The organism is Nonomuraea sp. NPDC050153 (assembly GCF_044460125.1).
In the GTDB taxonomy this organism is placed as follows: domain Bacteria; phylum Actinomycetota; class Actinomycetes; order Streptosporangiales; family Streptosporangiaceae; genus Nonomuraea.
Genome location: NZ_JBITJQ010000039.1, coordinates 1 through 110755, shown reverse-complemented (window position 1 = coordinate 110755; position 110755 = coordinate 1). Strand labels below are relative to the sequence as shown.

112 protein-coding genes, 3 pseudogenes and 2 riboswitches are annotated in these 110755 nt (G+C 69.9%); of the genes and pseudogenes, 50 read left to right on the top strand and 65 right to left on the bottom strand.

The genetic code is table 11. The annotated features are described in order from the left end of the window. Positions 1-12: 12 nt before the first annotated feature. Positions 13-633, bottom strand: coding sequence for a hypothetical protein (locus ACIBQ1_RS52720; protein WP_397290005.1), 621 nt, complete (start codon positions 631-633; stop codon positions 13-15). Between the two features lie 560 nt (positions 634-1193). Here ACIBQ1_RS52720 and ACIBQ1_RS52715 point away from each other — a divergent pair. Next, the gene (locus tag ACIBQ1_RS52715) at positions 1194-1520 is read left to right on the top strand and encodes a hypothetical protein (protein WP_397290003.1); all 327 of its coding nucleotides are present in this window, start codon (positions 1194-1196) and stop codon (positions 1518-1520) included. A 796-nt stretch (positions 1521-2316) separates the two neighbouring features. On the opposite strand, the gene ACIBQ1_RS52710 is transcribed toward ACIBQ1_RS52715, so the two are convergent. The 3 genes and pseudogenes from ACIBQ1_RS52710 to ACIBQ1_RS52700 all read right to left on the bottom strand — a co-directional run. Further along, positions 2317-3249 (bottom strand): hypothetical protein, encoded by a 933-nt coding sequence (locus ACIBQ1_RS52710; RefSeq protein WP_397290001.1) that lies wholly within the window; start codon positions 3247-3249, stop codon positions 2317-2319. Positions 3250-3483: 234 nt separating this feature from the next. Next, positions 3484-3945 (bottom strand): hypothetical protein, encoded by a 462-nt coding sequence (locus ACIBQ1_RS52705; protein WP_397286295.1) that lies wholly within the window; start codon positions 3943-3945, stop codon positions 3484-3486. 241 nt (positions 3946-4186) lie between these two features. Further along, positions 4187-4324 (bottom strand): annotated as a pseudogene (locus tag ACIBQ1_RS52700) (cytochrome P450); the annotation flags it as partial. Between the two features lie 79 nt (positions 4325-4403). Between ACIBQ1_RS52700 and ACIBQ1_RS52695 the strand changes: the two are divergent. Beyond that, positions 4404-4589, top strand: a complete 186-nt coding sequence (locus ACIBQ1_RS52695) for a hypothetical protein (RefSeq protein ID WP_397289998.1) — start codon at positions 4404-4406, stop codon at positions 4587-4589. Between the two features lie 236 nt (positions 4590-4825). Here ACIBQ1_RS52695 and ACIBQ1_RS52690 read toward each other — a convergent pair whose 3' ends face one another. Both ACIBQ1_RS52690 and ACIBQ1_RS52685 read right to left on the bottom strand, forming a co-directional pair. Continuing rightward, positions 4826-4984, bottom strand: coding sequence for a hypothetical protein (locus ACIBQ1_RS52690; RefSeq protein ID WP_397289997.1), 159 nt, complete (start codon positions 4982-4984; stop codon positions 4826-4828). 235 nt (positions 4985-5219) lie between these two features. Beyond that, positions 5220-5714 carry a WD40 repeat domain-containing protein gene (locus ACIBQ1_RS52685; RefSeq protein ID WP_397289995.1) on the bottom strand — a complete coding sequence of 165 codons (495 nt, stop codon included), beginning with the start codon at positions 5712-5714 and terminating at the stop codon, positions 5220-5222. A gap of 98 nt (positions 5715-5812) precedes the next feature. Between ACIBQ1_RS52685 and ACIBQ1_RS52680 the strand changes: the two genes are divergently transcribed. Together ACIBQ1_RS52680 and ACIBQ1_RS52675 are read left to right on the top strand one after the other, a co-directional pair. Further along, on the top strand, positions 5813-6007 hold the full coding sequence (locus ACIBQ1_RS52680) for a hypothetical protein (protein ID WP_397289993.1): 195 nt from the start codon (positions 5813-5815) through the stop codon (positions 6005-6007). Continuing rightward, positions 6004-6570, top strand: a complete 567-nt coding sequence (locus ACIBQ1_RS52675) for a hypothetical protein (RefSeq protein ID WP_397289991.1) — start codon at positions 6004-6006, stop codon at positions 6568-6570. The genes ACIBQ1_RS52680 and ACIBQ1_RS52675 overlap by 4 nt, the downstream gene beginning before the upstream one ends. 141 nt (positions 6571-6711) lie before the next feature. Here the strand turns inward: ACIBQ1_RS52675 and ACIBQ1_RS52670 are convergent. Next, positions 6712-7146: pseudogene (locus ACIBQ1_RS52670) on the bottom strand (ArsI/CadI family heavy metal resistance metalloenzyme); the annotation flags it as partial. A gap of 85 nt (positions 7147-7231) precedes the next feature. Here ACIBQ1_RS52670 and ACIBQ1_RS52665 point away from each other — a divergent pair. The 7 genes from ACIBQ1_RS52665 (at position 7232) to ACIBQ1_RS52635 (ending at position 11663) form a co-directional block, all read left to right on the top strand. After that, positions 7232-7615 carry an ArsR/SmtB family transcription factor gene (locus ACIBQ1_RS52665; protein ID WP_397289989.1) on the top strand — a complete coding sequence of 128 codons (384 nt, stop codon included), beginning with the start codon at positions 7232-7234 and terminating at the stop codon, positions 7613-7615. Further along, positions 7612-8388, top strand: coding sequence for an aquaporin (locus ACIBQ1_RS52660; protein WP_397289987.1), 777 nt, complete (start codon positions 7612-7614; stop codon positions 8386-8388). The genes ACIBQ1_RS52665 and ACIBQ1_RS52660 overlap by 4 nt, the downstream gene beginning before the upstream one ends. A 13-nt stretch (positions 8389-8401) precedes the next feature. Further along, positions 8402-8821 (top strand): arsenate reductase ArsC, encoded by a 420-nt coding sequence (locus ACIBQ1_RS52655; protein WP_397289985.1) that lies wholly within the window; start codon positions 8402-8404, stop codon positions 8819-8821. Between the two features lie 29 nt (positions 8822-8850). Continuing rightward, entirely contained in the window at positions 8851-9324 is a 474-nt protein-coding gene (locus tag ACIBQ1_RS52650) for a GNAT family N-acetyltransferase (protein WP_397289983.1), read from the top strand. 257 nt (positions 9325-9581) lie between these two features. Continuing rightward, positions 9582-9767 (top strand): hypothetical protein, encoded by a 186-nt coding sequence (locus ACIBQ1_RS52645; RefSeq protein ID WP_397289981.1) that lies wholly within the window; start codon positions 9582-9584, stop codon positions 9765-9767. A 169-nt stretch (positions 9768-9936) separates the two neighbouring features. Beyond that, positions 9937-10524 (top strand): DinB family protein, encoded by a 588-nt coding sequence (locus tag ACIBQ1_RS52640; protein ID WP_397289979.1) that lies wholly within the window; start codon positions 9937-9939, stop codon positions 10522-10524. A 128-nt stretch (positions 10525-10652) separates the two neighbouring features. Then, the gene (locus ACIBQ1_RS52635; RefSeq protein WP_397289977.1) at positions 10653-11663 is read left to right on the top strand and encodes an IS630 family transposase; all 1011 of its coding nucleotides are present in this window, start codon (positions 10653-10655) and stop codon (positions 11661-11663) included. Here the strand turns inward: ACIBQ1_RS52635 and ACIBQ1_RS52630 are convergent. Continuing rightward, complete coding sequence (locus ACIBQ1_RS52630) at positions 11634-12341, bottom strand: hypothetical protein (protein WP_397289975.1); 708 nt, start codon at positions 12339-12341, stop codon at positions 11634-11636. The genes ACIBQ1_RS52635 and ACIBQ1_RS52630 overlap by 30 nt on opposite strands. Before the next feature lie 10 nt (positions 12342-12351). Beyond that, positions 12352-12657, bottom strand: a complete 306-nt coding sequence (locus tag ACIBQ1_RS52625) for a transposase (protein WP_397289973.1) — start codon at positions 12655-12657, stop codon at positions 12352-12354. A 332-nt stretch (positions 12658-12989) separates the two neighbouring features. Between ACIBQ1_RS52625 and ACIBQ1_RS52620 the strand changes: the two genes are divergently transcribed. Beyond that, entirely contained in the window at positions 12990-14492 is a 1503-nt protein-coding gene (locus ACIBQ1_RS52620) for an ISL3 family transposase (RefSeq protein ID WP_397289971.1), read from the top strand. A 58-nt stretch (positions 14493-14550) separates the two neighbouring features. After that, on the top strand, positions 14551-14841 hold the full coding sequence (locus tag ACIBQ1_RS52615; RefSeq protein ID WP_397289969.1) for a DUF4279 domain-containing protein: 291 nt from the start codon (positions 14551-14553) through the stop codon (positions 14839-14841). Between the two features lie 87 nt (positions 14842-14928). Here ACIBQ1_RS52615 and ACIBQ1_RS52610 read toward each other — a convergent pair whose 3' ends face one another. Both ACIBQ1_RS52610 and ACIBQ1_RS52605 read right to left on the bottom strand, forming a co-directional pair. Further along, positions 14929-15903: a tyrosine-type recombinase/integrase gene (locus ACIBQ1_RS52610; RefSeq protein ID WP_397289967.1), complete on the bottom strand. Its 975-nt coding sequence runs from the start codon at positions 15901-15903 to the stop codon at positions 14929-14931. Next, positions 15900-16130, bottom strand: a complete 231-nt coding sequence (locus ACIBQ1_RS52605; protein WP_397289966.1) for a hypothetical protein — start codon at positions 16128-16130, stop codon at positions 15900-15902. The genes ACIBQ1_RS52610 and ACIBQ1_RS52605 overlap by 4 nt, the downstream gene beginning before the upstream one ends. Positions 16131-16275: 145 nt before the next feature. Here ACIBQ1_RS52605 and ACIBQ1_RS52600 point away from each other — a divergent pair, with 145 nt between their 5' ends. After that, positions 16276-16824 carry a hypothetical protein gene (locus tag ACIBQ1_RS52600; protein ID WP_397289964.1) on the top strand — a complete coding sequence of 183 codons (549 nt, stop codon included), beginning with the start codon at positions 16276-16278 and terminating at the stop codon, positions 16822-16824. A gap of 810 nt (positions 16825-17634) precedes the next feature. Here ACIBQ1_RS52600 and ACIBQ1_RS52595 read toward each other — a convergent pair. The 4 genes from ACIBQ1_RS52595 to ACIBQ1_RS52580 all read right to left on the bottom strand — a co-directional run bounded on the left by ACIBQ1_RS52595 (position 17635) and on the right by ACIBQ1_RS52580 (position 18992). Continuing rightward, the gene (locus ACIBQ1_RS52595; RefSeq protein ID WP_397289962.1) at positions 17635-17817 is read right to left on the bottom strand and encodes a hypothetical protein; all 183 of its coding nucleotides are present in this window, start codon (positions 17815-17817) and stop codon (positions 17635-17637) included. Next, positions 17814-18053: a helix-turn-helix domain-containing protein gene (locus ACIBQ1_RS52590; RefSeq protein ID WP_397289960.1), complete on the bottom strand. Its 240-nt coding sequence runs from the start codon at positions 18051-18053 to the stop codon at positions 17814-17816. Before ACIBQ1_RS52590 ends, ACIBQ1_RS52595 begins: the two co-directional genes overlap by 4 nt. 26 nt (positions 18054-18079) lie before the next feature. Continuing rightward, positions 18080-18316: a hypothetical protein gene (locus tag ACIBQ1_RS52585; protein ID WP_397289957.1), complete on the bottom strand. Its 237-nt coding sequence runs from the start codon at positions 18314-18316 to the stop codon at positions 18080-18082. 286 nt (positions 18317-18602) lie between these two features. Next, positions 18603-18992: a hypothetical protein gene (locus tag ACIBQ1_RS52580; RefSeq protein ID WP_397289955.1), complete on the bottom strand. Its 390-nt coding sequence runs from the start codon at positions 18990-18992 to the stop codon at positions 18603-18605. A 473-nt stretch (positions 18993-19465) separates the two neighbouring features. Between ACIBQ1_RS52580 and ACIBQ1_RS52575 the strand changes: the two genes are divergently transcribed. Further along, positions 19466-19786, top strand: a complete 321-nt coding sequence (locus ACIBQ1_RS52575; RefSeq protein WP_397289953.1) for a hypothetical protein — start codon at positions 19466-19468, stop codon at positions 19784-19786. A 300-nt stretch (positions 19787-20086) separates the two neighbouring features. Here the strand turns inward: ACIBQ1_RS52575 and ACIBQ1_RS52570 are convergent, their stop codons facing one another. After that, on the bottom strand, positions 20087-20272 hold the full coding sequence (locus tag ACIBQ1_RS52570; protein WP_397289951.1) for a hypothetical protein: 186 nt from the start codon (positions 20270-20272) through the stop codon (positions 20087-20089). 963 nt (positions 20273-21235) lie between these two features. Here ACIBQ1_RS52570 and ACIBQ1_RS52565 point away from each other — a divergent pair. Beyond that, positions 21236-21733: a hypothetical protein gene (locus tag ACIBQ1_RS52565; RefSeq protein WP_397289949.1), complete on the top strand. Its 498-nt coding sequence runs from the start codon at positions 21236-21238 to the stop codon at positions 21731-21733. 802 nt (positions 21734-22535) lie between these two features. Here ACIBQ1_RS52565 and ACIBQ1_RS52560 read toward each other — a convergent pair. The 4 genes from ACIBQ1_RS52560 to ACIBQ1_RS52545 form a co-directional block, all read right to left on the bottom strand. Beyond that, positions 22536-22967 (bottom strand): hypothetical protein, encoded by a 432-nt coding sequence (locus ACIBQ1_RS52560; RefSeq protein WP_397289947.1) that lies wholly within the window; start codon positions 22965-22967, stop codon positions 22536-22538. Positions 22968-23455: 488 nt separating this feature from the next. After that, positions 23456-23698, bottom strand: coding sequence for a hypothetical protein (locus ACIBQ1_RS52555; protein WP_397289945.1), 243 nt, complete (start codon positions 23696-23698; stop codon positions 23456-23458). A gap of 100 nt (positions 23699-23798) precedes the next feature. Beyond that, positions 23799-23972 (bottom strand): hypothetical protein, encoded by a 174-nt coding sequence (locus ACIBQ1_RS52550; protein ID WP_397289943.1) that lies wholly within the window; start codon positions 23970-23972, stop codon positions 23799-23801. A gap of 392 nt (positions 23973-24364) precedes the next feature. Next, the gene (locus ACIBQ1_RS52545) at positions 24365-24742 is read right to left on the bottom strand and encodes a hypothetical protein (protein ID WP_397289941.1); all 378 of its coding nucleotides are present in this window, start codon (positions 24740-24742) and stop codon (positions 24365-24367) included. Between the two features lie 285 nt (positions 24743-25027). Here ACIBQ1_RS52545 and ACIBQ1_RS52540 point away from each other — a divergent pair, with 285 nt between their 5' ends. Then, the gene (locus tag ACIBQ1_RS52540) at positions 25028-26041 is read left to right on the top strand and encodes an ArsR/SmtB family transcription factor (protein ID WP_397289939.1); all 1014 of its coding nucleotides are present in this window, start codon (positions 25028-25030) and stop codon (positions 26039-26041) included. A gap of 776 nt (positions 26042-26817) precedes the next feature. Then, the gene (locus ACIBQ1_RS52535; RefSeq protein WP_397289937.1) at positions 26818-27189 is read left to right on the top strand and encodes a hypothetical protein; all 372 of its coding nucleotides are present in this window, start codon (positions 26818-26820) and stop codon (positions 27187-27189) included. Positions 27190-27437: 248 nt separating this feature from the next. On the opposite strand, the gene ACIBQ1_RS52530 is transcribed toward ACIBQ1_RS52535, so the two are convergent. The 3 genes from ACIBQ1_RS52530 to ACIBQ1_RS52520 form a co-directional block, all read right to left on the bottom strand. Continuing rightward, the gene (locus ACIBQ1_RS52530) at positions 27438-27872 is read right to left on the bottom strand and encodes a hypothetical protein (protein ID WP_397289936.1); all 435 of its coding nucleotides are present in this window, start codon (positions 27870-27872) and stop codon (positions 27438-27440) included. A gap of 249 nt (positions 27873-28121) precedes the next feature. Further along, a complete protein-coding gene (locus ACIBQ1_RS52525) occupies positions 28122-28271 on the bottom strand; it encodes a hypothetical protein (protein WP_397289934.1) in 150 nt (49 codons plus the stop codon). 627 nt (positions 28272-28898) lie between these two features. Next, a complete protein-coding gene (locus tag ACIBQ1_RS52520) occupies positions 28899-29948 on the bottom strand; it encodes a YeiH family protein (RefSeq protein WP_397289932.1) in 1050 nt (349 codons plus the stop codon). A gap of 70 nt (positions 29949-30018) precedes the next feature. On the opposite strand from ACIBQ1_RS52520, the gene ACIBQ1_RS52515 reads away from it, so the two are divergent. From ACIBQ1_RS52515 to ACIBQ1_RS52500, 4 genes are all read left to right on the top strand, one after another. Then, positions 30019-30915 (top strand): LysR family transcriptional regulator, encoded by an 897-nt coding sequence (locus ACIBQ1_RS52515; RefSeq protein ID WP_397289930.1) that lies wholly within the window; start codon positions 30019-30021, stop codon positions 30913-30915. A gap of 90 nt (positions 30916-31005) precedes the next feature. Next, complete coding sequence (locus ACIBQ1_RS52510) at positions 31006-31473, top strand: hypothetical protein (RefSeq protein ID WP_397289928.1); 468 nt, start codon at positions 31006-31008, stop codon at positions 31471-31473. A 142-nt stretch (positions 31474-31615) separates the two neighbouring features. Beyond that, positions 31616-32758: a hypothetical protein gene (locus ACIBQ1_RS52505; protein ID WP_397289926.1), complete on the top strand. Its 1143-nt coding sequence runs from the start codon at positions 31616-31618 to the stop codon at positions 32756-32758. Positions 32759-32858: 100 nt separating this feature from the next. Beyond that, positions 32859-33920, top strand: coding sequence for a helix-turn-helix transcriptional regulator (locus ACIBQ1_RS52500; protein WP_397289924.1), 1062 nt, complete (start codon positions 32859-32861; stop codon positions 33918-33920). A gap of 197 nt (positions 33921-34117) precedes the next feature. Here the strand turns inward: ACIBQ1_RS52500 and cobF are convergent, their stop codons facing one another. Continuing rightward, positions 34118-34876, bottom strand: coding sequence for a precorrin-6A synthase (deacetylating) (gene cobF, locus ACIBQ1_RS52495; RefSeq protein ID WP_397289922.1), 759 nt, complete (start codon positions 34874-34876; stop codon positions 34118-34120). Between the two features lie 62 nt (positions 34877-34938). Here cobF and ACIBQ1_RS52490 point away from each other — a divergent pair, with 62 nt between their 5' ends. The 4 genes from ACIBQ1_RS52490 to ACIBQ1_RS52475 are packed head-to-tail and all read left to right on the top strand — an operon-like array spanning position 34939 to position 38067. Then, positions 34939-35325 carry a pyridoxamine 5'-phosphate oxidase family protein gene (locus ACIBQ1_RS52490; RefSeq protein WP_397289920.1) on the top strand — a complete coding sequence of 129 codons (387 nt, stop codon included), beginning with the start codon at positions 34939-34941 and terminating at the stop codon, positions 35323-35325. After that, on the top strand, positions 35322-36554 hold the full coding sequence (gene cbiE / locus ACIBQ1_RS52485; protein ID WP_397289918.1) for a precorrin-6y C5,15-methyltransferase (decarboxylating) subunit CbiE: 1233 nt from the start codon (positions 35322-35324) through the stop codon (positions 36552-36554). Before ACIBQ1_RS52490 ends, cbiE begins: the two co-directional genes overlap by 4 nt. Further along, the gene (cobM, locus tag ACIBQ1_RS52480) at positions 36551-37306 is read left to right on the top strand and encodes a precorrin-4 C(11)-methyltransferase (protein WP_397289916.1); all 756 of its coding nucleotides are present in this window, start codon (positions 36551-36553) and stop codon (positions 37304-37306) included. The genes cbiE and cobM overlap by 4 nt, the downstream gene beginning before the upstream one ends. Continuing rightward, on the top strand, positions 37291-38067 hold the full coding sequence (locus tag ACIBQ1_RS52475) for a cobalt-precorrin-6A reductase (RefSeq protein WP_397289914.1): 777 nt from the start codon (positions 37291-37293) through the stop codon (positions 38065-38067). The genes cobM and ACIBQ1_RS52475 overlap by 16 nt, the downstream gene beginning before the upstream one ends. A gap of 24 nt (positions 38068-38091) precedes the next feature. On the opposite strand, the gene cobJ is transcribed toward ACIBQ1_RS52475, so the two are convergent. Genes cobJ through cobG form a run of 3 tightly spaced genes read right to left on the bottom strand, consistent with a single transcriptional unit; the run spans position 38092 to position 41395 of the window. After that, a complete protein-coding gene (cobJ, locus tag ACIBQ1_RS52470) occupies positions 38092-39567 on the bottom strand; it encodes a precorrin-3B C(17)-methyltransferase (RefSeq protein ID WP_397289911.1) in 1476 nt (491 codons plus the stop codon). Positions 39568-39572: 5 nt separating this feature from the next. Continuing rightward, positions 39573-40193 (bottom strand): precorrin-8X methylmutase, encoded by a 621-nt coding sequence (locus ACIBQ1_RS52465; protein WP_397289909.1) that lies wholly within the window; start codon positions 40191-40193, stop codon positions 39573-39575. Then, the gene (gene cobG, locus ACIBQ1_RS52460) at positions 40190-41395 is read right to left on the bottom strand and encodes a precorrin-3B synthase (protein WP_397289907.1); all 1206 of its coding nucleotides are present in this window, start codon (positions 41393-41395) and stop codon (positions 40190-40192) included. The genes ACIBQ1_RS52465 and cobG overlap by 4 nt, the downstream gene beginning before the upstream one ends. A gap of 49 nt (positions 41396-41444) precedes the next feature. Then, positions 41445-41591, top strand: a riboswitch (cobalamin riboswitch). A gap of 53 nt (positions 41592-41644) precedes the next feature. Here cobG and cobN point away from each other — a divergent pair. Beyond that, entirely contained in the window at positions 41645-45280 is a 3636-nt protein-coding gene (gene cobN, locus ACIBQ1_RS52455) for a cobaltochelatase subunit CobN (protein ID WP_397289905.1), read from the top strand. On the opposite strand, the gene ACIBQ1_RS52450 is transcribed toward cobN, so the two are convergent. Genes ACIBQ1_RS52450 through ACIBQ1_RS52425 form a run of 6 tightly spaced genes read right to left on the bottom strand, consistent with a single transcriptional unit; the run spans position 45235 to position 50964 of the window. Next, positions 45235-46575: a cobyrinate a,c-diamide synthase gene (locus ACIBQ1_RS52450; protein WP_397289903.1), complete on the bottom strand. Its 1341-nt coding sequence runs from the start codon at positions 46573-46575 to the stop codon at positions 45235-45237. The two genes, cobN and ACIBQ1_RS52450, sit on opposite strands and share 46 nt — an antisense overlap. Further along, on the bottom strand, positions 46569-47171 hold the full coding sequence (gene cobO, locus ACIBQ1_RS52445; protein ID WP_397289901.1) for a cob(I)yrinic acid a,c-diamide adenosyltransferase: 603 nt from the start codon (positions 47169-47171) through the stop codon (positions 46569-46571). Before cobO ends, ACIBQ1_RS52450 begins: the two co-directional genes overlap by 7 nt. A 3-nt stretch (positions 47172-47174) precedes the next feature. Further along, a complete protein-coding gene (locus tag ACIBQ1_RS52440; RefSeq protein WP_397289899.1) occupies positions 47175-49337 on the bottom strand; it encodes a VWA domain-containing protein in 2163 nt (720 codons plus the stop codon). Continuing rightward, a complete protein-coding gene (locus ACIBQ1_RS52435) occupies positions 49334-49990 on the bottom strand; it encodes a histidine phosphatase family protein (RefSeq protein WP_397290017.1) in 657 nt (218 codons plus the stop codon). Before ACIBQ1_RS52435 ends, ACIBQ1_RS52440 begins: the two co-directional genes overlap by 4 nt. Positions 49991-50019: 29 nt before the next feature. Further along, positions 50020-50766 carry a CbtA family protein gene (locus tag ACIBQ1_RS52430; protein ID WP_397289897.1) on the bottom strand — a complete coding sequence of 249 codons (747 nt, stop codon included), beginning with the start codon at positions 50764-50766 and terminating at the stop codon, positions 50020-50022. 9 nt (positions 50767-50775) lie between these two features. Further along, on the bottom strand, positions 50776-50964 hold the full coding sequence (locus tag ACIBQ1_RS52425) for a CbtB-domain containing protein (RefSeq protein ID WP_192784851.1): 189 nt from the start codon (positions 50962-50964) through the stop codon (positions 50776-50778). 1 nt (position 50965) lies between these two features. Continuing rightward, positions 50966-51114, bottom strand: a riboswitch (adenosylcobalamin (AdoCbl) riboswitch). 103 nt (positions 51115-51217) lie between these two features. On the opposite strand from ACIBQ1_RS52425, the gene ACIBQ1_RS52420 reads away from it, so the two are divergent. Then, positions 51218-51952, top strand: coding sequence for a dienelactone hydrolase family protein (locus ACIBQ1_RS52420; RefSeq protein ID WP_397289895.1), 735 nt, complete (start codon positions 51218-51220; stop codon positions 51950-51952). Between the two features lie 73 nt (positions 51953-52025). On the opposite strand, the gene ACIBQ1_RS52415 is transcribed toward ACIBQ1_RS52420, so the two are convergent. Next, positions 52026-53219, bottom strand: a complete 1194-nt coding sequence (locus ACIBQ1_RS52415; RefSeq protein WP_397289893.1) for a cytochrome P450 — start codon at positions 53217-53219, stop codon at positions 52026-52028. A gap of 126 nt (positions 53220-53345) precedes the next feature. Further along, positions 53346-53828, bottom strand: coding sequence for a GbsR/MarR family transcriptional regulator (locus ACIBQ1_RS52410; RefSeq protein WP_397289891.1), 483 nt, complete (start codon positions 53826-53828; stop codon positions 53346-53348). Positions 53829-53967: 139 nt separating this feature from the next. Here ACIBQ1_RS52410 and ACIBQ1_RS52405 point away from each other — a divergent pair, with 139 nt between their 5' ends. Continuing rightward, on the top strand, positions 53968-55131 hold the full coding sequence (locus ACIBQ1_RS52405) for a cytochrome P450 (RefSeq protein ID WP_397289888.1): 1164 nt from the start codon (positions 53968-53970) through the stop codon (positions 55129-55131). A 40-nt stretch (positions 55132-55171) separates the two neighbouring features. On the opposite strand, the gene ACIBQ1_RS52400 is transcribed toward ACIBQ1_RS52405, so the two are convergent. The 4 genes from ACIBQ1_RS52400 to ACIBQ1_RS52385 form a co-directional block, all read right to left on the bottom strand. Continuing rightward, a complete protein-coding gene (locus tag ACIBQ1_RS52400) occupies positions 55172-55963 on the bottom strand; it encodes an MBL fold metallo-hydrolase (RefSeq protein ID WP_397289887.1) in 792 nt (263 codons plus the stop codon). Between the two features lie 70 nt (positions 55964-56033). After that, positions 56034-56828, bottom strand: a complete 795-nt coding sequence (locus tag ACIBQ1_RS52395) for an alpha/beta hydrolase (protein WP_397289885.1) — start codon at positions 56826-56828, stop codon at positions 56034-56036. A 9-nt stretch (positions 56829-56837) separates the two neighbouring features. After that, the gene (locus ACIBQ1_RS52390) at positions 56838-57704 is read right to left on the bottom strand and encodes an alpha/beta fold hydrolase (RefSeq protein ID WP_397289883.1); all 867 of its coding nucleotides are present in this window, start codon (positions 57702-57704) and stop codon (positions 56838-56840) included. A gap of 75 nt (positions 57705-57779) precedes the next feature. Then, positions 57780-60416 (bottom strand): AAA family ATPase, encoded by a 2637-nt coding sequence (locus tag ACIBQ1_RS52385; RefSeq protein WP_397289881.1) that lies wholly within the window; start codon positions 60414-60416, stop codon positions 57780-57782. Positions 60417-60511: 95 nt separating this feature from the next. Between ACIBQ1_RS52385 and ACIBQ1_RS52380 the strand changes: the two genes are divergently transcribed. Together ACIBQ1_RS52380 and ACIBQ1_RS52375 are read left to right on the top strand one after the other, a co-directional pair. Then, on the top strand, positions 60512-61261 hold the full coding sequence (locus tag ACIBQ1_RS52380; protein ID WP_397289879.1) for an alpha/beta fold hydrolase: 750 nt from the start codon (positions 60512-60514) through the stop codon (positions 61259-61261). Between the two features lie 254 nt (positions 61262-61515). After that, a complete protein-coding gene (locus tag ACIBQ1_RS52375; protein ID WP_397289878.1) occupies positions 61516-62460 on the top strand; it encodes a helix-turn-helix domain-containing protein in 945 nt (314 codons plus the stop codon). A 17-nt stretch (positions 62461-62477) separates the two neighbouring features. Here ACIBQ1_RS52375 and ACIBQ1_RS52370 read toward each other — a convergent pair whose 3' ends face one another. The 3 genes from ACIBQ1_RS52370 to ACIBQ1_RS52360 form a co-directional block, all read right to left on the bottom strand. Beyond that, positions 62478-63323, bottom strand: a complete 846-nt coding sequence (locus ACIBQ1_RS52370; protein ID WP_397289876.1) for an amidohydrolase family protein — start codon at positions 63321-63323, stop codon at positions 62478-62480. A gap of 196 nt (positions 63324-63519) precedes the next feature. Next, on the bottom strand, positions 63520-64158 hold the full coding sequence (locus ACIBQ1_RS52365) for an NAD(P)-dependent oxidoreductase (RefSeq protein WP_397289874.1): 639 nt from the start codon (positions 64156-64158) through the stop codon (positions 63520-63522). Between the two features lies 1 nt (position 64159). Then, a complete protein-coding gene (locus tag ACIBQ1_RS52360; protein ID WP_397289872.1) occupies positions 64160-65062 on the bottom strand; it encodes an EamA family transporter in 903 nt (300 codons plus the stop codon). A 77-nt stretch (positions 65063-65139) separates the two neighbouring features. On the opposite strand from ACIBQ1_RS52360, the gene ACIBQ1_RS52355 reads away from it, so the two are divergent. After that, the gene (locus ACIBQ1_RS52355) at positions 65140-65643 is read left to right on the top strand and encodes a MarR family winged helix-turn-helix transcriptional regulator (protein WP_397289870.1); all 504 of its coding nucleotides are present in this window, start codon (positions 65140-65142) and stop codon (positions 65641-65643) included. A 323-nt stretch (positions 65644-65966) separates the two neighbouring features. Here ACIBQ1_RS52355 and ACIBQ1_RS52350 read toward each other — a convergent pair. The 14 genes and pseudogenes from ACIBQ1_RS52350 to ACIBQ1_RS52285 all read right to left on the bottom strand — a co-directional run. Then, positions 65967-66743, bottom strand: a pseudogene (locus tag ACIBQ1_RS52350) (pentapeptide repeat-containing protein); the annotation flags it as partial. A gap of 71 nt (positions 66744-66814) precedes the next feature. Then, positions 66815-67567 carry a GNAT family N-acetyltransferase gene (locus tag ACIBQ1_RS52345; protein WP_397289868.1) on the bottom strand — a complete coding sequence of 251 codons (753 nt, stop codon included), beginning with the start codon at positions 67565-67567 and terminating at the stop codon, positions 66815-66817. Between the two features lies 1 nt (position 67568). Then, positions 67569-68345 carry a polyprenyl diphosphate synthase gene (gene uppS / locus ACIBQ1_RS52340; protein ID WP_355375234.1) on the bottom strand — a complete coding sequence of 259 codons (777 nt, stop codon included), beginning with the start codon at positions 68343-68345 and terminating at the stop codon, positions 67569-67571. 58 nt (positions 68346-68403) lie between these two features. Continuing rightward, entirely contained in the window at positions 68404-69393 is a 990-nt protein-coding gene (locus ACIBQ1_RS52335) for a small ribosomal subunit Rsm22 family protein (RefSeq protein WP_397289866.1), read from the bottom strand. 158 nt (positions 69394-69551) lie between these two features. Beyond that, positions 69552-70172 carry an MBL fold metallo-hydrolase gene (locus ACIBQ1_RS52330; protein WP_397289864.1) on the bottom strand — a complete coding sequence of 207 codons (621 nt, stop codon included), beginning with the start codon at positions 70170-70172 and terminating at the stop codon, positions 69552-69554. Beyond that, a complete protein-coding gene (locus ACIBQ1_RS52325; RefSeq protein WP_397289862.1) occupies positions 70173-71258 on the bottom strand; it encodes an S-(hydroxymethyl)mycothiol dehydrogenase in 1086 nt (361 codons plus the stop codon). 70 nt (positions 71259-71328) lie between these two features. Then, positions 71329-72426, bottom strand: coding sequence for an alcohol dehydrogenase catalytic domain-containing protein (locus ACIBQ1_RS52320; RefSeq protein WP_397289860.1), 1098 nt, complete (start codon positions 72424-72426; stop codon positions 71329-71331). Between the two features lie 50 nt (positions 72427-72476). Further along, the gene (locus ACIBQ1_RS52315) at positions 72477-72794 is read right to left on the bottom strand and encodes a 2Fe-2S iron-sulfur cluster-binding protein (RefSeq protein ID WP_397289858.1); all 318 of its coding nucleotides are present in this window, start codon (positions 72792-72794) and stop codon (positions 72477-72479) included. Between the two features lie 46 nt (positions 72795-72840). After that, complete coding sequence (locus tag ACIBQ1_RS52310; protein ID WP_397289856.1) at positions 72841-74154, bottom strand: NAD(P)/FAD-dependent oxidoreductase; 1314 nt, start codon at positions 74152-74154, stop codon at positions 72841-72843. After that, entirely contained in the window at positions 74088-74645 is a 558-nt protein-coding gene (locus ACIBQ1_RS52305; RefSeq protein WP_397289854.1) for a cupin domain-containing protein, read from the bottom strand. The genes ACIBQ1_RS52310 and ACIBQ1_RS52305 overlap by 67 nt, the downstream gene beginning before the upstream one ends. Then, positions 74638-75309, bottom strand: coding sequence for a 4-carboxy-4-hydroxy-2-oxoadipate aldolase/oxaloacetate decarboxylase (locus ACIBQ1_RS52300; RefSeq protein WP_397289852.1), 672 nt, complete (start codon positions 75307-75309; stop codon positions 74638-74640). The genes ACIBQ1_RS52305 and ACIBQ1_RS52300 overlap by 8 nt, the downstream gene beginning before the upstream one ends. A 2-nt stretch (positions 75310-75311) precedes the next feature. After that, positions 75312-76223 (bottom strand): ABC transporter substrate-binding protein, encoded by a 912-nt coding sequence (locus ACIBQ1_RS52295; protein WP_397289850.1) that lies wholly within the window; start codon positions 76221-76223, stop codon positions 75312-75314. Positions 76224-76261: 38 nt separating this feature from the next. Further along, complete coding sequence (locus ACIBQ1_RS52290; RefSeq protein ID WP_397289848.1) at positions 76262-77299, bottom strand: amidohydrolase family protein; 1038 nt, start codon at positions 77297-77299, stop codon at positions 76262-76264. Further along, a complete protein-coding gene (locus ACIBQ1_RS52285) occupies positions 77287-78420 on the bottom strand; it encodes a cytochrome P450 (protein WP_397289846.1) in 1134 nt (377 codons plus the stop codon). The genes ACIBQ1_RS52290 and ACIBQ1_RS52285 overlap by 13 nt, the downstream gene beginning before the upstream one ends. Before the next feature lie 661 nt (positions 78421-79081). On the opposite strand from ACIBQ1_RS52285, the gene ACIBQ1_RS52280 reads away from it, so the two are divergent. From ACIBQ1_RS52280 to ACIBQ1_RS52250, 7 genes are all read left to right on the top strand, one after another. Continuing rightward, entirely contained in the window at positions 79082-79876 is a 795-nt protein-coding gene (locus tag ACIBQ1_RS52280; protein WP_397289844.1) for an ABC transporter ATP-binding protein, read from the top strand. 58 nt (positions 79877-79934) lie between these two features. Continuing rightward, positions 79935-80687 carry an ABC transporter ATP-binding protein gene (locus ACIBQ1_RS52275; RefSeq protein ID WP_397289842.1) on the top strand — a complete coding sequence of 251 codons (753 nt, stop codon included), beginning with the start codon at positions 79935-79937 and terminating at the stop codon, positions 80685-80687. Next, positions 80684-81565 carry a branched-chain amino acid ABC transporter permease gene (locus tag ACIBQ1_RS52270; RefSeq protein ID WP_397289840.1) on the top strand — a complete coding sequence of 294 codons (882 nt, stop codon included), beginning with the start codon at positions 80684-80686 and terminating at the stop codon, positions 81563-81565. Before ACIBQ1_RS52275 ends, ACIBQ1_RS52270 begins: the two co-directional genes overlap by 4 nt. Further along, positions 81562-82623: a branched-chain amino acid ABC transporter permease gene (locus tag ACIBQ1_RS52265; RefSeq protein ID WP_397289838.1), complete on the top strand. Its 1062-nt coding sequence runs from the start codon at positions 81562-81564 to the stop codon at positions 82621-82623. Before ACIBQ1_RS52270 ends, ACIBQ1_RS52265 begins: the two co-directional genes overlap by 4 nt. Before the next feature lie 23 nt (positions 82624-82646). Next, positions 82647-83858 (top strand): ABC transporter substrate-binding protein, encoded by a 1212-nt coding sequence (locus ACIBQ1_RS52260; protein WP_397289836.1) that lies wholly within the window; start codon positions 82647-82649, stop codon positions 83856-83858. A 135-nt stretch (positions 83859-83993) separates the two neighbouring features. Beyond that, the gene (locus ACIBQ1_RS52255) at positions 83994-84596 is read left to right on the top strand and encodes a TetR/AcrR family transcriptional regulator (protein WP_397289834.1); all 603 of its coding nucleotides are present in this window, start codon (positions 83994-83996) and stop codon (positions 84594-84596) included. Between the two features lie 148 nt (positions 84597-84744). Further along, positions 84745-85119: a DoxX family protein gene (locus ACIBQ1_RS52250; protein ID WP_397289833.1), complete on the top strand. Its 375-nt coding sequence runs from the start codon at positions 84745-84747 to the stop codon at positions 85117-85119. 200 nt (positions 85120-85319) lie between these two features. Here ACIBQ1_RS52250 and ACIBQ1_RS52245 read toward each other — a convergent pair whose 3' ends face one another. After that, entirely contained in the window at positions 85320-85793 is a 474-nt protein-coding gene (locus ACIBQ1_RS52245) for a MarR family winged helix-turn-helix transcriptional regulator (protein WP_397289831.1), read from the bottom strand. A gap of 115 nt (positions 85794-85908) precedes the next feature. Here ACIBQ1_RS52245 and ACIBQ1_RS52240 point away from each other — a divergent pair, with 115 nt between their 5' ends. Beyond that, the gene (locus ACIBQ1_RS52240) at positions 85909-87504 is read left to right on the top strand and encodes an LLM class flavin-dependent oxidoreductase (RefSeq protein ID WP_397289829.1); all 1596 of its coding nucleotides are present in this window, start codon (positions 85909-85911) and stop codon (positions 87502-87504) included. Here ACIBQ1_RS52240 and ACIBQ1_RS52235 read toward each other — a convergent pair. Beyond that, positions 87501-88691, bottom strand: a complete 1191-nt coding sequence (locus ACIBQ1_RS52235; protein WP_397289827.1) for an MFS transporter — start codon at positions 88689-88691, stop codon at positions 87501-87503. The genes ACIBQ1_RS52240 and ACIBQ1_RS52235 overlap by 4 nt on opposite strands. A gap of 55 nt (positions 88692-88746) precedes the next feature. On the opposite strand from ACIBQ1_RS52235, the gene ACIBQ1_RS52230 reads away from it, so the two are divergent. The 5 genes from ACIBQ1_RS52230 to ACIBQ1_RS52210 all read left to right on the top strand — a co-directional run bounded on the left by ACIBQ1_RS52230 (position 88747) and on the right by ACIBQ1_RS52210 (position 92125). After that, on the top strand, positions 88747-89112 hold the full coding sequence (locus tag ACIBQ1_RS52230) for a MerR family transcriptional regulator (protein WP_397289825.1): 366 nt from the start codon (positions 88747-88749) through the stop codon (positions 89110-89112). Between the two features lie 194 nt (positions 89113-89306). Next, a complete protein-coding gene (locus ACIBQ1_RS52225) occupies positions 89307-89642 on the top strand; it encodes a hypothetical protein (protein ID WP_397289823.1) in 336 nt (111 codons plus the stop codon). Between the two features lie 133 nt (positions 89643-89775). Then, the gene (locus tag ACIBQ1_RS52220) at positions 89776-90609 is read left to right on the top strand and encodes an aminoglycoside phosphotransferase family protein (RefSeq protein WP_397289821.1); all 834 of its coding nucleotides are present in this window, start codon (positions 89776-89778) and stop codon (positions 90607-90609) included. Positions 90610-90959: 350 nt separating this feature from the next. Then, on the top strand, positions 90960-91973 hold the full coding sequence (locus ACIBQ1_RS52215; protein ID WP_397289819.1) for an MASE1 domain-containing protein: 1014 nt from the start codon (positions 90960-90962) through the stop codon (positions 91971-91973). Continuing rightward, entirely contained in the window at positions 91973-92125 is a 153-nt protein-coding gene (locus ACIBQ1_RS52210) for a hypothetical protein (protein ID WP_397289817.1), read from the top strand. Before ACIBQ1_RS52215 ends, ACIBQ1_RS52210 begins: the two co-directional genes overlap by 1 nt. Here ACIBQ1_RS52210 and ACIBQ1_RS52205 read toward each other — a convergent pair. From ACIBQ1_RS52205 to ACIBQ1_RS52190, 4 genes are all read right to left on the bottom strand, one after another. Beyond that, complete coding sequence (locus ACIBQ1_RS52205) at positions 92115-92801, bottom strand: hypothetical protein (protein ID WP_397289815.1); 687 nt, start codon at positions 92799-92801, stop codon at positions 92115-92117. The two genes, ACIBQ1_RS52210 and ACIBQ1_RS52205, sit on opposite strands and share 11 nt — an antisense overlap. Positions 92802-93624: 823 nt before the next feature. Then, on the bottom strand, positions 93625-97170 hold the full coding sequence (locus ACIBQ1_RS52200) for a tetratricopeptide repeat protein (protein ID WP_397289813.1): 3546 nt from the start codon (positions 97168-97170) through the stop codon (positions 93625-93627). A gap of 15 nt (positions 97171-97185) precedes the next feature. After that, positions 97186-97533, bottom strand: coding sequence for a hypothetical protein (locus tag ACIBQ1_RS52195; protein WP_397289811.1), 348 nt, complete (start codon positions 97531-97533; stop codon positions 97186-97188). A gap of 235 nt (positions 97534-97768) precedes the next feature. Beyond that, entirely contained in the window at positions 97769-100552 is a 2784-nt protein-coding gene (locus tag ACIBQ1_RS52190) for a sigma-70 family RNA polymerase sigma factor (RefSeq protein ID WP_397289810.1), read from the bottom strand. A 176-nt stretch (positions 100553-100728) separates the two neighbouring features. Here ACIBQ1_RS52190 and ACIBQ1_RS52185 point away from each other — a divergent pair, with 176 nt between their 5' ends. From ACIBQ1_RS52185 to ACIBQ1_RS52170, 4 genes are all read left to right on the top strand, one after another. Next, a complete protein-coding gene (locus tag ACIBQ1_RS52185; protein ID WP_397289808.1) occupies positions 100729-101079 on the top strand; it encodes a hypothetical protein in 351 nt (116 codons plus the stop codon). A gap of 918 nt (positions 101080-101997) precedes the next feature. Continuing rightward, positions 101998-104967, top strand: coding sequence for a hypothetical protein (locus tag ACIBQ1_RS52180; protein ID WP_397289806.1), 2970 nt, complete (start codon positions 101998-102000; stop codon positions 104965-104967). A gap of 137 nt (positions 104968-105104) precedes the next feature. Beyond that, positions 105105-106325 (top strand): transposase, encoded by a 1221-nt coding sequence (locus ACIBQ1_RS52175; RefSeq protein ID WP_397289804.1) that lies wholly within the window; start codon positions 105105-105107, stop codon positions 106323-106325. 78 nt (positions 106326-106403) lie between these two features. Then, positions 106404-107342: a phosphatidylglycerol lysyltransferase domain-containing protein gene (locus ACIBQ1_RS52170; protein WP_397289802.1), complete on the top strand. Its 939-nt coding sequence runs from the start codon at positions 106404-106406 to the stop codon at positions 107340-107342. Here ACIBQ1_RS52170 and ACIBQ1_RS52165 read toward each other — a convergent pair. Next, positions 107314-108357, bottom strand: coding sequence for a hypothetical protein (locus ACIBQ1_RS52165; RefSeq protein ID WP_397289800.1), 1044 nt, complete (start codon positions 108355-108357; stop codon positions 107314-107316). The genes ACIBQ1_RS52170 and ACIBQ1_RS52165 overlap by 29 nt on opposite strands. A 314-nt stretch (positions 108358-108671) precedes the next feature. Between ACIBQ1_RS52165 and ACIBQ1_RS52160 the strand changes: the two genes are divergently transcribed. Then, positions 108672-109415, top strand: a complete 744-nt coding sequence (locus ACIBQ1_RS52160; protein WP_397289798.1) for a DUF6461 domain-containing protein — start codon at positions 108672-108674, stop codon at positions 109413-109415. A 269-nt stretch (positions 109416-109684) separates the two neighbouring features. Here ACIBQ1_RS52160 and ACIBQ1_RS52155 read toward each other — a convergent pair whose 3' ends face one another. Further along, positions 109685-110167: a hypothetical protein gene (locus ACIBQ1_RS52155; protein WP_397289796.1), complete on the bottom strand. Its 483-nt coding sequence runs from the start codon at positions 110165-110167 to the stop codon at positions 109685-109687. A gap of 37 nt (positions 110168-110204) precedes the next feature. Next, a complete protein-coding gene (locus ACIBQ1_RS52150) occupies positions 110205-110660 on the bottom strand; it encodes a tyrosine-type recombinase/integrase (RefSeq protein ID WP_397289794.1) in 456 nt (151 codons plus the stop codon). Positions 110661-110755 lie beyond the last annotated feature (95 nt).

Genomic DNA, 110755 nt, shown 5'->3' with positions numbered 1-110755 from the left:
GTGGTGTGGTCATCACGAACGGGTCGCAGACTTACTCAGGAGCCGCCACTCCTTGCGCCACGAGTCGAAGTCGATCTTCCGGGACCCGAACTCCTCCAGCCAGTCCACGAACCGGGCGCCGTACTTCTTGCGTCCCGACTCGAGAATCTCATCCCTTTCCGGTTCGGTGGGCGGGGTCAGACCGAACGTCTCCTGCAGCCAAGCCACGTACGCCTCGTGCCCAGTGGAGTGCTCCTCGTCGGGGTCCGCCTCGCGCTCCTCGTTCCAAGAGGCGAACCACTCGTCGTCGATCGCGAGCAGCCGGAACAGGTTGCGCAGGCCCTCGATGATGTCGAGATCACCTTCGTCGCCGAAGCGAATGACAGGAAGTGTGGCGAAGTCTGTGCGGTCGTCGCAGTGCCACAGGGCGTAGAACGAACCCGAGCCGCTGGCCCGAGCGAAGGGGGCGAGTTGGTCGAGGTGGCCTCGTACCTCCTCTTCCCGCCCCTCTAGGCACAGCCACTCCACCAAGCCGGCGCTGGGTCGGTTGTACTCATAGAACTCGAACCCGTGCGAGAATTCCTCCTCTCCAGGACCGTCGGAGAATTCCTTGAGCAAGTTCAGTTCGGGAACGGGCGAGTAGGCGTCGGTCATATCAGCTCCGGTGCGGAAGCGAGTGGGTGAAATATGGTGTGCACGCTACCGCCCGGGACTGACACCGAAGGCCGCCCTGTTCGAAAACAGGCGTTCGGTCGTGCAGGACCCCTTGGCGGTCCGTCCTGATCCGGCGCTCAGCGGTCGCCGGATCAGGGCGTGCTCGCGGGGGCATCTGGCCGAACTGCATGCGCACTATCGCCAGCAGGGAGACGGCGAGTAGCGGAATCCGACAACTCAACCTGAACGCGACACGAGTACCGACAACAACACGCGGACACCGACAGCTTCGACTGCAACCTACACGAGGAGCCGCGAATACCGCACGCCTCGAATAAGTGCTCGTCCCCAGTAACCCGTCATTGGAGTGGATGGCATCCCCAGTACGGCCGGACCGAGCGGCAACGTCGACACGAGCTACTACCGCGGGTGTCCTGAATTCGACGGTTGGCCGGGGTCGTGCAGTACGTAGGCCGGCGCGGGGCTGTGAGAGCTGCCGGTATCGCGGTGGTGCCGGCGATGTCGCGGCGTGGACCGACTGGCTCAAGCTCAATTCGTCGATGCGGCTGCGTCTTTACTACCGGCCCGGCAGCAAGACCGGCAAGGTCGGTGACCGGTTCTACGCTCAACGCGGCGACCGGCTGATCGTGACCAAGGTCAAGGAGAGTCACTGCGCCATACCCGCGACGCGCCTGTCCGAGCTGATGCCGAAACAGGGCGTCTCGGCCGAACGCGGTGAGGAAGCGTACAGCAGCGAGCCGACCCCTTTCCAGACCCTCGACGGCTGCGCCGACCTCGAAGAGCCGGCGAGTTTCGACGCCGCGGCCGCGGAGGCTGACCCGGGCCTCAGCGCAACCCTCCAGTTGGAAGATGCGGACTCGGGATAGCCCGAGAAGCCTGGGGCAGCACGGCGGCCGGGGCTTCGCGATGGCGGTGCGCACCTACTGCGGTGATCGGGAAGGAGTCAGCGCAGGTCATACACGTCAGAGACGGAGCCTTGGAGGCTCAAGACTCCACACTCCCTGACCATCACCCACCACGAAACCCCAACCGTGATCAACCGGTCGGGGTATCGATTTTCGGGGCGGTCCAGGGAGACGGCGGCGGGCGCCGGGATGGACATAGACCGAGTGCTCCACCACTCCGGCGTAGACGCACCGGTCGGAGACGGCGGTGGCCGCGACCCAGCCGAGCACCTGGCCGGTGTCGTCGAGGGCGACGTGCCGGTGGGCGGGCAGCTTGGCGGTGTTGAAGCTCGCCCAGGTGGGAGCGGCGGTCTCGAAGGTCGCCTGTCTGATTTTGCTGGTAAGTAGCAGCAGTGTTTGTCGGTCAGTTTGGGCAGCACTCGGGGGCTGATCGGGTTTGTAATGTCGGTGAGAAGTAGCACACCCGGAGGCTCGACCGCGGCCCCAGCATGCCGAGCAAGCCATAGTGCCGGGCCCGCCCAGTCGGGCGCGGCGGCGTCTTCCCAGGCGGTGCGGACGGCGTCCAGGTCGGGGGATGAGCCCCAGGTCGGTGGCCGAGGCGAGCTGCTGGGTGAACCCTTCGGAGGAGTCGGCCAGCGACCCTCCGCGGCCAAAGCGGCCGACGGGCGCCTGTTCGGGGGCGGGTTGGTGAAGAGCGGTCAGGAAGACGGCCCGCCCGTTTTCTTCCCCAGTTCAGTCGTGGGGGAACTTCCCCAGTTCAGTCGTGGGGGAAGCAGACTCTGGAGTGGAGGCGAAGGGGGCGGCCGGGTGGGAGAGGCGGTTCCAGCAACTCGTCCACTGGGACGCCGGTCCAGTCGATGAACGTGGTCTCGGTGTTCTCGTGGAGACGAGCGTTCAGGTCGTACTTGGCAGTGGGGTGGCCGGGGCAGTGGATGTGCAGGGTCAGCTCCGCGCCCTCATCGTCCAGGTCTTCACCGGTCAGGCAGTCGGATCGGGAGCCGGCGTTGGGGCCGGGGCCGAGGGCGGCGGCCAGGTGCGTGCGAACGTCGGCGACGGAGGTGAACAGGACGAGGGCGTCCTCCCATTCGTTGTTGTTGATCCAGTAGGCGCTGCGCAGTAGCGCGAAGGCGTGGCGGGGGTGGCTCGTCTCGCTCTGAGGCCTTTTGGCGGCCGGAGCATGAAGGTAGGAGAGGGCGGAACGGGCGCAATGGTCGTCGGGAGCGCGGCGTAGGGCTTCCTGGTAGGCGGCGATTGCGGCGTTCTGGTCGCCCGTCCAGGTGAGGGCATGGCCAAGGTAGAGCGGCATGAGGGCGTCGTGGGGGTCCGCGGCAAGGGCCGCCTCTGCGGTAAGGACGGCTTCCTCGGCGAGCGGACGGCTCACGCCCTTGCTGTCATGCTTTCCCAACCCGTTGAGCAGCGTTCCGTCGTCATCGTCGAAATCGCAGCACACGTCCGACAGCACCACCTGCCGAAGGGCGAAGGTCGAGGCCACCGCACGCAGGATCGCGAGGGTGGCGGCAGTCTCGGCGTCTTCGTGCGGTCCCTGCTCGGCCTGGTCGCAATGGTGGCGAGCCTGGGCGATCAGGCCAAGGACCGCCTGTTCGCCGCTGAACTGCCGAAGCAGGAACTCGCATTCGGCGAGCGACCGGCCGGCCTGCAGCAGGTGGATGCGCGGATCTTGTGCGGGCATGGGTCGAATTCTGCCATCGAGTCGTAGCGATTCCCGGTGAACGCTACGACTCGGTGTCCTGGTCATCGGGCCGCCTACTGAAACAGGCACTCAAGGCTTTCAGACCAGGAGACCCAGGGTTTCGGGCGCTTCCCAGGCCGTCAACTGCCGCTTCCAGCGGTGGTAACTGCCGCCCCGTCCAACTTGCGCTCTGCACAGCACGCTGGTGCGCGGCCGGTCATGCACTCGGGCGGATCAGCCGCAGTGAACGCCGTATGCAGCGTCGCGAGTGTTGTAGGTTTCGCCGTCGTACTTCAGCGACCCGTCGGCGTAGACGCACTGGTCCTTCAGGTACAGCTTGACCGGGCCCGCGTAGTAGTGGTAATTGGCGCTGCTGTCGAGTTTCGGGTCCCTGACGCTGCGCGAGTCGCCGTCGCCCAGGAAGACATAGACATAGCTGGCCTTACCGTCCCAGGCCGCCTTGACGCGCGTGATGGCGCAGTTGTAGCCGTTCGACGGGTTGTAGTAGATGCTCAGGTATCCGCCGATGGTGTCGTAATGGCTCCCGTAGCCGCGCAGCGGATAGGACGACAGGAAGTTGTACCCGGATCCGCAGGTACCGCCGGTGGCGTAGGCGGGCTGCGCCACTACGGCCGACAGCGGGATCGTCACGGTGCACGCTGCCAGCACGGCGGAGAGCTTCTTGCGAAGAGACAAGGCAGGGCCCTTTCACGGAAAAGATCGCAAACGGGCGTGATTTTACTCTCACCATCGCTTCGCACGGGTATCGGCCCGCTTCGACGGTCAGAGAATGCGCAGCGGGAGGGTACGGGGGCCGCGTACCTGGCTGGCGGCCCAGGTCACCGACGCGACGGTCCGCCAGCGTGCAGACCCAGATGCGTTCCAGCCAGACCTCCAGGGCGACCCGGAGTTCCATGCGGGCCAGGTGGGAGCCCACGCAACGGTGGATGCCGAGGCCGAAGGCGGCGTGGCGGTTGACCTCACGGTCGATGAGCACCTCGTCCGCACGGTTGAACGGGGCCGGGTCGCGGTTGGCGGCGGGGAAGGACAGCAGGATCCAGTCGTCGGCTTTCATGTCCACGCCGTTCCAGTGCATGTCGTGCTTGACCAGGCCGGCCATGGTGACCGAGGCGTAGGCGCGCCCAGACAAGCATGTGCACGTCGACCACGTGTTCTTCGCGTGGGCCGTCGGCGATGCGGTGCGGCAGCCGGACCACCAGGTGCGGTGGTTCACCGCGGCGGAGCTCGCCGAGGAGCCCGGTATTGCCGATGCTTCCCGCCTGCAGGCCAAGCAGTTGATGGAGCTGATCGCCGCCGGGCAGGTGTCACTGCCGGCGTGACCACGGCGGTGCAGGGTTATCCGGAACACTTGAGCATGTGAACGGAACCCGCGTCGGCTACGCCCGCTGCTCCACCGACGAACAAGACGTGATCATCCAGACTGATCAGCTGCTCGCCCTCGGCGTGCCGGCGAACAGCTTGTCCATCCCGCCGTACCGCAGCAGGTCCAGGTCGTCGATGCTGTCGGCGCCGCAGGTCATTCCGGCCACGATCGAGGTCACCTTCGCGGGCGCGTTTACGCCGTCGGCGGCGGCCAACGCCACGTGCTCGCCGACCAGACGGTCCAGCCCGCCCGCTCGGCCAGCCGCAGCGCTGGAGCCAGCCCGGCGTAGGAGATCACGTGCTCGTCATCGAAGATCGCCTGCGTACGGCTGGCGGCATGGGAGAATCGCACTTACGAGGTGTCCTTTAGAGCCGGTGGTTGGAAGCGTAGAGAACTCCCATCCTCCCAGCTCAAAGGGCACCTCACGTGATTTTCTGGCCCTCGCTTCGAGTTTCACACTGTGGATCCAGGCTTAGTGCCTTCTCTCAGGTCAGGGTGATATGATCTTGACAGGCACGTTGGCGCGCGGTGGCCGACTCATCCTCACGTGGCCTCAGCAGGATCGGCGATAGGGGACATCGGGGACCTATCGCTGCCAATCGCGGGGGTTGAGCGGTCCGATTTCCTGGCACAGCGCCTGCTTGATGCGGGCCACTCCGATCAGGTGCATACGCAGGTGGCCCTGGCTGTCGACCACGTGGAGCATCGAGCCGTCGGCGGAGAACGCCATGTCCGTGACATAGCCGTCTGGGAGCGGTGCCGGTAAGGGGCGCGGCGGAGGGACGTAGACCCCTTGGAGGGGCACGCCCACGGGGCTGCGCGTGGCCACGTCCCACAGCTGGATGCGGCCGGCCCCGTCGGCGCCCGCGATCAGGTTGCCATCAGGGGAGAACCTCACCAAAGAATCGAAGCCCTCGGCGGCGATGCCGCCCAGGAACCGCCCCGTGTTGATGTCCCACAGATAGATCTTGCCCTGTCGGGGGTTGGCGGCCACGCCCTTGGAGCTGACGTCAGCGGCGATGAAGGGAGGCCCCGGCCGCCTGGGCACGCGGTATCCGGCCGGGATCTCGACCCGCCCCATGGCGGGAGCAGGAATACGACGACGCCCAGCGCCGCGAGCGGGACGCCTATGCCGCACAAGCCCGCCAAGCCAGCGAAGGATCGCAGGCCGAAGCGTCCATGGACGTCTTCAACGCCATGGCCGAGATCCGCATGGCCGCCTCACGAGCGCTGGCGCTGCTGCACAAGCAGCAGATCAACTTCACCACCGACCGCGCCGAGGCCATCGCCGCCGTCCGGGACCTGGCCACCGGCTCGGCTCTGGACGATGCCGCGCTGGCGAAGTTCCTGGACGACAATGGCGGGCTGCTATGAGCCGGCGGCGTGATGCGATGGGCTGGACGCAGGCCGAGAACGATGTCGCGGACGTGATGATCTGGCTGCGCGGCAACCACGGACGCGAGCTCAGCTACGCCGACATCGCTGTCGGCGTCGGTCTTCCGGACGGTCACCGGCTGCGGCGGGCTGTCCGCGTCGTCCGGGTGATCGCGGCCAATCGGGGCGATCGCCTGGAGCGGTTCATGCCCTCAGCCGACCCCGCCCGGCGCGACTCTGCCCGGCGCCGGGTCTTTGTCACCCGCTACATGCGCTCCGGGCACGGCGATGAGTTCAGCGCCCGCGACGCGATGTCGGCCGCCCGAGCGGCGATGACGTCGGTCAAGGACATGCACCGCGCCACCACCTTCGAGGCCGCCAACCCTCACTCGCTGACCCGAAAGGAGTTCGCCACGATGGCCAAAGCCGCCGACGAGTGCATCACCAAGGTCGCCGGCCTCGACACCGTCGGCGAGCAGGCGGTCCGGCGTGAGAACACCAGCCTGCTCACCCAGATGATCGCCGACCTCGAAGCCCGGCTCACCGAACCGGCGGCAGGCTGACCTGCACGTCGCGGACCGGAGCGGGATCACCCCGGTCAGCATCATGCTGAGTCAGCAGCAGCCGGACCGCGCCCCGGCCGTGACGGGGACGTCTTGCTCACCAGGCTGCTGCGGGCTCTGGCCGCACACGCACGGCCCGGACGCATCCTGGGCCGTGATGCCGGTGGTGGTGTCGATGGTGGTGTCGATGGCCGACTTGCCGAGCGTGTCGGCGTCGGCCTTGACCACATACACCTCCCAGGGCTCGTTGCCGGGGCCGTGGACCCAGACCTTGTCCTGCAGGGCATAGCAGCAGGAGGTGTCGTTCTCGGTGAAGGTGGCCAGGCCGGCGTCCTTGAGCCGCTGGGTCGCGGCGTTGACCTGGGCGGTGTCGGTGACCTCGACGCCGAGGTGGTCCATGCGGGTGTCGTGGCCTGCCTCGCCCTCGATGAGCACCAGCTTGAGCGGCGGTTCGGCGATGGCGAAGTTGGCATAGCCGGGGCGGCGCTTGGCCGGTTCGGCGCCGAACAGCTTGGCATAGAAGGCGATCGAGCCCTCCAGATCGGAGACGCGCAGGGCGAGCTGGACACGTGACATGACGATCTCCCACCACGTTGTTTCGACAAATGTCTAAGCAGTCTCGAGTTTGCGCGCCTGCTTAGGCTTCTGTCAAATTAGAGATATGTCGAAGCAGGAGTTGCCGGTGCTCGCCTCCGGATGCTGCGCGCCGCTGATCGCCGAGCCGGTCGGCCAGGACGAAGCAGCCGAGCTGGCGCGTGTGTTCAAAGCGCTCGGCGATCCGATCCGGGTGCGGCTGCTGTCACTGATCGGCGCGCACGAAGGCGGCCGCGTCGCCGGCGACGGGGTCTGCGTCTGCGAGCTGACCGGCGCGTTCGAGGTCACCGCGCCGACCATCTCCCACCACCTGAAGGTGCTGCGCGAGGCCGCCCTGATCGACAGCCAGCGGCGCGGCACCTGGGTCTACTACTGGATCATCCCGGCCACGCTCAAGCGCCTGACCGGCGTGCTCGCCCTGCCCGAGACACTGACCGCGGACCTTGGGTGAGCCCGGCTGCGGTGAGCCCGGTGGGCCTGGCCCGCCGGGCGCTGGCCGAGTTCACCGGCACCGCCGCCCTGGTCACGGTGGTGGTCGGCTCCGGCATCATGGCCGCCAGCCTGTCGCGCGACGTCGGCGTTCAACTGCTGGCCAACAGCCTGGCCACCGCGGCGGGCCTGGCCGTGCTCATCGTGGTCCTCGCGCCCGTCTCCGGCGCGCACTTCAACCCGCTCGTCACGCTGGCGGCCTGGCTGCTGGCCCGCCGCGAGGCGGCTCCGGCCCTACGCAGCCGCGATCTGGCCGCCTACCTGCCCGCCCAGGCGGCCGGGGCCTTGTCCGGGGCAGTGCTGGCGAACGCGATGTTCGCACTGCCGGCCGTCCAGTTCTCGGCCCACGACCGCTCAGCGCCGCATCTGCTGCTGGGCGAGGTAGTGGCCACCGCCGGGCTCATCGTGGTCATCTTCGCGCTGGCCCGGCAGGGCCGCACGGCGCTGGCGCCGGTCGCGGTCGGCGGCTATATCGGCACCGCCTACTGGTTCACCTCCAGCACCAGCTTCGCCAACCCGGCCGTCACCCTGGGCAGGGCCGTCACCGACACCTTCGCCGGGATCGCGCCCGCCTCGGTGCCCGGCTTCATCGCCGCCCAGCTGGCCGGGGCCGCGCTCGGCGGCCTGCTCCTGGCCGTCCTGTTCCCGAACCCCTCACAGCCCGCCGCGCAGCCTGGCACGGCGCACGCTGCCCCCGACGCTGCCCGCCCAGCGGCCGCCGCCGACCTGCCCTGAAGAGGAGAACCCGATGCCCCACCAGCCCGACCGGCCGCAGGTGTTGTTCGTCTGCGTTCACAACGCCGGCCGCTCCCAGATGGCCGCCGCCTTCCTCACCCACTTGGCAGGTGATCGCGTCCTGGTCCGCTCGGCCGGATCGGCGCCCGCCGAGGCGGTGAACCCGGCCGTGGTGAAAGCGATGGCCGAGGCCGGCATCGACATCTCCGCCGAGATCCCCAAAGTGCTCACCACCGGCGCCGTCCAAGCCAGCGACGTGGTCATCACCATGGGCTGCGGCGACGCCTGCCCGATCTTCCCCGGCAAACGCTATGAGGACTGGCAGCTCGACGACCCCGCCGGCCAGAGCCTCGACGCCGTGCGCCCGATCCGCGACCAGATCGAGGCCCGCGTCCGCGCCTTGATCGCCAGCCTCCTGCCCGGCCAGCGGTGATGAGCGGCACTATCGTGAAGGTCGCCGCCATGACGCCCCAGCATGCCGCCCAGGTGCTGGACATCTATCAACTCGGCATCGACGAGGGACAGGCGACCTTCGAGACCGCCGCCCCCACGTGGGCGAGCTTCAACACCACCAAGCTGCCCGCGCACCGGCACGTCGCCCTCGACGACACCGGCCAGGTGCTCGGCTGGGTGGCGGCCACCGCCGTGTCCGACCGGTGCGTCTACGCCGGAGTGGTGGAGCACTCGGTCTATGTCCACACCGGCGCCCGCCGCCGCGGCGTCGGTCACACCCTGCTGCAGGCCCTGATCGCCTCCACCGAGGCCGCCGGCGTCTGGACGATCCAGTCCAGCATCTTCCCCGAAAACACCGCCAGCCTCGCCCTGCACGCCCGCGCTGGGTTCCGGGTGATCGGCACCCGGGAGCGAGTCGGCCGCCATCACGGCCTCTGGCGCGACGTCGTACTCATCGAGCGGCGCAGCCCGGTCATCGACTGAAAAGCAGGCGCCTTCAGCATCAGACGTGAGCCTGCTGTCGGTGTACGACTTCCAGTACAGAGCCAGGTACAAGTAAACGCGTTTAGTCGTACTCACCTCTGCACACCGATCAGTACGCCGACACCTGCCTACATGACTTACATGCTTTAACGACCTTCAAGTGGCTGACCAGCTAGTTCGCTTCAGAACCCCAGATAACGAGTGCCGTCATCAGGCTGGACCTCAGCGACGACGACGCCATCACACCCGCCGGCACGATGCAGGTGATCGAGCCGGTGGCCGTCATCCTGCAGGAGTTCTCCGAGCAGGACCGGCAAGCCCTCGCCGACCTGATCAACCGGTTCGCGCACCAGGAAATCGACCCCGAGCGGCACCTGACCGCCTGGGAAGCGCCCGAAACCCTCGGCCTCCTGCCCTGCAGGACCCTAAGTCCCGGGCAGTGATCTTCACTGATCACGAATCTCCGGCAGCGCGGGGAGCGTGATCCCGTCCTCCGCGACGATCGCTGCGAGGACCTCGGCAAGCAGTATGGCTGTGAGCGATAGCTGGCGGAGCCGACGCCAGGCAGCTCGCAACCGAGCCCACCGGCGCAGCCTGACAGAATCGTGACCCATGATCGACGATTTCGCGAAAGACAACCTGCACGCGAGACTGCGGCGGGACCGCAAGGCGCTGCTCTGGAAACTCGACGGCTTGTCCGAATACGACGCCCGCCGACCTTTGACAGCGACCGGGACCAACCTCCTCGGCCTGGTCAAACACGTGGCCAGCGTCGAGGCCAGGTACTTCGGCGAGGTCTTCGACCGCCCTTCCCCGGAACCGCTGCCCCGGTGGCAGGACCACAACGGCAGCGATCTGTGGGCGACCGAGGACGAGACCCGCGATCAGATCATCGGGTTCTATCGGCGCACGTGGGAACACTCGGACGCGACGATCAACGAGCTTCCCCTCGACGCCCCCGGCCACGTGCCGTGGTGGCCGGAGCCTTACCCCAACACGAACCTGTTCGCCATCATCGTCCATGTCCTCGGCGAGTCCAACCGGCATGCCGGGCACGCCGATATCCTGCGCGAGGGCCTCGACGGCCGGACCGGGATGCGCCCCGAACACGAGACGCAGATCGACGAGGAAGCCCGTGCAGCCTACTGCGCGAAGATCGAACTGGCCGCCAGGGCGGCCGCATCAATCAAGGCTTACTGATGGGAAACTGAATTACTGGACGAGTTGAATCGTTTGCCAGACGCAGACGATGGGTAACTGAAACGCTGCTTAGCGTGACCAGAGAGTCGGGTAAGCGAATCCCCCGGCGAGCACTCCAGGACACCCGGATGCTCGTACTCAGCGCGATAGACAACGGCATGCGCGTCGATGACGCAGCGACCGTCTTCAGCGTCGGCAGGTCGACGATATTCGGCTGGATCAAGCTGCGCGAAGAAGGCGGACCGGATGCGCTGACGGTGAAGATGCCGCCCGGCCCGAAGGCAGCGTTGAACGATCAACAGCTGGCCCAGCTACGCGGCTGGATCGTCGGACGCGACCCGCGACAACTGCAATTCGACTTCGGCTTGTGGACACGTGAGATGGTCGCCGAGCTGATCAAACGGAAGTTCGGCGTGGAGTTCACGCTGCAATGGGTCGGCAAGCTGCTCGCCCGGCTGGGCCTGTCCCCGCAAAAGCCCCTGGTCCGCGCGTACGAGCAAAATCCGGAGCGGGTACGCCGATGGAAAGAGGAGGAGTACCCGAAGATCCGCGCGCAGGCCATCGGCCAGGGCGCCGGCATCTACTTCCTGGACGAGGCCAGCGTGCGTACCAACCATCACGCGGGCACCACCTGGGGAACGGTCGGCGACACTCCCGTTGTCCGCGGCACCGGCCAGCGTCACTCGGTCAACATGATTTCCGTGGTGAACACGCAAGGGAAGCTGCACTTTTCCTTCGTCGGTACCATCGATTCCGCAGCCTTCATCGAATATCTGAAGACACTGCTCCACGACATCCCCGGGAAGATCTTCCTGATCCTGGATGGACATCCGGCGCACCGGTCGGCGGAGACGAAGGCGTTCGTGAAGTCCACCAAGGGGCGACTGCGCATCTTCTTCCTGCCGCCCTACTCTCCGGAGCTCAATCCCGACGAGTGGGTCTGGAAGAGTATCAAGCATGATCGAGTCGGCCGAGCCATCGTCCGCTCCGTGGACGAGTTGACGGACAGGATTGAGCAAGCTGTCGACCGCCTGCAGGCAACACCCGAGCTTGTTCGCAGTTTCTTCCGGGATCGCGACCTGCTCTACATCACAGCGCCCGTAACTGAGCTACGGTCCAGTAGCCCAGTTTCTGCTTAGTAACCACAATCGCGCCACCGTGACCCCGCCAAGGGCGGGGCCACGGTTCACCTCCGCTCCCCCACCAGCAAGATCACTTAAACGCCAAAGGTCGAAGTGCCGCGATGCGCCCTTAACGACCTCGAGTACCAGGCCGAATTCTTCGACTGGTTTGGGCGGCGGCCCAGGCGGGCCTATATGCCCTGCCGCCACGGCCGCTGCCCGCCGCTGCTTATAGTTGTCGATCTTGGCTTGCTGGCGTGCGATCGCCTTGTCCAACGAGGCTTGGACGACCGCCAGTTCCGCCCCGACCGGCACTCCTCCCTGGCTGACCCCCGCAGCCTGGCCCTCCATGAACTTTGCAATCTTGGCCTCTTGTTCGGCCTCGGCCGCACGCCGCTGGTCTTCCAGTTCCTTCAACGCGGACCGGATACGGTCTTTGCGGGTCACCGGGTCGGCGAGCTCAGCGGGAACCCGATCCCCGCGCCGGTCAGGACCGAACAGCTCGTCCTCGGCCGTATCCGCCTCCTCGGCGTTCGCCAGCATCTCGCGGGCCAGTTTCCGCAGCCCGGCCTCGGTGCGGGAGGCGTCTTTGGACGCGTTCGCAGCGATCTTGGTGCCGTCCACCGCGACCAGCCCCAAGCGGCCCAGCCCGGCCCGCGCCGCCAGCACCAGCACCTGCGTGAACAGGTCCTCCATCGTGGAGGCATCACCGAAATGACGACGCCGGAACCGGGCAATCGTCGCGGTCCTGCGCGCAGATCACCCGGAAGGCCACGTCCTCGCTGCACCGCCGCTCGATCTGCCGCGATGAATACACCCCGCACGCATAAGCGTAGATCAGCAGCGTCAGCAACATCGCCGGGTCATAGGCCGCCCGCCCAGCCGCAGACCCCTTCGGTGTCGCCCGCACCCGAAACCGCGCCGTGTCCAGTTCGCTGACCACATCCAGCACGAACCACACCAGATGATCACCTGGAAGCCAATCCCGCATATCGGGCGGCAGCAGAAACACTTGATCACGATCTACCGGACGATAGCCACGAGCCACACCGACATCATTCCGGCACACCATGCCCCGCCGCAGCGATTCTGCGACAGCCCCTATGAAAGCTGAAGACCCTCGGGTTCATCCTGAAGACCCTTCAGTTCGCCTGAACTCTGGGATTTCAAGAGGTCCCGGTAGTAATAAAGAAATCGCTAACGACTCGAGTTGGGACTGTACGGTTTTCGGCTCTGGCACACTTTTGGTGGTGACGGAACGTGATAGTTCGTGTCGGTACATGGCTATCTCGGGGTGCTGTGTCAGCGTGACGCCGGTGTGACGTAAAGGATCTTGCGGGGCTGGTGTTCCCGCAACTGGCCGGCCTGGTCATCGGCAGCGTTCAGCCCGAGGCCGGGGCGATCGTGGTACATGTCGCCTCCACGGGCGCGCCGGTGGCGTGTCCCGGCTGCGGGGCAGTCGGGCGGGTGCACGGCTATGTGCATCGGCAGCTGGCTGACCTGCCGTTGGGCGGGCAACGGGTGATGGTGCGGCTGCGGTTTCGGCGGCTGAGGTGCGCGAGGGTGGGGTGCGAGCGGCAGACGTTCCGGGAGCCGCTACCCGGGCTGGCCGAGCCGTATCAACGCCGCACGGTCGCCTTGACCACGCAGGTGGGGGCGGTGGTGCGGGAGCTGGCCGGACGGGCGGGGTCTCGGCTGCTGGCCGTGCTGGGAGTCGGGCTATCGCGGCAGAGCGCGGTCCGGTCGTTGCTGCGCCTGCCTCTGCCGGTTCGTCCGGTGCCGGCAGTGATCGGGGTGGACGACTTCGCTCTCCGCAAACGACACCGCTACGCCACGGTGATCATCGACGCGATAACGCGGGAGCGGATCGACGTACTCGCCGACCGTCAGGCCGACACTTTGGAGGCGTGGCTGCGTGCCCATCCCGGTGCGCGGGTGGTGTGCCGGGACAGCAGCGGCGCCTACGCCGAGGCGATCCGTCGCGCCCTGCCTGAAGCGGTGCAAGTCGGTGATCGCTGGCATATCTGGCACAACCTGGCCGAAGCCGTGGTGAAGGAGGTCGCCGCGCACTCCTCCTGTTGGGGCAAGACCGGCCCGCCGCCGAAAGAAGGGGTGCGGGCCGCCACCACGCGCGAGCGCTGGCAGCAGGTTCATGCCCTGCTCAACCAGGGTGTCGGCCTGCTGGAATGCGCCCGCCGCCTGGGCTTGGCGCTCAACACCGTGAAGCGCTACGCCCGGGTCAGCGAACCCGAACGACTGGTGCGCGTGCCAAAGTACCGGCCCACGCTCGTCGACCCGTTCCGCGACCATCTGCGCCAACGCCGAGCCGAAGATCCCGCCGTCCCGGTCCAGCAACTCCTTGTCGAGATCAAGAAACTCGGCTACACCGGCAGCCAGAACCTGCTCTACCGGTACATCAACCAAGGCCGCGTCGAATGCGACCGGCCCGCGATCTCACCCAAGCGCTTGGCCAGCCTTCTCCTCACCGAACCGAGCAAGCTCAAGGACCACCACGCCGAGCGACTGGATGCCGCCATCGCCGCCTGCCACGAGATGACCATGCTCGCCGGACTCGTCCGGGGCTTCGCCGCTCTCCTCGACCCCAAGCCGGGCAACGACCAGCTACTGACCGCCTGGACCGAACAAGCGCGTCAGGTCGACCTGCCTCACATGCACGCCTTCACCCGCGGGCTGGACTACGACCGAGCCGCCGTCAACGCCGCCCTCACCCTCCCGTTCCACAACGGCGGCACCGAAGGCGTCAACACCAAAACAAAAATGATCAAGAGGCAGATGTACGGGCGAGCCGGCTTCGCACTCCTCCGCCATCGCATCCTGCTCGGCTAACCACGGTCCGTCACCACCGAAAGTGGGCCAGAGCCGAAAACTGGACACACCCACGTCCATGCCCGTGGACGACATGATCGCTGTCTTGATCGATCGCCTGGAGCCTTTTGGAGAGGCGATCGGAATGCTCGCGGAGGAGTTGGATCGCGTGGAGCCGGGCAACACCGCCGTTCTCCAGGTTGTTCGCTTCTTCGGTGACGAAGAGGAGAGCACCACCGTCGAGGAGGCTTGCATCCCTGGCGTTCTCTCGCCTAGACCACTTGGGTGGCATCTGGACCGACGGGTTCTACGCTTCTTGAAACGCACGCGAGCCGAACTCGACGTGGATGAATATGGCGACACCACCTGATCGACGGCGTTGGTTGATCGCGCCGCAGCGGTGAACCCACGCCGCCTTGTCCAGGGCGCTCGCCTTCGACATGGGCACGCCGACCCCCTACTCGATCGCCGACGCCACCAACTGGGAAGGATCTCTTTCCAGTTGGTTCGCCGTGTGCAGATACAACATCGTCGTGTTCAGGTCCTCGTGGCCGAGGGCCTCCTTGATGTCCATCGCGTTTGCGCCCAGGTCCTTCGCGATCGACGCCCAGGTGTGCCGCAGCACATGCGGGGTCACCTTCGCCTCGATCCTGGCCTGGCGGCCGATCCGCACGACCAGCTCCGACGCGGACGACCGGTAGAAGCGGCCGCCCGTGTCGGTCACGAAGATCCGCCCGGTGAGCTCGGACACCTCAACGCCGGCGCGGCGCGCCCGGTCCTCCAGGTACCGGTCCAGCGCATACCCGGTCTCAACCGGCAGACGCCTGATCTTCGGCTTGTCACCCTTACCGACAATCCGCAGCGTCCGCACCCCGCGCGCATATCCGACCGCGCCCAGTTCGGCCGCGACCGCCTCCTCGATCCGGATCCCGGTGTGCACCAGCACGCGGACGAACGCAGCGGTGCGCAGGCGGGCCGGCCCGAAGTCGGCGTCGGCCGCCGCGACCAGGTCGTGCGCCTCGTCGCGGGTCAACGCGGTCGTCTCGGAGTGGTTACGCGGCACCTTCGGCCTGCGGGTGCCCTTGAGGTGGTTGACCTCGATGACGTCCTCGTAGGCCAGGTAGTCGTACCACGACGACACCGCCGAGATCCGCCGCGCCATCGTCTTCGCGGGGATCGGCGCCCCGGCCTGCAGCTCAAGCCACCGCTTGTAGACGTCGCCGTGCCTCTTGCGCGCCTGTAGCGGGTCAAGCCCGGTCTCGGTGCAGAACGCGAACCACCGCGTGATCTCGCGCCGGTAGGCGTCGCGCGTGTTCGGCGAGTCGTACGACAGCAGCCATGCCATCGTCGTGTCCTGGGCGAAGCCGAGCAGGGACGGCGGGAAGAAGATCCTGCCTTCTCCGCTCGGCTCGCGAGTCAGCTCGGAGGTCATGCGCTGACCGTGGGGTCAGTGAGGGTCAGCTCAAGTATGGGACCGTCGGGAGCCTGCACCTGGTAGCGAACCTCGCCGCGATGGACCAGTTGCGCCAGCACGATGCGGAACTCAGCTTCGGGACCGGTGAAGAGGTCGGCGAGTTTGGCGGCACACTTGGCAAGGTGAGGCGGGGGCGCCGAGGGGGGACGGTCGCCGTCGGGATGCGGGCTGCGGTCTTCGCTCATGACCGTCTCTTTCGCGAGGGGTTGACCCTCACGACGATAGCAAACGATCTATGGTCATAAGCTGGATTATGACCATCCGTTAACGATCATGAAGCGCCATGCGAAATGAGCGGCGTTGCCCGTCTTTGCCGATCACAATCAGGCCATGACCTCCACCACTCGCATGAGGACCCGCCGAACCGTTGTCATGATCGCCGTCGTAGTCTCAGCAAGCTTCACCGCAGTCATGCTGATCGGCACCATTGCGCCCCTGTCGACTGGCGGCGGCATCGATTGGGCCATCTGGTCCCCATTCGCCATCTCATGCATCGCCCTATCGTCCGTCAGCATCTGGGCGCTTAGACGAGAGGCACGGGCGCGACTCGCTCAGGCCCGCGAGGACCCTGGACAGAGCCTCGGCCGTCGCGTCGAACGCGTCAACGCTGCTTTCGCCGAAGCAGCATCTCTCATGGACGACCTTCGACGCGATCTCGAAGCGCAGAAAGCCGCCCGGGAAGCACTCCTCACCGAGGCCGAGAAGCAGCAGAGCCTGCTGGAGGTGAACGAGGATCAGGCCGAGAAGATCCGGCAGATCCTCGTCGGCGAGACGAAGGCGACCATCCGGGCGGAGCGGCGCCAGCAGTGGATGTTCTTCGGTCTGGGCGTGGCCGCGTCGATCCCGATCGGCGTCATGATCAATATTCTTGTGCCCTGATCACGAGACACGATGCGGCAAGCCGACGTTCCGGATTTTGGGGGTGTACCTCCCTCGGCGCGTGCGCGTGGTCTGGCGTCGGCCCCCGCAGATCGCGCCATCGAGCCGCGGCCCCTACGATCGCGGGGGCCGCACGAGGGACGGCGCGGCGGAGATCTACCCCGGCCCCGAGTGCGGTGAAACAATCTTCGCATGAGCACTCTCGCTGAACGCCTCCGCGCCGGAGCAGCCCACTCGTACCCACACGAGCAAGCCGCCGTCGAACTCCTCCTCGACTTCCACGAGCCTGGCGGCAGTTGGACTTGGGTCTCCGACGAGGATTTCACCAACTCTTGTGTCGTGGACGACGGCACCAGCGCTACGATTGGGATCGCGCACGAGAGTGGTACAACTCCCAAGATTTCTCAGTCACCGTCAAGAATCTCCGTGCTGCCCTCGACTTCGCTATCAGCCTTGGCGAGGAACGGTTCAACTTCCGGTGGATGGAAAAGCCGGAAAGTGACGTGCTCGCCACCGCCGCGGCCCGCGCCATCAACTGGAGATCCAGGTAGTAATGGGTCTGTCAGGGCCCGGCTGCCGGATCGCTGGCCGGGCCCTGAGCTGCGAAGCGCGCCGTTACGCCGTCAGATTCAAAACACCCTCTGAAGCGTGGACGCCTGGCCATGCTTCAGGCGCTTGGCCACCGTGTTGGCCACTTCTGTTGACCCTGGCCAACCCTCTAGCCACTTCGGTTGGCACGCGACCAGATGCCATGTCACCTGACAGCCGGTGAGGCGTCGAGGAGGGCAAGGTCGTCATCGGCGCGGGAGGCTAGCGCCGGTCAGGGAAGATCGCGTCCCAGTTGAAGGTGGCGCCGGTCGCGAGGATCAGGTGCAGCCGCATGTATGCATCGCCGACGGTGACGCACGATTGTACGTACGCGTTGTCGAGGAGGTTCTTGCTGGCGTCGTCGAGGAGGTCGGCCGCCTTGGCCGCGGCCTGGTCGGGGGTCACTGCTCCGCTCCCGTCGAGGTGGTCGGCTCCGTCGTCGCGTTCTTACGGTTGTCGCCGCCGCGGTGTCGCAGATCGGCGCCCGCCTCCTCGAGAAGCGCGTGGATGAACCCGTACGAGCGGCCGATCGACAGGGCGAGCGCGCGGATCGACTCGCCCGCCTGGTAGCGGTCGGCGACGAGCTGCGCGAGCTGGTGGCGGTCGGCGCCGGTGATGCGGACGTTGGGTTGGAGTCGCATGAGGGGCCTTTCGTGGTCGAGGCGGGTTACGCGGCGGTGCGGCCGAGTTGGTTGCGGAGCTCGTCGCGGTCTTCCGCTGTAGCAGGTACGGGGTCACCGCGCCAGATGCAGCCCTCGATCGTGGCCAGGTCGGCGAGATCGTAGACGACCTCGCGGCTGGCCCGTCCGAGGACGCGCGCCTGGTAGCGGCGCGCCCATTGGCGGATGGTGCCCGGTTCGCGGTCGAGGTGAGTTGCTGCTTGCTGTGCCGTGGCTGGGCGCACGCCGTTCTCCTCGGATTCGGGCAAAAGGGCGAAGGTGTGCGTGTTGGGCGCGTTTCGGACGCAGTGAGCACGCGAAAGACCTGCTGCAGTCAACGCAGGCGCGCGAACAGAGACGTTCGCATAGGTTGGGATAGGTCTAAGAATCGACGTCTCAGAAACGATCCGAGAGCCTCGCTAGCGTTTCCGCAGGTCAAACGGCTGAACGCTGCAACAGGGCACACCACACCTGTCGGCGCAAAGTGTTACACACCCGCACGACCTGGCGCAACGAGGCATGCCATCAGGGCTACACGTCTGACCGCATCCGGAGTAGGGGGACGACGGCAGCCGCAACGATCAAGGTCATCATGCACACCAGAACCGGCACGAAGGTCCAGACGTTGAACCAGCCGAACGCCAACGACAAGACCGCCAATAGCTCGCCCACCACGAACGCGGTGCTGACCCCGAGGGCCGCAGTTCCCCACCTGACCGTGTACTGGCCTACTCGAAGGAACGCCTTCTCCATCCTCGCCACGACTTCCGACGAGACTACTTGGCCTTCGAACTCACGAGCCTTGGCCTTCTCCCATACGCGTTCACGCTGCTGCATCATGAAGCCGATCTCCACCGCGAGAGCGATCAGGATTGTCGGCAGCACCTGCGCGGCCGTGGTGTAGAACGCTTCTGAACCCATGCTGGGTAATCGCGCCCACGACCCCCGGCGTTCCACGCTGTCAGTTCCGGTTATATCTGACCAATAGTCATGTCTTTGACCTGCGGTTGGCCAGTTCTAGCTGTACGGATTGGCGGCTGGGTTGTTCATCTGAAGTGGCCCCTTTCTGGAAGAGGCTTGGGAAACCACTGCCGACGTTGCTCGACCTGGTGCTGTAGACGAAGGTCGCGGAATCGGTGGCGGTGAACGTCTTAATATCTATTACATCTATCTATCTGGGATTTACAGACTTGATCTTGAGGTAGGTTCTGCGGCCCGCGCCTGTGGGTGTCTCTGTGGTGTCTCTGTAGCGTCTATATGGTCTCCTCTGCGACCCTCATCGCGGAGCACACCACCCGTCCGGTTGAACATCGACCCCCATCCAGAGGGGATGGCAGCCAAGCATCACGGGATAAGACACTATCCCGTCCACAACCGCCGGAGGTTAGACCCTTATGCCTCAGATCGCTAAACGCCTCATCGCAGCCATCGCCGCCACTTGCGTCACCCTCACCACCATGACGATCATGGGTGCCTCGGTCACAAGCGCGTCCGCAGAAGTGGCAGCTGCGCCAAGTTGCGTCAAACTCGAGGCAGTAAGGACCGAGGGCAGCTACAAATATGCCACTGTTCGCAATGACTGCTCCTACACGGTCACGGTAAAGATCGCCGTCACCAACGGGCCGGACAGCCCGTGCAAAAGCATATCTCCTGCGAAGAAGTTCGTCTTTCGCCTCGCGAGCTCCGCTAAACTCTCTGGAATTGTGAGCTGCTGACAACCCGGACCTTCTAATCCGACGATCCGATTCGACTTCGAACCCACCGGCCGCATCCAGCGAACCCGATCTCATCTGATCATCTTGGCCACATCTCCGCGAACTGGCCACCTGCTTGGCCAGATCACCCCTGTCAGGTGACATCCAATCTGGCCATTGATCATGGCGTGACCTCGTGTTGGCCAGTTCTCCTGTCAGGGACGATGAGAGGGATGTGTCATTCAAACTGGCCATTTTTCGGCAGCGGCAGTGGTTGCTATGTCCGTCGCTGATCGGCCAGGGGCTCTGACCGATACGGGGTCAGTTGGTGAGCGCCCGAGCGACTGCGGCGCGGAGAATGTCGCCCGGAGTGGTCACCTGATCTGCCACCTCCATGTACTGCGCGTACTGCAGGGGGTCGTCACGCCAGGCACGCAGGGCGGCAATGGTCGGCTCGCTGGTGTGCCAGCACGCGCGGTAGAGCCGCTCGGCGAGGCCACTAGGCAAGCGAACAGAGATCCGCTCGGGCCAGGAGTGGCTGTGGGTTCCCGGCCATGGGCCCGACCGGGGCGCGGCCGGGGGCGGGGCCGGCCATGAGTGGTCCCATCCTCGTTCGGCGAGTTCGGCGCGTACGGCATGCGTGACGAGGACATCGACGGTGTCACACAGTGCCCCTGCCTCGCGCAGCTCACGCAGGTGGGCGTGGACCTGGGCTCGGATGTCGGCCCGCATTTCGGCCGACGCGCGATTGGGGACCTTCCAGCGGGGATCGGCCACGAGGTCGCGCCGACCTCGCCTTCTCCTTGCCCATCCGGGCGGCAAGGCGCTCCCGCGTGCCGTGCGGGACGCCAGTGCTTAACCGGGTTACGTCTGTCACGATCAGATGATCGAGGTGGAGCTCAAGTAATGCAAACCAAGGCATCCCTCCTCGGCGCACCCCACCGGCCGCCGCTTTTGGCCATTTCAGATGGCGCTGGCCAACTGTTTGGCCACATTGGCTGGCACACGGCCAGATGCGGCGTCACCTGACAACCCCGGAATCGGCCACATCAATGACGACCTGACACACGCAGCCGGCCCGCGGCAACGAGAAAGGGCCGCTTCTCGTCCCCCCGACAGAAGCGGCCCTTCCGGCGCGACCCAGCCCAGGTCAATGCGCCCTCGACGACCTCGCGCAATCGCCGAGCGAAAGCGTAGCAGCGACAAGCGCCACCGGAACCACTGCCGCTCCCGCTCGTCGACGACCAAGCCCCGCTCCTTCACCTACGCGCGATCATGAACACTCGCGCGACACAATGGAGCATGGGACGAAAACCACCCCGGCGATTACCCACCCTCGGTGTTGCAACTCGCACCTCCGCACGCACCACCAGAACCCTCGCAGCTCGACTACGACGCCGGCGCCGCGGCCGATTCACGACCGTCCAAATCTGGGCCGCCATCGCAGGCATCGTCGGCAGCCTCACCGCCGTGCCCGCGCTCATCATCTCCATGAACGCGCTCGCGCTCAGCCAACAGCAGCGCGCCGACGCCTTGGCACAGCGGGCAGAGGACCAACGAGAAAAGGCGCAGGCCAAGGCCCAAGCAGACGCGCTAGCCCAGACGGCATTCTTCAGACACGTCATCCACTGGTATCAAGACGATAGAGACCACGTACGCAATTCGAACCCTCTCCCGGCCGTCTTCTACATACTGTGGCAGCCCTACCACCAGCACAACCCACCACTGATGTGGAGTGTTCAGATCGAGCCGTGCACTCAAGTGACGATAAAAACACCCAATGCTGAGGACGATGCATACCAAGAAAGCTTCGCCTTGGAAGATCCCAACTATCCCGGAGACTTTTCGGAGTCGAATCCACTCGAAGGCGAAGACCTCTCGTACTTCATCGACAGCGAGACCAAGGGCGCGCAAATCAGTCCCTTGAAACCCGAACGTGTCATACGTGGGAATACCCCCTGCGGATGACCTACGGCATCAGCCCGCCTCCTCGACGACCAGGCCCCGCTCCTCCACCGCACAACCAAGGGTCGGACGCCCACGAGGACAGACAGCTATCGTGATAGTGACGTGGTTCGTCGCCTGCGAACGAGGACACTTATGCGCAAACCCCACTGGTCATGGACAACGACACTTCTGGCACTAGCAGTCCTGGCGCTCCTCGCAACCGCCGGAATCCAGCTCGCGCACATCAGCACCGGCCTAGATGCAGCAGGCATCAGCGCCCTCGCCTCCGCAGCCGCTGCCGTCATCTCCTCCGTCGTCGCCTGGCAGGCGCTTCGCCAACAATCTCGCCAACAAGCTGAGAACAGAGACACTCCGCCCCCTCGAGCCGAACCCCAGAACTTCGACGATTGCATTGACCTGGCGTACGTTCGGCTGGAACGCAGCAGAATTCTTACGCGCGCTGACCGGCAGTTCCTCTTGAGCTTCACCGAGGAGATGAGGTCTGGTTCCCGCATTTCTTCCCTTCTCCCAGGGCATGTCTTCCGGTACATGCCGGAGATGGCGGAGAGCCGAAAGCTCGTGCACGAAATCTGGCAGGCAGGCATACACGCGGAGGAGAGTCTAAACCGTCGTGGCCTTTGGCGGCGGTGGCGGCGTCGGAACCTGGCACGGCTGTACATTCGCTTCCTGACGCAGGAGATCGCCGCCTTTAGGATCTCCGACCCGACACGGACGGCGGAGCTAAGAGCCGAACAGCGAGCCCGTGCCGTTCGCCCGGTGCCAGGCGACAACCTGCTGTAGCTCCATGTAGATGGCGGGGCGACTACCCAGCTTCCTCAGCGACCAGGCCGCGCTCCTCCACCTCGCTGACGTGGTTCCCGCACGTCCCGCACACGAAGAACCGCACCCGCGCATCCCAGCGGAGCGACCGCTCACCACACCGACACCGCGCCGGCGACGCGCCCCGCGGCTCGTCCTCCACCACCTCCCGCAGCCGCTCCTCCCACCCAAGCGACCACTCCACCAAACCCATCGGCTCACCCCCGGCCGGCCGCAGCGACGACACCACCGACAGCCCATCCACCGCAAGCACGCCGACGAGCTGCTCCACCAGCCACGCCACCGACCGCGACCGAGCCAGCCCCGAACGAGCGCCCCGCACCCTCTCGGCGCAACCAAGCTCCTCCCGCGCGAGATCCTCGAACTCCAGCAGCTCCCCCACCAACACATCGACGACCTCCGCATCCGGAGACACCGCCGGACGCGGCCGCGACCCCGACACACGCGACCAGCGCGACGCCGGACGAAGACCATCACCCCGCGCAGACACGACGGCCGCCAGCGCATCCAGCTCCAGCAACGCCCGCCTCGTCGTCGCCCTACACCTCCCACAGACGAGCGGATCCCCCGGCCGCCACCTCACCTCAGGCTGAACCGGCTCAGGCGGCGGCTCCCCCTCGGCACCCTCCCCCAACCAGCGATCCACCGCATCCGCATGCACATCCCGAGCACGAAGGAACGCAGCCCACACCGCACGCGCCCCACCGTTGCACGGACCCACACACACCTGACCAGCCACAACACACCACCCCCCGACCAGCGCACCCTACAAGATCAACTCCTTTTCCCCACAACCAAGCCGCCAAGGGACAATTCCGACTTTGAAAATGTTTTCGAGCGCGCGAAAACTCCGCGCGCCTGGCTGGCGCGCGGAGTCTCGCGTGTCGCGTGTCGCGTTGCGCGCTACGCGCGGCGTCGCTGCGTCGGTCGCTTCTCGACGCGCTCACGCGCGAGTCTGGCGCTGCGCCCGTGGCCGTTGATCTCGCGTAGCGCTCCGTTCCGCGCAAACTGATCCATCATGCGAAGCGAAATCAGCGCTTCGACCACGTACGCGGCTTCCTCTTGCGCCTTGCCGGTGGCGTGCGTTCGGGCGTATCGGGCTTCCTGGTCGTACCGGCCGAACTGGGGCGCGTCCCACTTGATCACTACCTTGCCATCCTCCGACGTCACGCGGCGGCGTGCCACTCGGGGCTTCCGGAGTCCCACCGGCCGAAGTACCGGCCGGTGGGCGTTGTCAGCGTTGTCATCAGAACGGCGGCGCGTTCTCGTCGCGGTAGACCAGGCGCCACGGCCCGTTCGTCACGAGCAGCTCGTCGAGCCCGTCCGCCGGGTAGCTGCCTCGGGCGCTGAACAGGGTCACCCTGTTCTCGCCCATGGGGCAGACGCCGAACCACTTCGTGCCCCCGCCGTCCTCCCACACGTCGTCCTGGATGGGTGGCCAGGAGTACGGGTGAGTGCCTCGACCTTGAGGAGTTTGGCCGCGATGGGGAGCGGGCCCACGTTCAGGGTGCTGTGCTGGTTCCGGAAGTTGAGGTACAGGAACTGGCCGCGCGACGTCGTCTCGACCGACTCGGCGTAGCAGTCGAGAATGGTGACCTTTAGCCAGTCACCCTTCTTGATCTTTCCCTGCATCAGTTCTCCTGCTCTCTGTGGCGGTAGACCCACTCGTCGTAGGCGGTCATGGCCTTCTCGGCCGGGTTGGTGGGGTCGCGCCACAACGGCCGGCCCGGGGGAAGGGGTCGCTCGGGTGCGAGACGGAGATCGCGCGGATCATGTCCGTGATCTCCTCGTCGGCGGGCAGCGGCAGGAGTCTCACGCGGTCGTCTCCGCCTCACCGATGGCGAGCTGGTAAAGGGTGTCGCGGTCCAGTCGGGATACGCCTTCGGCGAGGCGGACCAGCCGCTGGACCGCCCTTTCGTGCGCGGTCATGGGCAGGCCGAGCGCGGCGCAGTTGATGCGGTGGATGGCGACCCGGAGCGGGATGTTCGCGGGGCGGCCGCCCTCGACGGTCTGGACCTCGACGAGGTAGCCGGAGTGGCTCCAGTGGAAGATGCCGAGCCCGTTGGTGATGCCGCCCTGCCACACGTCGGGGTAGCGCTGGACGAGCGTCTCCATGTGGGCGACCACCCGGACGGGGTCGGCGTCGAGCGGGATGTACGCCTCACCGAACGGCAGCACACCAATTGCCATGTCGTCGCCCTGTCTGCCGACTGTCTTCGTGCGACAGAACAAGGTCGCAGGCATTCTTGTCGGCGGATCTGCTGATCGAGCCCCGCTCAAGCCGGGCCGCGACTATTGCGGCGTGCCGCATCCCGAGGAACCGCCACCGACCACTACCGCAGCCATCCCGCGGACGGCCGCGGTTACCAAGCTCCGCGATGTCGCGCCTTGAGGAACAAACGGGCTGATTCGGCGATATTCCTGATGGGGAAGCGCCGGTCCTCAACGGGGAGGCCAGGCAATTTTGGAGGGCGGATGCGCATTCATTTCACGCGCGCTGATCTAGCGCGCACGCATATCGCGGACGGGCCGGACGTGATGTGGGAGGTGGTCGGCAGCCTGCAAGCCCTGCAGACCACCTACGGCAAGAAAGCGTTCGGGTCGTGGCGCCGGCAACTACGCCACGACCTGCAGCGAGCAGACCTGGCACGACCGGTACGCCACCGGCTTTTCCCGATCGCGCCCCACGCCGCCTACTACCCCGACCTGCTCACCCCCACAGAGGGCGCGCTCGGCCTGGAGGAGTCCCTCGAAGCGATCCTGAGCACGCCGCGCCACCGATTACGCGAGGAGATCGGCCAGCTCGGCGCCCGGCCCGGCCACGGCGCCTGGCTGGACGACCTGCGCACGGCCCGACCGAGTGCGCTGACCGAACTCAGCGACACCATGCGCGCCTACCACCGGCTCTCGGTAGAGCCGCACTGGCCGGCCATCCGCGCCTGCGTCGACAGCGACATCGCCCGGCGCCGCCAAGCCCTGCGCGAGGGCGGCGTGCACAACCTGCTCGACACCTTCCGCCCGATGATGCGCTGGAACTCCCCGGTCCTGGAGATCCCCGCCCACCCCTCCGACCGGGACATCCACCTGAACGGGCGCGGGCTCCTGCTGATCCCCTCCTACTTCACCCACCTGCATCCGCTCACCATCTTCGACGCCGAACTCCCGCAAGTCATCACCTACCCGGCAGCGCACCACCCCGCCCCGGCCGCCACGCGGCACGATGCCGTCCTGGACCGGCTGCTCGGCGACACCCGGGCCGCGATTCTGCGAGCCGTGGCCGATGGCGGCACGACCGGCGAGCTGGCCCACCGCGTCGGGGTGTCACCGCCCACCATCAGCCACCACACCGCCGTTCTGCGCGACGCGGGTCTGATCGTCAGCCAGCGCACCGCCACCACGACGATGCTGCACACCCTGAGCCCGCTGGGCGCTGCGCTGCTCGCTGGGCACCTGGCAGACTCCAACCTGTCGCGCCGCCAGCTCTCCTGATCGCCGCACGGCCGGTGGAAGCACAACGCGAAAATGGAGCGGGTAACACATCCGTGCAGTGGATTCTCATGCCGTCCCAAGAAGGGCCGCCTCGCGGTCGCAGGTTTGTCGGGTGTCCCCGGCTCCAGCACGGTCACCTCCTGGTTCGCCCGCTCCCACGCCTCCAGGTCCTCCACCGCCGGCCGCCCGCCGGCAGCACAGGCCCAGCCTGTGACGGCCACGACTCTGCCGGTGGCCGCTGAATTCGGCGTCGCGACCAGTCGCGGGTCGCCGCCGATGCGCAGACCAACGCCCACCAGGACGATCCCGATAAAGGGTGCGGGGGCGGCGCCGTGGCCGCCTTGTCGCCGTAGTCGAACCGCTTCCAGCCCTCGCGCCTGCCATCGAAATTCGCGCGAGCCCGGCCGCATCCGAAGCGACACTCTGCGTCACCGTTCCGTAACGATCAGTCCAACACTCCTTTCGACCTCTCCCAGAGTAGAAGGCTTGCCGGGAACAGGGGTGTGCGAAGGGAGAAGATGGTGGCCGACGATCGCTTCCTGCGGCTGAATGGAGCTGCCTGGGGGGCAATCGGCGTAGCCGTCGCAGTCGTCGGGCTGGCCGTGACCTACGCCCTCTCGCTGCCCGCAAACCCGTCTCCCCACCCAACTCCAGCCCCTACACCCGTGCCCACACCCGTGCCCACACCCGTGCCCACACCCGTGCCCACACCCTCTCCGACTCCGCCCTCCACCCCCGCACCGACACCGACACCGACTGCGAGATGGGAGGGTCTGGTGACGCTCCAGGAATACGGCAACATCCACCCCGAGCAAGCCAAGGACTTCGATGCGATTGCTCGCTCAGCGGATGAAGCGGCCGATTTCGCGGCGGGCGATGTGGAGGAGACGACCGGTCAGCGCAGTGTGGGAGACCTGTATGCGGTGGGTGAGGGCGTTCAAATCGCCCTATGGCCGGAGCGGAGGATGCCGACCTACGAGGACTGCAGCCGCCATGTTGGCCCCAACGCGGTATCCGAGCTGTTGAACCTTCACGAGCGCGACATCGTGTGTGCCCAAACGAGCGAGCAACGTATCGTGCGCCTGCAAGTGATCAAGCTGACTGACGACGCGAGCCTTCAGGCAAAAGTGGTCGTCTGGGACCAATAGACCTGGGCGCGTGCAGCTCTCAGGGCTGATTCCGGTTCGCTCGTTCACCCCGACGATCTGGCACGCCTGCCGGTTGGTCATCCCCTGCCGCATCAGAGCAAGGTAGTGCTCCCTCTCCTTCAAGAGCTTCTTGGTTCCCTGCGGCCTTCTTTCCGCTCGGATCTCGAACTCCATCGCACTCCCCAAGCTGGGGTGTTGCGACGACCGCTAGAAGGAGAGGCTGGTGCGGGGGCTTTCGCAAAGGAAGGTCAGGAGCCGACGCCCCAGTAGGTGCAGTGCCAGGAGCCGCGCGTCTTGACGCAGGCGCGGAAGCTCCGGTACCCGCCCGGGTCGTCGATGGCCCACGTCTGGGCGCCGGTGCGGCCGCGGTGGACCGTGCCGTGGCAGGCGTGGTAGGTGCGGCCCTTGGTGTCGGACCAGTCGAGCGAGACCTTGTCGCCCGGGCGCAGGCCGTAGCCCTTGACGAAGTAGATGTCGCGCCCGCCGTAGGCGTTGGCCTTCATGAAGAGCCTGACGTTGTAGCCGCTGACGCGGTCGACCTGCCGGCCGGAGCGCGGGGTATCGATGCGAGGTCCACAAGAGTAGTTGATCGGGCCCACCGCCGCCTCAGCGGGTACGCTTGCCACCGCCAGGCCACCCGCCAGCACTGCGGCCCCCACCAGCACCTTCATCATACCGATCATGGTCCCTCCCCTGATCCGACGTTGATGGTCGAAAGGTAGAGGAGCGCGTGTTGAGGATCCGTTGAGATCGTGCTTGGTCACGGCCGGCCCTGGCCAACTGTCATAGCTGGGCGACCAGGCGTCCGGCAGGGAGGGTGGCGTGGTCGTGATGCCTGCCCGAGCGGGAGCAGCGGCATCGTGGATGATCCAGGCCAAGGGCCATGAACGGGCGAGGCGCTCACCTTATGGGGCTGTGGTCGCCCGCCTCGATCACAAGGACGGGCCGTCGATGTCCTTGACATAGACCGCAAATCCGGCCACCCACAACACAAGGCCTATCGCCAAGCCGGATGGGTTTCCGAGCGAAACCGCGGCCACGATGCCCAGGATGATCAGGATGACCCCCAGGAACTGATTCATGCCTCCACGCTAAGCCCGCGGGACTGATCGCAGGAGTATCGCCACCACCCTGGATGTCCCTCTTCGCCCTCACAGCGAGCTGACCGCGAAGCAATGGAGGGAAGAAAAACGGATATAACAGACATGCTTTGTCGTGCTACACGGCGGGAGCTACGGTAGCGATCATAGCCAGCACCACCCGCCGACGTGCAGATCCACCAGCTCCACTGCTGGCCGCATGCCGGGGCGGCCGGCTGAGCTGGGCGTGCCCGCCGGACATCCAGCACGCGCCGGGCCAGCGGATGGCCGCGCTCCCGCCGGCCCGGCGCACGCTGGTGGGCCGCGCCGGCGCCGACGTGGGCGACCTGCAGTGGCCGCCGCCATCACCGCGCTGCGCTCGTGTGAGAGGCAGGCGCGGGCGGCGGGATCATTCCGCGTGTAGTCCGCAACCAGCGGCACTCAGGGGCCGCCAACGGCACACAGTGGCACACGCCAAACGTGGACGGATTGCCGTTGGCGCAGGTCAGGCGAGAGTAGTCGTTGGTGAGAAGTGACCCCAGCAGGATTCGAACCCGCGGCGGAACACCGCTGCGAGTGGCATCCCTGACCGGCGGGCCGGGGGCTGAGCCTGCTCGGCCCCTGGCCACCTCACCCGAGCAGCCATACCCCCGCCAGCGAGATCGACCCGATGAGCCCGGTGGCGAGGCCCCCGAGCAGCATGACGCGCCCGCCCTTGAGCAGCTTCCGCAGGTCGATCCCCGTGCCGAGCGCGAACAGGGCGGCCGCCATCAGCGCGTTCGTGACCGCCGGCACGTGCTCGGTCACCACCGGCGGCACCAGCCCCGTGCTGCGCACCGCCACCATCGCCAGGAACCCGGCCACGAACAACGGCACGATCGGCGGCCTCGTCCCGCTGCCCGCCCTCGCGGAGGCGGCGGCAGGAGGTTCCGCGGTGAGGACGGCGCCGCGCCCGGCAGGCACGGCCACCGCCGTCCGGGAAGGGCGGCGCAGTGACGTGGTGACGGCGACGATCGGGGCGAGCAGGACGACCCGGCCGAGCTTGACCGTCACCGCCGTCGCGAGAACCCCCGAGGCGGCGCCGATCGCCGCCACCTGGGCGACCTCGTGCACGGCCGCTCCCGTCCACACCCCGAGCTGCTCGGGTGACAGCCCCAGCCAGGACGCCAGCAGCGGCAGCACCACGATGGCCGCGCTGCCGTACAGGACCACCACGCTCAGCGCGCCAGCCGCGTCCTCGTCCGAACTGTCGGCGCTGTCGTGCATGGCCGCGATCGCCGCCGCCCCGCAGATCGACACTCCGGTGGCGACCAGCAGCGACGTACCGGAGGAAAGGCCGAGGCGGCGGCCGGCCATCGGCGTGAGGACGAACGTGAGCCCGGTGGCGGCGGCGACGACCGCGAGCGAGCGCCATCCGAGCGCGAGCACCTGCGGCACCGCGATCTGCAGCCCGAGCAGCACGATCGCCGCGCGCAGCACTCGCCTGGAGACGAACAGGAGCCCGGGACGCAGCGGCGCGCGGATCGCCCCCGCGGTGGCCAGCGCCGCCCCCAAGGCGACCGCGGCGGTGGCGGGGCTGATCCCCGGCACGAACCGGTTGGCGACCAGGGCGGCCGCCGTCGCCAGCGCGCACGCCGCGATGCCCGGCAGACGGGACGTCTTGGAGGGGGCGAGAAGCATGATCCCAGTTTTCGGGGCCTTCGGCAGGGCCGGTACCCGCGCGTTGACTGGGAGGTCATAGCCTGTGGCTATGACCGCATTGCCCGATCTCGACTCGCTCAAGCTCCTGGTGGACGTGGGCGAGCTGGGCAGCCTCGGCCAGGCGGCCAAGCTCGCGGGCATCGCGCAGCCGTCGGCCAGCAAGCGCATCGCCCAGTTGGAACGGCGGCTCGGCCTGCCGTTGCTGGAGCGTACGCCGCGCGGCTCCACGCTCACCGTCGAGGGCAAGATGGTGGCGGGCTGGGCCGCGCAGGTGCTCGCGGCGGCGCAGGAGCTCATGCGGGCCGCCGAAGCCGTCCGCCACGGCGAGGCGGCGCACCTGCGGGTGGCGTCCAGCATGACGGTGGCCGAATATCTGGTGCCGCGCTGGCTCGGGGAGTTCCAGAGCCGTGAGCCCGGGGTCCAGGTCGGCCTGGACGTGCTGAACTCCGCGGACGTGGCGGCGCTGGTGCTGTCGGGGGCCGGGGGCGTGGAGCTGGGGTTCGTGGAGGGGCCGACCGTGCCGGACGGGCTGGCCGACCGGGTGGTGGGCACCGACAGGCTGGTCGTCGTGGTGGCGCCGGGCCACCCGTGGGCGCGCCGCCGCACGGTGCTCCGTGGCGCCGAACTCGCCGCTACCCCGCTGGTCGTACGCGAGCGCGGCTCGGGCACCCGCGAGACCCTGGACGTCGCCTTCACCGGCCTGCACCAGGCCAGCCCGCGCCTGGAGCTCGGGTCGAACTCGGCCGTCAAGGGCGCCGCCCAGGCGGGCGCGGCCCCGGCGGTGCTCAGCGGGTACGCGGTCGAAGCCGAGCTGGCCACCGGCCGCCTCGTCGAGGTGCCGCTGACGGGCCTCAACCTGGTCAGGAGCCTGCGCGCGGTCTGGCGCCGCGGCCGCTCCCTGACGGGCCCCGCCGCGACCCTCCTGGCCATCGCCAGCCGCCCCTGAGGCGCGGCCGGGATTGTTCGCTCAACGGATCGGCATCGTCAGCTCGCCGGTCCGCGCACTCGCCGTGCAAACCAGGGAGAATCTTCAGCGATGAACATTACTCCCGCCCAGTTGCGCGACCTGGCCGGCCGCGCCGACGCACTGCAGGCAGAGGCCCGCGCTTTGTACGCCGGCCTGCCCGCCGACTCACCTGAGCGCGCCCATCTCCAGGCGGCGCACCAAGCCGCCGAATGGCTGCGGAGAGCGGGCGAGGACCTGCTGCGCGCGGCCGGAGACCTGGCCCACTATCGAGCCATGGCCGAGTCGACGTGCGGCTTCCCGTGGGGCGTCTGCCCCGAGCACGGCAACACGATCTCCTCCATGGCCAACGTGTCCACCTGCCGGGTGTGCCGCCGCACCTGGGACTACGACCGGCGCGGGCAGAAGTGCGGCGAGCCGGTGACGTGGAAGGTGACCGACCGGGTCGGCACGGAATCGCTGATGTGCGACGGGCACGTCCTCGGCGCCCGCGCGGCCATGCAGGGGGCCATCTTCATGCGCCTCGACGGAGGGACGTGACCAGGATCGGGGTGGAAGTTATCCCTCATCTCGCCGCAAAAGCGCTGATCAGCGGCCCGCAACAGCCGTAAACAGCCCCCACGTCGGCGGTGGATCCTGCATCCTGAGCATGCATTCGCGATTCCCCCCGCAAGGAGCTGCCGTGACCCGGTATGCCGCCGACCACGCCCGAAACGCGCTCGTCGCCCGCTGGAGCACCGGCATCGGGGATGTCGCCGTCACCGTGGCCGCCCTTCCTCCCTCGCCCGCCGGCCCCTCAGCCGCCCTGCGGCTGGCCGCCCAGCTGACCGAGCTGTCACAGGCCTGCTGGCGCTGCTACACCCACCCGGCAGGCACCTCCGACCAGCACGAACCGGGCGGCCGCGGCTGGTACCGGCAGCGCGAACGCGACGCCTTCGCCACCGTCGTCCCGATCCTGACCCGCTCGGACCGGTTCGGCGACCACCTGCGTTTGTCCGTCTCCACCAAAGTCGGGGAGATCGCGCAGCGCGTCGGCTGCGCCCTGCGCGCCCTCGACAGCCCCGAGCTCACCGCGCAGGTCGTCACCGACATCGCCGCCGAACTGGCGGCCGTCGAGCAGGCCGAATGCGACAACCTGTCCGGACGCGCCCAGCAGGCCGTCACCCTCAGCCGCGAGGACGCCTCGCCCCTCCAGGTCGCCCAGGCCAACGCCTTCCTCAACCGTCAGCCCTTCGGCTCCGAGGAGCTGATCACCCAGATCGACCCCGCCGCGGCCGCCATCGCCGCCGCCCACTGGCTGCACGCGGCGGCCGCCACGACCGGCCGCCACGTTCACCGGAATCCGGTGCAGGTCATGGCCGAGGGCGACCGCCTGCGGCCCCTGGCCGCCGAATGCCTCATCGAGATCGTGCGGGCCATCAGCTTCGGCGCCACACCGCGCCAGACGGTCATGCCGCTCATCCGCCACACCCTGCACGTCGCCGAGGGCCACCTGTGCGGCGTGACCGACGCCAAACGGCGCATCGCCGCCGCCGAACGCCTCCTGGCCAGGGCCCGCAGCCGCCACCCCCACCTCGACGTCGGCCCCGGCGCCGCCTGCCTGCCCATCACCTCGCTCGACCCCGCCCGTCCGGCCCTCGACCTGCTCGACAATCTCATGGCCGGAATCCACGGCTGCTGGCTGCGGTACGCCGGCCATGCGCGTACCCAGAACGCCTTCTCCTGGCACGACCCGAACGGCGACTGGCGGCACGAACGCCACGCCGAACTCTTCCTCACCGAAGTCCGTCAGGAAGCCGCCACCCGCCACCAGCACCTGCTGTAAAAGTCTTCCCCACGGGTAAAGAGAACTCCGTGACCATAAATAAATAAACAAATGCCGCTTATTAGCTCAGTCCGCCCCGATTGCCACAAAAGGAAGCGCGATGGTCGACGGTGAGGGGCGCATCGCCCATGAGCTGGGCGCGGCGCTCGGCCCGGCCGCCGGCCCGGCCGACGTGGGCGCGGCGATCTCGCAGATCGTCGGACGCAGGGTGGCGCACGACGCGCTCCGGCTGGTCGGCCTGAACCCGGCGATCGGCATCGGCCTGGGAGCGTTCAGCTTCTGGCACGAATACCAGCCCGCGCTGATCAGCGCCCTGGTGCTCAACCGATATCTGCACGGCGACCCGTGCCCGCTGCCGGTCCTCGCCCGGCAGAGCGTGCCGGTGTGCGTCGTCGGGGCAGGCTGCGGCGACGGCCGGCGCAACACGCTGATCCGGCGGATCCTGGCCTCCCACGGGGCGGGCAGCGAGCTGCGCCTGCTGATACGGGACCGCCACGGGGTCTGGGGCCTGCTCGGCCTGCTCCGCGCCGAGGGCGGCAGGCCCTTCGACGACAGGGACTTCCGCCGGGTCCAGCAGCTCGCCCCCGCGCTGCAGGCGGCGATGCGCGGATATGTGACGGCCGGTCCGCTGACGCCCACCGTTCCGGCGCTGCCGACGGGGGTCATCACGATCAGCCCCGACCACACGGTCCGGTCGATCTCGCCTCAGGCGCGCGCCTGGGTGCGGCAGATGTGGCCGGCCGCCGGGAGCGGGGTGCCGGACTGGATCGCCAACGCGTTCTGGGTCGGCCTGTCTCTTCACGTACGGGCCCACACACGCGATCCGGGCGCCTGGACGCCGCTGGTCTGCGCGCCGGCGGCGAATTTCGGGCGATGGGTGCTGATCCACGGCCAGCCACTGGACGAGAACGGCGACAGCGACGTGGCCATTCTCATCCAGGCGGCGGGCGGCGAACTGCTGCTGCCGTCATTTTGCGATTGGTACGGCATTACCGCCGGCGAACGCCGCGTCATCGAATACCTGTATTCCGGGGCCTCGGCGAAACAGATCGCCCGAGCGCTGGACCTTTCCGCCTACACCATCAACGACCATTTGAAATCGGTCTACCGCAAGACCCAGGCGCAGAGCCGGGACGAGCTCATCGCGGCGATCGCCGGCTGACCGCCCCACGCGCGTCGCACGGCAGGCCCGGGCCCGTCACGGCCAACCGGCCCCGGGCACCTCCACCCCGACCGCGAGCACCGGAGCCGGGCACGACCGGCTCCCGAGCCACGCAACCGGCACGCGTCGACCTCGGCAGTGGCGGTCGTATGCTCTTGCGAAGGCCAGGCAGTTGATCGAGGCGGGTCCCCGGGACGTCATCGCTCCGGAGGCGGCAGGCGGCGCAGGAGGTACGTGTCCATGATCCAGCCCTTGCGGGCCCGCGCCTCGGCGCGCAGTTCGCGGATGCGGTCGCCGACCTCGGCCACCGGCCCGGAGACCAGGATCTCGTCGGGCGTCCCCAGGTAGGCGCCCCAGTGGATGTGGAAGTCGTCGAGGCCGGCGAACGAGCAGTGGGCGTCCAGCATGACGACCACGTCGTCGGCGGTGGGGCCGTGCTCGGCCAGCCGCCGCCCGGTCGTGAGGTGCACGGGCCGCCCGACCTGGGTGAGGCCGGTGCGGTGGCGGGCGGTGAGCGCGGCCACGCTGCTGATCCCTGGGATGACCTCGTAGTCGAACGTGACGTTCCCGCGCTGGAGGATCTCCTCGACGATGGCCAGCGTGCTGTCGTACACGCCGGGGTCGCCCCACACCAGGAACGCCCCGGTCTGGCCGTCGCCCAGCTCGTCGCGGATGAGCGCCTCGCAGGCGAGCGCGCGGCGCGAGCGCCAGTCCTCGACGGCGGCGGTGTACGCCGGGGTGGTCCGGTCGCGCTCGGGGTCGCGGGCCTCGGCGACCCGGTACGGCCGGCGGCCGTGCTCGGCGATGAGATCCAGCCGGAGCTGGACCAGTTCATGCTTGACCTCGCCCTTGTCCACGATGAGGAACACGTCGGTGGCGGCGATGGCCTTGACCGCCTGCAGGGTGAGATGGTCGGGATCGCCGGCGCCGATACCGATGACGAGTAGCCGCTTCATCCGCAAGAGTCTGCCAGAACGGCAGATATACGATATGCCTCGCAAATCACCCAAGGAGGGACGTGAATCTCGTCGAGCAGGGCGACGCCTTCGCCGCGTTCTGGCAGGAGCGGCACCTGTGCACGCTCTCCACCACGCGCCCCGGCGGCCCGCCGCACGTGGTGCCGGTGGGCGCGACGCTGGACCTGGCCACCGGCATCGCCCGGGTGATCACCTCGGGAACCTCGGTCAAGGCCCGCCTCATCGGCGCCGACGGCGCGCTGGTGGCGCTCTGCCAGGTGGACGGCCGCCGCTGGTCGACGCTGGAGGGGCGCGCGGTGCTGCGTACCGAGCCCGAGCAGGTGGCGGACGCCGAGCAGCGCTACGCCGTCCGCTACAAGCCGCCCCGGCCCAACCCGTCGCGGGTGGTGGTGGAGATCCAGGTGACGCGCGTCCTGGGCAACGTGTGATCACCGTCGTCGGCATCGGCGCGGACGGCTGGGACGGGCTGTCCGCGGACGCGCGGACGGCGCTGGAGGCCGCCGAGGTGCTGATGGGCGGGCGCCGCCAGCTCGACCTCGTGCCCGTCCCGCCGGCCGGACCCGCACGGGCGGCCGAGCGGGTGGCCTGGCCCTCGCCGCTGCTGCCGGCGCTGCCCGGGCTCATGGAGGCGTACGCCGGGCGCGAGGTGTGCGTGCTGGCCAGCGGCGACCCCATGTTCCACGGCATCGGCTCCACGCTGGTGCGGCTGCTGGGCGCGGCGAACGTCCGCGTGGTGCCGCACGTGTCGTCGCTGTCGCTGGCGTGTGCCCGGCTCGGCTGGCCGGTGGAGCAGGTGGACGTGGTCAGCCTCGTGGGCCGCCCCCCGTCCGCGCTGAACGCCGCGATCCTGCCGGGGCGGCGGGTCCTCGTGCTGGGCGCCGGCCGCGACTCCCCGTCCCTGGTGGCCGGCCTGGCGACCGGGCTCGGGTACGGCCCCAGCCCCATGACCGTCCTGTCGGACCTGGGCGCGGGCTCGGAGTCCGTTCTGACGGGAACGGCCGAGACCTGGGCGCCGCGGGAAGCCGGACCGTCCGCGCTCAACGTGATCGCCGTCGAGTGCGTCCCCGGCCCCGGCGCCGAACCCCTCCCCCGCGTGCCCGGCCTGCCCGACGCCGCGTTCGAGCACGACGGGCAGCTCACCAAGCGGGAGGTCCGCGCGGTCAGCCTGTCGCGGCTCGCCCCGCTGCCGGGAGAGCTGCTGTGGGACGTGGGCGCGGGCGCGGGCAGCATCGCCATCGAGTGGATGCGCGGCCACCCGGCCTGCGCCGCCGTGGCGATCGAGAGCAGGGCCGACCGCGCCGCCGCCGTCGCGCGCAACGCCGACCGGCTCGGCGTGCCGTCGCTGCGGGTCGTCGAGGGCAGGGCGCCGGCCGCGCTGGAGGGCCTGCCGGCGCCGGACGCGGTGTTCGTCGGCGGCGGCGCGACCGTGCCCGGGCTGCTGGAGAGCTGCTGGGCGGCGCTGCGGCCCGGCGGCAGACTGGTGGCGAACGCCGTCACCCTGGAGTCCGAATCCGTCATTGCCCAGTGGTACGCCCGGCTCGGCGGCGACCTGGTGCGTATGTCCGTGCAACGGGCCTCACCCGTCGGCTCCTTCACGGGCTGGCGGGCCGCGATGCCGGTGACCGTGTGGTCGGTCACCAGGAAGGACGTGCCGTGACGGTGTACTTCATCGGGGCGGGCCCCGGCGCCGCCGACCTGATCACGCTGCGCGGGCTGCGGCGGCTGCAGTCGGCGCCGGTGTGCCTGTACGCGGGCTCGCTCGTGCCCCGCGAGCTCCTGGACGCCTGCCCCGTGGGCACCAGGCTCGTCGACACCGCGAACCTGACCCTCGACGAGATCGTGGTGGAGCTGCTCGCCGCCCACCGCGCGGACCTCGACGTGGCGCGGCTGCACTCGGGCGACCCGTCGGTGTTCAGCGCGGTGGCCGAGCAGATGCGCAGGCTGGACGAGCTCGGCGTGCCGTACGAGGTGGTCCCCGGGGTGCCGGCGTTCGCGGCGGCGGCGGCCTCGCTGGGCAGGGAGCTGACCGTGCCCGGCGTCGGCCAGACCGTCATCCTGACCCGTACCTCGGCGCGCGCCACGCCGATGCCCGAAGGGGAGGACCTGAAGACCCTGGGCGCGAGCGGCGCCACGATGGTGCTGCACCTGGCCGTGCAGCGGATCGACGCGGTGGTGGCCGAGCTGCTGCCCTCCTACGGGCCGGACTGCCCGGTGGCGGTGGTGGCGTGGGCCAGCAGGCCCGACGAGGTGATCCTGCGTGGCACGCTGGCGGACATCGCCGGGCAGGTCCACGAGGCCGGGATCCGGCGTACGGCGGTGATCGTCGTCGGCCCGGTGCTGTCGGCCACGCAGTTCCCCGACAGCCACCTCTACAGCGCGGATCGGGCGCGGCCGTGCGACGCGTCCTGATCCTGGGCGGCACGGCCGAGGCGCGGGCGCTGGCCGCCGAGCTGGCCGGCCGCGGCGTTCACGTGGTGTCGTCGCTGGCCGGGCGCGTGAGCAACCCGCGCCTGCCGGTCGGGGAGGTGCGGGAGGGCGGGTTCGGCGGGCCGGACGGGCTGGCCGCCTGGCTGGCGGCCGAGCGGATCGACGCCCTGGTGGACGCCACGCACCCGTTCGCCGCGCGGATGACGGCCTCGGCGGCCGAGGCGTCGGCGCGGACGGGCGTGCCGTTGCTGGTCCTGCGCCGTCCGGGCTGGCGAGAGGGGCCGGGTGACGCCTGGCGGCGCGTGGCCTCCCTGCCCGAGGCCGCCGCGCGGCTGCGCGGACCGACACGGGCGACCCTTCCCGAGACCGTCGCACGGCCGGGCGGGGGCCCGGCGCGGGTGTTCCTGACCACCGGCCGCCGGAGCCTGCCGGTCTTCACCGGCCTGGCCGGGGTGTGGCTGCTGGCCAGGTCGGTCGATCCCCCCGAGCCGCCGGTCCCGGACAACGTGCACGTCCTGCTGGATCGCGGGCCGTACACGGTCGAGGGCGAGCGTGCCCTCATCCGCGAGCACCGCCTGGACGTGCTGGTCACCAAGGACAGCGGCGGGCCGATGACCACCGCCAAGCTGGTCGCGGCCCGCGAGCTCGGCCTGCCGGTGATCATGGTGGACCGGCCGCCGCTGCCCGCCGGCGTCCGGCTGGTGGAGACCGCCGCGGAGGCGGCCGCCTGGGCCGAGGGGTAATCGCGGCCCAGGGGTGGCGGCGGGTCAGGGGTAGCGGCGCGGGGTGTAGACGCCGCGATCGGTGACCTGGGTCGTCGAGGAGCCGACGATCAGCAGGCAGCGCATGTTCACCTGCGCGGGGTCGAGTTCGCCGAGCGTGGTGACGGTGACGCTCTCGCGCTCGCCGCCGACGTCGCGGCCGATCACCACCGGGGTGGCGGCGTCGCGGTGCTCCAGCAGCAGGTCACGGGCGGCGGCGACCTGCCACGTACGGCTGCGCGAGGCCGGGTTGTAGATCGCCAGCACCAGGTCCGCCCTGGCGGCGGCGGTCAGCCGGTCGGCGACCACCTCCCATGGCTTGAGCAGGTCCGACAGCGACAGCACGCAGTAGTCGTGGCCCAGCGGCGCGCCGACCCGGCTGGCCACGGCCTGGGCGGCGGTCAGCCCGGGGACGATCCGCACCGGTACGTCCGGGAAGTCGGCCGCGGCCTCCAGCACGGCGCTGGCCATGGCGAACACGCCCGGATCGCCGGAGGACACCACGGCCACCCGCGCGCCGTCGCGGGCCAGCTCCAGCGCGTGCCGGGCGCGCTCGGCCTCCACCCGGTTGTCGGTCCGGTGGCGGCGCTGGCGCGGGTTCGGGGCGACCCGGTCCACGTACGGGCCGTACCCGACGAGGTCGGTGGCCGCCGCCAGCGCCTCCTGGGCCTCGGGCGTGAGCCATGGCCGCCCGGCGGGTCCGAGCCCCACCACGACCACCTCGCCGTGGCCTTCGGCCGCGGGCGGTTCGGGGACGAAGGTCCGCTCGGCGGGGCTGGCGAGCAGGGCCAGCGAGAAGTACGGCACCCCGTCGGCATCCACGTCCTTGAGCGGCGCGACCCGTTCGGCGCCCATGGTGGCGCGCTCGACGTACCAGGCGTCGTCCAGCCGCCCGGCCTCGGCCAGCGCGTCGCGGACCTTCTCGAACGTCCGGCCCAGCTTGAGCACCGCCGCCGAGTCGGTGCCGCGCAGCCGGTCCGCCAGCACGTCGGCGGGCAGCGTGCCGGGCAGCACCGTCAGCACCTCGTCGCGCTCCACCAGCGGCCGGCCCAGCACGGCAGAGGCGGCGCTGACGGAGGTGACGCCGGGCACCACCTCGGTCGGGTAGCGGTGGGCGAGCCGCTTGTGCATGTGCATGTACGAGCCGTAGAACAGCGGGTCGCCCTCGGACAGCACGACCACGGTCCGGCCCGCGTCCAGGTGGGCGGCCAGCCGCTCGGCGCAGTCGGCGTAGAAGTCGTCGAGCGCGCCCTGGTAGCCGCCGGGGTGGTCGGTGGTCTCCGTGGTCAGCGGGTAGAGCAGCAGCTCCTCGATCTGCCCTTCCCCCATGTACGGCAGCGCGATCGAGCGGGCGATGCTGCGGCCGTGCCGGGCGGCGTGGTAGGCGATCACGTCGGCCTCGCCGATCAGCCGCGCCGTCTTGACCGTGACCAGCTCGGGATCCCCGGGACCGAGCCCCACCCCGTACAGTCGTCCCGTCATCGCCGTCACTCCGTCTCGTTCGCGAGGGCGTTGACCGCCGCCGCCGTCATGGCACTGCCGCCGCGGCGGCCGTGCACCACCAGATATTCGAGGTCGCTGTCCGCCAGCGCCCGCTTGGACTCGGCCGCGCCGATGAACCCCACCGGGATGCCGAGCACGGCGGCGGGCCTGCCCGCGCCCTCGGCGACCAGTTCGAGCAGCCGGAACAGGGCGGTCGGCGCGTTGCCGATCGCCACCACCGCGCCGTCGAGGCGGTCGCGCCACAGCTCCAGGGCGGCGGCGCTGCGCGTGGTGCCGAGCCGTTCGGCCAGCTCCGGCACGCCGGGATCGCCCAGCGTGCACACCACGGCGTTGTCCGCGGGCAGCCGGCGCCTGGTCACGCCGGAGGCGACCATCTGCGCGTCGCACAGCACGGGCGCGCCCCGGCGCAGCGCCTCGCGGGCCCGGACGACCACGGAGGGCGACCAGTCCAGGTCGGCCACGAGGTCGGTCATGCCGCAGGCGTGGATCATCCGCACCGCCACCTGCGCGACCTCGGGCGGCATCCCGGTGAGGTCGGTCTCGGCACGGATGGTCGCGAACGAGCGCCGGTAGATCTCGGCCCCGTCGCGGATGTAGTCGCTCACTGCTGCCTTTCCTGGTATCCGTCGCCGGTGGCGACCATCTGGACGACCCGGCCGCGCGGCAACCCGCAGCGCCGCTCGCAACCGGCCCAATGCACGGGCGTCGCCGGAGGGCCGTCCAGCGTCGCCACCCAGCGCCGCGCGTCCTCCTGGACGTCGGCGAGGGACTTTGCGCAGCCCGGACGGCCGGTGCAGGCGCTCACTCCGGCCCACGGCGAGGCCGGGTCGGTCACCAGCCCGGCCGCCGCCAGCACCCGCGCCGCCTGGTCGGCCGCGGCGGGCGACAGGTCGAGCAGCACGACGGTCCGCCACGGCGTGAACCGGACGGGCACGCCGGTGGTGTGCTCCGAATCGTTCGCCTCGGCCGCTGCGGCGACGGCGAGCGCCTGGGCGGCGGACAGCCGTCCGAGCGGCACCACGACCTCCAGCGCCACCCGCCCGTCCCGCTGCCCTACACGCCCCGCGCGGGCGGAGGTGCCGGTGGCATGCGCGCAGGTGCCGGTGGTGTCGAGGCGGGTGGCGCGACGGGCGGGGGTGTCCGTGGCGTGGAGGCGGGTGGCGATGCGGGCCGGGCCGTTCTCCAGTTCCGCGATCCGCCACGCGCCCCCGTCCGCCGCGGCGCTCTCCCGTTCGTCGAGGAACGCCTCTGCGGCGGCGACCATGCGGCCGGCGGCGGCGTCCGCCCTCACGGCGAGCCCGGCGTCCACGCCCGCCAGCAGCAGCCGCCCGTCAATGAACGTGACGTCGGCCCCGAGCGCGAGCATGTCGCCGCCGCCGTCGTCCACCGCGAACAGGAACCGTCCCGGCAGCCCGGCCAGGCGCGGCCGCCCGCACAACGCCCGGTCCAGCGCCTCCACCAGGGGCTGCGGGTCCAGCAGGCCCGTGCGGCCGCCCAGCGGCGAGGCCACGATGTTGCGCACGCGCTCGTGCGCCGCCGACGGCAGCAGGCCGGCGGCGGCGATCCGCTCGGCGAAGGCGGCGGGCGAACGCAGGCCGCGCACCTGGACGTTCGCCCGGGAGGTCAGCTCGATCACGCCCGAGCCGAGGTCGGCCGCGCAGGCGGCCAGCTCGCGGAGCCGGACGGGCGAGATCGCGCCGCCGGGCAGGCGGACCCGGGCCATCGGGCCGTCGGCGGCCTCGTGCACCTGTAGCGCCCCCGGACAGGCGTCGGGACGCAAACGTCCGGAAAAGTCGGCTATGGACACGATGAGGATGGTAACGCCACTTCTGGCGGAGGTCGCCCGTGTCGTAGGCTCCTCCTAGGCGATGGCTAGGGAGGAAGCCGGTGTGAATCCGGCGCGGTCCCGCCACTGTGACCGGGGAGCGAACCCCACCGCAGGCCACTGCCCGGCGACGGGTGGGAAGGCCGGGGTGAGCGCTGATCCGGGAGTCAGGAGACTCCAGCCGTCGCGACACCCACGACCGGGGCGAGGACCCCGAGGGAGGATGACGCCGTGCCTGGCGACAGCCGTACCGTCCTGCTGCTCTCGACCTCCGACACCGACCTGCTGAGCGCTCGTTCGAGCGGTGCCGCCTACCGGTTGGGCAACCCGGCCCGGCTGCCGGTCGAGGACCTGCCCGCCCTGCTGGAGGGCGTCGACCTGGTCGTGGTACGCCTGCTCGGCGGCCGGCGCGCCTGGGAGGAGGGCCTGGACGCGCTGCTGGCCGGCCCCCGTCCGGTGGTGGTCCTGGGCGGCGAGCAGGCTCCGGACGCCGAGCTGATGGAGCTGTCCACGGTCAGCGGCAAGGTCAGCGGCGGCGTCTGCGCCGAGGCCCACGCCTACCTGGCCCACGGCGGGCCGCCGAACCTGGCCGAACTGCACGCGTTCCTGTCGGACACGGTGCTGCTGACCGGGCGCGGGTTCGCGCCGCCGGAGCCCACGCCCTCCTGGGGGCTGCTGGAGCGCGCGGCACGGCCCGGACAGGGGCCCGGACAGGAGCCCGGACAGGGGCCCGTGATCGGGGTGCTCTACTACCGGGCGCACCACCTGGCGGGCAACACCGCGTTCGTGGAGACGCTCTGCGCGGCCGTCGAGGAGGCGGGCGGGCAGGCGCTGCCGGTGTTCTGCTCCTCCCTGCGCACCGCCGAGCCCGAGCTGCTCGACACGCTGCGCGCCGCCGACGCGCTGGTGGTGACCGTACTGGCGGCGGGCGGCTCGCGCCCCGCGACGGCCGGCGCGGGCGGCGACGACGAGGCGTGGGACGTGGGCGCGCTGGCCGCGCTCGACGTGCCGATCCTGCAGGGGCTCTGCCTGACCACCAGCAGGCAGGCATGGGAGGAGAACGACGACGGGCTGTCGCCGCTGGACGCCGCCTCGCAGGTGGCCATCCCGGAGTTCGACGGGCGGATCATCACGGTGCCGTTCTCGTTCAAGGAGATCGACCCCGAGGGGCTGACCGTCTACGTCGCCGACCCCGAGCGGGCCGCCCGGGTGGCGGGCATCGCGGTGCGGCACGGGCTGCTCCGCCACACGCCGCCCGCCGAGCGCCGCCTGGTCGTCATGCTGTCGGCGTACCCGACCAAGCACTCCCGGGTGGGCAACGCGGTCGGCCTGGACACCCCGGCCAGCACCGTCAAGCTGCTGGCCAGGCTCGCCGAGGCCGGCTACGACCTGGGCGAGAGCTTCCCCGGCGTGGCCGAGCAGGACGGCGACGCGCTCATCCACGCGCTGATCGCCGCCGGCGGCCAGGACCAGGACTGGCTGACCGAGGAGCACCTGGCGGGCAATCCGGTGCGCATCTCCGCCGCGTCCTACGAGCGCTGGTACCGGACCCTGCCCGAGGACCTGCGGACGGAGATGGAGCGGCACTGGGGGCCGCCGCCGGGCGAGCTGTTCGTGCACGAGGGCGAGCACGGAAAGGACATCGTGCTGGCGGCGCTGCGGGCCGGGAACCTGGTGGTGATGGTGCAGCCGCCGCGCGGCTTCGGCGAGAACCCGATCGCCATCTACCACGACCCCGAGCTGCCGCCCAGCCACCACTACCTGGCCGCCTACCGCTGGTTGTCGGCGGAGTTCGCCGCGCACGCGATGGTGCACGTGGGCAAGCACGGCAACCTGGAGTGGCTGCCGGGCAAGTCGGCGGGCATGTCCGCCTCGTGCGGCACCGACGCGGCCGTCGGCGACCTGCCGCTGGTCTACCCGTTCCTGGTGAACGACCCGGGCGAGGGCACGCAGGCCAAGCGGCGGGCGCACGCCGTGCTGGTGGACCACCTGGTGCCGCCGATGGCGCGGGCGGAGACGTACGGCGACATCGCCCGGCTGGAGCAGCTGCTCGACGAGCACGCCACGATCGCGGCCATGGACCCGGCCAAGCTGCCCGCGATCCGGGCGCAGATCTGGACGCTGATCCAGGCCGCCCGGCTCGACCACGATCTGGGGCTGGCGGACCGGCCGCACGACAGCGAGTTCGACGACTTCATCCTGCACGTGGACGGCTGGCTGTGCGAGGTCAAGGACGCGCAGATCCGCGACGGCCTGCACGTGCTCGGGCAGGCGCCGGCCGGGCAGGTGCGCGTGGACCTGGTTCTGGCGATGCTGCGCGCCCGGCAGATGTGGTCGGGCCGCGAGACGCTGCCCGGCCTGCGCGAGGCGCTCGGCCTGGCCGAGGACGGCACGGCGGGGCTCGGCAACGTCGACCGGGCCGAGGCGACCGCCCGAGCCCTGGTGGAGGCCATGGAGGAACGCGGCTGGGCGGCGGAGGCGGCGGCGGAGATCACGCGCGAGTTGCCCGGCGAGCGGCGCGACCTGGTGACGCGGGTTCTCGAGTTCGCCGCCACCGAGATGGTCCCGCGCCTGGCCCGCACCACCGACGAGCTCGACCATGTCCTGCACGCCCTGGACGGCGGCTACGTCCCCGCCGGGCCGAGCGGCTCCCCGCTGCGCGGCCTGGTCAACGTGCTGCCGACCGGCCGGAACTTCTACTCCGTCGATCCCCGCGCGATCCCGAGCCGGCTGGCCTGGGAGACCGGCCAGGCCATGGCCGAGTCGCTGCTGGAGCGCTACCGGTCCGACACCGGCGAGTGGCCGCGTTCGGTGGGGCTGTCCGTCTGGGGCACCAGCGCCATGCGGACGGCGGGGGACGACGTGGCCGAGGTGCTGGCCCTGCTCGGCATCCGCCCCGAATGGGACGAGGCCTCGCGGCGGGTCACGTCCCTGGAGCCGATCCCGCTCGCCGAGCTGGGCCGTCCCAGGATCGACGTGACGGTGCGCATCAGCGGGTTCTTCCGCGACGCGTTCCCGCACGTGGTGGCCATGCTCGACGACGCCGTACGGCTGGCCGCCGCCCTGGACGAGCCCGACGAGGACAACTACGTGCGCGCCCACGTGGCCGCGAGCGGCGGCGACGAGCGCCGGGCGACCATGCGCGTCTTCGGGTCGGCGCCGGGCGCGTACGGGGCCGGGCTGCTGCCCCTCATCGACAGCCGCAACTGGCGCGACGACGCCGACCTGGCCGAGGTGTACGCGGTGTGGGGCGGCTTCGCCTACGGCCGCGACCTCGACGGCGTGGCCGCCCGCCCGCAGATGGAGGACGCCTACCGAAGGATCGCGGTGGCCGCCAAGAACGTCGACACCCGCGAGCACGACATCGCCGACTCCGACGACTACTTCCAGTACCACGGCGGCATGATCGCCACCGTCCGCGCGCTGACCGGCCGGGCCCCGGCCGCGTACGTCGGCGACAGCACCCGCCCCGACGCCGTCCGCACCCGCACGCTGTCGGAGGAGACCGCGCGCGTCTTCCGCGCCAGGGTCGTCAACCCGCGCTGGCTGGCCGCGATGCGCCGCCACGGCTACAAGGGGGCCTTCGAGCTGGCCGCCACCGTCGACTACCTGTTCGGCTACGACGCCACGACCGGTGTCGTGGCCGACTGGATGTACGACAAGCTCACCGAGACGTACGTGCTCGACCCGGAGAACCAGGCGTTCATGGCGCAGTCGAACCCCTGGGCGCTGCACGGCATCGCCGAGCGCCTGCTGGAGGCCGCCGAGCGGGGCATGTGGCAGCACCCCGACCCGGAGATCCTGCGCGGCCTGCAGGAGGTCTACCTCAAGACCGAGGGCGACCTGGAGGACGACACCAGCCGCTGAGCCGCCACCGGCTGCCCGGCCCAGTGCAGGTGCAGGTAGGACGCGGTCACCAGGGCGTCGCCGAACCCGTCGGCGCCGTCAGGGGGGCCGCCCTCCCAGCGGAACAACGGCTCGCCGGTGTAGTCGACGGCGGTGCGGTGGAACTCGTGCCCCCGGAAGCGCTCGCCCCGCTCCGTCAGCGGCGAGCGCCTGAGCGCGACCGCGTCCCGGTAGCCGAGCGTCAGCTTCGCCGTCATCCGGGCCCGGCCCGGCACCCGGCCGCACATCCGCTGCCCGTCCAGCTCCTCGCACAGGTAGAGCAGCCCGGCGCACTCGGCGGCGATCGGCCCGCGGAAGGCCGCCACCTGCTCGCGCAGCGGCTCGTTGGCGGCCAACTCGGCGGCGTACACCTCGGGGAAGCCGCCGCCGATCACGAGCGCCGCGGTCCCGTCCGGCAGCCGCTCGTCCCGCAGCGGGTCGAACACCGCGACCTCCGCCCCGGCCGCCCGCAGCAGCTCGACGTGCTCGGCGTAGCCGAACGTGAACGCCGCCCCGCCCGCCACGGCCACCACCGGCCGGTCCTGCCGCTCCACCCGCGCGGGCTCCCAGGGGGTCGCCTCCAGCCGGGGAGCCGAGGCCGCCAGCCGCAGCAGCGCGTCGAGGTCGCACGAGCGGGACACCAGCGCGGCCAGCCGGTCCACCGAGGCCAGCGCCTCGGCCTCGCGCTCGGCGGCGGGCACCAGCCCCAGGTGCCGCGACGGCGTGGAGACGGCGTCGTCGCGGCGGATCGCCCCCAGCACCGGCACCCCTGCGGCGGCCAGCGCGGACCGGCACAGCTCCTCGTGCCGGTCCGAGCCCACCCGGTTCAGCACCACGCCGCCCACCCGCACCTGGGGGTCGAACGTGGCGAACCCGTGCACGACCGCCGCCACCGACCTGCTCTGCCGCGCCGCGTCCACCACCAGCACGACCGGCGCGTCCAGCAGCCGGGCCACGTGGGCGGTCGAGGCGAACTCCGTGTCCCCCTTGCCGTCGAACAGCCCCATCACGCCCTCGACCACCGCCACGTCGCACCCCGCCGCCCCGTGCAGGAACAGCGGCAGCACGCGCTCCTCCCCCACCAGCCACGGGTCCAGGTTGCGGCCGGGACGCCCGGTGGCCAGCGCGTGATAGCCCGGGTCGATGTAGTCGGGGCCCACCTTGTGCGGCGAGACCTTCAGCCCGCGCGCCCGCAGCGCCGCCATCAGCCCTGTGGCCACCGTCGTCTTGCCGCTGCCCGACGACGGCGCGGCGATGACGAGCCGGGGAACTACCACTCGATGCCCTTCTGCCCCTTCTGCCCGGTGTCCATGGGATGGCGAATCTTGCCCATCTCCGTCACCAGATCGGCCACCTCGATCAGCCGCTCGGGCGCGTCCCTGCCGGTGATCACCACGTGCTGGTTGCCGGGCCGCCCGGTGAGCGTGGCCACCACGTCGTCCAGCTCCAGCCAGCCCCACTTCAGCGGGTACGTGAACTCGTCCAGCACGTAGAACCGGTACGTCTCGGCCGCCAGATCCCGCTTGATCTGCTCCCACCCTTCACGGGCGTCGGCCGCGTGATCCTCCTCGGTGCCGGGCCGCTGGATCCACGACCAGCCCTCGCCCATCTTGTGCCAGGTCACCGAGCCGCCCTCGCCCGTCCCCCCGAGCACCTTCAGCGCCCGTTCCTCGCCGATGCGCCACTTGGCCGACTTCACGAACTGGAACACGCCGACCGGCCAGCCCTGGTTCCAGGCCCGCAGCGCCATCCCGAACGCCGCCGTCGACTTGCCCTTGCCGGGGCCGGTGTGCACGATCAGCAGCGGCCGGTTGCGGCGCTGCCTGGTGGTGAGGCCGTCGTCGGGCACGGCGGCGGGCTTTCCCTGCGGCATCGGTCAGACCGCCTTCCGGTGCTCACGCACGACCGACCCGAGGTCGGCCAGCTCATCGAGGGGGACGAGCCGCGCCCGCAGCCGGGCCGCCAGCCGGACCGCCAGGCCGAGCCGCACCGGGCCGCTCTCGCAGTCGACGACCACCGCGGCCGTGCCCTCCAGCAGCGCCGCCGCCCGGTCCACGTCGCCGCCCGCCGTGGCGCGCCCGTCCGTCACCACCACCAGCAGCGGCCGCCGCGCCGGGTCGCGCAGCCGCTCCACGCGCAGCACCTCGGCGGCGCGCACCAGCCCGGCCGCCAGCGGGGTGCGCCCACCGGTCGGCAGCGAGCGCAACCGCGCCGCGCCCGCCTCCACCGACGAGGTCGGCGGCAGCGCGACCACCGCGCCCCGGCCGCGGAAGGTGACCAGGCCGACCTTGTCCCGCCGCTGGTAGGCGTCGAGCAGCAGGCTGAGCACCGCGGTCTTGACCGCGGTCATCCGCCTGCGCGCCGCCATCGAGCCGCTCGCGTCCACCGCGAACAGCACGAGGTTGCCCTCCCTGCCCTCGCGCACCACCTCGCGCAGGTCGTCCTCGCGCAGCACCAGCCCGGGGCCGCGGCGCCCGCGCCGCTGCTGGTGGGGGGCCGCGGCCAGCACCGTCGCCGTCACGTGCAGGTCGCGCACGCGTCCGGCGGGGCGGCGCGCGCCGGTGGCCCGGCCGTGCGGGGTGCGCGAGCGCGACCGCCGTCCCGTCGCGCCCTCGCCGACCCCGGGCACCTCCAGCAACGGCACCCGGTACGGCGCCGCGACCCCGGCCACCCGCCCCTCTCCCGCGTCTCCGGGCGACGCCTGATCGGCCGGCCGCGGGTCATCAGCCTCCGTACCCGCACCCCCGGTCGCCTGTGACGCCACGTCGTCGGAGCTGGGGTACCTGCCATCGGACGGACGGTCCCACCGCCGCGCGCCATCCGGCTCGGGCCCGCGGCCGTCCGGCCCGCCTGCGGGGTCGCCTGCGGGGTCGCCGCCTTCGGAGTCGCCTGCCGGCGGGGCATCGCCTTCGGGGGCGCCGGGTGGCGGGGTGCCGTCTTCGGCCGACGCGGGCGAGCCCTCCGGCCCATCAGGTCCGGAAATATCAGGACCTCCGCCGTCGGGGTCGTCCGGGTCCTCGTCGTCCTGCGACGTCCGCGCCAGCAACTCGTCCAGCAGGGCCTCGTCCAGTCCGGGCGCGTCGAACGGATCGCGCCGCCGCCGGTGCGGCAGCGACAGCCGGGCCGCGGCCCGTACGTCCTCGGTGCTCACCACATCCCTGCCCTGCCAGGCGGCGTGGGCGATGGCGGTGCTCGCCGTCACCAGGTCGGCCCGCAGGCCGTCCACCTCGAACGCCGCGCACACGGTCGCGATCTGCCGCAACCGCGCGTCGGGCAGCCGCACCCCCGGCACCCGGGCGCGGGCCCGGGCGATCCGGCTCGCCAGCGCCGCCTCCTCGGCCGCCCACCTGGCCGCGAACGCGCCCGCGTCCAGGTCGAAGGCGAGCCGCCTGCGCACCACCTCGGCCCGCTCCACCGGGTCCCTGGACGCCTTGACCTCGACCGTCAGCCCGAACCTGTCCAGCAGCTGCGGGCGAAGCTCGCCCTCCTCCGGGTTCATGGTCCCGACCAGCAGGAACCTGGCGGCGTGCCGTACCGACACCGACTCGCGCTCCACATAGCACGTGCCCAGGGCCGCCGCGTCGAGCAGCAGGTCGACGAGGTGGTCGTGGAGGAGGTTCACCTCGTCCACGTAGAGGACGCCGCGGTGGGCGGCGGCCAGCAGGCCGGGTTCGAACGCCTTCACGCCTTCCGTCAGCGCCCGCTCCACGTCCAGCGAGCCGACCAGCCGGTCCTCCGAGGCGCCGACCGGCAGCTCCACCAGCGCTGCCGGACGCTCCACCCCGTGGGCGCCGGGTTCGTGCGGCCCGTCCGGGCATCCGGCGTCGGGCGCGGCCGGATCGCAAACGAACCGGCATCCGGGCACCACGGTCACGGGAGGCAGCTGGGCGGCCAGCGCGCGCACGATGGTCGACTTGGCGGTGCCCTTCTCGCCGCGTACGAGCACGCCGCCCGCCCGCGGGGAGACCGCGTTGAGCACCAGCGCCAGCTTCAGGTCGTCGAGGCCGACGACGGCGCTGAACGGATATGTGACGTTCAAAACAGAACCTTCCGGTTGACATGGGCGACCCGCCAGCCGGCGCGCGTGACGGTCAGCTCGGTGACGGACAGCGGCGCGAGGTCGAACCGGGCGGCGCTCAGCGGGTCCAGCCCGAGCGCGTGGGCGAGCGCCGCCCGGATGGCGCCCGCGTCGCAGACGGCGACGACGCCGGGCTCCGCGCGTACGGACTCCAGCCAGGCGGCGACCCGCTCGGCGTGCGCGGCCAGGCTCTCGCCGCCGTGCGGGGCCGCGTGCGGGTCGGTCAGCCAGCTCGCCAGCGCGTCCGGCTCCTCCCGCGCGACGCGCTCGTACGGCAGGCCGCGCCACCGGCCGCAATCCGCCTCCGCCAGCGCGGGGACGGCACGCGCCGCCAGTCCGGCGGCGGCGGCGGTCTGGCGCGCGGCGACACTGGGAGCCGTGCACGCCACGGCGCCGGCCGCGCTTCCGGCCACGCTTCCGGCCACCGGCCCCGCCACCACCGCACCCGCCGCCTGCCCGGCCGCCCTTGCGGCCACCGTGGAGACCAACACGGAGGCCAAGGTGGAGGCCAGCGCGGCGGCCCTGGTCAGGCCGGCCGCGTCGGCGTCCGCGTCGGCCGCGGGGAAGCAGGCGGCCCGCATCCCCGGCGTGCTTGCGTGCCGGACGAACAACACCCCGCTCAACTCGGCTCGCTCAACTCGGCTCAGCCCGGCGAGGCGGCGGCGCTCGCCGGGTGGGCCGCCGCGCGGCGGGCCGCCCGGTCGCCGACCCAGCCGAACAGCACGCCGAAGGCCGTCCAGAAGACCAGCTGCGTCCCCAGCGACGCAAGCCTGAACTGCCACAACAGCGTGGCGGGGAAGTCCGCGGGCACTTCGTTGACGGTCGGCAGCAGGGTCCACGCCGCGATCACCGGAACCAGGAACGCCGCCACCGCCGCGACCCACCGGGCCCACGGCCCGGCGGTGACCCGGCGCGCGGTGGCCACCGCGATGGCCGTCGCGGCCAGCCCGACGAGGATCGTCACCACGTAGAGCAGGGTGCGGCTGTTGATCGTCTCCGGGTCGCCCACGGCCGGTGGGTTCGCCGGATACTTCACGAACGGCACGAGGATCACCGCCACGAACGCCGTCCCGGCGGCGGCGAGGGCCAGCCCGCCCTCCGACCGGGGGCCGACCCGTCCGCGCAGGCCCGCGTACACGAGGGCGAAGATCCCGCCCACGGCCAGCCCGTACAGGCCCGTGGCCAGGAAGAGCCCGGCCTTCTGCCCCGGCCTGCTGACGAGCTCCTCCTCGCCGTGGTCATGTGCGGATGCTTCCTGGGCGGCGTGGGCCTCCTCCAGCGCGATGGCGCTGTCCACCCCCGGCTCTCCGAAGGCGAAGGCGAAGCCGCCCGCGATCAATCCGGCCAGCAGGCCCAGCAGCAGGCCTCTGACCAGCAGGGTGCGTACCATGTGCGCGCCTCAGTGGCAGGGAACGCCGAGCAGGTGGCGTCCGTCGTGCATGAGTTCGTGCAGGTAGGCACCGGTCTGTGAGATGGCCCCGTTGTCCATCAGCACCAGATAGGCGACCAGCAGCAGCACCGGAACGGCGAGCAGCCACAGCCGCAGACGGGGAAAGGGGATTGCCGAAGGAGTGGACAGACCACTCATACATGCCTCCTCAGGGATGACGCGTCCCAACCAACGAGGTCACGAACCGTCCAAGCGACCTGGCTCCCGGGATCTACGTCCCGGATACAGTGGCGCGTCCGCACCGGCATCTCACCGGATTTCCCTTGGACAATCGTGAAATCTACCGGAATGTATCCCTTCCTCCCGTTCACGTCAACGGATGGGACACCTGGAATGCCGACCTCTAAGCTGTTGCGGCGTTTCTTCCTCCCGATCCGGTTAAGGACTGCCGATGAGACAGCACGTGCGCATCCCGCTGCCGGACGGCGGCTCGCTGGACGCGACGATGACACTGCCGGAGGGCGCCGCGCCCGCGGGTGGGTGGCCGGGCGTGGTGGTCGTGCACGAGATCTACGGCGTCGAGCCGGACCTGCTGGAGGTGGCGGACCTGTTCGCCGAGCACGGGTACGCGGCGATCCTGCCGGACCTCTACAGCCACGGCACCAGGTTCGGGTGCCTGGCGCGGGCCATGCACCAGTTCGTGACGGACAAGCCGGGCCGGCCGGCCGCCGACATCGACGCGACCCGGCGATGGCTGGCCGGCCGCGACGACGTCGACGGCGACCGGCTCGGCGTGATCGGATTCTGCATGGGCGGCGGCTTCGCCCTCGCGTACGCGGCGAGCGCGCCGCCCGGCGTGCGGGCCGCGTCGGTCAACTACGGCACGGTCCCCCGCGACCAGGAGGCGCTGCGGTCGGTGTGCCCGGTCGTGGCCTCCTACGGCGGCCGGGACAAAGGCTTCGGCCCGCACGGCACGCGGCTGCGGGAGCACATGAGTGCGCTCGGCATCGAGCACGACGTCGAGATCTACCCGGACGCCGGGCACTCCTTCATGACCGACGGCCATCACCCCGTGGCGAAGCTCGCCCTGTTCCCGCTGCGCCACGGCCTCGTCCGCGCGGCGGCGGACGACGCGTGGCGGCGCACGTTCGCCTTCTTCGACAGGCACGTCGCGAGCCCCGGGTAGCGCCGAACGGCTCGGGGCCGCCGGCCTCCGCGCGGCCCTGGCCGGCGGCCCCCGTACGTGGCGTGAGCGAGGATCAGACCAGCGGCAGGCGGCGCACGCCGGTCATGGTCGGCACCGGCATGAACTCCACCGGATCCGCCGGATCGGTGCGCAGCGTGCTGAACCGGTCGAGCAGGACATTCAGCGCAATCCGGCCCTCCAGCCGGGCCAAGGGGGCGCCCAGGCAGAAGTGGATGCCGCGGCCGAAGGCGAGATGCGGGTTGGGGTCGCGGCCGGAGTCGAAGACGCCCGGGTCGGTGAACTGGCGGGGATCCCGGTTGGCCGCACCGGGCCAGACCAAGACCGTCTGATCGGCCGGGATCGTCACGCCGCCGAGCTCGGCCTCGCGCATGGTGGTGCGGCCGAGCAGGGCGAACGGCGTGAAGAAGCGGAGGGACTCCTCGATGATCGCCGGGATCGTGGCGCGGTCGGCCCGCGCCTTCTCCTGCTGCTCGGGGAAGGCGTCCAGGGCCAGCACCGTGTTGCCGAGCAGCATCGTCGTGGTGACGTGCCCGGCCAGCAGCAGGACCATCGCGAAGTTGACCACCTGCTCGTCGGGCAGGCGCTCGCCGTCCACCTCGGCCTCGACCAGCTTGGTCAGCAGGTCGGCGCGCGGCTGCCGCCGGCGTTCCGCGGCGTGGCCGGCGAGGTAGGAGGACATCTCCCACCACGCCTTCATCGCGGCCTCCGTGCCCTCGCCCTGTCGTTCGAGGAGCTCGTCGAAGGAGACCTTGGTGTCGCTCCGGAACATCGCGTCGGCCCACTGCTTGAACAGGACGCGATCGCTGCTGGGCACGCCCAGCAGCTCGGCGATGACGATGACCGGGAGCGGATAGGCCAGATCGCGCACGAGCTCCAGCCCACCGCGCTCGCGCGCCGCGTCGAGCAGCTCGTGGGTGACGGCGGCGATCCTCGGCTCGAGGTCCGCGACGACCTTGCGGGTGAAGGCGCTGCTGACCAGCTTGCGCAGCTTGCCGTGCTCCGGCGGGTCGATCTGGGTGATGAAACCCTCCAGCGACATGCCCTTCGGCCTCTGCTCCTCCGGGACCAGGCGAAGGGTGTCGGAGGAGAACGTCGTGGGGTCGCCGAGGACCTCCACCAGCTCGGGGTAGCCGTAGACGTTCCACATCCCGGCGGCCGCGTTGTGCTCGACCGGCCCGCCCGGCCACGGGCCGTGCAGCCAGAAGTGCTGTTGGGGAATGTTGTACCGCTCGACGATGTCAGACATCGCCACTCCCTTGATCGTTGGTTGTGATTTCCCGGTTGAGCGGATCGCGCGACCCGGCAGAGGGCGCGGTGACGCCGTGCCGGGAGTCCCGCGATGAACGGCACGTGCTCCTCGACGATCGTGTGTTCACCCGGAGCCCTGATCGTCGTCTTTCGGCCGCTTGCGATACTCCTCCCAGCGCTGGAGCGACTCCTCCACATCGCGCACGAGGAAGGCGAAGAACTCCCTGGTCTCCTCCACCAGCGCCCGCTGCTCGGCGCGGTCGTCGCCGACGAGCGACAGTCCGAGGCCCAGCGCCTCCGTGATCGGCGGGAGGACGGCCATCTGGCCCCGCAGGACCTGCGCCCATCCGCCGCGAACGACCCGGTAACGGTGCTCACGGCCCGAGGTGGGGACGCGCTCGACCATGCTGGCGGCCTCCAGTTGCCTGGCGACCATGCTGACCATGGTCTTGCTGACGTCGAGCTCGGCGGCCAGATCGGTGAGCGACTGGTCCGGCGGGTCGCAGATCAGCAGCCACGCGTACAGGCGCCCCATCGTCCGCGTCCCGGTGAGACGCTCCATGCCGAGCCCCATCCGGTCGACGAACTCGGTCTCCTTCTGATCCACCTTGCCAACTCCATGAGCATCGTAAAGCACGTACTTGATGAACTATACGTCCGCGCGAGGCTCCGCGCGTTGCCGGGCGTCCGATAATCGAGATACCTTGAACATCCAGATGACGACATCATTTGAATTGAGGAGTGGCATGACCGACGTGCCCGAGGTCGACCTGACCGATCCCGCCGTGCTGGCGGACCCGTTCACCGCGTACACGGGCGCAAGGGAGCAGTCGCCTGTGGCGCGGCTGGTCGCGCCCGGGTTCGGCCCGTTCTGGGCGGTGATCCGGCACGCGGAGGCCAGGGCGATGCTGAGCGATCCCAGACTGGGGACGAACGAGCACAGCTACCGGCGGCCCGACGTGCCGGAGCACTGCCTGCCTTACCTGCGGACCATGTCGGAGATGAACGGCGCCGAGCACGCCCGGCTGCGCCGGCTGGTCGCGCCCGCGTTCACGCGGCGCAGGGCGGTCGAGTTCGGGCCGCGCATCGAGGCGATCGTGGAGCGGCTGCTCGACGAGCTGCCCGCGCAGCCGGACCTGCTGGCGCACTTCGCGGGCCCGCTGCCGATCGAGGTGATCTGCGAGCTGGTCGGCATCCCCGTCGCCGACCGCCCTCGATGGCGCGAGTACGGCGCCGCCGTCGCGGCCGGGCACGGCGAGAGCTTCCGGGACGCCATCCCGCGGATCCTCGAAGGCGCCGAGGCCGCGGTCGCCAGGGGCCGGGCGCAGCCGGGCGAGGACCTGATCTCCGACCTGGCCCGCGTCATGGAGGAGGACGGCGACCGGCTCTCCGAGACCGAGCTGATCACCATGATCTGGACGCTCGTCCTGGCCGGCCAGACGCCCACGAACCTCATCGCCAACGCCGTCGCCGCCCTGCTGTCCCACCCCGCCCAGCTCGCCGCGCTGCGGGCCGATCCCGAGCTCATGCCGCGGGCGGTGGAGGAGCTGATGCGCTGGTGCGGGCCGCAGCTGCTGACCATCCCCCGGTTCGCCACGGAGGACATCGAGATCGGCGGCGTGCCCGTCCCGAAGGGCGTGCCGGTCACCGCCTCGATCGCCGCGGCGAACCGCGACCCACGCGCCTTCGACGAGCCGGACCGGTTCGACCTGCGGCGCGAGGCGTCGGGGCAGCTCGGGTTCGCGCACGGGCCGCACTTCTGCGTCGGCGCCTCGCTGGCCCGCGTGCAGGCCGGGATCGCGATCGGCGCCCTGCTGCGCCGTTTCCCCGGCCTGGCGCTGGCCGGCGAGGTTCGGCACATGCCCGACCCGGGCACCTGGCGCCTGACGTCGCTCCCCGTGACGCTATGAGGGGGTAGGGCGGGTGGGCGATGTACGGCGCGGCCTGCGATCACACGGCGACGTCGGCCGGGGTGCCTCTGGGGAGCCAGCGGAGGCTCTGGCGCAGGGTGGATGAGCGCCTGGCGAGTTCCCGCTCGACGTCCTCGCGGTTCTCCCGGAAGTGCTGCCAGCCCTCGTAGTGAACGGGCAGGACGGTGTGCGGGGTGATCTCCTGGTGCAGGCGGACGGCCTGCTTGGTGGTCATCGTGTAGCGCAGTGGCCCGGTGATGGGGAAGCCGACGCCGCCGAGGTGGAGCAGGATCGTTCCGGGTCGCAGACGGGCGGCCGTGTCGCGGAGCGCGCGATGGTAGACGGTGTCTCCGGTGATCCAGAGCGGTCCGTGGGCCTGCCCCGGCCAGGTGAGGGCGAAGCCGGTGACCTCGCCCACGATCGGCCTGCTGAACGGGGGGCCGTGCCGGCAGGGGGTGGCGGTGATGTCGATGGGCGGGCGCCCGGGAGCTTGCAGGCGGGTCACCTGTCCCGCGCGCAGCCCGCGGGCCGGGCACGGCAGGGAGCGGGCGCCCGAGGCGGTCGTCACGATCGTGGCGGCGGTGGGCAGCAGGGCTCGGCCGGCGTCGTCGAGGTTGTCTCCGTGGTGGACGTGGGTGAGCAGGATCGCGTCGATGGGGGGCAGGTCGGCGGGGGTCAGGGCGGGGCCGGCGAGCTTGCGGGAGGAGGCGCCCCAGCCGAAGGCGTAGGTACGGCCGGGGGGATCGAAGGTCGGGTCGGTCAGCAGGCGCCAGCCCTCGAAGTCGATGAGCACCGTCGGGCCGCCGATGTGCGTGAACCGGACATTCGTCATGAGAACGCTCCCTTCTCGCTCGTATGGTCCCGGGTCCGGCGTGGCGGCACCGCCACGCCGGACCGCTCGCTCAGCCGGCGTGCCTGAGTGCCCAGTCCAGGGCATGGTCGGCGATCTCCTCCCAGTCCTTCTCGGCGGGCATCAGGTGAGAGCGGCCGGGGTATTCGACCACCTCGGTGATGGTGTGGGACTTGTAGTGCCGGGCGTTGGACCGCTGGATCTTGGGCGGCATGAGGTTGTCGTTCTCTCCGGCGATGAACAGCAGCGGCTTGCGCTCGTCGTTGTGGTAGTTCACCCAGTTGTCGTCCTTGCCCGGGTGGATGTTGGCCAGGGCGCTGCCCCAGAAGATGTGCCCGGAGGCGGGGATGTGGTAGCGCTCGTAGGTGGCGCGGGCTTCGTCCTCCGGGAAGGTGTTGGTGAAGGCGTAGCGCCATTGGTCGTACGTGAAGCCGACTGCCTTGTGCCGGTTGGCGGGGTTCTTCAGCACGGGGAAGGTGGCGCGCAGCTGTGACAGGGGGATCACCTGGACACCCTCGGTGGGCGCCGAGTTGATCGCCACGCCGGCGGCGCCGTGGCCGCGATCGAGCAGGATCTGGGTGAACACGCCTCCGGCGGAGTGCCCCATGATGATCGGAGGGGTGTCCAGAGCGCGGATCAGCGTCTCCAGGGAGTCGATGATCTGCGGGACGGTCACCTGCTCGATCGGGGTGGGGTCGGCGTTGAGCGCCTCCACCTCGACCTCGAAGCCGGGGTAGGCCGGGGCCAGGACGCGGAAGCCCTTGGCCTTGTAGCGGGTGATCCAGTGTTCCCAGCTGCGGGGGGTGACCCAGAAGCCGTGGATCAGGACGATCGTGTCGGGTTTCATGTCGGTTCCTTATCGGGTGGCGGCGTAGGCGGACAGGACGACCGCGGTGGCGGCGTCCGGGTGGGACATCATGACGACGTGGGAGGAGCGGATCTCCTTGACCGTGCTTCCTGCGCGCTTGGCCATGAACCGCTGGGCGGCGGGTGGGATCACCTTGTCCTCGGTGGGGATCAGGTACCAGGATGGGATGGTCTTCCAGGCCGGCTCGCCGCTGCCGCCGGACAGGCCGGTGACGCTGCCGGGCCGTTGGGTGACCGCCATCAGCCGGGTCCTGCTCGCGGGCAGGTCGGCGGCGAAGACCTCACGGAACTTCTCGGCCGTGATGTAGCCGTCGGTGCCGCCGACCGTGCCGTCGGGCAGCTTGTAGTCACGGCCCAGCAGCGCGTGACCCAGTTCGCTGCCGGGGAACTGGTCGGCCAGCTTCAGGGCGCTCTCGCCCTTGTCGGGTGCGAAGGCGCCCAGGTAGACCAGCGCCTTGACGTTGTCGTGGCCGCGGGCGGCGTTGGTGATGACGATGCCGCCGTAGGAGTGCCCGACGAGGATCACCGGGCCGGTGATGGTGTCCAGGACGCTGGAGATGTAAGCGGCGTCGCCGGCCACGTCGCGCAGCGGGTTGGCCGGGGCGATCACCGTGAACCCGGCCGCCTGCAGCCGGGCGATCATGTCGTTGAAGCCGGAGGCGTCGGCGAACGCGCCGTGCACGAGGACCACGGTCGGCTTCCCGGTCGTGGCGGCGGTCGTGGCGGTCGTGGCGGTCGCCTGCGCGGCCGAGGCGGGCGCGGCGGTGGCCGTCAGGCCGAGCGTCAAGGTCAGGGCGGCAAGGGCGAGGCTCAGCCCGCGGCGCGTCTGGGGGCGGGGCTGAGGGCGGACGGTCATGGCGAGTTTCTCCTTCGATGCTCGTGCCGTCGTTGCAGCACGAGCATCCGGCGCCCGGAGGGTGGCACGAATCGGTCAGTTGACTGCATCTGGGGTCACGCCTTCGAGGGCGTCACGTAGTGCGGCCCGTGAGGTGATGCCGAGCTTGGGAAAGATGCGGTACAGGTGAGCGCTGACCGTCCGGGACGACAGGAACATCCGCTCGCCGATCTCCTTGTTGCTCAGCCCGGAGGCGGCCAGCCGCGCCACCTCCAGTTGCTGGGCGGTCAGGCCGTGGGCGGCGTTGGGCCGCTGGGTGACCGCCACGCCGGTGGCCCGCAGCTCCTGTTCGGCCCGCTGCTGCCAGGCCGTGGCGCCGATGCCGGCGAAAAGGTCGGCGGCCCGGCGCAGTTCCGGCCGGGCCTCGCCCGGCCGCAGGCGGCGGCGTTGCAGCTCGCCCAGGGCCAGCCGTACCCGGGCGTGGTCGAACGGCCAGCGCTCGGTCCTCGGCAGCGCGAGCGCCGCCCGGAACAGTGCGACCGCGTCCTCGGGTGGCGCCACCAGCGCCTGAGCGGCCATGACGTGCAGGCGCAGCCGCGGCGCCCGCCCGGCCAGGCTCCCGGCCGCGGCGGCGTGCGTTTCGGCCTCGGTCGTCCGGCCGGTGCGCACCGCTGATTCCACCAGTTCGAAGACCGCCCAGGGCGCGTAGGCCACATACGGGGGGATGACGCCCGGCGGGCTGATGCTCGTCCAGTACGCGTAGGCGCTGTCGTAGTCGCCGTGCGCCATCGCGGCCAGCGCGAGGTTGCGGGCCGACAGGGACAGGTGCAGGCCGTTGCCGCGCGGGGCGGCCCACTGCTCGACGGTCTTGCTGTATTCGCGGGCGCTGTCGGCATCGCCCCGGGCGGCGGCGAGCCAGCCGAGGCTGCAGCGCAGGTCGTGGGCCAGCAGGTCCAGATCGTGGCGGACGCACAGGTCGAGTCCGGCGTTGGCGGCGTTCTCGGCGTCCTCCCATTGACCGGCCAGGAAGTGGTCGTGCGCGGCAAGCCAGTAACCGCTGGCGGCGTGCGTCACCGCGCCCTGCCCGGTCTCACTGTCGATCAGGCCGCGGATGCGGGCCCGGTAGTCCGGCAGCAGGTCCATCCAGGTGGCCGCCCGGCACAGCGCGGCCACGCGGCCCGGCGGGGCGTCGGCGGGCAGCGCGTCGAGCGCGGAGCGCACGAGCGCCGCCGAGCCCCGGCCCAGGAAGACGTCGTGCAGCAGGCGGGCGAGCTCGTCGTCGCAGCCGGTGACCGCGTCGGTCACCTCCGCCCATTCCTTCGGGTCCTGCGCGTACGAGGCCGCCATCACCCTGACCAGGGGCCCCGCCCCGGGCGTACCGCGCAGCAGGCGGCGCGCGGCGTCCAGATCGCCCTCGCGCAGCATGAGGATCTGCGCCCTGGTGGCCAGGGCCCTGGCCGGGTCGTCGAGGTGGCGGCGGGCCTGGTCCAGCAGGTTCTGGGCCAGGTCGAGCTGCCCGGACTCGCTCGCCAGCTCGGCGGCGTGCTCCAGCCGCGCGGCGCGGGCCGCCGGGTCGGGGGTGAGGTCGGCCGCCCGTTGCAGCGCCTTGACCGCCAGTCCGGTGCCGCCTTTGAGGCTCACCGCGCGGGCGGCCTTGTCGATCTCGGCGGCCACCCGTTCATCCGGCTCCACCGTGGCCGCGGCCAGGTGCCACATGCGCAGTTCGGGGTCGGTCCTGTGCTGTTCGGCCAGCACGGTGTGGGCCTCTCGCGTCTCCTCCGGCGAGGCCGTCCTGATGATCGCCGATCTGACCAGCGGGTGGCGGAACCGCAGGCCCGACGGCGTGGAGTCGCGCGTGACGAGGCCCGCGCGCTCGGCCTCCAGCAGTTCGTACGGCGACAGCTCGGCCCGGTGCTCCAGCCGGTCACCGTCGAGGGCGGCCACCAGCAGCGTCGTGCGGATCCGTGGCGGCAGCTCCAGCAGCCGGCCCGCGAACCCGGTCTCCAGGCGGGTGCGCAGGGATGCCCCGGCGGGCAGCAGTTCCACCCCGACGGAGGTCTGCGGCAGCTCGGTGATGGCCAGAGGGTTGCCGGCGGCCTCGGCGAGCACGCGTTCGCGCACCGGCGGCGGCAGGTGCGGATGGAGCAGGTCCAGCAGCCGCCCGGCCGCCTCGTCGTCGAGCGGCCCGACCTCCAGCATGTGGATGCCGGGCGTGACGCGCTCGGTGGCGGTCAGCGGCCGGCGGGCGAAGATGGCGCGCAGGCCGTACGGCCGCAGCCGGAGCAGGATGAACATCATCACCTCGCGCGTGGGATGGTCCACCCAGTGCGCGTCCTCCACGGCGATCAGCACCGGCCCGTCCTCGGCCACGGCCGCCAGCACCGCCAGGGACGCCACGGAGATCGCCAGCCGGTCGGGCGCCGGCCCGTCCCGCAGCCCCAGCACCCGGCGTAAGGTGTCCCGGTGGAAGGGCTCCACCCGGTCCAGATACTCCATCACCGGCGCGAACAACTGGTGCAACCCGGCGAAGGCCAGCTGCGCCTCTGATTCGAAGCCGCTGCCGCCCAGCACCCTGATCCCTTGCTCTCCGGCGTAGGCGATCCCGGCCTGCAGCAGCACGGACTTGCCCACGCCAGGGTCGCCGTGCAGCACGATGTTGGGCGGGACGCCGGGGGCGCGATCGACCGCCTGACGCAGCGCGGCCAGCTCCCTGGCGCGTCCGATGATGTCCATGTGGTTCGCCTCCTTGGTGCGGTCATCTGACCGATTGCCGCGCCCGCCGGCGGCGGCATGCTGGGCGGGTGCCGCGACTACAGGTGGGAACAGACGTGAGCCTCTTCTACGAGGACGTCGGCGACGGGCCGCCCGTCGTCCTGGTACACGGCTGGCCCCTGTCATGCCGGTTCTGGGAGCCCCAGATCGGCCCCCTGGTCGAGGCCGGCCGCCGGGTGGTCTGCTACGACCGGCGCGGTTTCGGGCGCTCCAGCCGGCCTTGGCACGGCTACGACCTCGACACCTTCACCGCCGACCTGACGGCCCTGATCGAGAGCCTCGGCCTGACCGGGCTGGCGCTGGTGGGCTTCTCCACCGGCTGCGCCGAGTCCCTCAGGTACGCCGCCGCGTCCGGCCGAGTGGCCCGGCTGGTGCTGAGCAGCCCGGTGCTGTATCCGGACCCGCTCGCGGACGAGCTCCGGATCGCCTCGGCCCGGCACCGCATTCCCGTGCTGGACGACCTGCTGCTCAGGTTCTTCGCCATCGACGGGCACAGCATGCTGGACGAGCCGACGCGCCAGTATCTGCTGAGACAGGCCGCGGACGCCTCCCCCAAGGGAACCGTTGACTCACTGGCGGCTTGGGGCGCCGCCGACCCCGGCCCCGACCTGGCCCGCGTCACCGCGCCCACGCTGATCGTCCAAGGCGAAGGGGACGCTTTCGTGCCGCCGGAGGACAGCGGGACGCGCGTCGCGCGGGCGATCGCGAGCAGCTCGCTCGTCATCGTCCCCGACGCGCCGCACGGGGTCCCGCTCACCCACCACGAGCGGTGGAATGAGCTCATCCTGGAGTTCCTGGCGAGCTGACGGCGCGCGGCGACGGTACGGCCGGCGTGGCGACGGTGCGGGTTTCATCGGCGGCTCCTCTGCGCGTGGCGGCGTGGGCAGTTCCCGCCGAGATCGTCACCGACCACGCGAGGCCGCTCTGTACCGTGCGTGCCACGTTGTGAACCGACCACGCCAGGGGCTCGGGCATGCGGCAACGCGCGCCCTGAGTGAAAATGAAGCGCCGAGGATTCTTCGCCGGGCCTTGGGGGACCACGGCCTACCGGGGGGACGCCATGTTGTTACTGGATACCGACACCCATCCCGCCAGAGAACGGGTCGACGCCTTCCAGGGCATCGCGGCCGCGGAGAGCGGCACCTGCACCATCGAGCACGAAAATCCGCAGGTCAGGATCCGGTTGGAGCGGTGGTGCTTCGGCCCGCTGACGATGTTCGCCACCCGCGGCACCGGCTTCCTGATCAGGCGTACGACGCGACAGGTCAGGCGTGACCCGGTGAACACCATCTCGGTCACCACCCAGAGCCACGGCAACGCCGCCTTCGCATGGAACGACCACCAGCAGCACGTCGGCACGCAGTCCCTGGTCATGGCGCACAAGAGCGCCGGCTACGACTACGGCTGGTCGGGGACCGGGCACGCGGTGGCGTTCATGATCGACGCCGACCATGTCGGCCTGCCCGAACACCTGATACGTGCCGCGATTCCGCGATTATCCACCAGTGCCGTGGCCCCGCTGCTGCTGCATCACATCCGCGCCCTGCACCGCGACGCGGACCGGCTCAGCGCCGAACCCGGCGCGGACGCCCTGGCGAGCGCGACCCTGGAACTCACCCGCGCCCTCATCCTGTCGGTCACCACCCCCGACCCCCAGCACGCTGTCACCGACAGCACACTGCTCACGCAGATCCTGGCCTACATCCGCCTGCATCTGACCGACCCCGACCTCACCCCGCACCGCATCGCCCACGCTCACCACATCTCCGTCCGCAGCCTCTACCGGCTCTGCGAGAACGGCGGCCTGAGCCTCGAGCAATGGATCATCCGCCGTCGTCTGGAAGGCATCCGCCAGGACCTGGTCGCCCCCCAGCACGCGCACCGCACCATCGAGGCGATCGCCCGTTCCTGGGGCGTCACCAACCCGGCGTACCTCTCCCGCCGCTTCCGCCAGACCTACGGCCTCAACCCCCGCCAATGGCGGCACCACCACCGGGCAACCTGAGTCCCGGCGCCCCTGTGCTACTCGATCCGGTAACGGTGCCGGGCGTTGGCGACGAACACCCGATGCCGCTCGTCCGCGGACAGCTCGGCAGTGATCTTCCCGTAGGCGTCGATCAGTTCGGCGTACGTGCCGGCCATGCCGTCCACCGGGAAGTTGCTCCCGAAGAAACACCGGTCGACGCCGAACAGCTCCAGGCAGGTCTCGATCCACGGGCGTAACCGCGCGGGGTCCATCGTCATGAACGCCATGGGCAGGCCGGACAACTTGCAGTCCACGTTCCCGAGCTCCGCGAGCCGCGCGACGCCCTCGCGCCATCGCCGGAACTCCTGCGGGTCGTCCCGCTCCGGCCAGCCCACGTGCTCCAGGACGAACGCCGTCCCGGGCGCCCTCTCGATCGCCCGAGCGTACTCCCGCATCCCGGCGGGGTGCGTGAGCAGGTCGAACACCCAGCCGCGCGCCCCCAGCAACGTGAACAGCCGAGCCGCCGTCTCAGCGGACGGATCGAACCCCTCCAGCACCCGGATGCCACGGAACGCCGGGCTCTCCGCCTGGGCCATCAGGTCCCGCTCGATCCGCTCGAACGGCGCCGCCGGATCGATCGTCCCGATGAGCACGTGCGGCACGCCCAACTCCCCGCGCAACCCGTCCAGCCAGCGCGCCTCGTCCAGGAACGTCCCCGGCTTGCTGACCGCGGACACGTGCACCAGCCCCGACACCCGCACGTCCGCCGCCGCGCGCGCGTAGTCGTCCGGCAGATAGTCGTGGTTCAGCCCGGGAACGACCTCGCGCAGCACCGGATACCAGTCCCGCCGCGACGGCTGCCAGTAATGCACATGCGAGTCGACGAGCTCGAAGTCGCTCACCGTCCCCCCTTCCAGCCCATGGATCGGTACTGATCATCAAATAAGCGCATGTTAGCGGCCAAGGAAAGGGTTGCGACCCGCGCCGTACCAGTGCAGTCATCTGACCGATCTACCCCGGCGCGCCGCACGGCCTGACCGGCGCCTTCGAACGCGACTTCAACGACGACCTGCTCGCGTTCATCACCCGGGGAGCGGCTCAGTAGCCGACGGTGAACCTGGCGCGGTGGTGCCGGGGGCGTTCGGCCTCGTCGAGCAGGGCGACGGCGAGGTCCTCCATGGAGATCGCCGACCCGCCCCGGGCGTCCACCAGCAGTTCGTCGCCCCCGAGCCGGTAGCGGCCGGTACGCTCCCCCGGCTCCAGCAGCGCGGGCGGGCTCAGGTACGCCCAGTCGGCGTCCGGCTCGGCCCGGCAGACCTCCAGCTGAGCGTTGCAGGCCAGGGCGATGGGCCGCCACGAGGACGGGAAGTCCGGGGTCTCGACGACGGTCAGGCCGCCGGTGCCCGGAACGGTCAGCCCCGCGGCGCCGCCGACGAGCAGCAGCCGCACGCCGGTCCTCGCCACCCCGGCCAGCAGCGCCTTGGCGGTCGTGACCAGGTCGGCCTCGTGGCCGGGCGCGGGCCGGGTGGCACTGATGACGAGGTCCCGGCCGGCGCTGAGCGCGGCCACGTCCTCGACGTCCGAGGCGTCGCCGGCACGGGCGTACGCGGCGGGCGGCAGCAGGGGGAAGCGGGCGGGGTCGCGGACGACGGCGGTGACCTCGTGACCGCGCGACAGCGCCTCGGCCACGACCCTGCCGCCCACGGCACCGCCGGCGCCGAAGACGGTGACGCGCATGTCAGGACTCCGTTCCGGCCAGGACGCGGGGCGCCGTCACGGTCGGCGTGCGGGCGGGGAGCCGCTGGGCCACGACCAGGGCGGCCAGGACGACGAGCGCGCCGAGCGCCTGGGCCGCGGTGAGCTCCTGGCCGAGGACGAGCCAGCCGAGCGCGGTGGCGACCACGGGGCTGAGCAGGCCCAGGAACGTGACCTTGGTCGCCGGCAGCAGCCGCAGGCCCCGGAACCACAGGGCGTAGGCGAGCGCGGATCCGATGATCGTGAGGTAGGCGTACCCGGCGAGGTTCGCGGTGGTCAGGGTGGCCGGCGGTGCGCCCTCGACGAGGAACGCCACCGGGAGCAGCACCACGCCGCCGGCAACGAGCTGCCAGCCGGTGGTGGCCAGCAGCGGCGCGGGCGACTGCCACCGCTTGCTCAGCACCACGCCCAAGGCCATGACGACGGCGCCGCCGAGCGCCGCGGCCACGCCGAGCGCGTCGAGCCGGGCGTCGGCGCGCAGCACGAGCAGGCTCACCCCGGCCACGCCCGCCACGGCGGCCAGCGTCGTGCGCAGGGTCAGGCGTTCGCCCAGCAGCCCGGCGGACAGCAGCGCGACCAGCAACGGCTGGACGGCGCCGACCGTGGCGGCCACCCCGCCGGGCAGCCGGTAGGCCCCCACGAACAGCAGCGCGAAGAACACCCCGATGTTCAGCGCCCCGAGCACCAGGGCCCGCCACCACCAGACGCCCGTGGGCAGGCGGCGGGTGATGGCCACCAGGAGGAGGCCCGCGGGCAGCGCGCGGATCACGGCGGCCAGCAGGGGGCGGCCGGGCGGCAGCAGTTCGGTGGTGACGAGGTACGTGGTCCCCCAGATGGCGGGGGTCAGCGCCGTCAGCAGGACGGTTCCCGAGTGATTTCTTAGCACTAAGACAAAGTATCTCAGCACTAAGGTACTTGGCTAGATGATTTACCTCACCGCTAAAGCATCGTTAGGCTGGAGTGGTGGCTGATCACGTCGACCTCATACTCAAGCAATGGGACGCCCAGCGCCCTGACCTGGACGTCTCACCGATGGCGGTGATCGGGCGGCTGTCGCGGCTGACCCGGCTGATCGACGCGGAGCTGGGCCGGACGTTCGCCGCGCACGGGCTCGACAGGGCCTCCTTCGACGTGCTGGCCACCTTGCGCCGCAGCGACCCGCCGCACCGGCTGACGCCGGCCGAGCTGATGCGGGCCTCCATGGTGACGTCGGGGGCGATCACGCAGCGGCTCGACCGCCTGGAGTCCCGGGGCCTGGTGACCCGCACGCCCAGCGAGGCCGACGGCCGGGTGGTCTACGTGACGCTCACCGACGAGGGGCACGCCCTGATCGACCGGGCGCTGCCGGACCACGTCGCGACCGAGGACCGCGTGCTCGCGGCCCTGCCGAAGGAGCGCCGGGACGAGCTCGCCCAGACGCTGCGCGACCTGCTGGAATCCCTCGGGGACAGCACCACGCTCCCCTGACCGGCCACACCGTCACCGCGCGTACGCCGTCCTCGGGCATCGAGGTCCACCCGGCGCCGACGCGGGGAAAGGCGGTCGGTGGCGTCAGGTCAGGCGCGCGGAAGGACGCCGCCCGGTGCGCCTGGCCGGGTGCCCGGCGGTCAGCCGCGGCGCCGACGGCCCGAGCCGGAGCCCCGCCCCGAACCGGAACCGCGACCGGAGCCCGAGCCCCGGCGGGTCGCGCGGCCCGAGGCGGAGTCCGTGTCGCGGTCGGAGCCGTTCCCGCGAGTGGAGCCGGGGCCGCGGCGGGGGCCGGCGGACGGTCGTTCGTCGTGGGTGGCGGGCCAGTGGGCGGGGCGGGTGAGCGCGGCAGGAAGGCGGGTGGCGGCGTCGCCGGCGGCGGCGTTGAGCTGGGGCTGGGTCAGGAAGATCGCGCCCGACAGGTCCGCGCCCGACAGGTCGGCCCCCCGCAGGTCGGCGCCGATCAGATCGGCCTCCCGAAGGTCCGCGCCCCGCAGGTCGGCGCCGATCAGATAAGCCCCGCGAAGGTTGGCGGCACGCAGATCGGCCCCCGCCAGCCTGGCCCCGATCAGATCCGCTCCCCTGCGCTCCTTGCCCTTGCGCCCCGCCCGGACCAGCTCGCTCGTCCGCAACAGCAGCACGTTGACCTCGGCCCGGTGCGCCACCAGGTCCAGCTTCTTCAGATCGTCCGCGCTCCCCCGGGTCAGCCGCTCCGTCTCATCGAGCGCGCCGCGCAGCTCGGCGTGGACGGGCCGGGCCGCCTCCAGCGTCAGCGCCTCCGCCAGATACCACAGCAGCTCGTGCAGCTGCCGCACGACGGGGAAGACCGCGTACATCTGCCCTGCCGTGCCCGGCGCCTGCCGCCAGCTCGTGCCCTGGAAGGTGACCTGCGAGACCTTCTGGCCGGCCCCGAAGCAGTCGTACACGGTGCAGCCGGGGAAACCGCGCTCCCTGAGCTCCGCGTGGATGGAGCAGCGGAAGTCCTCACGCAGGTTGCGGCAGGGCTCCCCGGCCTTCTTGTCCACCGCGAAGTCGGCCGACGCCGAGAACGGCAGTGCGACGCAGCACAGCCCGAAGCAGCTCTCGCAGTCGGCCAGCAAGCCGAGCTCGCGCGGGTTCGTTCCGGGCAACGTGCGGGCCTCCTTCGACGGGTGCGACCATCAAAGGGTACTCACTCGTGGACGTACGGCGTCGTCGTGGTGATCGCCTCGAACCCCAGCCGCAGCAGGATCGGGCGGCTCTGGCTGGAGGCGTCCACCTGCAGATGGTCGTAGCCGCGCGCGACCGCCTCGCGGGCCCGGTAGGCGATCAGCGCCCGGTAGAGGCCCCGCCCGCGCCATTCCGGTACGGTGCCGCCGCCCCACAGGCTCGCGAACCGGGTGCCCGGATGCAGGTCCATGCGGGCCGCGCTCACCGGCGTGTCGCCGGCCATGGCGAGCACGGCGACGACCTCGCCCTCGGCGAGCTGGGCGAGCAGCCGTTCCCTGAGGTGCTCGTGGGTGGCGCCGAAGGCGCTCTCGTGAACGTCGACGACCAGCTCCACGCCGTCGGCGTCGGTCACCGGGACCAGCCGCACCCCCTCGGGCGGCTCCCCGCCGGCCGGCAGGCGCCCGATCTCGGCGATCATCAGCGTCTCGGCGGGCTCCGGGGTGAAACCGGCCGCCAGCAGGCGCCGGTCGAGGTCGGCGGGCCGGTCATGGCCGTACAGCTTCCATTCGAAGGGCCGCCCCAGCTCCCCGAAGTAGCGCACCTGCTCGGTGATCGCCGCGTCCGCGTCCGCCTCGTCGAGGCCGGACCAGAGCACGCCGTTCCAGCAGTGCCCGGGACCGACCTGGCGCACCACGTTCCCGGCCCGCTCCACCCTGGCGTCCGGCGCGTCGGGGCGGGCCTCCTGCCGCAGTTGCCGGTCGAACAGCTCCAGCACCTCAGCCCCCGAACCGTCGCTGCCGGGCGGCGAAGCTGCGCAGCGCGCGCAGGAAGTCGATCTCGCGGAAGGCCGGCCAGTACGCCTCGCAGAAGTACAGCTCGGAGTAGGCGGACTGCCAGAGCAGGAAGTTCGACAGGCGCTGCTCGCCGCTGGTGCGGATCACCAGGTCGGGGTCCGGCTGGCCGGCCGTGTAGAGGTGGGGCGCGATGTCGTCCACGCTCAGCGTCGAGGCCAGCTCCACCATGGACTGCCCGGCCTGGGCCCGCTCGTACAGCAGCTCGCGCAGGGCGTCGATCACCTCCTGGCGGCCGCCGTACCCGATGGCCAGCGTGAGGTGGAAGCCGGTGGCACACGTACGGGTGGCCTCGACGGCGCTCTTGAGCGCGCGGGCCGTGGTGTCGGGCAGCATGTCGAGCAGGCCCGCGACGTGGACGCGCCAGCGGGCGTCCGGCCGGTCCAGCCGTTCGGCGACCATCTGCTCGATCACCCGCAACAGGTAGGCGACCTCCTCGTCACCGCGGCGCTGGAGGTTCTCCGTCGAGCACAGGAACACCGTCACATGCTCGATGCCCAGGCCCTCGCACCACGACAGCACGTGGTCGATGTGCTCGGCGCCGTACTTGTGGCCGATGCTCGGGCTGGCCAGGCCCTGCTTCCTGGCCCAGCGCCGGTTGCCGTCCATGATCAGGCCGACGTGGCGGGGCAGCGGGCCCGCCGTGACCTGGCGGCGCAGGCGCTGGGCATATAGGGAATGAAGGAGATCAGTCGTCCACATCCTTCAAGGATGGCCCACCCGGCGAACCGCAGGCCGCCCCTTCCTCATTTCGTGGCCGTCAATCCGCGTCGGTTTCAGCCGGTACGGGCCAGCCGTCGCCCCAGTCGGCGTCCCTGGCCGCGCGGTAGAGGTCGCCCTGCCGCTTGGACACGATCACGTCGGAGATGCCCTCCTCCCCGGCGCACAGGCGCAGGGACACCACGCCCTTGCGTTTGACCGGATGGCGCAGGATCCGGGCGGCGGCCCGCTCCCCCGGGGTCGTCGTGGCGGCGACGTAGGAGAACTTCTCGTCCTCGAAACTGAGCGTGCCCGCCTTGATCCGGCGGTGCAGGGACGTCCTGGGGAGCCTGACGGAGAAGTGGCACCAGTCGCGTCCCTGCCGGATGGGGCAGCGGCCGTCGTGGGGGCAGGGGGCCGCGACGCTCAGGCCCTGGGCGAGCAGGACCTCTCTGGCCTCGGCGACGGTGGCGTACCCGGCCGGGGTGCCGGGCTCGATGACGATCACCATGGCGGCGCCCGCGGCCAGCCAGCGGACGATCTCCGGGCGCTTGTCCTGGGGGAGCTCGCCCAGGGCGTACGACATGGTCACCAGATCGGCCGCGGGCCGGTCGAGGCCGGGGCGCACCGACGCCTGCCGCCACGTGGCCCCGCGCAGGGACCCGGACGTGCGGGCGAGGCGTTTGCCCAGGTCGATGATCTGCGGGTCGTGCTCGATGACCGTGACCTGCTCGATGGACGGCCAGGTCTCGCCCGCCGCCCAGATCGCCGCCCCGGTGCCGCCACCGACGTCGAGGTGGCTCCCCGGCCGGAAACCCGGGGTCAGGACCGCCGCCTGGCGCATGGCCGTGGCCGCGGCGGCGTAGGTGGCGGGCATCCGGTACGCGGCGTAGGCGGCCACGTCGGCCCGGGACCTGATGTGGGTGCCACCGCCGGTGGCGGCGTTCGTACGGTAACGCTCGGTGAGCCGCGCGACGGAGTCGGACAGCTCCTGCGGCGAGTAGCCGGACAGGGCGCTGTCCAGGGCGGCTCGGAGTTCTTCTGGAAGCATGGATGGGTTCACCTGTGGTCCGGACGTGGCTTGCCTGCGTACATGATGCTCGGGATCCGACAGTGCTCGGGATTCATTCGCTCATCGTCGATCAGCTTCCGCCGAGCCGCCCGCGTTGCCAGTCGTGGACGCCGACATGCGTTGCCCGGTACGTCTGCTCAATGCCCTCGGCGTATCCATTCCCCCAAGTGTGGCTGCTCGGCGCCGATCGTGGTGTCGGGCCCATGGCCGGTGTGCACGATCGTCTCAGGCGGCAGGACGAGCAGCTTGTCGCGGATCGAGGCGATGATCGTCTCGAATGACGAGTACGAGCGCCCGGTGGCGCCCGGCCCTCCCTGAAAGAGGGTGTCCCCGGTGAAGACGGCACCGAGGTCGGGCACGTGGAAGCAGCAGGCGCCGGGAGTGTGCCCCGGTGTGTGCAGCACCCGCACTCCCGTGCCCGCCACCTCGATGACCTGCCCATCGGCCAGTTCGCCGTCGGGCTCGCTTCTTGGGTGGGTAAGTCGCCACAGGGGCAGGTCGGCAGGATGGAGGAGGATCGGCGCGCCGGCCAGGCGGGCCAGTTCAGGGGCGTGCCGGACGTGGTCGTCGTGGGCGTGGGTGGCCAGAACGGCGAGCACCCGCCTGCCGGCGACCAGCTTCATGACGGCCTCGGTGTCGTGCGGCGCGTCGAACACCACGCATTCGGTGTCGTCGCCGAGCACCCAGACGTTGTTGTCGACGTCGAACGTCTGACCGTCCAAGGTGAAGCTGCCGGAGGTGACGGTGTGGTCGATCATCTAGAGGGTCACCACCGAACGGAGCACCTCGCCGTGGTGCATCTTGGCGAACGCCTCCTCGATCTGGTCCAGCGCGATGGTCTCGGTGACGAACTTGTCCAGGGGCAGCCGGTTCTGCAGGAACAGGTCGATCAGCATGGGGAAGTCGCGATTGGGCAGGCAGTCTCCGTACCAGGACGACTTCAGCGAACCGCCGCGGCCGAACACGTCCAGCAATGGCAGCCCGATGCGCATCTCGGGCGTCGGCACCCCCACCAGGACGACGGTCCCGGCCAGGTCGCGGGCGTAGAACGCCTGCTCGTACGTCTCCGGGCGGCCGACCGCCTCGATGACCACGTCGGCGCCGTGGCCGCCGGTGAGGTCGCGGATCGCCTCGACGGGTTCGGCGGTGCGGGAGTTGACGGTATGGGTGGCGCCGAAGTCTCGCGCCCAGGCGAGCTTCTGGTCGTCCACGTCCACTGCGATGATCTTCGCGGCTCCGGCCAGCGACGCGCCCAGGATCGCGGCGTCGCCGACACCGCCGCAGCCGATCACGGCCACGCTGTCGCCTCGGGTCACCCCTCCGGTGTTGATCGCCGCGCCGATCCCGGCCATCACGCCGCAGCCCAGCAGGCCCGCCACCCGGGCGGGCGCCTCGGACGATACTTTGGTGCACTGCCCGGCCGCCACCAGCGTCTTCTCCGCGAACGCGCCGATGCCGAGGGCCGGGGACAGCTCGGTGCCGTCCTTGAGCGTCATCTTCTGCTCGGCGTTGTGGGTGTTGAAGCAGTACCAGGGGCGGCCGCGCAGGCAGGCGCGGCACTGGCCGCAAACCGCACGCCAGTTCAGGATCACGAAGTCGCCGGGACGCACGTCGGTGACGCCCTCGCCGACGGCCTCGACGACGCCCGCCGCCTCGTGGCCGAGCAAGAACGGGAACTCGTCGTTGATCCCGCCTTCCCGGTAGTGCAGGTCGGTGTGGCAGACCCCGCACGCCCGGACGTTCACCACCGCCTCGCCCGGTCCCGGGTCGGGCACCAGGATGGTCTCCATGGACACCGGCTCGCCCTTGGCGCGGGCGACGACGGCCTGAACTTCGTAGGTCATGGGATCCCCTTCTCATCGGTGAACGCGGACGGGCAGAGACTCCCGAACGCGCATGTTGTGGTGATGGCGATCAGATCTCGACGAGGTAGCTGGTGAAGCCGCCGTCGCCACTGGCGACACCGGAGATCGCCTCGTTGATCTCGTCGAGTGGCCAGCTCTTGGGCTGCAGCACCGAGATGTCGATCACCCCGTGACGGATCATCTCGGCCAGCTCCATCCCTTCGGCGGTGGTGAACCAGACCGAGCCGATCAGCTCCATCTGCTCGTCCATCCACCACTTCACGTCGACGCCGAGCTCACCTGCCGTCCCCCCGATGTTGACGATCCGGCCGCCGCGCTTCACGCCGTGCATCGCGTCCTTGAACGAGTCGAGTGAGGCGACGGCGCCGAGCGTGTCGACCATGAAGTCCGCGCCCCGGCCGGCGGTCGACGACTTCACCCAGGCCGCCGTACTGCCGTCGACGTTCGAGAACGTCTCGATCCGGTCGGGGGCGAGCGCCTGCAGCCGCTCAAGCAATCGCCTCCCGCGTGCCACGGCGTAGACCCGTGAGACGCCGAGCGCCAGGGCCACGACGGTGACGCCGACCCCGAGTGTTCCCGTCGCGCCGTTGACGATCAGCGACTTACCCGCCAGGGGGCCCAGCTTCTTGACCGCGGCGAAGGACGTTCCGAGGTAACCCATCCGGGTCGCCTGCCGGAACTCGAGGTTGCCGGGGAGTTTGACGAGGGCGCTCTGCGGGGCGCGCATGTATTCGCAGAAGCCCCCGTGCGGATAACGCCGGAACATCTCCAGGCTGTTGTCGTTGTAGCCGAAGTAGCCGTTCAACGTCCAGAAGTCGCATTGCTGCGGGGCGCCGGACGTGCAGGCGTGACACGCACCGCAGGAGCGGCCCGGATTCACGTAGACCCGGTCTCCCGGCTTGACGTTGACGACGAGCTCCCCGACCTCGTGCACGATGCCCACGGGATCGAGCCCGAAGATCGCCGGAAGTGGCGGGAGCGGCATCTGGGGATACCACGACTCCCAGTTCGCGAGCACGTTGGCCAGATTGGGCACCATGCCGCAGCCCTTCACCGCCACCACGACGTCCGTGCCGGCGGCGGCAGGGCGTTCCACGTCCTCGATCACCATCTTGTCGCCGACCGCGTGCAGTCGCGCGGCGCGCATCAGTTGCACCATCATGCCTTTCTTGAAGCGGAATGCCGCTGTGGCGTTCGTCAGTCCTCGGGTGCGATCGTCACGCGCACGCGGTCGAGCCGGGGCCCGAAGATCAGCTGGCAGGCGAGGCGGGAGTTGCCTGCGTAATGGTCGGACGCATCGAGAAGGTCCCCTTCGTCCCGCGACGTAGGGGGAAGCTCGGCGCCGTCGGGCAAGGCGTCGACGTAGACGTGGCAGGTCGCGCAGGAGAGGCTTCCCCCGCAGATCGCCTGCAACTCCTCGATGCCGGCATTGCGAATGTTCTGCATCAGCGACATGCCCGCGCGGGCTTCCACCGTGTGGGCCACACCGTCCCGTGTGGTGACAGTGAAGTGCATGGTTCGTTCCTCCTCCTGGCCATGAGATCGTGATCGACGCGGCGGATCAGGCCGCCGCGGTGATTTCCTTCAGTGGCGTCCGTGTGTCGGCCAGACGCGCGGGGTCGATGCGCGCACCGGCCTCAACGAGCCTGCGTCCCTGCACGTAGTCCCGGGTCGCGTTGACGCAGTCCAGTGCGATGACCGCGCCGTTCTTCAAATAGAACAGGGAGAAGCCTCGCGCTCCGGGGTCACCGCGGAGGACGGTCTGGTCGTGCCCGAGGCTCAGGCCGATGGTCTGCAGGCGCAGGTCGTACTGGTGCGACCAGAACCACGGGACGAGACGCAACGGCTGGGGATGCCCGCTGATCGCCTTGCCGGCCGTTTGCGCCTGTTCCGAGGCGTTCTGCCGTGACTCGATGCGGATGCCGGGCCCGCTCCTCATCACCGCGCAGTCGCCGACGCAGTACACGTCCGCGAGCGTCGTGCGGCAGAGATCGTCGACCAGGACGCCGGTCCCGCCGGACGCCACCTCCGCTCCGGCATGCCGGAGCGGCTGGATCGCCGGCTCGATGCCGATCCCCACGATGACCTGATCGGCCCGGATCACGGTGTCGTCCGTCAGGCGCACGCCGCTCACCGCCCCGTCGCGTCCAAGCATCTCGGCGACGCCGGTGCCGAGGCGCAGGTCCACCCCGCGGGATCGGTGCTCGGCCTCGAAGAAGCGGGACACCGGTTCCGCGGCGACGCGCGCGAGGACCCGGTCCAGCGTTTCGATGATCGTGACTTCTTTGCCGGCTTCGCGGAGCACTGCCGCCGCCTCGAGGCCGATGTAGCCGCCGCCGATCACCGCGAAGCGACGGCTCTGCGGCAGGACGGCGATGAGCCGGTCGCAGTCCGCCTTGTCGCGCAGCGTGCGGACGCCGTCCAGGTCGTTGCCCGGGCAGGCCATCGCGCGCGGACGGCCTCCCGCGGCCCACACCAGCACGCCGTAGCCGATCGTGGTGTGATCGTCGCACGTGACCGTGTGGGCCTCCGGGTCGACGGCTTCGACGCGCCGGCCGAGGCGCAGTGCCACCACGGGCTCCGTCCAGAATTCCGAGGGACGCAGCAGCAACTGCTCGAAGTCCTTCTTGCCGGCCAGATACTCCTTTGAGAGGGCGGGACGCTCATAGGGCGGCACCGGCTCGTCCCCGAGCAGGCCGATACGTCCCTCGAACCCCGCCTGGCGAAGAGCGATCACGGTCTCCGCGCCCGCGTGTCCGCCGCCGACGACGAGGCAGTCGAAGTACTCGATGGTGGGGTGTGCCGGTGTCATCGTGGCGCCGCGCCGATCAGGACGAAGCACATCGTCGCGGTCCGGTCTGACTTGTTCCGCCACGCGTGCCGAGTACCGCACTGGACCACCACGTCGCCGGTCGCCAGATGCGTCGTGGCCCCGTCGTCCAGCTCCAGCCAGATCTCCCCGTCGAGGACGATGTCGTAGTCGACCGTCTCCGTGCGGTGCATCCCCGGCGCATCCGCCTCGAACCGCTCCGCCAGGCCGGGGATGAAGTCCCGCTGCTCCGCATCCGCCGCGGCCGGGTCGAACTGCGGTCGCGCCATCGACGCGTCCGGCGGAAAGGTGACGATCACGAGGCGGGTCTCGCCGGGTGCCGGCGGCACCACGAGTCGCGCGGGCGCGCACTCGCCGTCGTCCTGCGGCAACGGCGGAGTCGCCGCGGTCGCGTAGACGACCGAGGTCATCATGCCGGGGATCGAGGTGTAGTGGTGGGCATTCGGGACGGGACCGTCGCTGACGACGACGGACTTTCCGTCCCTGACGCCGGTGACCACCCGCCGCGGGACCTCCGGCGGCGCGAACCTACTCATAAACCAGACCTTTCTCCTTCAACCGGGTCCGCATCGCGTTGACGTCGAGGCTGAGCCGGCCGGACGCGTAGAGCCGGCGTTTGTCCTCCTCGGCCGCAGCGCGGCGGCGGGCCGCCTCGAGCACCGTGGCCGCGGTGCCTCGCGGCACCACGCAGACGCCGTCGTCATCCGCGACGATCACGTCTCCCGGCGCGATCAAGGCCCCGGCGCAGACGATGGGAAGCTGCACGTCGGCGAGCGTCTCCTTGACGGTCCCCTGGGCGCTGACGGTCTTGCTCCAGACGGGAAAGCCCATCGCGCGCAACTGCGCGACGTCCCGTACCCCGGCGTCGATCACGAGCCCGCGGATGCCCTGGGCCTGCGCCGACGTGGCGAGGAGATCGCCGAAGTAGCCGTCGTCGCACGGCGAGGTCGGGGTCACGACCAGGATGTCGCCCGTCCGCGCCTGTTCGAGCGCGACATGGATCATCCAGTTGTCCCCTGGCGGCACCTCGCAGGTGAGAGCCGTCCCGGCGACGGTCGTCCCGGATTGACGGGGGCGCAGTCGGGCGCCGAGGAGCCCGGTCCGGCCCTGTGCCTCGTGGACGGTCGCCACGCCGAGTTCGGCGAAGCCGTCACAGATCGCCGCATCGGTGCGCTCGATCGTCGTCACCACGCGTGCCATGGTCAACCCACCTGTACGAAGCTCGGGTCGAGGACGCCCGCGGCCTCTGCGCGCCGTTCCGCCGCGACCAGCCCGGTGCGGATCATGACGTCCACTGTGGTTTCCAGTGCCGTCGGCGCGACCTCGAGATTCTTCGGCCACATGCCCATGTCCCGCGTGTAGGACAGCCCCTTCGCGGCCAGGTCCGGGTCGTCGGGCGTGGTGATCCGCTGGTAGATCGGCAGCGTGACGGCGTCGTGGGCCGGGTCGTTCACGATGTCGTGGGCCTCGGCCAGTGCGGCCAGCAGCTTCGTGACAGTGTCCCGGTTCCGCGACGCCCAGCCGGCATCGGCGATGACCGCGGCGAAGATGATCTCAGGGAGTACGTCGTCGACCTCGCCGATGAGGCGGTATCCCTGCCGTTCGGCCAGGAAGTTCCACGGTGCCGGCTGGGGAGCGCAGTCGATCTCGCCCTTCTGCAGCGCGTCCCACCGGGTGGTGTGCACACCGGCGAGGACGAACTCGTAGTCACCGGGATACGACAGGCCCTGCGGCTGGAGCATCATCTGCGTGTAGATGGCCGTCCCCTCCGTGAGGGATGACGTGCCGACCCGTTTCCCGCGCAGGTCGGCGATGCCGCCGATCCCGGGCCGCGCGACGAGCGACATCGGAAGACGGAGCGCGTTGGCCGCGACGATGCGCAGCCCGCCGCCGGAGAGGAAGTCGGAGACCGCGCCCTCGGGCGGCGTGATCGCCAGATCGGCCGTGCCGTCCCGGACGGCCGCGGTGGCCTTGTCGACCGAGCCCAGCCGCAGGTAGTCGATCTCCAGTCCGTACTTCGCGAACAGGCCCTGGTCCTCGGCGACGAAGACCGGGAGCCAGTTGAAACCTTGGGCGCCGCCGGCGAAACGTACTCGTGTCAGGTCAGCAGTCATCGATGGAACCTCCAATGGTCCGGAAGAGGAGCGCTCGGTCAGCGCCCTTGCGCCGTGAGAAGCGCGTCGAGCCTTGGGTAGACGCGTCGCGCATTGCCCTCGAAGACGGCCTGCCGCGTCTCGTCGTCCAATCCGAGCGCGTCGATGTAGCGCTTGGTGTCGTCGAAGGGGTGCCCGGTCTCCGGGTCCACAGCCCGCACCGCGCCGAGGAGCTCGGACCCGAAGATCAGGTTCTTCGGGTCGATCACCGTGAACAGGGCATCGATGCCGGCCTGGTGGTAGACGCAGGTGTCGAAGAACAGGTTGTTCATGAGGTGCTCGGACAGCGGAGGCTTGCCGAGCATGATCGACAGCCCCCGGTAGCGCCCCCAGTGGTACGGTGCCGCACCCCCGCCGTGCGGGATGATCAGCCGCAGCGCGGGATGCCGCTCGAAGAGGTCACCCTCGATCAACTGCATGAAGACGGCGGTGTCCGCGGCGATGTAGTGCGCCCCCGTCGTGTGCAGGGCACGTTCGCAGGAGCCGGAGACATGGATCATGGCCGGCACGTCCAGCCGGGTCATGGTCTCCCACAGCGGATCCCACCAGCGGTCGTAGAGCGGCGGTGCCGACCAGTGTCCGCCTGAAGGGTCCGGGTTGAGATTGCACCCGATGAAGCCGTTGCCCACGCAGCGCTCCAGCTCCGCGAGCACGGGCTCCAGGTCACCGTCGATCGTCTGGGGCAACTGGCACACGGCGGCGAAGTTCCGCGGGAAGAGCTCGCAGATGCGCCGGACCGTCTCGTTCGACAGCCGGGCCCACTCCGTGGCGATGTCCTGCCCCGGGACGTGATGGCCCATGCCGGACGCGCGCGGCGACAGGATCGTCAGGTCCGAGCCTCGTTCCTGCTGCACCCGGAGCTGGTTCTGGGCGACGATCCGCTGGAGCTCGTCGTCGTCGATACCGGAGTAGGCGAGTCGTTCCTGCGATCGCCCTTCGGCGAAGGCGATCTGGGCCTTGCGGAAGGCGTGGAACTGCGGGGGTTCGGTGGTGAAATGGCCATGGCAGTCGATGGCCAGGCCGCTCACGCGTCCCATGTCGCCGGAACATCCGTGACGCCGCGGAACCGCCAGCCCTTGGCCTGCATCTCGCGGCTGTCGTCCAGCCGCAGGTTCGGCAGTTGCCGGAAGACCTCCTCGAGCGCGATCTGACCCATCGCCCGGGAGAGGGCGTGACCCGAGCAGAAATGTGGCCGGAAGCCGAAGGACAGGTGCGGACGCTTCTTGCGGAACATGTCGAACCGGTCGGGATTCTCGAAGCGGTTCTCGTCCCGGTTCGCCGAGGCCATGACGATGGCGACCGAGGCCCCGGCCGGGATGGTCGTGCCGGCCACGACGACGTCCTCGGCGGCGACCCGTGGCGTGACGCCGATCGGGGCGATCCAGCGCAGGCCCTCGTCGAACGCGCGGAGCGCGTGCTCCGCCGGGTCGGCGGCGACCACCTTCGCCTGGTCGGGGTTCAGCAGCAGGCCCGCGCAGGCGTTCGCGGCGGCGTGGCCGGGCTCCTGGAGACCGCCCAGTATGATCACCTTCATCGTGGGCAGGATCTCGTCGAAACCGCGTACCTCCCCCTCGGGCATGCCACCGCGCATCACATGGCTCATCAGAGTGTGGTCCGGTCTGGCGAGCGCGCCTTCGTAGAGCGCACCCAGTTGCGTCTCGATCTCGGACAGGGCCCGGTCGAGCCGATCCCATACGGCCTGGTCGCCGCTTACGTTCTGCAGACCTGCCGCCATCGCGTGGAACCACTCGACCAGGGTTTCGTTCGCGGTGCCGGTGAAGCCGATGACGTTGCCGATGCAGCGGACCGAGATCGGCTCGAAGAGGTCGGCGGTGAGATTCGCCGCGCCCCTGGGTTTCAACCGGGCGAGGTAGTCCTCCACGACCGGGCGCGTGAGCATTTCCACGTAACCCCGGACCGCCTCCTGGGTCAGGTTGTCGTCGATGCCCGCACGCAGCAGTTGGTGTTCGTCGCCGCTCATGCTCAGCACGTTCGGCATCCCCATGACGCGCGCCTCCGGCCGGTCGGGGCTGCCGGACGGGCCGAACACGCGATCGTTCGAACCCACCGTGCGACAGTCCTCGAAACGCGTGACAAGGAATTCCCTGGTGCCTTCGAAGAAGGCCACCGGCGATTCCTCACGCAGGCGGGCGTACACCGGATAGGGATCCCGGTACAGGTTCTCGCCCGTCAGTTCCGATACAGACATGGCATCTTCCTCGATTCAGGCTCGACGGGAAGGCGGGGGGATCCAGTCGGCGGTCGCGATCCGTCACGGGGAGCCGTTCGGCGACCTACTGAGAAACCGATTGGACTTTGAATACTGGACGGTATGTAACACGCCGTGCAGTGTCAATACCCCACCGCGCCTCACCCCGTCAGACCTCAAGGGCCGCCGAACCTGCGGCAACGCACCGGGATGAGCCCACAACCGGCTCGACGCCCATGGACATCCCCGGCGACGGGCGTGTTTCGCCGGGATGAACGGGCTGTTGACACCCGCATCCAGCAACAGATACCGTCCGGAATCCAGATCCTGTTCAGGATGTCACAGTGCCGTCAGCACAGCCGCCCTGTGCCACGGCCCTCGTTACCCCGGACTCGCCCCGGACCGTCCCCATCTCACGACGAAGTGGGATGACAGTGAACGACACCACCCACGATTCGCCTGTGCCCTCGGACCTGATGGTCCGTGAGGTCGCGGCGATCGAGGACGCCGTCCACGACGAGGACGCGAAGGTCGACGAGTCGATGGCCAGCGGGCACCACCGGTGCCCGCCCTGATCGGCGACCTCACGCAGACAAGGACGGTGCCGACGATGACCGATCCACCACCCGCCATCGCGTTGCTCGTCGACGCCCTGGGAGTGAGCTTCCGGGGGGTCCGCGCACTCCAGGACGTCTCTTTCTCGATCCCCGCGGGCGGTGTCTCCGCGGTGATCGGACCGAACGGAGCAGGCAAGACCACGCTCCTGAACTGCATCAGCGGGGTCGTCCGCCATGAGGGCACGGTCGAGCTCGAAGGTCGTGACCTGAGCCGGCTGCGCGCCGACCGGCGCGCGGCGCTCGGCGTCGCGCGCACCTTCCAGACACCACTGCTCGTGCCGGACCTGACCGCCCTCGACAACGTCCTGCTGGGCGCGCACCCGAAGGTGCGCGGAGGGCTGATCGGATCGCTCCTGCGGCTGCCCGCGGTGAGGTCGGACGAGACCTCGATGCGTGCGCGGGCAGCCGAGCTGCTGTCACATCTCGGTCTCGCCCGAGGAGACGTGCGTCGGGCCGGCAGCCTGGCGCACGGGGACCGACGGCGGGTCGAGGTCGCCAGGGCCCTGCTCGCCGACCCCCGGCTGCTGCTGCTCGACGAACCGGCCGCGGGACTCGGCGCGGACGAGGCCTCCGAGCTGCTCGACGGCGTCGAGGAGTTCGCGGCGGCCGTCGGGATGACGTGCGTCCTCGTCGAGCACGACGTGGGCCTCGTGATGCGGGTATCGCGTCATGTGGTCGTCCTCGACGCAGGACGTCTTCTGGTCGCCGGGCCCCCCGCGGAAGTGGCGGCCGACCCACAGGTCGTCGCCGCCTACCTCGGCGACGACTGGGCGGAGGCGGACGCGTGAGCGAGCAAACCACAAGTACAGCGGCACTTTCGCTCACGGTGCCGCCGAAGGAGGCACCGTGAGCACGGGACTGCTCGAAACCCGGCGGCTCGTCGCGCGGTACGGGTCGGTCGAGGTCCTTCACGGGATCGACCTCGACATCTCCCCGGGCGAGATCGTCGTGCTCCTTGGGTCCAACGGAGCCGGCAAGACGACGCTGCTGCGGGCCATCTCCCGGGTGGTGACGACGCGTGGCGAGATCACCCTCAGCGGGGCGAGCATCGCCGACTGGAGCGGCGCACGCACCGCCCGCTCCGGCGTCGGACACGTGCCAGAAGGCCGGGGCACCTTCGCCGACCTCACCGTGGAGGAGAACCTGCGGCTCGGCGGCCTGGCCCGTCCGAGGGAACGGCGGTCGAGCACGCGTGACGACCTCGCCCAGGTCTACGCGACGTTCCCGGTGCTGGCGGACATGCGACGGCGTGCCGCGGGGCTTCTGTCGGGCGGGCAGCAGCAGATGCTCGCGATCGGACGTGCGCTGATGGCGCGCCCGCAGTTGCTGCTCATCGACGAGCCGTCACTGGGCCTGGCGCCCATGGTGACCCAGCAGCTCTTCGAGACGCTGGCCGGGATCAGGCGCGAGTGGTCCACCTCGCTGCTGATCGCCGAGCAGAACGCACGCCTTTCCCTGCGCATCGCCGACCGCGCCGTCGTCCTGGCGGGCGGCCGGGTCGCCGCCGCCGGCCCCACGGCGGATTTCCGCGACGGCGACGTGATCAGGCGCGCCTACCTGGGAGAAGCGGCCGGCGGTCCGAGAGGAGACGAGAGATGACCGAACTGCTCCAGCAGGTGCTGGACGGCCTGAGCACGGGGCTCGTTTACGGCATGCTCGCGCTCGCGCTGAGCGTCGTCTTCCAGGGCACGGGGATGCTCAACTTCTCCCAGGGGGAGATGGCCACCCTGTCGGCCTACGTGACGTTGGTCCTGACCCAGGCAGGCGCGAGCTTCTGGGTGGCCCTTCCCCTCACCGTGGCTCTGTCCGCGGGCGGTGCGGCGCTCATCGAGAGAGTGCTGGTCCGGCGTCTGGAGGGCGCCGGCGAACTCCCGCTGCTCACGCTCAGCGTCGCCCTGCTCCTCGGCCTGAACGCGCTCATGTCGATCATCTGGTCGACCGACCCGCGGACCTTTCCCAGCCCGTTCGGGAAAGGGCTGATCGAGTTCGCGGGCCTGCACCTGACGGTCCAGCAGGCCGGGTCGCTGATCACGCTGCTCGGCGTCATGGCCGCGACGGCGCTGCTGTTCAACCGGACCAGCGTCGGACTGCGGCTTCGCGCGGTGGCGCAGAATCCCGCCTCTGCCACGCTCCTCGGCCAGCATCAGGGCCTGTGGCTCATGGTGGGGTGGGCCGTCGCCGCCGCGGTCGGTGCGTTCGCCGCGGTCGTGGCCGCGCCGGTCCTCACCCTCTCGCCGGGGATGATGACCTTCCCCCTCCTCCTGGCGCTGGCCGCCGGCACGCTCGGCGGGCTGTCCAGCCGCGTGGGAGCGGTCGCCGGGGGCGTCCTGATCGGCATCGTGGACAACCTGGCAAGCCGGTACGTGCCCGGGCTGGACAAGGATCTCGCGATCATCGCTCCCTTCGCCCTCACCGCCCTCGTCGTGATGCTCCGGCCGGCGGGACTCTTCGGCAGGACCAGGACGGTGCGGGTATGAACACGCACCTGCGCCGCGCCGTCCCCATCGGCTGGGCCGCCGCACTCGTGATCGGTGCCGTCGTCCCCTTTGCCGTCTCCGACTACGACCTGCTGGACCTCACACGCATGCTCGCCATCGCGATGGCGGTCGCCGGGCTGAACCTCCTGCTGGGGCATTCCGGCCAGATCAGCGTCGGCCATGGCGCCATCTTCGGGCTGGGCGGTTACGCGGCCATCATTCTCGTGGCCACGTACGGATGGCCGTGGTGGGCCGCGGTCCTCGCCGGCGGCGCCGTGTGCCTGGCCCTGGGCCTGCTGCTCGGCGTGCTCGGGCTCACCATGGGGGGGACCAATCTGGGGCTGCTCACGATCGCCGTGGCGGCGATCTTCCCGCTGCTCCTCATCCGGCTCAAGCCGATCACGGGTGGGACCTTCGGCATCTTCATGGCACGCTCCCCGATCCGGCCCCCGGACTGGAGCGGGCTCACCGAAGCGCAGTTCGGTTTCCTCGTCTGCCTCCTCGCGCTGGCCCTGACCCTCCTCGCCCTGCGCAATCTGATCACCGGCCGGCTCGGCCGGGCCTTCGCGGCCGTCCGCACGAGCGCTCTCCTGGCGGCCGCGAACGGGGTCAACGTCAACCGCACGAAGCTCATGGCCTTCGCCGTCAGCGCGGCGGTCGCCGGAACGGGGGGCGCGTTCTACGCGCTGGTCGCGGCGATCGCCGTGCCGGACAGCTATCTCGTGCCTTTCTCGATCACGCTGCTCGCGGCGAGCGTCGTCGGCGGCAGCAGGACCTGGGCCGGCGCCCTCGTCGGCGCGGCGATAGTGATCTATCTCCCCAAGCTGGCCGAGACCGTCGTAGGCGGCGAGTCCGCGGGCAACTGGTCCCAGCTCGTCTACGCCTGCGGCCTCGTCCTGACCCTCATCGTCGCGCCGTCCGGCCTCGTCGGTGATCTCTCGCGTCTGGCACGCCGCATCACCGGGTCTCAGGGGGATGTGCCTCCGGCGCGCGGACCCCATGCGCGCCGTGCCGGCGAGGCAGCGCCCGACAAGCAGATGATGTCCGACCTCACGTAGACCCCCCCACCGAGAGGATTCCCATGGTGCGCTACAGAAGCAAGAAGGCCATGGCCATGGCCATGGCGGCGTTGGCGGTCGTTGTGTCGGGATGCTCCGGGCGCGCAGCGCCCTCTCAGGGCACGGCGGACGGCAGCGGCGACATCGTCATCAGGGCCAGCTACCCGCTCAGCGGCCCTCTGGTGTCCGCGGGCGCCTCGGCTTCCGGGGCCAAGGCGTACTTCGATTCCGTGAACGCCGCCGGAGGCGTCGACGGGCGAAAGATCGACTTCAAGGTGGTCGACGACGCCTTCGACCCTGCCCGCATGGTGTCCAACAACAGGCAGTTCGCCGAGCGCGACAAGGCGACGATCGTCATCAACTTCGGCGGTATCTCCGTCGCCGCGCGGCCGCCGCTCAACGCGGCCCACGTCGCCCAGATCGTGCAGGGCGGCGAGAAGGAGCTGAGCGACGTCAAGAACTTCCGGTACACGCGCGCCTTCGTTCCGGACATCGCCTGGGAGGGTGAACTCCAGGGGCGGTACATCGCGAAGAACCTTCCCAAGGCCGTCGTCGGTTTCCTGGGATTCAACAACGCCTTGGCCGAGAGCCAGCTCGCCGGGCTCGCGGCGGCCGGCATCACCCCTGTGAAGGCCATCCGCGTCCCGCCGGGCCAGGGGGATCTGACGTCCCAGGTGACGGAGCTCAAGGCCGCAGGGGTCAACGTGCTGGTCGTGACCCACGGCCCGCCGACCATCGGCGCGCTGCTGTCCTACATGGGCCAGATCAAGTACAAGCCGACGATCTTCATCGGCAGCCCGTACGCCGACTTCGCCAGCACGGTCAAGCCGGCCGGCGCGGAGAACGTCGTCAAAGCTCTCTCGTACCAGTGGTTCAAGGATCCCCAGAACCCCGCCCTGAGCGACGACAAGGCGCTGGCCCAGTACCGGGCCGACATGGCCAAGTACGCTCCGTCCGCGGACGCCGGCCAGACCTTCACCCTCACCGGCTACGGGCTGGCGGCAGCCATCGTCTCGGCCCTCCGCTCGGCAGACCAGATCAGCAGCGACGGCTTCCTCTCCGCGTGGGACTCGCTCTCCCAGGAGGAGAACCCATTGCTGATCGATCAGGCCTCGCTCACCGGCGAGAAGGACGGCCGGCTGGTTCACCAGTACCAGCTGCACGAGTTCGACGGTAAGAGCTGGGTGGCACGCGACTCCGTCATCAATGTCTCCGAAGCCGGCATGGCCGGCTGAATCGAGCCGCCCGCCCGGGCTTACGCTGTGAGCCGGGCGGGCGGCAGCAGAGGTTGCCGCGATAATGCCTCCGGTGAAGGAGGAGCGGTACACACACGCACAACGCACGAACAACCGAACGGATGTGAAGTATCAATGGCTCGGCTGACGCGAGAGCAGAAGCAGGCACTCACGCGGGAGAAGCTTCTTCTCTCGGCGCTGGACGTCGTCGCGCGCGACGGCTACGACGGCGCCTCGGTCGAACGCATTGCCGAGGAGGCCGGCTTCTCGAAGGGAGCCTTCTATTCGAACTTCTCCTCCAAAGAGGAGATCCTGCTGGAGCTGCTCGAAGGGAATGCCGGCCAGGACGTCGACGAGCTCTCCCAACTGCTTCGCGAGGTCACGGATCCAGACGAGGTGATCGATCTCGTCGCCCGGTGGAGTGACTCCCGTGCAAGCGAGCAGAAGTGGGGCATCATCGCCATCGAGTTCATGCGCCGTGCGCAGCGCGACGGCACCCTGAGCGATCGGCACCGTCAGCTCTTCGTGAGCCAGTGGGAACAGGCCGGCGCGCTCCTGCAGAGCAAGCTCCTCCCCGGCCGCGAGCCGCTCATCAGCGCGCTCGACCTCGGTGGAATCGTCCTCGAACTCACCTACGGCGGTATCTCGACCTTCCTCAAGGCCAACACTCCGGGCCAGATGATCCGGCACGTGCTCACCGCGCTCCGGAACTCGGTCCACGTGCCGCACCCCGGGTGAGGACCGTACGCATGCGGTGACGACGGTCCCTGCGGCTGCTCCTCGTCGCGGTGACGTCCGGACACCCGCCACGTCCTCTCCCCAGACATCCAGGCGATGACCGCCTGCGAGTAGTACCCGCTCCCTTCACACCTTCAGGAGTTCAGCCATGGACATCGCCTTCCGGCTTGCCTGCATCGCCATCGGCCTGCCCTTCATCTGGCTCGGCTACGAGGCCGTCGCCGCGCCCGGCGCGCGCGTCGCGATGGCGGCCAAGCTACGCATCCCCCGCCCGGACATCGCGGTGCGATTCAACGGGGTCGCGATGGTCGCGGGCGGCGTCGGCGTCGCCACCGGCGTGCTGTGGCAGGTCGCGGCGGTCGGCCTGGTGATCTCACTGATCCCGACGACGCTCGCCGGTCATGCGTTCTGGGCCGAAACCGATCCGCAGGCACGCAAGACCAACCGCATCCAGTTCCTCAAGAACCTCGGGCTCATGGGTGGCCTCCTCGCCGTAGCGCTCGCCCCGTACGTTGGCGGCTGAGCGCACGGCGAGGATCGTCGGCAGGCGGCGCAGCACGGACATCGCCTGCCCGAGCGCCCGCCGATCGGCCTCGTCCGGGCGCAGCAGCGCCGCCGCCAACACCTCATCCCCGGCCGCGCTCCAGGACGCCAGACGGTCCACCGCCTCCTCAGTGAGGTAGAGCCGCGCGGCGCGACGATCCGCGTCGTCGCGTGCCCGCTTCAGCAACCGCGCGCGGACGAGCTTGGCGTCGGGGCGCGAGCCGGGAGGGGGCGACCGGTTGCGGAGGCGTACTCGATCAGGATTCCGTCGATGGCCGACGCCAGCAGCTCCCGGTGCGCCTCCGGCAGCTCCCCCGTCAGCGCCTCCAGCCGCGCCGCGACCCCGTCGTGCGCCAGCGCCCCGACGCGCTCCCCCTCAGGGGTCAGCTCGATGAGGCAGGCCCGCCGATCCCGGGGGTCACGCGTACGAGCCACCAGCCCCCGCCGCTCCGCCCGGTCCACCAGCCCCGTCAGGCTCGACTTCTCCAGGTGCAGCGCGCGCGTCAGCTCCGTCATCCCCACCGGCCCGCCGACGAGCAGGCACAGCAGCTGCGCCTGCTGCGGCGTCAGGTCCTGCTCCCGGCCGACGTCACCGAACACCTGCTGCACCAGGTGCCCCAGCCGTACGAGAGCGGTAGTGAACGTCGCGACCACGACATCCAGTCTAGTTGACAATGGTTCACAATACGAACTAATTTAGTTCTCATTACCAACTGTTCGCACTACCAACTAGAGTCCGGCGGCGAACGGCACATCCAAGGAGCCACCCATGCCCGACTACGGCCACGAGCTGCTCTTCAGCGTCAGCTTCGCGCCCTCCGCCTCCCAGGCCGACACCGTCGTCGCCCTCTCCCAGCTCGCCGAGCGCACCGGACTCGACCTCGTCACCTTCTCGGACCACCCGTACCAGCCCACGTTCCTCGACACCTGGACCCTGCTCAGCTACGTCGCGGCCGCCACCGAGACCATCCGGCTGGCGGGCAACGTACACCCGCTGCCGCTCCGGCCGCCCGCCATGCTCGCCCAGGCCGCCGCCAGCCTCGACATCCTCAGCCACGGCCGCTTCGAGCTCGCCCTGGGCTCCGGCGGATACCGGGACGCCATCGCCTCCATGGGCGCCCCGCGCCTGACCCCCGGCCAGGCCGTGGACGCGCTCGAGGAGGCCATCCCGATCATCCGCGCCGCCTGGGACACCGACGCCCCGGGCAACATCCGCCACCACGGCGAGCACTACCAGGTCACCGCCCCGCGAGGCCCGCGCCCGGCCCACGACATCGGCATCTGGCTCGGCGCGTACAAGCCGCGCATGCTCCGCATGACCGGCCGCCTCGCGGACGGCTGGCTCCCCTCCCTCCCCTACCTCGAGAACATCGGCAAGATCGGCGAGGGCAACACCGTCATCGACGAGGCCGCCACCGAGGCGGGCCGCTCGCCCCGCGACATCCGCCGCCTGCTCAACCTCGGCGAGGAACTGCCTCCCGCCCAGCTCGCCGAGATCGCCCTCACGTACGGCGTCAGCGTCTTCATCCTCGCGGCCAACGACGCCCGCCGGCTCCAGCGCTTCGCCCAGGAGACCGCCCCGGCCGTACGCGAACTCGTCGCCGCGGAACGCGCCCGAGCCGGCCAGCCGACCACCGCCGAGAGCGCCGCCCCCGCAGCCGCAGCCGCACAGGCCGCGGATCCGGATGCGCGAGCCGCCACCCCCGGCGCCGCAGACCCGCAGGCACGGACCACCACAACCCCGCACACGCCAGCCGCCGCACCCAGTCCCGGCCTGGCCGTCACCCCGACCCCCGACAACGGTGTACGGCTCACCGACGTCCGCGTCTGGGACGAGGCCACCCGCCCCACCGGCCCCGCCCCCGACCCCACCCGGCGCTACTCCCCCGCCGAACAGGCCAACGGCCGGCACCTCATCGACGTCCACGACCACCTGCGCGCCGAGCTCGCCCAGCTCCGCGACCTCATCGACCAGGTGGCCTCCGGAGCGATCGACGCCGGCACCGCCCGCTCGCACATCAACACCATGACCATGCGCCAGAACAACTGGACCCTCGGCGCCTACTGCGAGTCCTACTGCCGCCTCGTCACCATGCACCACTCCGCCGAGGACGCGATGGTCTTCCCCCACCTCCGCCGCACGGAGCCCGGCCTCGCGCCCGTGCTCGACCGCCTCCAGGAAGAGCACCACGCCATCCACAAGATCCTCGAACGCGTCGACCGCGCCCTCGTCTCACTCGTCGGCGAACCGGGCGGCCTGGACAACCTGCGCGACACCGTCGACCTGCTCACCGACAGCCTGCTGTCACACCTGTCGTACGAGGAGCGCGAACTCGTCGAGCCCCTGGCCAGGCACGGCATCTAGGACCGGCGGCCGGGGAACGCACGCCGGCGCGCCGCGACCACGATCACCAGCGCCCCCGCCACCAGCGGCAGCGAGGTCCACGGCAGCGCACCCGCCCCGGCCCCCTCCAGCACCAGCCCGCCCGCCAGCGACCCCGCGGCGATCCCCGCGTTGTACCCGGTCGTCTGCATGGACGTGGCCGCGTCCGCGTTCCCCGCCCCGGAGGCGTCCACCAGCGCCGACTGCAGCAACGTCGGCACGCCGCCGAAGGCCGCCCCCCACAGCCCGACCGCCCCCAGCGGCGCCCAGCCCGGCCCTCCGGAGACGGCCAGCACCACCATCGCCCCCGCCACCACGGCCAGCACCGCCACGAGCGTCACCCGCGGGAACCGGTCGATCACCACGCCGGTGACCCAGATCCCCACCACCGTCCCGGCCCCGAACACGAGCAGCACGACACTCGTCCGCCCCAGCCCGGCGAAGGCCACGAACGGCGCCAGGTACGTGTACATCACCTGATGCCCGACCAGCACCAGCACCGTCACCCCCAGGATCGTCCGGACGCCGGGAAGCACCGCCACCCTCCGCAACGGGACCCGCGCCGTGGCCGCCTCACCGGGAAAGTCCGGCACCTTGCGCAGCACCCACCCCACCAGCGCGACCGCCACGACCGCCAGCCCCAGGAAGGCCGCCCGCCACCCGAACGCCGAGGCCAGCGCCGCCCCCGCCGGAATCCCCGCGCACAGCGCCACCGTGACCCCCGCCGAAACGATCGCGATGGCCCGCCCCCGCCGCTCGACCGGCACCATCCGCGCCGCGTACCCGACCAGCATCGCCCACAGGATCCCGCCCATGACCCCGGCCAGCACCCGCGCCCCGAAGGTCACCGCATAAGACGACGAGAGCGCGGTCACCATGTTGAACAGGGCGAACCCCGCCAGCGCGCCCACCAGTACGGGCCGCCGCGGCAGCCCGCGCAGCAGCGCCGTCAACGGGATCGCCGACAGGGTCGACGCCACCGCGTACGCCGTCACCAGGAACCCGGCCCGCCCCTCCGGCACCCCCAGCGCCGCACCCATCTGCGGCAGCAACCCCGCGGGAAGCAGCTCCGTCATCACCGCCGTGAACGCCGCCGAGAACAGCGCCAGCAGCCCCGACCACGGCATTCTCCCGACGCGGACGGCGTCGGCGATCGTCGCACCAGACATGTCGAATATGCTGAAACCTTCACATCAATGTGAAGGCAAGCCGGGAGGCCCCGCCGTGAAGATCGGTGAACTGTCGCAACTGACAGGCGTGCCGACCCGCATGCTCCGCTACTACGAGGAGCAGGAGCTCCTCCACCCCGAGCGCGCCGAGAACGGCTACCGCCATTATCCGGAGTCGGCCGTCTACCGGGTGCAGCAGATCCGCGGGCTGCTCGACTCCGGCCTCACCACGGAGATCATCCGCCGCATCCTGCCGTTCCTGAACAAGCCGGACGAGATCCACCTGCACCCGCAGTGCCTCACCCCGGAGCTGTCCGACCTCCTGGAGGCCGAGGCGGACCGCATCCAGCAGCGCATCGAGTGCCTCTCCCGCAACCGCGACGCGATCCACGCGTATCTGGCAGCTGTGCGATCTTCCTGACCCCGGCGCCTTTACAATGTAGATCACAAGAGTGGGCCCGGCATACGGGACAAAAGACCTGGTTCCCCGTACGTCCGAGTTTGCTGGCCAACGGCGGCCTGTTGATCGAAACGGGGGCGTGGCGCTGCACCCGTCCCCCAAGATCGCTACGTATAGTGATCTCCGATGTCACTTCGTGATTACAGGGGGAGATCATGAGGAATAGCCTCATCGCCGTCGGCAGTGCGCTGCTCACCGCGACCGCACTGTACGGCAGCGCCGCGCCCGCCACGGCCGACACCTCGAAGAGCCACGACTCGATGCACTGCAGCCTCGGGGTGGATGACAACCTCACCTACCACCACGTCACCCACCACGGGGTGTTCGCCGGGACCCGCGAGACCGAGGCCTGCAAGGGCGGCGGCGGCTGGGGCTGGGGCTGGGACAGAGGCCACGGCGACAAGCACTGGAGACACCGCAACTGGCCCACCAGCGGCAACGGCAACTTCGTCGGCACCTGGCCCCACCACGGCTTCCACCACGACCACTGATCAACCCCACATCACCCACTCGTCCCGGTGCCCGCGACGCGAGCACCGGGCCGAACGCGTTGAGACCCGGCCGCCGCCGCGCCCTCCCCCAGCCGGTTCGGCGTTCGGGAGACGTTGCCGCCATGCTGGGGGAATGGATGATCCACTGAGCTGGTTGACGCGGGACACCGCATCCGGATCCCTCCCCGTCCGCGAAGGGCAGTTCCACCGGGTCGTGATGGGCTCGGACCGGGTCGTGTGCCTGCCCCGCACCGAGGCGGCGGCGGTCCGGCTACCCCGGCGGGCGGCCATGCTGCGCGTGCTCGACGAGCTCGGCCTCGGCTTCCGCATCCCCCTGCCGCTGTTCGAGGGCGCGGGCGAGGCGCCGTACCTGGTGCTCAGCCGCGTACCCGGCGCACCGCTGGAGGGCGGCGCGCTCGACGACCCGGCGGTGGCCGGAGCGGTGGCGGAGCAGTACGCCGAACTGCTGGGCGCGCTGGCCCGGGCGGGGGCCGACGAGCGGGCGCGGGCGGCGCTGCCGCGGACGCCGGAGGACCGGTGGCGGCGCTTCGAGGCGGACGTCCGCGCCGAGTTGTTCGGGCTCATGTCCGGCGCCGGACGCCGGCGAGCCGAGCGGGAGCTCGCCGCGGCCTCCCGTCTCCCCCACGTCGCCACAGCGGTGGCGCACGGCGACCTCGGCGCCGAGAACGTCCTGTGGGAGCTCGACGGCGGCCGGCCCCGGCTCGGCGGGGTGATCGACTGGGACGAGGTCGCGATCGGCGACCCCGCCGAGGACCTCGCGGCCATCGCCGCGAGCCACGGAGAGGCGTTCCTGGAACGGGTGCTCGCGCTGGGCGGCTGGACCGACGCCGAGACGGCGGCCCGCGTCGCTGCGATCCGCGGCACGTTCGCACTGCAGCAGGCACTCGACGCGCACCGGGACGGCGACGCGGAGGAACTGGCGGACGGCCTGACCCACTACCGCTGACCGCCCACCTGCGACACCGCTCCTCGCCCCACTCTTAGGACCCACCGACGCTCAAAGCTCGGCAGCCCCGGTCCCTCCCGACGGCCTTGTCGGACCCGTCATGAGACACCCCGGATAAAAAAGAATCTCGCCGCGACGGCACATCCTTTCCTTCTTCTATATCGATATCGCCTTTGACGTATATGTCGATTACCCGGATTTTGGTCCCATCTGGCGGGATTATGACTAGTTTTGAAACAGGGCCGGTCATGCCATGCCAAAGGCCGGAACGGGCAGGTGAGGGCAGAGACTATTCTTGCCGCGGTACGCGCTAGACCGGGCGCCGATTCGGTGGGGCCGGAGGTGTTCCCATGAAGGCTGTCACCGTCGACTATGGGCTACGGGACCATGCCATGACGGCCGTGAAAATCCTCGCCGTCGCGACCGCCTATTTCGTGGCCGCCAAACTGGGACTGCAACTACAGCTGGTCCGAGGGCAGGTGACGCCGCTGTGGCCCTCGACGGGAATCGCTCTGGCCGCCCTGCTCCTCCTCGGCCTCCGGACCTGGCCGGGCATCACCCTCGGCGCCTTCCTGGTCAACGTGTCGATCGGGCCGACGATGGCCGCCGTCCTGGGCATCTCCGCGGGGAACACGCTCGCGCCGATCTGCGCCTACCTCCTGCTCGAACGCGTGGGCTTCCGCATCGAACTGGACCGGCTGCGCGACGCGCTCGCCCTGGTGTTCCTCGGCGCCTTCGGCGGGATGCTGGTCAGCGCGACCGTGGGTGCCGGCTCGCTGGTGCTCGCCGGCGCGCTGCGGCCCGGCGAGTTCTGGCCCGCGTGGTCGGTGTGGTGGACGGGCGATGCGATGGGCGTGCTCGTGGTCACGCCGCTCCTGCTCGCGAGCCGCACGACCCGGATGCCGTGGAACGCCCACCCGCTCCGCTGGGTCGAAGGGGCGGCGCTGCTGCTGGGCACCTTCCTCGTCACGCTGGTGGCGACCGCGGGCCCCATCAACCTGCTCTTCCTCGTCTTCCCCTTCCTGATCTGGTCCGCGCTGCGTTTCCAGCTCCTCGGGACCGCGGCGTGCGCGCTGATCGCGACGACGGTGGCGATCGTCTCCGCCGTGCACCACTCCGGCTCGTTCTCCCAGCACGACCTCTTCCTCAACATGGTCGTCCTCCAGGCCTTCAACGGCTCCGCGGCGCTGACCGCGCTGCTGCTGTCCGCGATCATCGTCGAGCGCGACAAGGCCCACCAGAACATCAAGGACGTCTGCGTCGGGCTCAACGAGGTGGCGAACCGGCTCGCGCGCGACAAGAAACTGGACCTCCGGCTGCCACCCCCACGCGCTGGAGAGCGGAGCAGGGATGGGTCGCAGTAGTGGCCCAGGGCGTTGAGGTGAGCGCGGCCGAGCGGAGACAGCCGGGCGGCGTCCCCGTCCTTGACCGGGACGCCGTCGGCGCGCAGCCGGTCGACCGCGCCGGCGCCGTACGCGTCTACGCCGGCGCCGCCCGGAACAAGCTCACTCGGTGACGGTCTTGGGGTTGGGCGTCTTGACCGACACCTTGGCGCCCCAGCCGGTGTAGCGGGTGTCCACGATGACGGTGCTGTCCTCGAACTCCTCGAAGCCCTTCGAGACGCCCTTGGCCGTGTACGAGCTCCACAGCTTGCTGACCAGCCCGGCCGAGTTGAGCGTCAGCTTGTAGGAGACCTCTGTGTCCGAGGCCCAGGAGCGCAGGTCCGAGCGGGAGAACCAGGCGGATGCCTTGCGCAGGTCCTTGAAGGTGATCGTGCCGGTGAACGTGTTCCCGCTCCTGCTGCCCTTCTTGAGCAGCGCCGACAGCGTGGTGGGCTCGGTGGGGTTGAGGACCTGGTCGTACTCGCTGGGCATGCCGCCGCCGCCGGGGACCTTCAGCCAGGTCTTGCCCTTGGGCAGGTCTTCGGCGAGGCCGCCGGAGTAGTACGTGGCCTTGCCGTTGTAGATGACGCGGTCCTTCTCGTCGTCATACGCGGTGCTGGCGATGTCGTAGGCGGCCAGGCCCGTCTTTCCGAACTGCAGGACGCCCTTCGTGTCGTACGCCTGCGAGGTCTCGGTGCCGTCGGACCAGTCGGCAATCTCGGTGTACCGGACGCCGTGGCCGGGGATGAGCTTGGACTTCAGCGCGCGCACCGGGTCCGTGGGCGCGGCCTGGGCCGGGGTCGTTCCCACAAGGAGGGCGCCGCAAACAACTAAGACAGAGATCGTTTTCCTCATGCCAGCAGATCATGCCGCAATCGGATCACGGTGAAGCCACGACCGTACGGAGAGTCCTGCGAGGCGGGAGGGCCCTGCCGCCCGAGGGTGAGGTCCATCTCGACCGCGGGCATCGCGCCGTGCTCCGGGCGCACGCCCCAGCGCCGGGCAGCGGGCCCAGGTCGGCTCTTCCCGCGGGGCGGTTCTCGGGGCCGGGACTGTACTCGCGGGTATCGGCGCCAAGCCGTGCGGTACGCACCGACTGGGAAACGCGCTGGGCACTGGGTACGGCGACGGGGTGCCAGGACCTCGGCGACCTTGGCGATGGCTTCGGCGCCGGGTTTGACGTAGCGCACGGCGGCGCGGGGGGCTCTTGTGGCGGGTCCTGGCCACGATGAGCTGCAGGTGCTCGGGGGCCCCGCCCGCATCGCTGGTTCAGCAGCCCAGAATCGCCCCGCGCAGCGGGATCCAGGCGGTGGTGACGGTCCCGGGGTCCTTGAGCCCGTCGGCGTTCAGATCGAACCAGGGCTCCACCCCAGCGATAGTTGTATGGGCTGTACCTTCTCCGTGGAGTAGCCGGCCAGGGCAACCCGGGTCATGAGCCCGGCCCCGGCGCGGACCGTGACCGATCCGTACACATGAGGCATGGACGGCGGGGAGACTGGTCGATCTCCGCGAACTCGCTGCCGAAGCAGGCTCCGGCGCTCGGCGCGCACAACGCCTTCTGGCTCGCCGGCGGACGGGGCGATTGAGAACTCCTTCACCAAGGTGACGCCGCCCGCCCGATCGGGGCAGGTGATCATTCATCATCCTCGAAAGGGGCGGGTGGTTCTTTCATCCAAGCCGGCACATACTCACCCGTGATCTCCTCGACCTCCTCGGTCACCGCGACGACATCCCCTCTGTACGCGCGACGCAAAAGATCGGCGATCGTGCCGAGATTGTCCTGCGCGTACTCCGGCAGCTCCTCCTCGACGAGAAATGCCTGTACCAGGGGAGCGACCGCCTCCCGGTACCGGGCACATTCCACCAGCGCATATCCGAAGACCGTGAGGCTGCGCGTGTAGCCGGGCAGGTAGGCGTCCTGGTTGAGCTCGGCCAGCTCCCGGCTCAGGCGGACGGCCTCCTCACTCACCGGCACCGCCTCGTCCCGCCGCCAGATCCTGGCCAGGTAGGTGGCGTAGTTGGTCAATGAGCGGGCCAGGTCGGGCAGGTAGGCGTCCCGGTTGAGCTCGGCCAGCTCCCGGTACAGGCCGACGGCCTCCTCACTCACCGGCACCACCTCGTCCCGCCCTCCGAACCCCGCCAGCAGGGCGGCGTGGTTGTTCAACGCCATCGCCAGGTCAGGCAGATAGGCCGCCCGGTTGAACGCGGCCAGCTCCCGGCTCAGGCCGACGGCCTCCTCGCTGACCGGCACCGCCTCGTCCGGCCGCCCGACCCGGGCGAGGTAACCGACATGGTTGGTCAATACGGCAGCCAGGTAGGGCAGATAGGCCTCCCGGTTGAGCTCGGCCAGTTCGCCGTACAGGCGGACGGCCTCTTCGCCGACCGCCGTCGCCTCATCGCGCCGCCCGACCTCCGCAAGCCGGATGGCGCGATAGTTCAACGCCATCGCCAGGCCGGGCAGGTAGGCGTCCCGGTTGAGCTCGGCCAGTTCCCGGTACAGGCCGACGGCCCCCTCGCTGACCGGCACCGCCTCGTCCCGCCGCCCGGCCTCCCCCAGCCGGCGGCCGTAGCTGGTCAACGAACGGGCCAGATCGGGCAGGTAGGCGTCCCGGTTGAGCTCGGCCAGCTCACCGTACAGCTGCACGCCATCCTCGCTGACCTCTACCGCCTCCTCCCGTCGCCCCACCCGAGCCAAGGTGCCGGCGTGGGTGGTCAACGAGCGGGCCAGGCCGGGTAGGTAGGCGTCCCAGTTGGCCTCGGCCAGCTCCCGGTACAGGACGACGGACTCCTCGCTCACCGGCACCGCCTCGGTGCGCCGCCCCACCTGCTCCAGGTAAGCGGCGTGGTTGTTCAACGAGTCGGCCAGCCCGGGCAGATGGGCGCCGCGGTTGAGCTCGGCCAGCTCCCGGTACAGGACGACGGACTCCTCGCTCACCGGCACCGCCTCCTCCCGCCGCCCCACCTCCGCCAGCCGCGCGGCATGGTTGGCCAACGACGTCGCCAGGCCAGGCAGATGAGCATCGCGGTTGAGCGCGACCAACTCGCGGCGCAGTGCGACGGCCTCCTCGCTGACCGGCATCGCCTCGTCCCACTGTCCCACCTCCGCCAACCAGACGGCATGGTTGTTCAACGCCATCGCCAGGTCAGGCAGGTGCGCCTCCCGGTTGAGCGCGGCCGGCTCCCGGCTCAGGCCGACGGCCTCCTCGCTGACCGGCACCGCCTCGTCCCGCCGCCCCACCTGCGCCAGCCGCGCGGCATGGTTGGCCAACGACGTCGCCAGGCCGGGCAGATGAGCATCGCGGTTGAGCGCGGCCAGCTCCCGGTACAGGGCGACGGCCTCCTCGCTGACCGGCATCGCCTCGTCCCGCCGCCCCATCTCCACCAGCCAGACGGCATGGTTGTTCAACGAGTCGGCCAGGCCGGGCAGGTAGGCGTCACGGTGGAGCTCGGCCAGTTGGCGCCAGATCTGGGCGGCCTGGCGGCCGGCGGTCAGCGCGCGGGAGTGCAAGCCCGCGTAGGACAGACGGACCGCCAGGTCATCGTGGATGCGGGCGCGGATCTCGGGGTCGCTGGTGGTGGCCAGCCGGTGCTCGGCAAGCCGCTCGGCCAGCGCGGCCATGCCGATATCCAGATCGATGTGCCGGTCGGCCGGCAGAACAGCCTCGATCGCCTCCAACAGGGTTGGATCGATCCCCCTCAGGGCGGCCAGGGTGGCCAAGGCAGCGCCCCCTGCGTGCAACGCCAGGTGAGGGTGGGCGGCCAGCAACGGGTACAGCTGGCCGTGGGCCAGGTGCGGCCACCGGCGGGCAGCCTCGATCAGCGTGGTCACGCCGTGGCGAGCCCAAACCGGAACACCGCTTCGCCCTCCGGGCCGGCTATCGGGATCCGCGAGTTCATCGGTCGGGGCCAGCAGCCGAGCAGCAGCGTCATCGGCCCAGGGGTCGGCCGGGAATTCATGAGGGTGGCCGGGGGTGGCCAGGGCGATGAAGTCCTCCCCCAGCCGGTCGGGATACAACGGCTGAAGCACCGTGACCGCATCGACGCCGGCTCGCTGCCCGCCCGCGGGGCCGACCGGCGGATAGCACACGGCGTGGTCCTTGAGGAGCTGCCCGCTCGCCAGATGGGAATCGATCCCGGCTCGCTCCAGGGCCGACTTACCGTCGCGGTAGTCCAGCGGCCCGGTCACCGTGGCGGCGTACACCACCTGCCCCATCGCATCGGCCGTGGTCGCCAGCGGCTTTTCCCGCGTCGGGGCGGACATCGCCTCCCAATGGTCGCGCTCGCGTGCCAGCAGGACGTGCGACACCCTCACCGGATCGGCGGGAGGATCCTCGCCGCTGTCGTGGGCCAGCACCGCGGCCAGCGCGGCCATGTGGACCGTCAGCACCACCCGGTAGGCCTCGTGGCGGGCCAGCGCCTGCGGTGGTTCGACGCCGCGAGCGCCCGGCATCCCCAACAGGTCGGCGAAACGGTCCCGGGCGGCGGTGAACAAGGCGGTACGGGTCAGGGCCGCATTCGCATCCTCCTCCAGTGGCCCCAGCTCCCACTTGGTAGGCGCCAGGCGCACATCCCGTTGGATCCGCCCCTCCAGACTTTGCCACCAGGTGCCGGCCGGGCGCGCCAGCAGCAGCACCCGTACCGGCAATCCATCCCCCATCCCCGGGCCGACTCGAGTGTCGGCCAGCAGCGACAAAAGATCGGCCGTTTCCCAGCGTTCGGCGTAATCGACCACCACCAGCACTCCCGGCACCTGATCCAGCGCCGGAACCGGCAAAGCGTCGGCGGCCGAACGGTCGCGCCGGTGGTGCGCGGCCAGCACCACCCAGCCCTGGCGTTGCCACAGCTCCGCCACATGCCCGGCCAGCCGGGTCTTGCCCTGCCCGCCCGGACCGTGGATCAGATGAACCGCCGCCCCGGCGCCGGCCTTCCCATCCGCGGCCGCCCCCTCCCGCCAGGCCTCTAGCTCCTCCACCTCGCGCCCGCGCCCGATGAAATCGATCAGCCCGTTCGATGCCCGCAGCAGCACACTGGGCTGCGCCCGTGCCTGAGCCGCCGGCGGCACCGCCTGCCGCGTCGGCCATGCTGCCAGCCGATAGGGCTCCCCGCCCTCGTAAACGATCATGTCCCGGGCGGCCTGGAACACCCGTGCGAACCCCGACGCGGTCGCGCGCTGGCTCACCCTCGCGGCCCGCCCTCACCGCTCGTTGATGGTCTGATCGCGCCCGGCCTGATACACCCGGCCGCTCCCTGACGCCTTGGCCCGCTGCCGCACATCGACCGCCGCGTCCACGGCGGCAGGACCCTCCTCGCCGCTACCGCCACCAGCGACCGGCGGCGGTTCCTGCCCGCCACCGCCGCTTCGCCGATCGGCGATCAGCCCGTACACCGCCACTCCCAGACCGGCCAAGCCGACGAACGCCCCGATCACACTGGCCAGTTTGTCGGCCTCGTCCAACCCGACCCGCACGAAGTACAAACCCAGCACCGTCGTGGCCGCCACCGCGACCACCGCTCCGGCCCCTATCAGCACACGCCTGCGCACAGCCGTCATCATCGATCAAACGGCAAGATCACGCAATGTGGCCGAGCAATATCACATCGAACGTGCGCACTTGCGGTTACCGGCGTCTGGCGTCCTTGACCATGAGGTCGGCCGGCCGGTTCCGCAGGGGGGCGCACCACGGTGGCGGGCCGGGTCAGACGGTCGAGGGCGCCGTGGAGAGTGCCCGCGCCGAGGCGTACGCGGTCCTCCGACAACTCGCGCGCCCCCACCCTGATCACACCAGAGTGATCGTGATGACGCGGGCCTCGCTCCATTGGCCGTCGACGAGCGCCCTGGCCCAGATCTCCAGCGCCCCCTTTCGCAGGTGCGTGTGAGCCTCGCCGCCAGGTTCGATCACGTACTCGGTGCCGGACAGATGCCCCTCGTCCCGCTGGTTCTCCCACACCATCTTGCCGCGCTGGAAGAAGCCGAAGAGGTAGCCCGCAGAGCCTTCGACGGGCTTCACCCTGATGGTAAGGCGCTCGGTGATCTTCACTCTGGCCGCACGCGGGGAGAGGAAACTCGGGGTACCGGCGGCACCGGCGCCGATGCCGGACAGCCTGATGGTCGTCGGGCTGTTGGCCGCGCTGCTGGTGATGATCACCGAGCCGGTACGCCTGCCGGACGCCGCCGGGCGGAACCTGACGCGGACCACGCACGACGCCCCGACCGCGAGCGAACCGGTACAGGTGCTGGTCTGCAGGAAATCGCCGCTGACCGAGACGCCCGCGATGGAGGCGGCCGCGGTGCCCGTGTTGACCACCGTCACGGCCTGCGCCGGGCTGGTCCTGCCAAGGGCCTGGACCGCGAACGCGGGCGAGGGCGGCCCAGCCCTCAGCGTCGCCGATTCCGGCACGGGGCCGCTCGGGTACACCTCGAACTCCGCCACCTGCGCGGCCGGCCAGCCGGTGTTGGCGGTGACGTCGACCCGCACGTAGCGCGCGTTCGTCGGCGGCACGGTGATCGACACGGTGTTGCCGGTGGCCGGCGTGAACGTGCGGTTCGCGGACTCGGCGACGGTCGTGAACGCCGAACCGTCCATGCTGGTCAGCACCGACAGGGTCTGCGTACGGGAGGCCCACTCGGAGGACGGCGGCAGCCTCAGCGTCACCCTGCCGATGCTGGAGACGGCGCCGAGGTCCACCTGCAACCACTGCGGGAACGCGTGGTTGGCGCTCTCCCAGTAGGTGCCCACCTCGCCGTCGGCCGCTGCGGCCGGCGCCAGAGCCGTGTCCGCCTGGCCGCTCGCGGTCGCCGGACGGCCGAGCGCGATGCTGGGGGTCTGCCAGGACAGGTCGTAGGCCCCTTTCGCCGCCTTGTCACAATGCTTCGACGGCGGGCTGGCCATGCGGTAGGTGCCGTGGAGCGTGTCCGGCCGCCGTACGCGATCGGGGCCGACCGTCCAGGAGTCCACCGTGAGCTCGACAACGATCGTGGTGCCTGCGGCGTCGTAGCGGCTCTTGCCCCCTGATGCGTTGTTCTCGGTGCAGAAGGCCGCCCCATCGTCGCGGCCCGCCGCCCGCAGCGCGTCGCGGCCGTCGTAGGACAGAGGGTGGGCTTCGTGCCAGACTCCGTCGGTCCGGAGGATCACGCACTGATCGGCGGCGCAGTTGACGCGAATCGGCATGAGGGTCTTGGCGCACCCCTCCGTGTAGGTGCACGAGACCAGCCGTCTTTCCAGTGTGTAGGTTCCGCTGATCTGCGTCACGATGGGCGGCAGGGACAGTGGCGCGCTCGGCGCTTCGGCGGGCGCGGCGGCGGGCACGGGCGCGGGGGTGTCGTCGTGCAACAGCCGCCAGCCTGCGGTTCCACCGGCCAGAAGCAGCAGGATCAGCAGGAGGAGAGCCGTCATCCTGCGCCGCCTGCGCGAGCGCCGCCCCCGGCCGCGGCCCGGCCCGGAGCGGTCGCCGCCGCTCACACTCCCGCCCGCGCCTCCTGCCACGATCGCCCCGCCGTTGCCGTCATCGTCGTCGCCGTCATCGGTGGCGCCGTCATCGGTGGCGCCGTCATCGGTGGCGGCGGCTTCGTCTTCAGCGGGTTTCTCTGCTCTGCCGCCGGGTGCGGGGGCGGCCTCGACCGGGCTCTCCGCGCCGAGCAGGCTCACCGGAAGCGGATCGTCGTCCCCGTCCCGATCGGTGCCGACCGGCGGGACGAGCGGAACGGCGGCCAGGATGCGGATCTTGTCGCTGACCCGGTCCTTCACCACGGGTGCTGTCAGGACGGGGATGAGCGCGGGCGCGTACGGCCGGACGAGCCGCTCGCGCTGGACGTTGCAGACCGTGCAGTTGTCGCAGGTCTTGCAGATGTCGAGGTGGCGGATGATCCGCTGCCGCAGCAACCGGTCGAAGTCGTCCGCCTGGCTGGTGGCCTGGTCGAGGATGCGCGCGAGATCGGCGCAGAACCGTCGGCCTTCCCGGGCCAGCACCAGGGCGCCGAACCCCTTGTAGGTCATGGTGATGACCTCGGAGGCGAGGCGGCTGGCCTGTGCGGAGGTGGTGCCCAGGCGGGCGGCGAGGCGGGCGCCGGTCAGGCCGTCACGGATCGCCAGACGGAAGATCTGCTGCTGCTTGTCGGTCAAGGTGGCGACCACGGTGTCCAACATCCGGTCGACCTGGGCCCTGCGGCGCTTGCTCGCCTTGTCGTAGGCGTCGGCCTCCTGCTCGGCGTCCTCGTGCTCCGGCAGGGGCGCGGTCCTGTCGCGGATCCGCCACTGCTCCCGGCACTGGTTGTGGGCGATGCCGATCAGCCATCCGCGCAGCCGTTCCGGCTCCCGCAGGCTGGCCAGCTCGGCGAACGCCTGGGCGAACGCCTCGGCGGCCGCGTCGGCAGCCGCATGAGGATCCTGCAGTCGCCCGCCGCAGAAGGCCAGGACGGCGCGATGATGCCGCGCGAAGATGGCGGCCAGTCCCGCCTGCCGGTCAGCGGCGGCGTCGGCGGCTCGGGCCCGCTGGACCAGTTCGGCGTCGGACAGGTGTTGCCAGTCCAGGTCGGACAGGCCGGTGATCAGCTCATCGGACATCGCCGCACCTCCAGCCACGGCAAGGCGGGCACCGAAAAATTCGCCCAACAGATTTTCGTAATTCAGGGGGAGATTTCCGATGATCGTCCCCCGTGCCTCCACACGGCTTCGAGCCCGAGGAGGACTCCCATGCTCTGTACTGGGACACACCGGCGCGTTCACGTCCGGAGGCCACGATGAATCCGGGCACCGGGCACCGCATCACGGCCATCGCCGCTGCCGCCGGCCTGAACGCCGCCGCGGCGAGCCAGGGCACCACGGGCCTGCTCATCGCCGGCGCCGTCACGGTACTCGGATACGTGGCGCTGGTGATCAGCGTGGCCATCCCCGAGTGGGTCCGGCTGCGCGCCCTGCGCGAGCCGGGCCGCCAACTGCGCTGGCTGGTCACGCATCTGCCCTCGACCGAGGCCGCGGAGAAGCTGGCCGCGCTGTGGTCGCACACGCACATCGAGACGGTCCGGTCGATCGAGGCCATTGGCGCCTCGCAGAAGGCCAACCCCCGAAAGAACAGAACACCCAAACTGTAACCGACCGGCCACGATCCGCAAGGCGTCTCCTCAGGGGAGGGACTACGGCCGTTGCTCGCATCGTCGGCTCTGGCGTCGAGTTCGGCGATGCTGGTGTCGTGGTCGCGGAGCATGCGCATGACGGTGGCCGGGGAGGGGTGCCGGCCCCTCTTGGCGCCCTGGGTAATGACCAGGCGGGAGGCGATCTCGCGCAAGCTGAGGTCTTGGTCGCGCAGATGCAGCGCCATGGACAGCATGGCCTCGTCGGTGACGGTGGCGCCGCCGATGGCCTTGCCATTCTTGCGGGCGCTCTCGTGGCCTTCCAAGGTACGGTCGCGAATGTACTCACGTTCCATCCCCGACAACGCGGCCAGCACGGTGAACACCACGCCGGACGGATCGTGACTGCCTTGCGGCTCGCCGGTGTGGAACTCCTGCGACGCGCTGCGCGACTTCGTCCTCCAGGTCAGCGACCGGCTGCCCACCCCGGCCGCCCGAGCACCGGCGTAGCGGATCGGAGAGCGGGCGCCGGGGTTGTGCCGGCGCTCAGGAAGCCTTGTTCCCGAACGCGCGCGGCTCGGGCATCGATCGTTTTTGTCGGGGGCGCGATCGACGGCTCGAATCCGGATGAGGTGCCGGCCACCGTCCGCGGAGTTCCGTAAAGCGAATTTGGTTTCCCTTGGATTCAGTTCGGCTGCATCAGGCATCTAAGCTGATCAATAGGTATGCCTGATGTCCAGGACAGGGAGAAACTGAAGCACCCACTCTGTTTTCGGATGATCCCACGCGACGTCACCGCGTGAACGTAATCCAGGAACCTTTCCATTCGCCGCCACGTAACGGCATACGGGCCCGGCCCCTGTCACGTCTATCGAAAAGATGCGGCAAATGTGTACATCTCGGGAATTCTTTCGCGTTGCACTCATAGCCACTTTGATCATGGCAGTCGTCCGGCCACTGTGGGCGAACCCGACCGAGGCTGCCGTCCAGATGGTGTTCGAACGGGAAGACACACCGATTACCGTCTACGGTCTCCAACTCACCGCCCAGGCGCCGGTGACTTACGAGACCAGAAGGTTGACCCCCGGCAGCGACCCTGTGCTGCACCTGTTCGACGCGGATGGCAGGCAGGTGGCGGTGGATGACAACGGGGCGGGCAACAGAGCCGCGAGGATCACGTACACCCCAGCCGGCAGCGGAGCCTTTCGGCTGCTGGTACGCGCCCGGAACGGACTGAGCACAGGCGGCGCGGTCATCTACAAGGATGGCGTCCCGATGGCACCGGCGGCCGCGGTGGGCGGAGCGTTCGTGAACTTGGCGAACCTTCGCGCCGCAGAGGAGATCGCCACAGCAGTCCTGCCCAGGCGAGGCGATCAGAACCGGCACCGTTCCAGCCACGGGCTGTATCTCATCTCCAACGACGGCCTCGGTATCGACAAGCAGGCAACGGAGTCCGCCGGCATGGGGCCACGCATGGCTTTTCCGGACGCGATCGCGGCACGGACGGTCATGGTGGCGCAGCTCATCCACGTCCGTACTCCACAGCCTGCTCCGACCGGAGATTGGGTGGTGCCCACCGTTCCCGGCGGACCGGTACGTGTGATGCGCAACGACGTCGCACTGGCAGGGCATGATCCGGACAAGGACGGCTTGGGAAGTGAGCTGGAACGAGAATTGGGCACCTGCGCGGCGCTCAACCCCCGGGATCACCGCGATAATCACAATTGCGCATTTGAGGCGAGGGATACTGACGGTGACGGTATCGGTGACGGCTGGGAGGTTCTCGGCCGCGCTCATCCCCTGGGCCTTTCGCAGCCGCTGCCTGTTTGGGGGGCCAACCCTCGCCACAAGGATCTGTTCATTGAAGCCGATTTCATGCGCCGCACGAAGCAGGAGAACCTGGACGCGGTCAAGCTTCGTATGTCCCCGGCGGCCGTACGGGAATTCGCGGTCGTCTTCGGCGACGGGCTGACGACGGATCCGGCGGATCAAAGCAACAACGCACGGGCGGTGCGTAATCCTGACCTGCGGCCCGGGATCAGCGTGCACATAGACACCGGTGCGGCGGCGCTCAACCCGGACGAGGTGACGATTCACGGAGACTGGGGAGGCTATACCTCCGTCGACGCCATCCAGGGGGACAAGGATGACGGCGGCGTCACCAAGCACACCGACGGCACCTTCTGGAAAGGAGTCAGAGCGCAGGACTCCTGGAAGAAGAACATGCTACAGGCTCGCCGCGGGATATTCAGATACGCCCTCTCCTACGGAACGGGTGGCGGCAGCACCGGCGAGGGGTTCACTTCTTCGTACAATTTCCTGGACGGGCGCAACGCTGTACATGAAACCGGACACAGCATGGGCCTGGACCATGCGGCACCCTTTAGTGCCCCGCAGGCCGCGCGCGGCGTCAACTGCAAGCCGAACTATCCCAGCGTGATGAACTATGCTTTTTACGGTGATTCACGATTTGGATTCTCGGACGGACGGCAGCAACCGTCACTGAACAATGCCCGGCTTTCCGAGTTTCAGGCGGTGAAGAGTCCGGACAGCCCCGCGTCCGTGAGGTACATGGATGTGCTGAGCTCCGTCTACGGCTATCAAGTGGACCAGGCCCAGGGACATGTCGACTGGAACAGGGATGGGCAATACGCGCCGCAAGGCACGACAGTGCCGGCCTATGCCAACTATCAGCCGGGCGGGGACTGCGAGTACACCAGGCACAATCAAGTCCCGCTGAAGGCGTCGGTGACACCCGGCGCGGCGGCGAATGGCAGAACCAGCCGGCCACCGGCGCTGGCCCGCATCGGGAACAGGCTGTACGCCTTCTGGGTCAACGGCGGCAGATTGTGGTACGCCTACTCGACCTCGCCGTGGGACTGCCAGGAGATCGGCACGGGTTGCGGAAGATGGCAGGAAGTTCGCCGGACCGACATGGCGGCCGATGGAGGAGTCGACGCCGAGCGCGTCAGAGTCCGCTTCAACGGCTCCAGCGCGGAGCAGGTGTTGGTGGTCACGATAGACGGCTCCGGCAAGATCTGGGAGCGGCGGATCAACAGTGCAGCGGGGGGCTACCAGTGGAGCCGCCGGGAACAGGTCCCCGGGGGCGTCGGACTCGGCCCGCCGTCGCTTGCCGCCACAGGCGACGGGTCGAACGTCTATCTGGTGTACAAGAACCCCGTGCATCGTCTCATGCAGAACCGATTGGTGACCTACATCGGCTGGACAGGTGAGAAGTATCTCCGTGTCCAGGACGGAAGCTCTTCCGGGGCGACCTTCACCAGCAACGTGAACGCGTCACCAGGACTTGCCTACACTTTTCTGCCCTCCGCCCCAGGGGTAAAGGCGCTTTACGGGATCTTCGCGCCCTTCACCTACGACGTGCGGAACGGCGTGCCGGTCGTGTACGCCTACGATGAAACTGCCGACCGCTGGCGTATGACCGATGTGATCGAAGGCGCCCAGCCCCTCTACGGCCGCCCCGCGACGGCCTGGCAGCCTTCCGGCTCGGCCTCCGAGTATCCCGGACGGTTCTATCTCGTATATCCGACGATGGCGGCTGGAAACGAGCCGGGTCCGCTGGCGATGCTGATGACCTACAAGAAAGGCCCGGATCAGCCGGAAAAGGTAGGGGTCAGAGCAGCATTCGACAATGCGTGGTTGCTCTCCTACGGCGTCGACCTGATCTTCGAACCCGGCGCGGACACCAATCTTCGCGCTCTGTTCGCTTCGGCCTTCGACGCGTCGGGCTCTGTCAAGACTCAGTTGTACTTCCGTCCCAAGGCCGACGGTATCAATGACTACGAGTACACCAATTACAACGACTGGCACACACTCCGGCTGGGTCTCTGCCGGCACGTGACCAATCCCGCCGGGGACATATCCAACCCCATAAAATGCCGTCCATGACCGCCGCTACAGAGCTTGAAAGACTGAGGTATCACCTCGCGGTTGCAGGTCGCGTCCGAGATGCGGTGTAAAAGAGAACGAGCGTAGGTTGCCGTGCTGAACCGTCCAAAGTTCGCACTACGCAAGGACCTACGCTCGTGGCACGCACACTACCGCCCGTTCAGGCCATCCGCGCCGAGATCGACGCCCTGTTCACCGAAGGTCGTGACCTGGTCGAGGTCATCGAGGACGTCGCCCGTCTCGGTGCCCGCCTGATCATCCAGACCGCCGTCGAAGCCGAGGTGGACGCTTTCCTCGGCCGCGCCCGCTACCAACGCGCCAACGCCGCCACCAGCAGCAGCGACGAGGCGCACGCCGTACGGCCCGGTCACCGCAACGGACACTGCCCGACCACGATCAAGACCACCACCGGGCCGGTCACCATCGCCCGGCCGAAGCTGCGCGGCACCACCGAAGCGTTCGCCTCCCGCCTGTTCGGCGCCGGCGTGACCCGCACCAACGCCCTGGAGACCCTGGTCATCGCCTCCTTCGTGCGCGGCCTGTCGGTACGCGACGTCGAAGGCGCCCTGGCCGACGCGCTCGGCCCCGAGGCAGCCCTGTCGAAGTCGACCGTCTCGACCATCTGCCAAGCCATCGTCGCCGAGTACGACGCCTGGAGCCGGCGCGACCTGTCGGCGGTCGAACTGGACTACCTGTTCCTGACCGATCTGGCCGCCCGCGGGCTGCGTCCGCCGCTCCTGGTCGTCTCCGACGGCGCGCCCGGTCTCATCGCCGCTGCTGAGCAGGTCTTTCCCCGCTCGCTGCGGCATCGCTGTGTGATCCATAAATGCCGCAACGTCCTGTCGAAGGTCAGTGCCGGCGACCAGGCCGAGGTCAAGGCCGCCTTCTGGAACATCTTCGACGCCAGCAGCCTGAACAACGACGACAAGGAGATCGAGCCCGGCCCGGACCTGGTGGCGTGGGCGCAGGCCCGCATCGACGCCTTCGCCCAGACGTGGGCAGGACGCTACCCGGCCGCGGTCAAGAGCCTGCTGACCGACCGGCAGAGCCTGACCACCTACCTACTCCCACCCGAGCACCACAAGCGCATCCGCCACTCCAACTTCATCGAGCGCACCTTCGGCGAGACCCGCCGCCGCGTCAAGGTCATCGGCCGCTTCCCCGGCGAGACCAACTGTGTCTCGCTGGTCTGGGCCGTGCTGAACCGCGCCGCCCGCGGCTGGCGCGGCTTCACCATGACCAGCAAGGGCCTGCGCACCCTGCAGGACCTGCGCCGCGCCCTGCTGTCCCCGCCCACCCCGCTGCACCCGGCGGCCACTGCATCGTCCGACTCGACACCCGAGACGGCTGCCGCCTAAGATCAGCCCACGGCACCTGCCTCGTTGAGCCTTTTACACCGCTCCGAGGAGGCGACCATAACGCATCTCTTCCATGCCTTGATCGTTAGCACCTATGTGATCTTCCCCTCCTTCCCCGCCTTCCGGCGGCTCACCGCAGGCGATGAGCAGCGCTATGTGGCCACCTACAGGCAGGTCGAGCCGTATGCCGATTTCAGCTTCAACAACCTGCTCATATGGTTGGACATGGAGAACGATCTGGAGGTCAGTACGCGCGGCGACTGCCTGATCCTACGGTTCACCAATGTGTTCGAAGGCCGGAAGTCCTACACGCTGTTGGGCGTCGATGGCTGTGACGAGGCCGCGCGGTCCGTCTTCGCGTTCCAAGGGCGGCACGGCATCGCCCATGAGTTGAGCATGGTTCCTGAATGTGCGACACGCGAGATTCGGATTCGGGGCAATGCCGAAGTAGTGGAGGATCCAGCCAGCAGCGACTACGTTTTCGACATCGCGATGGCGCTGAAGATGTCCGACAGCTCTTTTGCGAGGCTCCGAAAGGAGAACCGTGCTTTCTGGCGCCGCCATGACGGGCGGGCCCGATTGGACGTGATCGACCCGAGCGACACCGCGTCCCAGCACCTGATATTCAACCGCCTGGACGAATGGCGACGGCATGGTGGTGGGTTGCGAAATGACCCGGACGACATGGAGCGTCGCGCGACAGAGCGCGCCTTCTCGCTCGCTACGGTCATCGGGTTCGAGTGCGTCGGCCTGTGGATCGACGGCAAGCTCGTGAGCTTCGCCGTCTTTCATCTCCCGCCGCAACCAGGCTGGGCGATCGTCAATCACCTCAAGTACGATCGAGGTATCAACGGCCTGTTCGACGCGACCTACCATGCCGTTCTCGGCTACCTTGCCGATAAGGGCCTGCGGTTCATCAACTTGGAGCAGGACCTCGGCATCGACGGCCTGCGTTTCCACAAGAACAGGCTGCGTCCCGCCGGCAGGCTCAAGCGCTACACCATCCGTTCACCGTGAGATACCAGTAGTCCACTCGCCCGAGCGCGGCGACGCTTCCTGGCGTGAAGTCGATGTAAGGGCTCTCCTGTGCGCGACGTTCGACAAGGACGGGAATGTAGTCGCTGGACAGATTGGTGGACTCGAACACCAGACGGCATGCCTTGCCGGATTCCCAGATCACCTTGCCCAGCAGCGCCATGACGTCCTCCGCGTACGCCTCGCCCGCCCGGGCGCTGCTGGCGATGCCATAGAAATAGAGGATGCCCTCGTTCCGGGCCGCGGCCTGTCCTTGGAGGTTCTGCCGGAATGATGGCGCGAGCCAATCGCAATGATCGAGGCCCTCCATGAACAGACCTACGCACACCGGCCGGTTCTGTTCGAACTTCACGAGCGTTCGAGTGTCGCCGTGGAAGAGGGCGGCGGTGAAGAATGATTGCGACTCCTCCATGGAGACGGGATGGTGCTCTCCGAGCCACATGAAACGGCCACTATAGAGATCCCATAGCTCGTTCGCCAGGCACGCATCGCCGCCCAAAGCGTGCGCGTCCAATAGGACGGCTCCTTCTTCGCCCTTCGGTTCGGCATCCTCGCGTGGGCGGAACGTCGCCGCATATGCGATCATCGAGGCGGCACCGGCGCGCGCGCGTGGATCCGCGAAATCGCATGCGGTCGACTGGGGAAAGCGTTTCCTGAGTTCCTCCTTATAGGTCTTCGTGTCGGCATGGTCGCTCTCCACGAGCACGGCGAACTCGGCTGGCAGACTCTCCGTATCGAGTCCCGAGAGAAGCGCGGGAGGAACGGTGAGGAGGAATGTGGCGTCGTGCGATGTCAGCTTACGCGTGCGCGGACCGTCGTAACCGGTCGCGTATTCGATCGGGCAGAGTGCGGGCACGATCTGATCACCTACCTGGAGCGGAACGGTCCGCGTATCACGCATCGCGCGCGCATACTGCTCTTCGTCCACCAGGCCCAATTTCCTGAAGGCGGCACTGGACTCGTCGCAGAATCGGCGATACCAGGAGAAGTTGATCATGAACGTCATGATGTCACACGCGCACATTCCATGTGGGCGAACGTCAAGAGCGCGGACCACCGCAGCCGCGAGCGTCGTTCTGGTGATCGACGCCGCGGCGAACGGCTCGGATCAACTGTGTGATCTCCCGCGCCCCACCCGGGGGATCGTACTGGTGGAGCCACCTATTCAACTTTCGCAAGTTCTCGATGCCGAGGGCCGTGGTAGTGACTTTCCGTAATTCCGGCGGCAACAGGCCGGCTCTCGGACAGCAGGTGCGCGCGGAAGGGCGAAGTCGGCCTGACTTTGTCGGTAGGGCCTGCCAAGATCGCGACATGACAATCGATGCGCTGACGCCGTTCCGCTGGCTGCAATCGCCGTACGACGATCGGGGCAACCTGCTCGGCGAGATCTACTGCGTGACCTTGCTGCGCGGGCTCGACCCGGCCGAAGTACTGCGCAGGTTCGGCGCCCGCACAAGCACGCAGATGAGCTTCGCCGACCTGGAGCTGGCGGTCTCCGACTTCACGATGGTGACCGAGGGTGGTGACGGAGGTGGTTATGTCGGAGTGGTCGCAACCGGCGATGGGTGCGCGGCGGTGGAACCGATGGGCTGGTCGGGGACGGACAACCCGACGCTGGCGCGGCTGTCGGCCGGCACCGACGTGGTGTCCGTCTCACGGCATGACTACGCCTGCGACTACTTCCATTACGCCGCGGACGGCATGGTGCTCACGGCTTTCGACCCGACTTCTCCCGAGCATCGCTCCGGTGCCGACACCGACCGGCTCGCCGGCCTCATGCGCGAGTTCGGCCTGCCTCTCGAGGAGAGCTCAGATGAGGACTGGGACCAACGCTACGACGACTTGTCCAGACATGGCCTCGCGCGGATGTTCGCGATGGCGGCCCGCCTCACCGGCGTGACGTTCACCGCCGACCTGCTGGACGGACCACTCCTGGTGGGCGCGATCGCCGACCTGCCACCGTCGCAAGAGCCTCAGCGCGGGACCAGCCTCGGCGTTTTACTCGAGCAGCTGAAAGCGGTAGGCGGCCCTGAGCCTGATCACGGGGCCGGATGAGCTTGCGCTGGTCGGTGACGCGGTCCAGGCCGTCGATGGTGAGGTAGCACAGGAAGGGGCCGGGAACGGTGAGGAGTCCGTCGGGTAGCCCAGTCTCGAGCGCCTCACGGATTTTCGCTCGGTCGGAGCTGCGCATCAGGCGGCGGCCGAGCCAGTTGGGCCAGCCGTCTTGGCGTTGAGGAACGGTGTAGTCAGGCGCGGCAGCCTCGGCACCTGCTGGGGATGAGGCGGCGGACTGGTGGTCGGCGTTGTCCATGACGTGGCGCGGGTCAGATGTCGTGCTCGATCACCGCGCGCGGTGGCGGGATGCGTTCGGCAGCAAGGCCTTCCCGGTCGAGCCCGGTATGGGGACATGACGGGCCGTGCGGGGGAAGGCTGCTCCCGCCTCCGCGCTCATGATCGGGAAGAAACTTCTTGGCCTCTGGAGATTGGCCTGAGGTGACCCAGGCATACGCCGGCCCGTCGCGCAGCGCACGGTGGATCAAGCGGCGGCCGAGCCCTTGGCGCTGCCATTCCTGGTCGATGGAGATCTTGTTGATGCTGCCGCAGCGGCAGGCGTCGCATACCTGCCAGACCAGGCGGGCGATGTCGTAGTCGCCGGGATCGTAGACGTAGATTTCGCGCAGGCCGGCCGGAAGTGTGGACGGGTGGTAGACGAGGCGCAACGGGGCGTGTGGCGTGGTGATGCGGGTCCACCACCGGCGCAGGCGGGAGACCCGCTGAACCCGGATCGGGCTTCGGTCAGGAGGCATGCGATGCGATCACCCTGCTGGCGGTATGAGGTCGTGGTCAGTGTCGTCGGCGACCGGGGTCGTGTTCGGCGAGTGCGGCGGCGACGGCTTCGGTGCTGGGCTGGACGTAGATGCCGAGGGTACGCAGGTTCCGGTGGCCGGACAATGCCATGAGCATGGAAGCGGACCAGCCGTCCTCGCCCAGGTGGGTCAGGCGGGAGTGGCGCAGCTGGTGGAGGGTGTAGCCGGCGCCGGTCGGGTCGATGTCCTTGGTGGCCTGCTTGAACGGGTACTCGGCGCGTTCGTACGACAGACGGACACGGCCGGTAACCGGGCACAGGTCGGCTCCGGCGGGGGTGCGGGCCGGGCCTGGGCGCCGGTCGGTGAGGAAGACCGGGCCGCGGGTACGGCCGGCGAGCAAGCGGGGCAGCAGCCGGGCGGGGCCGGACTGCCACAGGATCCAGTCGATGGTGCCGCCCTTGCGGCGTACGCGGCCGCGTTTGGCCTCCAGCACGATCCTGCTGGTTAACTCGCGACTCGCGGCTGTAGGTTCGTGACCTGAGTCTTTGACGTCCGGGATCATGCAGTGCGCGGCCGGCTTCCCCCTGC

Bases quoted from the DNA above. Each gene is read 5' to 3' on its own strand.
- ACIBQ1_RS52720 (WP_397290005.1), bottom strand. From the start codon at position 633: ATGACCGACGCCTACTCGCCCGTTCCCGAACTGAACTTGCTCAAGGAA.
- ACIBQ1_RS52715 (WP_397290003.1), top strand. From the start codon at position 1,194: ATGCGGCTGCGTCTTTACTACCGGCCCGGCAGCAAGACCGGCAAGGTC.
- ACIBQ1_RS52710 (WP_397290001.1), bottom strand. From the start codon at position 3,249: ATGCCCGCACAAGATCCGCGCATCCACCTGCTGCAGGCCGGCCGGTCG.
- ACIBQ1_RS52685 (WP_397289995.1), bottom strand. From the start codon at position 5,714: ATGGGGCGGGTCGAGATCCCGGCCGGATACCGCGTGCCCAGGCGGCCG.
- ACIBQ1_RS52680 (WP_397289993.1), top strand. From the start codon at position 5,813: ATGGACGTCTTCAACGCCATGGCCGAGATCCGCATGGCCGCCTCACGA.
- ACIBQ1_RS52675 (WP_397289991.1), top strand. From the start codon at position 6,004: ATGAGCCGGCGGCGTGATGCGATGGGCTGGACGCAGGCCGAGAACGAT.
- ACIBQ1_RS52665 (WP_397289989.1), top strand. From the start codon at position 7,232: ATGTCGAAGCAGGAGTTGCCGGTGCTCGCCTCCGGATGCTGCGCGCCG.
- ACIBQ1_RS52655 (WP_397289985.1), top strand. From the start codon at position 8,402: ATGCCCCACCAGCCCGACCGGCCGCAGGTGTTGTTCGTCTGCGTTCAC.
- ACIBQ1_RS52650 (WP_397289983.1), top strand. From the start codon at position 8,851: ATGACGCCCCAGCATGCCGCCCAGGTGCTGGACATCTATCAACTCGGC.
- ACIBQ1_RS52645 (WP_397289981.1), top strand. From the start codon at position 9,582: ATGCAGGTGATCGAGCCGGTGGCCGTCATCCTGCAGGAGTTCTCCGAG.
- ACIBQ1_RS52640 (WP_397289979.1), top strand. From the start codon at position 9,937: ATGATCGACGATTTCGCGAAAGACAACCTGCACGCGAGACTGCGGCGG.
- ACIBQ1_RS52635 (WP_397289977.1), top strand. From the start codon at position 10,653: ATGCTCGTACTCAGCGCGATAGACAACGGCATGCGCGTCGATGACGCA.
- ACIBQ1_RS52630 (WP_397289975.1), bottom strand. From the start codon at position 12,341: ATGGAGGACCTGTTCACGCAGGTGCTGGTGCTGGCGGCGCGGGCCGGG.
- ACIBQ1_RS52615 (WP_397289969.1), top strand. From the start codon at position 14,551: ATGCCCGTGGACGACATGATCGCTGTCTTGATCGATCGCCTGGAGCCT.
- ACIBQ1_RS52610 (WP_397289967.1), bottom strand. From the start codon at position 15,903: ATGACCTCCGAGCTGACTCGCGAGCCGAGCGGAGAAGGCAGGATCTTC.
- ACIBQ1_RS52605 (WP_397289966.1), bottom strand. From the start codon at position 16,130: ATGAGCGAAGACCGCAGCCCGCATCCCGACGGCGACCGTCCCCCCTCG.
- ACIBQ1_RS52600 (WP_397289964.1), top strand. From the start codon at position 16,276: ATGACCTCCACCACTCGCATGAGGACCCGCCGAACCGTTGTCATGATC.
- ACIBQ1_RS52590 (WP_397289960.1), bottom strand. From the start codon at position 18,053: ATGCGACTCCAACCCAACGTCCGCATCACCGGCGCCGACCGCCACCAG.
- ACIBQ1_RS52580 (WP_397289955.1), bottom strand. From the start codon at position 18,992: ATGGGTTCAGAAGCGTTCTACACCACGGCCGCGCAGGTGCTGCCGACA.
- ACIBQ1_RS52575 (WP_397289953.1), top strand. From the start codon at position 19,466: ATGCCTCAGATCGCTAAACGCCTCATCGCAGCCATCGCCGCCACTTGC.
- ACIBQ1_RS52545 (WP_397289941.1), bottom strand. From the start codon at position 24,742: ATGGCAATTGGTGTGCTGCCGTTCGGTGAGGCGTACATCCCGCTCGAC.
- ACIBQ1_RS52540 (WP_397289939.1), top strand. From the start codon at position 25,028: ATGCGCATTCATTTCACGCGCGCTGATCTAGCGCGCACGCATATCGCG.
- ACIBQ1_RS52530 (WP_397289936.1), bottom strand. From the start codon at position 27,872: ATGATCGGTATGATGAAGGTGCTGGTGGGGGCCGCAGTGCTGGCGGGT.
- ACIBQ1_RS52525 (WP_397289934.1), bottom strand. From the start codon at position 28,271: ATGAATCAGTTCCTGGGGGTCATCCTGATCATCCTGGGCATCGTGGCC.
- ACIBQ1_RS52520 (WP_397289932.1), bottom strand. From the start codon at position 29,948: ATGCTTCTCGCCCCCTCCAAGACGTCCCGTCTGCCGGGCATCGCGGCG.
- ACIBQ1_RS52515 (WP_397289930.1), top strand. From the start codon at position 30,019: ATGACCGCATTGCCCGATCTCGACTCGCTCAAGCTCCTGGTGGACGTG.
- ACIBQ1_RS52510 (WP_397289928.1), top strand. From the start codon at position 31,006: ATGAACATTACTCCCGCCCAGTTGCGCGACCTGGCCGGCCGCGCCGAC.
- ACIBQ1_RS52500 (WP_397289924.1), top strand. From the start codon at position 32,859: ATGGTCGACGGTGAGGGGCGCATCGCCCATGAGCTGGGCGCGGCGCTC.
- cobF (WP_397289922.1), bottom strand. From the start codon at position 34,876: ATGAAGCGGCTACTCGTCATCGGTATCGGCGCCGGCGATCCCGACCAT.
- cobJ (WP_397289911.1), bottom strand. From the start codon at position 39,567: ATGACGGGACGACTGTACGGGGTGGGGCTCGGTCCCGGGGATCCCGAG.
- cobO (WP_397289901.1), bottom strand. From the start codon at position 47,171: ATGCCGCAGGGAAAGCCCGCCGCCGTGCCCGACGACGGCCTCACCACC.
- ACIBQ1_RS52430 (WP_397289897.1), bottom strand. From the start codon at position 50,766: ATGGTACGCACCCTGCTGGTCAGAGGCCTGCTGCTGGGCCTGCTGGCC.
- ACIBQ1_RS52425 (WP_192784851.1), bottom strand. From the start codon at position 50,964: ATGAGTGGTCTGTCCACTCCTTCGGCAATCCCCTTTCCCCGTCTGCGG.
- ACIBQ1_RS52420 (WP_397289895.1), top strand. From the start codon at position 51,218: ATGAGACAGCACGTGCGCATCCCGCTGCCGGACGGCGGCTCGCTGGAC.
- ACIBQ1_RS52415 (WP_397289893.1), bottom strand. From the start codon at position 53,219: ATGTCTGACATCGTCGAGCGGTACAACATTCCCCAACAGCACTTCTGG.
- ACIBQ1_RS52405 (WP_397289888.1), top strand. From the start codon at position 53,968: ATGACCGACGTGCCCGAGGTCGACCTGACCGATCCCGCCGTGCTGGCG.
- ACIBQ1_RS52400 (WP_397289887.1), bottom strand. From the start codon at position 55,963: ATGACGAATGTCCGGTTCACGCACATCGGCGGCCCGACGGTGCTCATC.
- ACIBQ1_RS52395 (WP_397289885.1), bottom strand. From the start codon at position 56,828: ATGAAACCCGACACGATCGTCCTGATCCACGGCTTCTGGGTCACCCCC.
- ACIBQ1_RS52390 (WP_397289883.1), bottom strand. From the start codon at position 57,704: ATGACCGTCCGCCCTCAGCCCCGCCCCCAGACGCGCCGCGGGCTGAGC.
- ACIBQ1_RS52385 (WP_397289881.1), bottom strand. From the start codon at position 60,416: ATGGACATCATCGGACGCGCCAGGGAGCTGGCCGCGCTGCGTCAGGCG.
- ACIBQ1_RS52375 (WP_397289878.1), top strand. From the start codon at position 61,516: ATGTTGTTACTGGATACCGACACCCATCCCGCCAGAGAACGGGTCGAC.
- ACIBQ1_RS52365 (WP_397289874.1), bottom strand. From the start codon at position 64,158: ATGCGCGTCACCGTCTTCGGCGCCGGCGGTGCCGTGGGCGGCAGGGTC.
- uppS (WP_355375234.1), bottom strand. From the start codon at position 68,345: ATGTGGACGACTGATCTCCTTCATTCCCTATATGCCCAGCGCCTGCGC.
- ACIBQ1_RS52335 (WP_397289866.1), bottom strand. From the start codon at position 69,393: ATGCTTCCAGAAGAACTCCGAGCCGCCCTGGACAGCGCCCTGTCCGGC.
- ACIBQ1_RS52330 (WP_397289864.1), bottom strand. From the start codon at position 70,172: ATGATCGACCACACCGTCACCTCCGGCAGCTTCACCTTGGACGGTCAG.
- ACIBQ1_RS52325 (WP_397289862.1), bottom strand. From the start codon at position 71,258: ATGACCTACGAAGTTCAGGCCGTCGTCGCCCGCGCCAAGGGCGAGCCG.
- ACIBQ1_RS52320 (WP_397289860.1), bottom strand. From the start codon at position 72,426: ATGCGCGCCGCGCGACTGCACGCGGTCGGCGACAAGATGGTGATCGAG.
- ACIBQ1_RS52315 (WP_397289858.1), bottom strand. From the start codon at position 72,794: ATGCACTTCACTGTCACCACACGGGACGGTGTGGCCCACACGGTGGAA.
- ACIBQ1_RS52305 (WP_397289854.1), bottom strand. From the start codon at position 74,645: ATGAGTAGGTTCGCGCCGCCGGAGGTCCCGCGGCGGGTGGTCACCGGC.
- ACIBQ1_RS52300 (WP_397289852.1), bottom strand. From the start codon at position 75,309: ATGGCACGCGTGGTGACGACGATCGAGCGCACCGATGCGGCGATCTGT.
- ACIBQ1_RS52295 (WP_397289850.1), bottom strand. From the start codon at position 76,223: ATGACTGCTGACCTGACACGAGTACGTTTCGCCGGCGGCGCCCAAGGT.
- ACIBQ1_RS52290 (WP_397289848.1), bottom strand. From the start codon at position 77,299: ATGGGACGCGTGAGCGGCCTGGCCATCGACTGCCATGGCCATTTCACC.
- ACIBQ1_RS52280 (WP_397289844.1), top strand. From the start codon at position 79,082: ATGACCGATCCACCACCCGCCATCGCGTTGCTCGTCGACGCCCTGGGA.
- ACIBQ1_RS52270 (WP_397289840.1), top strand. From the start codon at position 80,684: ATGACCGAACTGCTCCAGCAGGTGCTGGACGGCCTGAGCACGGGGCTC.
- ACIBQ1_RS52265 (WP_397289838.1), top strand. From the start codon at position 81,562: ATGAACACGCACCTGCGCCGCGCCGTCCCCATCGGCTGGGCCGCCGCA.
- ACIBQ1_RS52260 (WP_397289836.1), top strand. From the start codon at position 82,647: ATGGTGCGCTACAGAAGCAAGAAGGCCATGGCCATGGCCATGGCGGCG.
- ACIBQ1_RS52255 (WP_397289834.1), top strand. From the start codon at position 83,994: ATGGCTCGGCTGACGCGAGAGCAGAAGCAGGCACTCACGCGGGAGAAG.
- ACIBQ1_RS52250 (WP_397289833.1), top strand. From the start codon at position 84,745: ATGGACATCGCCTTCCGGCTTGCCTGCATCGCCATCGGCCTGCCCTTC.
- ACIBQ1_RS52240 (WP_397289829.1), top strand. From the start codon at position 85,909: ATGCCCGACTACGGCCACGAGCTGCTCTTCAGCGTCAGCTTCGCGCCC.
- ACIBQ1_RS52235 (WP_397289827.1), bottom strand. From the start codon at position 88,691: ATGTCTGGTGCGACGATCGCCGACGCCGTCCGCGTCGGGAGAATGCCG.
- ACIBQ1_RS52225 (WP_397289823.1), top strand. From the start codon at position 89,307: ATGAGGAATAGCCTCATCGCCGTCGGCAGTGCGCTGCTCACCGCGACC.
- ACIBQ1_RS52220 (WP_397289821.1), top strand. From the start codon at position 89,776: ATGGATGATCCACTGAGCTGGTTGACGCGGGACACCGCATCCGGATCC.
- ACIBQ1_RS52215 (WP_397289819.1), top strand. From the start codon at position 90,960: ATGAAGGCTGTCACCGTCGACTATGGGCTACGGGACCATGCCATGACG.
- ACIBQ1_RS52190 (WP_397289810.1), bottom strand. From the start codon at position 100,552: ATGTCCGATGAGCTGATCACCGGCCTGTCCGACCTGGACTGGCAACAC.
- ACIBQ1_RS52185 (WP_397289808.1), top strand. From the start codon at position 100,729: ATGAATCCGGGCACCGGGCACCGCATCACGGCCATCGCCGCTGCCGCC.
- ACIBQ1_RS52180 (WP_397289806.1), top strand. From the start codon at position 101,998: ATGGCAGTCGTCCGGCCACTGTGGGCGAACCCGACCGAGGCTGCCGTC.
- ACIBQ1_RS52165 (WP_397289800.1), bottom strand. From the start codon at position 108,357: ATGATCAACTTCTCCTGGTATCGCCGATTCTGCGACGAGTCCAGTGCC.
- ACIBQ1_RS52160 (WP_397289798.1), top strand. From the start codon at position 108,672: ATGACAATCGATGCGCTGACGCCGTTCCGCTGGCTGCAATCGCCGTAC.
- ACIBQ1_RS52155 (WP_397289796.1), bottom strand. From the start codon at position 110,167: ATGCCTCCTGACCGAAGCCCGATCCGGGTTCAGCGGGTCTCCCGCCTG.